This window comes from Pseudomonas sp. 4CAES_32.4 (assembly GCF_058136335.1).
Map to the genome: position 1 here is coordinate 4,222,824 of NZ_CM176882.1, position 92,177 is coordinate 4,315,000.

Annotated in this window: 75 protein-coding genes and 2 rRNA genes (2 of these 77 cut by a window edge); 26 read left to right on the forward strand and 51 right to left on the reverse strand. The window is 58.7% G+C overall.

Translation table 11 applies throughout. The features are described from left to right. The 6 genes from AC3Y64_RS18945 to galE all read right to left on the reverse strand — a co-directional run. Positions 1 to 1,546, reverse strand: partial view of a YjbH domain-containing protein gene (locus AC3Y64_RS18945; protein ID WP_489984860.1) — the 5' portion only. Its footprint begins 533 nt before the window's first position; 1,546 of the gene's 2,079 nt are visible here — the first part of the coding sequence; the start codon lies at positions 1,544 to 1,546; its stop codon lies beyond the left edge, outside the window. Continuing rightward, complete coding sequence (locus AC3Y64_RS18950; protein ID WP_489984861.1) at positions 1,543 to 2,301, reverse strand: capsule biosynthesis GfcC family protein; 759 nt, start codon at positions 2,299 to 2,301, stop codon at positions 1,543 to 1,545. The genes AC3Y64_RS18945 and AC3Y64_RS18950 overlap by 4 nt, the downstream gene beginning before the upstream one ends. Then, positions 2,301 to 2,966 carry a YjbF family lipoprotein gene (locus AC3Y64_RS18955; protein WP_489984862.1) on the reverse strand — a complete coding sequence of 222 codons (666 nt, stop codon included), beginning with the start codon at positions 2,964 to 2,966 and terminating at the stop codon, positions 2,301 to 2,303. Before AC3Y64_RS18955 ends, AC3Y64_RS18950 begins: the two co-directional genes overlap by 1 nt. Before the next feature lie 11 nt (positions 2,967 to 2,977). Then, a complete protein-coding gene (locus AC3Y64_RS18960) occupies positions 2,978 to 4,093 on the reverse strand; it encodes a polysaccharide biosynthesis/export family protein (RefSeq protein ID WP_489984863.1) in 1,116 nt (371 codons plus the stop codon). 90 nt (positions 4,094 to 4,183) lie between these two features. Further along, positions 4,184 to 4,420, reverse strand: coding sequence for a hypothetical protein (locus AC3Y64_RS18965; RefSeq protein WP_007910552.1), 237 nt, complete (start codon positions 4,418 to 4,420; stop codon positions 4,184 to 4,186). A 230-nt stretch (positions 4,421 to 4,650) separates the two neighbouring features. Next, a complete protein-coding gene (gene galE, locus AC3Y64_RS18970) occupies positions 4,651 to 5,667 on the reverse strand; it encodes a UDP-glucose 4-epimerase GalE (RefSeq protein WP_489984864.1) in 1,017 nt (338 codons plus the stop codon). A gap of 391 nt (positions 5,668 to 6,058) precedes the next feature. On the opposite strand from galE, the gene galU reads away from it, so the two are divergent. Continuing rightward, on the forward strand, positions 6,059 to 6,892 hold the full coding sequence (gene galU, locus AC3Y64_RS18975) for a UTP--glucose-1-phosphate uridylyltransferase GalU (RefSeq protein ID WP_158955768.1): 834 nt from the start codon (positions 6,059 to 6,061) through the stop codon (positions 6,890 to 6,892). A 29-nt stretch (positions 6,893 to 6,921) separates the two neighbouring features. Next, entirely contained in the window at positions 6,922 to 7,335 is a 414-nt protein-coding gene (locus AC3Y64_RS18980) for a mannose-1-phosphate guanylyltransferase (protein ID WP_489984865.1), read from the forward strand. 128 nt (positions 7,336 to 7,463) lie between these two features. On the opposite strand, the gene AC3Y64_RS18985 is transcribed toward AC3Y64_RS18980, so the two are convergent. The 8 genes from AC3Y64_RS18985 to AC3Y64_RS19020 form a co-directional block, all read right to left on the reverse strand. Next, positions 7,464 to 8,594, reverse strand: coding sequence for an SGNH/GDSL hydrolase family protein (locus tag AC3Y64_RS18985; protein ID WP_489984866.1), 1,131 nt, complete (start codon positions 8,592 to 8,594; stop codon positions 7,464 to 7,466). 206 nt (positions 8,595 to 8,800) lie between these two features. Next, positions 8,801 to 9,850, reverse strand: a complete 1,050-nt coding sequence (locus tag AC3Y64_RS18990) for an acyltransferase family protein (RefSeq protein ID WP_489984867.1) — start codon at positions 9,848 to 9,850, stop codon at positions 8,801 to 8,803. A 12-nt stretch (positions 9,851 to 9,862) separates the two neighbouring features. Beyond that, entirely contained in the window at positions 9,863 to 10,966 is a 1,104-nt protein-coding gene (locus AC3Y64_RS18995) for a hypothetical protein (protein ID WP_064392790.1), read from the reverse strand. Next, positions 10,957 to 12,189, reverse strand: coding sequence for an MATE family efflux transporter (locus AC3Y64_RS19000; protein ID WP_489984868.1), 1,233 nt, complete (start codon positions 12,187 to 12,189; stop codon positions 10,957 to 10,959). Before AC3Y64_RS19000 ends, AC3Y64_RS18995 begins: the two co-directional genes overlap by 10 nt. Beyond that, on the reverse strand, positions 12,186 to 13,298 hold the full coding sequence (locus tag AC3Y64_RS19005) for a polysaccharide pyruvyl transferase family protein (protein ID WP_489984869.1): 1,113 nt from the start codon (positions 13,296 to 13,298) through the stop codon (positions 12,186 to 12,188). The genes AC3Y64_RS19000 and AC3Y64_RS19005 overlap by 4 nt, the downstream gene beginning before the upstream one ends. 15 nt (positions 13,299 to 13,313) lie before the next feature. Next, positions 13,314 to 14,396: a glycosyltransferase gene (locus tag AC3Y64_RS19010; RefSeq protein WP_489984870.1), complete on the reverse strand. Its 1,083-nt coding sequence runs from the start codon at positions 14,394 to 14,396 to the stop codon at positions 13,314 to 13,316. Between the two features lie 40 nt (positions 14,397 to 14,436). Next, a complete protein-coding gene (locus tag AC3Y64_RS19015) occupies positions 14,437 to 16,665 on the reverse strand; it encodes a polysaccharide biosynthesis tyrosine autokinase (protein WP_489984871.1) in 2,229 nt (742 codons plus the stop codon). Positions 16,666 to 16,704: 39 nt separating this feature from the next. Next, complete coding sequence (locus tag AC3Y64_RS19020; RefSeq protein WP_489984872.1) at positions 16,705 to 17,145, reverse strand: low molecular weight protein-tyrosine-phosphatase; 441 nt, start codon at positions 17,143 to 17,145, stop codon at positions 16,705 to 16,707. A 294-nt stretch (positions 17,146 to 17,439) separates the two neighbouring features. Between AC3Y64_RS19020 and AC3Y64_RS19025 the strand changes: the two genes are divergently transcribed. After that, positions 17,440 to 18,396: a glycosyl hydrolase family 5 gene (locus tag AC3Y64_RS19025; RefSeq protein ID WP_489984873.1), complete on the forward strand. Its 957-nt coding sequence runs from the start codon at positions 17,440 to 17,442 to the stop codon at positions 18,394 to 18,396. A gap of 202 nt (positions 18,397 to 18,598) precedes the next feature. Then, complete coding sequence (gene tal, locus AC3Y64_RS19030; protein ID WP_158955748.1) at positions 18,599 to 19,525, forward strand: transaldolase; 927 nt, start codon at positions 18,599 to 18,601, stop codon at positions 19,523 to 19,525. Positions 19,526 to 19,729: 204 nt separating this feature from the next. On the opposite strand, the gene rssC is transcribed toward tal, so the two are convergent. Together rssC and rssB are read right to left on the reverse strand one after the other, a co-directional pair. Next, positions 19,730 to 20,212, reverse strand: a complete 483-nt coding sequence (gene rssC / locus AC3Y64_RS19035) for an anti-sigma factor antagonist RssC (RefSeq protein ID WP_042560140.1) — start codon at positions 20,210 to 20,212, stop codon at positions 19,730 to 19,732. Further along, complete coding sequence (gene rssB, locus AC3Y64_RS19040) at positions 20,212 to 21,393, reverse strand: two-component system response regulator RssB (protein ID WP_489984874.1); 1,182 nt, start codon at positions 21,391 to 21,393, stop codon at positions 20,212 to 20,214. Before rssB ends, rssC begins: the two co-directional genes overlap by 1 nt. A gap of 276 nt (positions 21,394 to 21,669) precedes the next feature. On the opposite strand from rssB, the gene AC3Y64_RS19045 reads away from it, so the two are divergent. Further along, positions 21,670 to 21,969, forward strand: coding sequence for a PilZ domain-containing protein (locus AC3Y64_RS19045; RefSeq protein WP_489984875.1), 300 nt, complete (start codon positions 21,670 to 21,672; stop codon positions 21,967 to 21,969). Between the two features lie 52 nt (positions 21,970 to 22,021). Here the strand turns inward: AC3Y64_RS19045 and AC3Y64_RS19050 are convergent, their stop codons facing one another. Continuing rightward, complete coding sequence (locus AC3Y64_RS19050) at positions 22,022 to 22,711, reverse strand: MlaA family lipoprotein (RefSeq protein WP_122595350.1); 690 nt, start codon at positions 22,709 to 22,711, stop codon at positions 22,022 to 22,024. Between the two features lie 198 nt (positions 22,712 to 22,909). On the opposite strand from AC3Y64_RS19050, the gene pcrP reads away from it, so the two are divergent. Both pcrP and AC3Y64_RS19060 read left to right on the forward strand, forming a co-directional pair. Continuing rightward, on the forward strand, positions 22,910 to 23,530 hold the full coding sequence (gene pcrP, locus AC3Y64_RS19055) for an HAD superfamily inactivated hydrolase PcrP (RefSeq protein ID WP_489984876.1): 621 nt from the start codon (positions 22,910 to 22,912) through the stop codon (positions 23,528 to 23,530). Between the two features lie 108 nt (positions 23,531 to 23,638). Next, complete coding sequence (locus AC3Y64_RS19060; protein WP_463395444.1) at positions 23,639 to 23,902, forward strand: DUF4404 family protein; 264 nt, start codon at positions 23,639 to 23,641, stop codon at positions 23,900 to 23,902. 144 nt (positions 23,903 to 24,046) lie between these two features. Here the strand turns inward: AC3Y64_RS19060 and queF are convergent, their stop codons facing one another. After that, positions 24,047 to 24,877, reverse strand: coding sequence for an NADPH-dependent 7-cyano-7-deazaguanine reductase QueF (gene queF / locus AC3Y64_RS19065; protein WP_489984877.1), 831 nt, complete (start codon positions 24,875 to 24,877; stop codon positions 24,047 to 24,049). Between the two features lie 61 nt (positions 24,878 to 24,938). Next, complete coding sequence (gene copI / locus AC3Y64_RS19070; RefSeq protein ID WP_489984878.1) at positions 24,939 to 25,466, reverse strand: copper-resistant cuproprotein CopI; 528 nt, start codon at positions 25,464 to 25,466, stop codon at positions 24,939 to 24,941. 165 nt (positions 25,467 to 25,631) lie between these two features. Between copI and AC3Y64_RS19075 the strand changes: the two genes are divergently transcribed. Both AC3Y64_RS19075 and AC3Y64_RS19080 read left to right on the forward strand, forming a co-directional pair. Continuing rightward, a complete protein-coding gene (locus AC3Y64_RS19075) occupies positions 25,632 to 26,312 on the forward strand; it encodes a heavy metal response regulator transcription factor (protein WP_489984879.1) in 681 nt (226 codons plus the stop codon). Then, complete coding sequence (locus AC3Y64_RS19080; protein WP_489984880.1) at positions 26,312 to 27,661, forward strand: heavy metal sensor histidine kinase; 1,350 nt, start codon at positions 26,312 to 26,314, stop codon at positions 27,659 to 27,661. The genes AC3Y64_RS19075 and AC3Y64_RS19080 overlap by 1 nt, the downstream gene beginning before the upstream one ends. 88 nt (positions 27,662 to 27,749) lie before the next feature. Here the strand turns inward: AC3Y64_RS19080 and AC3Y64_RS19085 are convergent, their stop codons facing one another. The 3 genes from AC3Y64_RS19085 to AC3Y64_RS19095 all read right to left on the reverse strand — a co-directional run bounded on the left by AC3Y64_RS19085 (position 27,750) and on the right by AC3Y64_RS19095 (position 30,999). Then, positions 27,750 to 28,994, reverse strand: coding sequence for a lipoprotein-releasing ABC transporter permease subunit (locus tag AC3Y64_RS19085; protein WP_102902248.1), 1,245 nt, complete (start codon positions 28,992 to 28,994; stop codon positions 27,750 to 27,752). 63 nt (positions 28,995 to 29,057) lie between these two features. Then, the gene (gene lolD / locus AC3Y64_RS19090; RefSeq protein ID WP_178113667.1) at positions 29,058 to 29,741 is read right to left on the reverse strand and encodes a lipoprotein-releasing ABC transporter ATP-binding protein LolD; all 684 of its coding nucleotides are present in this window, start codon (positions 29,739 to 29,741) and stop codon (positions 29,058 to 29,060) included. 7 nt (positions 29,742 to 29,748) lie between these two features. After that, complete coding sequence (locus tag AC3Y64_RS19095) at positions 29,749 to 30,999, reverse strand: lipoprotein-releasing ABC transporter permease subunit (protein WP_158955730.1); 1,251 nt, start codon at positions 30,997 to 30,999, stop codon at positions 29,749 to 29,751. 94 nt (positions 31,000 to 31,093) lie between these two features. On the opposite strand from AC3Y64_RS19095, the gene AC3Y64_RS19100 reads away from it, so the two are divergent. Then, entirely contained in the window at positions 31,094 to 31,675 is a 582-nt protein-coding gene (locus AC3Y64_RS19100; protein ID WP_489984881.1) for a PilZ domain-containing protein, read from the forward strand. A 14-nt stretch (positions 31,676 to 31,689) separates the two neighbouring features. Then, positions 31,690 to 32,412 (forward strand): glycerophosphodiester phosphodiesterase, encoded by a 723-nt coding sequence (locus AC3Y64_RS19105; RefSeq protein WP_025111067.1) that lies wholly within the window; start codon positions 31,690 to 31,692, stop codon positions 32,410 to 32,412. Positions 32,413 to 32,454: 42 nt separating this feature from the next. Here AC3Y64_RS19105 and sthA read toward each other — a convergent pair whose 3' ends face one another. Then, the gene (gene sthA / locus AC3Y64_RS19110) at positions 32,455 to 33,849 is read right to left on the reverse strand and encodes a Si-specific NAD(P)(+) transhydrogenase (RefSeq protein WP_158955726.1); all 1,395 of its coding nucleotides are present in this window, start codon (positions 33,847 to 33,849) and stop codon (positions 32,455 to 32,457) included. A gap of 197 nt (positions 33,850 to 34,046) precedes the next feature. Then, entirely contained in the window at positions 34,047 to 35,063 is a 1,017-nt protein-coding gene (locus AC3Y64_RS19115) for an FAD:protein FMN transferase (RefSeq protein ID WP_489984882.1), read from the reverse strand. 89 nt (positions 35,064 to 35,152) lie between these two features. Between AC3Y64_RS19115 and AC3Y64_RS19120 the strand changes: the two genes are divergently transcribed. Then, positions 35,153 to 36,454 (forward strand): MFS transporter, encoded by a 1,302-nt coding sequence (locus tag AC3Y64_RS19120; RefSeq protein ID WP_489984883.1) that lies wholly within the window; start codon positions 35,153 to 35,155, stop codon positions 36,452 to 36,454. A 181-nt stretch (positions 36,455 to 36,635) separates the two neighbouring features. Here the strand turns inward: AC3Y64_RS19120 and AC3Y64_RS19125 are convergent, their stop codons facing one another. Further along, on the reverse strand, positions 36,636 to 38,099 hold the full coding sequence (locus AC3Y64_RS19125) for a glyceraldehyde-3-phosphate dehydrogenase (protein WP_158955721.1): 1,464 nt from the start codon (positions 38,097 to 38,099) through the stop codon (positions 36,636 to 36,638). 354 nt (positions 38,100 to 38,453) lie between these two features. Here AC3Y64_RS19125 and mfd point away from each other — a divergent pair, with 354 nt between their 5' ends. The 3 genes from mfd to AC3Y64_RS19140 are packed head-to-tail and all read left to right on the forward strand — an operon-like array spanning position 38,454 to position 45,182. After that, positions 38,454 to 41,903, forward strand: coding sequence for a transcription-repair coupling factor (gene mfd, locus AC3Y64_RS19130; protein ID WP_489984884.1), 3,450 nt, complete (start codon positions 38,454 to 38,456; stop codon positions 41,901 to 41,903). A gap of 10 nt (positions 41,904 to 41,913) precedes the next feature. Beyond that, on the forward strand, positions 41,914 to 42,480 hold the full coding sequence (locus AC3Y64_RS19135; protein WP_489984885.1) for a CsiV family protein: 567 nt from the start codon (positions 41,914 to 41,916) through the stop codon (positions 42,478 to 42,480). Between the two features lie 11 nt (positions 42,481 to 42,491). Next, positions 42,492 to 45,182: a DEAD/DEAH box helicase gene (locus AC3Y64_RS19140; protein ID WP_489984886.1), complete on the forward strand. Its 2,691-nt coding sequence runs from the start codon at positions 42,492 to 42,494 to the stop codon at positions 45,180 to 45,182. Positions 45,183 to 45,329: 147 nt separating this feature from the next. Here AC3Y64_RS19140 and AC3Y64_RS19145 read toward each other — a convergent pair whose 3' ends face one another. From AC3Y64_RS19145 to AC3Y64_RS19160, 4 genes are all read right to left on the reverse strand, one after another. Continuing rightward, complete coding sequence (locus AC3Y64_RS19145; RefSeq protein WP_489984887.1) at positions 45,330 to 48,623, reverse strand: DEAD/DEAH box helicase; 3,294 nt, start codon at positions 48,621 to 48,623, stop codon at positions 45,330 to 45,332. An 8-nt stretch (positions 48,624 to 48,631) separates the two neighbouring features. Then, positions 48,632 to 49,369: an S-methyl-5'-thioinosine phosphorylase gene (locus tag AC3Y64_RS19150; protein WP_489984888.1), complete on the reverse strand. Its 738-nt coding sequence runs from the start codon at positions 49,367 to 49,369 to the stop codon at positions 48,632 to 48,634. A 12-nt stretch (positions 49,370 to 49,381) separates the two neighbouring features. Next, on the reverse strand, positions 49,382 to 50,392 hold the full coding sequence (gene nagZ / locus AC3Y64_RS19155) for a beta-N-acetylhexosaminidase (RefSeq protein ID WP_489984889.1): 1,011 nt from the start codon (positions 50,390 to 50,392) through the stop codon (positions 49,382 to 49,384). 158 nt (positions 50,393 to 50,550) lie between these two features. Beyond that, the gene (locus AC3Y64_RS19160; RefSeq protein ID WP_158955709.1) at positions 50,551 to 51,258 is read right to left on the reverse strand and encodes a TetR/AcrR family transcriptional regulator; all 708 of its coding nucleotides are present in this window, start codon (positions 51,256 to 51,258) and stop codon (positions 50,551 to 50,553) included. A gap of 229 nt (positions 51,259 to 51,487) precedes the next feature. Between AC3Y64_RS19160 and lexA the strand changes: the two genes are divergently transcribed. Next, complete coding sequence (lexA, locus tag AC3Y64_RS19165; protein ID WP_003226590.1) at positions 51,488 to 52,096, forward strand: transcriptional repressor LexA; 609 nt, start codon at positions 51,488 to 51,490, stop codon at positions 52,094 to 52,096. A gap of 10 nt (positions 52,097 to 52,106) precedes the next feature. Next, positions 52,107 to 52,580 carry an SOS-induced cell division inhibitor SulA gene (gene sulA, locus AC3Y64_RS19170; RefSeq protein WP_489984890.1) on the forward strand — a complete coding sequence of 158 codons (474 nt, stop codon included), beginning with the start codon at positions 52,107 to 52,109 and terminating at the stop codon, positions 52,578 to 52,580. 92 nt (positions 52,581 to 52,672) lie between these two features. On the opposite strand, the gene AC3Y64_RS19175 is transcribed toward sulA, so the two are convergent. From AC3Y64_RS19175 to AC3Y64_RS19205, 7 genes are all read right to left on the reverse strand, one after another. Then, positions 52,673 to 52,906, reverse strand: a complete 234-nt coding sequence (locus AC3Y64_RS19175; protein WP_007953047.1) for a hypothetical protein — start codon at positions 52,904 to 52,906, stop codon at positions 52,673 to 52,675. A 106-nt stretch (positions 52,907 to 53,012) separates the two neighbouring features. Then, entirely contained in the window at positions 53,013 to 53,537 is a 525-nt protein-coding gene (locus tag AC3Y64_RS19180; RefSeq protein ID WP_489984891.1) for a DUF6586 family protein, read from the reverse strand. Between the two features lie 143 nt (positions 53,538 to 53,680). Beyond that, entirely contained in the window at positions 53,681 to 56,311 is a 2,631-nt protein-coding gene (gene topA, locus AC3Y64_RS19185; protein ID WP_489984892.1) for a type I DNA topoisomerase, read from the reverse strand. A 114-nt stretch (positions 56,312 to 56,425) separates the two neighbouring features. Beyond that, complete coding sequence (locus AC3Y64_RS19190; RefSeq protein WP_064392833.1) at positions 56,426 to 56,662, reverse strand: DUF1653 domain-containing protein; 237 nt, start codon at positions 56,660 to 56,662, stop codon at positions 56,426 to 56,428. Between the two features lie 98 nt (positions 56,663 to 56,760). Beyond that, positions 56,761 to 57,936, reverse strand: coding sequence for an acetyl-CoA C-acyltransferase FadA (gene fadA / locus AC3Y64_RS19195; protein WP_007910465.1), 1,176 nt, complete (start codon positions 57,934 to 57,936; stop codon positions 56,761 to 56,763). Positions 57,937 to 57,968: 32 nt separating this feature from the next. Beyond that, complete coding sequence (gene fadB / locus AC3Y64_RS19200) at positions 57,969 to 60,116, reverse strand: fatty acid oxidation complex subunit alpha FadB (protein WP_489984893.1); 2,148 nt, start codon at positions 60,114 to 60,116, stop codon at positions 57,969 to 57,971. Between the two features lie 523 nt (positions 60,117 to 60,639). Beyond that, complete coding sequence (locus AC3Y64_RS19205; RefSeq protein ID WP_489984894.1) at positions 60,640 to 61,077, reverse strand: hypothetical protein; 438 nt, start codon at positions 61,075 to 61,077, stop codon at positions 60,640 to 60,642. Between the two features lie 103 nt (positions 61,078 to 61,180). Here AC3Y64_RS19205 and AC3Y64_RS19210 point away from each other — a divergent pair, with 103 nt between their 5' ends. Next, positions 61,181 to 61,618: a universal stress protein gene (locus AC3Y64_RS19210; RefSeq protein ID WP_053122097.1), complete on the forward strand. Its 438-nt coding sequence runs from the start codon at positions 61,181 to 61,183 to the stop codon at positions 61,616 to 61,618. A gap of 140 nt (positions 61,619 to 61,758) precedes the next feature. On the opposite strand, the gene AC3Y64_RS19215 is transcribed toward AC3Y64_RS19210, so the two are convergent. Then, positions 61,759 to 63,681: an ATP-binding cassette domain-containing protein gene (locus tag AC3Y64_RS19215; RefSeq protein ID WP_489984895.1), complete on the reverse strand. Its 1,923-nt coding sequence runs from the start codon at positions 63,679 to 63,681 to the stop codon at positions 61,759 to 61,761. Positions 63,682 to 63,895: 214 nt separating this feature from the next. Here AC3Y64_RS19215 and AC3Y64_RS19220 point away from each other — a divergent pair, with 214 nt between their 5' ends. Then, on the forward strand, positions 63,896 to 65,824 hold the full coding sequence (locus AC3Y64_RS19220) for a transglycosylase SLT domain-containing protein (protein ID WP_489984896.1): 1,929 nt from the start codon (positions 63,896 to 63,898) through the stop codon (positions 65,822 to 65,824). Between the two features lie 68 nt (positions 65,825 to 65,892). Here AC3Y64_RS19220 and AC3Y64_RS19225 read toward each other — a convergent pair whose 3' ends face one another. Then, positions 65,893 to 67,686 (reverse strand): ABC transporter transmembrane domain-containing protein, encoded by a 1,794-nt coding sequence (locus AC3Y64_RS19225; protein ID WP_489984897.1) that lies wholly within the window; start codon positions 67,684 to 67,686, stop codon positions 65,893 to 65,895. Positions 67,687 to 67,944: 258 nt separating this feature from the next. Between AC3Y64_RS19225 and AC3Y64_RS19230 the strand changes: the two genes are divergently transcribed. Next, positions 67,945 to 68,124 carry a PA1571 family protein gene (locus AC3Y64_RS19230; protein WP_489984898.1) on the forward strand — a complete coding sequence of 60 codons (180 nt, stop codon included), beginning with the start codon at positions 67,945 to 67,947 and terminating at the stop codon, positions 68,122 to 68,124. A 169-nt stretch (positions 68,125 to 68,293) separates the two neighbouring features. Here the strand turns inward: AC3Y64_RS19230 and pdxB are convergent, their stop codons facing one another. Then, entirely contained in the window at positions 68,294 to 69,439 is a 1,146-nt protein-coding gene (gene pdxB / locus AC3Y64_RS19235) for a 4-phosphoerythronate dehydrogenase PdxB (RefSeq protein WP_489984899.1), read from the reverse strand. A gap of 160 nt (positions 69,440 to 69,599) precedes the next feature. Here pdxB and AC3Y64_RS19240 point away from each other — a divergent pair, with 160 nt between their 5' ends. Further along, positions 69,600 to 71,009: an MATE family efflux transporter gene (locus AC3Y64_RS19240; protein WP_489984900.1), complete on the forward strand. Its 1,410-nt coding sequence runs from the start codon at positions 69,600 to 69,602 to the stop codon at positions 71,007 to 71,009. Between the two features lie 135 nt (positions 71,010 to 71,144). On the opposite strand, the gene tusA is transcribed toward AC3Y64_RS19240, so the two are convergent. Then, a complete protein-coding gene (gene tusA / locus AC3Y64_RS19245) occupies positions 71,145 to 71,396 on the reverse strand; it encodes a sulfurtransferase TusA (protein ID WP_489984901.1) in 252 nt (83 codons plus the stop codon). A 66-nt stretch (positions 71,397 to 71,462) separates the two neighbouring features. Further along, the gene (gene rlmM / locus AC3Y64_RS19250; RefSeq protein WP_158955686.1) at positions 71,463 to 72,536 is read right to left on the reverse strand and encodes a 23S rRNA (cytidine(2498)-2'-O)-methyltransferase RlmM; all 1,074 of its coding nucleotides are present in this window, start codon (positions 72,534 to 72,536) and stop codon (positions 71,463 to 71,465) included. Between the two features lie 221 nt (positions 72,537 to 72,757). Here rlmM and acnA point away from each other — a divergent pair, with 221 nt between their 5' ends. Beyond that, positions 72,758 to 75,499 carry an aconitate hydratase AcnA gene (gene acnA, locus AC3Y64_RS19255; RefSeq protein WP_489984902.1) on the forward strand — a complete coding sequence of 914 codons (2,742 nt, stop codon included), beginning with the start codon at positions 72,758 to 72,760 and terminating at the stop codon, positions 75,497 to 75,499. A gap of 364 nt (positions 75,500 to 75,863) precedes the next feature. Here the strand turns inward: acnA and AC3Y64_RS19260 are convergent, their stop codons facing one another. Continuing rightward, complete coding sequence (locus tag AC3Y64_RS19260) at positions 75,864 to 76,352, reverse strand: SRPBCC family protein (RefSeq protein ID WP_489984903.1); 489 nt, start codon at positions 76,350 to 76,352, stop codon at positions 75,864 to 75,866. Positions 76,353 to 76,536: 184 nt separating this feature from the next. On the opposite strand from AC3Y64_RS19260, the gene AC3Y64_RS19265 reads away from it, so the two are divergent. Together AC3Y64_RS19265 and AC3Y64_RS19270 are read left to right on the forward strand one after the other, a co-directional pair. Then, complete coding sequence (locus AC3Y64_RS19265) at positions 76,537 to 77,457, forward strand: ADP-ribosylglycohydrolase family protein (protein WP_489984904.1); 921 nt, start codon at positions 76,537 to 76,539, stop codon at positions 77,455 to 77,457. A gap of 57 nt (positions 77,458 to 77,514) precedes the next feature. Continuing rightward, on the forward strand, positions 77,515 to 77,919 hold the full coding sequence (locus AC3Y64_RS19270) for a lysozyme inhibitor LprI family protein (RefSeq protein ID WP_489984905.1): 405 nt from the start codon (positions 77,515 to 77,517) through the stop codon (positions 77,917 to 77,919). Positions 77,920 to 78,044: 125 nt separating this feature from the next. Here the strand turns inward: AC3Y64_RS19270 and AC3Y64_RS19275 are convergent, their stop codons facing one another. The 3 genes from AC3Y64_RS19275 to AC3Y64_RS19285 form a co-directional block, all read right to left on the reverse strand. Further along, positions 78,045 to 79,070, reverse strand: coding sequence for a histone deacetylase family protein (locus AC3Y64_RS19275; RefSeq protein ID WP_489984906.1), 1,026 nt, complete (start codon positions 79,068 to 79,070; stop codon positions 78,045 to 78,047). Between the two features lie 84 nt (positions 79,071 to 79,154). Beyond that, the gene (locus AC3Y64_RS19280) at positions 79,155 to 80,384 is read right to left on the reverse strand and encodes a Zn-dependent hydrolase (protein WP_489984907.1); all 1,230 of its coding nucleotides are present in this window, start codon (positions 80,382 to 80,384) and stop codon (positions 79,155 to 79,157) included. 22 nt (positions 80,385 to 80,406) lie between these two features. Further along, positions 80,407 to 81,717, reverse strand: a complete 1,311-nt coding sequence (locus tag AC3Y64_RS19285; protein WP_489984908.1) for an MFS transporter — start codon at positions 81,715 to 81,717, stop codon at positions 80,407 to 80,409. Positions 81,718 to 81,877: 160 nt separating this feature from the next. Here AC3Y64_RS19285 and AC3Y64_RS19290 point away from each other — a divergent pair, with 160 nt between their 5' ends. Further along, the gene (locus tag AC3Y64_RS19290; protein WP_489984909.1) at positions 81,878 to 82,813 is read left to right on the forward strand and encodes a LysR family transcriptional regulator; all 936 of its coding nucleotides are present in this window, start codon (positions 81,878 to 81,880) and stop codon (positions 82,811 to 82,813) included. On the opposite strand, the gene AC3Y64_RS19295 is transcribed toward AC3Y64_RS19290, so the two are convergent. From AC3Y64_RS19295 to AC3Y64_RS19305, 3 genes are read right to left on the reverse strand one after another with little or no spacing between them, the layout of a single operon-like run. Next, positions 82,807 to 83,736, reverse strand: a complete 930-nt coding sequence (locus AC3Y64_RS19295; protein WP_489984910.1) for a 2-hydroxyacid dehydrogenase — start codon at positions 83,734 to 83,736, stop codon at positions 82,807 to 82,809. The two genes, AC3Y64_RS19290 and AC3Y64_RS19295, sit on opposite strands and share 7 nt — an antisense overlap. Continuing rightward, positions 83,733 to 84,488 carry a class II aldolase/adducin family protein gene (locus AC3Y64_RS19300; protein WP_489984911.1) on the reverse strand — a complete coding sequence of 252 codons (756 nt, stop codon included), beginning with the start codon at positions 84,486 to 84,488 and terminating at the stop codon, positions 83,733 to 83,735. Before AC3Y64_RS19300 ends, AC3Y64_RS19295 begins: the two co-directional genes overlap by 4 nt. Then, positions 84,485 to 85,786, reverse strand: a complete 1,302-nt coding sequence (locus tag AC3Y64_RS19305; protein WP_489984912.1) for an MFS transporter — start codon at positions 85,784 to 85,786, stop codon at positions 84,485 to 84,487. The genes AC3Y64_RS19300 and AC3Y64_RS19305 overlap by 4 nt, the downstream gene beginning before the upstream one ends. Before the next feature lie 157 nt (positions 85,787 to 85,943). Between AC3Y64_RS19305 and AC3Y64_RS19310 the strand changes: the two genes are divergently transcribed. After that, positions 85,944 to 86,903, forward strand: a complete 960-nt coding sequence (locus tag AC3Y64_RS19310) for a LysR family transcriptional regulator (protein ID WP_489984913.1) — start codon at positions 85,944 to 85,946, stop codon at positions 86,901 to 86,903. Between the two features lie 14 nt (positions 86,904 to 86,917). Here the strand turns inward: AC3Y64_RS19310 and mrdA are convergent, their stop codons facing one another. From mrdA to AC3Y64_RS19325, 3 genes are all read right to left on the reverse strand, one after another. Next, entirely contained in the window at positions 86,918 to 88,810 is a 1,893-nt protein-coding gene (gene mrdA / locus AC3Y64_RS19315; protein WP_489984914.1) for a penicillin-binding protein 2, read from the reverse strand. Between the two features lie 221 nt (positions 88,811 to 89,031). After that, positions 89,032 to 89,147 (reverse strand): 5S ribosomal RNA (gene rrf / locus AC3Y64_RS19320). A gap of 157 nt (positions 89,148 to 89,304) precedes the next feature. Continuing rightward, positions 89,305 to 92,177 (reverse strand): 23S ribosomal RNA (locus AC3Y64_RS19325) (it continues 21 nt past the right edge of the window).

Sequence of the window (92,177 nt, forward strand, 5' to 3'; positions counted from 1 at the left end):
CATACACCATCCCATACAGGTCTTTATCCAATTGCTCGGCGTGGCTGACCTGGAACAGCGGCATGGTGGTATCGGAGGTGGTCAGGTACTGACGCAAATCCGTACGCACACGCGGCAAACCGCTCGGTGCGTCGTAAACGAATTTGTCGAAGTTGTTGACCAGGTTGGTGCTGAGCAAACCATTCCACCAGGTGTTGCGATTGAAGCGGTATTCGGCGTCGGCATCGGCGGTGAATTGATAGAGCAAGCCATCCGGGCCACCGACGTTCTGCTTGAAGCCCAGCCCCACGCCATAACTGAAGTGCTGCGGTGCTTCGGTGTAGAGGGTCTTCTCATTGTGCGGCATCGCCGGGTTGATCTCGGTGGTGCGGTGCAACGACTCCAACGGCTCTTCGTTGTTGATCACTTCACGGAAGGTCTCGCGCGGCACACTGGTTTCTTCCACCGGCAAGTCGTAGCGCTTGTTGACCATGGTGAACCAGTCGATGTCGTCGTTGACGCTGTTATCGAGCACCCGGCTCGCCCGCCCGACAGCCTTGGACGAATGGAAATAACGCTGCTGTTCGCCATAGACGATCAGCTCGGAATCACGCTGGGTAATGCGCTCGACTTTGTAGCCGGCGTTCTGCTGCAGGCGCTGCGAAACGTTGGCCCAGTTGACCTGATCCATCGCCGTGGTCGGCGCCTTTGCCGGCAGCGGTTCAGGGGTCGGATCGTACGTCTTGGCCGGTGCCTTGCGGGTAGCGAAATTGGTGTGAAAGGTGATGCCGAACATCGCCGTATTACCGCGCTCCCACGCGGCGCTGACGTCGACCGAATCCGCCACTTTGAACACCGCGCCGAGGTTGATCGGCGAGTCTTGCTTGATGATGTTGTCCTTCGGCTCGTTCTTGTAATCGTTGCCTTCGTATTCGAGTTTCAGGCTGAGGCGATCCCACGGTGTCTGATAGCTCACACCACCGAAGAGCGACGGCCGACCGCGAAAGTAAGAACCCGAGTTGACGTCACCGGTGCCTTCGAGCTCGGGCCGGGTATCGAAGCGATCACTGACGTAGCCCAACGGGTTGTCCAGATCGCCGCGATTACCCAGATAACCCCAGGCAATCCCCGCGCTGAAGTCGAAATTGTCAAAGCGTTTGTTGGCGACGAAAAATTCACTGGAGAACAAACCGGTACCACCGATATCTCGGAAGCCCAGCGCCACGTCGGGCAACCAGTGACTTTCCTGCCACAGCCGGACTTTGACGTCGACCGCCTTATCCTTATAGCTTTGGCTGCCGCTCAGGGCCTCCGATCCGTATGCCCGGTTGGTGATCGCGGTGTAACGAAACGAGCCTTCGAGCCAGTCCAGCGGCTGCAACGAAACGCTGTAGCGGCTGTACGGTTCGGTGCGGTTGGCGTTGACGCTCAATTCGCCGGCCGGGGCCATGCGCGCGGTCGGCGTCTGCAACAGACCGGTGCCACCGAAGTCATTCTGGGTGATGCGCGGCTCGGCATGGGCCAGACCGCAGGGCAATAACAACACAGCTGCAAAACGTAACTTCAACGAACCACCTCGGCCAGCTGCGTGGCAATAAATTCGGCCAACTGCTGATTCAGTTCAGGTAGAGGCGGATCCAGATCATCATTTTTCAGCGGCACCAGAATCTTGCTGCCGGCCACGGGGAAGTGCCCGCTCTCGCGATTCCAATGCGCGATGCCGACCCGCTGCGAAGCGCCGTTGGGCTGAATCAGCCAAAGGTAATCGGCCTCGGCATCGCTGAGAATCGAGCAGCCCTGCAAGTATTCACGGGCCTCTTGCAACGGCTGATACGGCAGATGACACGGCGCGGCGACGGCGCCAAGCACTTCAACTTCGTCGACGCGTTTCGGATAAATCAGCCGATCGCCATCGTCGAGGCGAATGTTGCGGGCGAAACCGACTTCCAGAGCCACCGGGTCGAGATCGGCGATCTGCCGCCCGGTCACTGGCATCTGCCGCACTTCTTCAGCCATGCGCTGCGCCAACGCCGCGCGACTCGGCCGGTCGAATAGCATCGCCATGCGCCGCAGCACGTCCAGATCAAACAGCACGCCGACCTTGAGCCGCGCCTGCTCCTCAATCAGCGACTGGCGCAGCAAGGCACCCGCCAGCCAATAACCTTCGGCATTCGGCACGGCTTCGCCGATCACGTCGAGCAAGCGTCCGCCCGGTGGCAACTCGACCGGCCCGGGGTTGGCGACATCGCCCGACACCGTGACCGCCGCCTGACTGACACTGGCGATCAACATCAGGCCCGCCGATAACATCCTCAGGTGCATCACGGCAGGTGCCTGCGATCAGGCGTCAGCTGCACGACTTTGACGCGCAACTGCGAGGTCAACTGCTGCTCGCTCTGCAAGATGAAACCGTCGCGCGGGTCGACCCAGTAATGATTGGTCGCGCGCAGGCCGATGGCCGGCGCATCAATCTGCTCATCGACACGCAGCACGCTGTATTCCTTGTCGAGAATCTGCAGGGTTTGCTCGGAGCGGCGGGAGAAGCGGCTGTTGACGATCACCCCGACTTCCTGACCCTTGTAGAGGTCGATCCAGCGCCGCGTGGTGAAACCGTCCGCCACTTGGTGCAGACCTTGTTTGAACGGTGAATCGTCGGACAGCCGCGTGCCGTCGAGATCGCCTTCCAGACCCAGGCCGACGCTGCGCACGGCGAGGCCATCGCGCAGCAACAGCACTTGTTTGCCGGACGCGACCCAGAACTGCAGATCCTCACGTTCGCGCATCAGCGCCAGTACACCGGAGCCGGACGGAGTGGTCAGTTTCAGTTGTGGATAGTTGACCCCGGCCACTTCGGCTGCCGTCACGTCCACTTCATCCGGGCCGACCACCGCAGCCTTGAGGTTGTTCAAGGACGCGCTCATCAACGGATTACAGCCACACAGCAACGAGGCCGCCATCAGGCACAGGCCAACTTTCAGAATGTTCAAAGTCGGCGACCTTATTTGCTGTTGTTACTGTATTCGCTCCAGTTCTTCGCAGCGGAAGCGCCAGTGCCGACAATCGATGCCGACGGCACCAATTGACTGATCAGACGGTTCCAGCGAGTCACGTTGGCAGGCCCGACATACACCACGTCCTGCGGGCGAACTTCGAAGTGCGAAGCCAGCGCCATGGCAGTCGGCGACTCGGCTTCGAGCTGATAGATCTTCGCCGGCTCAACGTCGAGATTTTCCACGCCGCGAATGACATACACCGCGTTGCCATTGGAGGTGGTCTGGGCCAAGCCACCGACCGAACCGAGCACGTCGGTGAGGTTCATGGTTGCGGTCTTGAAGCTCAGTGCGCGCGGTTGGTTGACCTCGCCCATCACGTAGATGCGCTTGTTGTCGTTGTACGGCAGATACAGCTGATCGCCGCCCTTGAGGTAGACGTTCTGCAACTCGGAATTCTGTTGATTGAGCGAGTCGAGATTCAGCGGATAGGTGCGGCCCTTGCGCGTCAGCAACAACCCGGACAAATCGGCATTGTTGGTGTCGATACCGGCCGAGCCGAGGGCTTCGACCACGCTCAGCGGGTTGGTGGAAATCGCTTGCGGCCCGGCCTTGGTTACCGCGCCGGTGACCACGACTTTCTGGCTGGCGAAACGCAACACCGCGACATCCACTTGCGGCTCGGCGATGAACGCCGAGAGTCGCTGTTCGATGTCCGAGCGCAGTTGCTGGATGGTCCGGCCGGCGGCCTGGACTTCCTTGATGAACGGGTAATAGAGCGTGCCGTCGGAGCGCACCAATCGGCCGTTGGCATCGATCTGTTGTTGTGCACCGGAAGGCGCCGTCAGCTCCGGGTGATCCCACACGGTGATGTACAAGACATCGTTGTTGCCGATGCGGTACTCGGCCGGGGTCGCCAGCAGCTCTGCCGGCAGCGACTCACGCTTTTGCGTGGCGCGATTCATGGCGATCAGCTTGGGCGTGATCGGAATCAGCTCGACCCGGCTGCTTTCACTCGCGCCCTGGCGGGTGATGTCACTGGTGCTGAGGTATTGACCGGGGGAAAATATGCAACCTTGCAAAGCGAGACTTGCCAACATTAAAAAATAAACACTACGAGTCATAATGGCACTACGCTATTCAAGGGCGAATCCAAAAAGAAAGTCACCCGACTTGCGTCGGGCGACCTTGTACTGCACTAACAAATGTTCCTGTTAGTTATGCGTGCCGGTTGTACCGGTGGTACCTGTGGTACCGGTAGTACCGCCGTTGGCACTGCCACCGCTGTTGGACGCCGCTACAGCACTGGCAACCATTGCAGTACTGGCTGCAGGCGCTTGAGAAGCCGCTACATTGCCACCTACATTGGTTACCGCCGTCAGCGGTGCTTCAGCTGCGGCAGCCCAGTTGCTCAACATCGTCAACAGGGCAACTGCCATCACTTTTTTCATAACAACTCCTTTCTAACATTCGACCTGTTAAAAACCGGTCTAAGTCAGAGTTGGTAGCGTTCAAGTCCGCAAAAAACGCGAACATGATCCGTCGTTCTTTCACAGTCTTACCCAACTGATAAAAGTCGAACGGCAGGTTTATATCTACGGACTTGCAAAAGGCATTGCCAGTGTAATTTCCCGACGTTATCTAACAACCTGACTGAAAATAACATTGGACTAAATGGCCATCATCGCAAGTAGCCTTTGGGATGATTCGATTGCCAGCGCCAGGTATCGGTGACCATGTCCTGCAAGTTGCGCGTGGCTTTCCAGCCCAACTCTTTCGCCGCCTTGGAAGCATCGGCCCAACTCTCGGCAATATCGCCAGAACGGCGCGGCATCATCCGGTACGGCACTGCTTGCCCGCAGGCTTGTTCGAAGGCGTGGAGCACTTGCAGGACGCTGTAGCCATCGCCGGTGCCGAGGTTCCAGGTATGAATGCCAGTACGCCCCGAAATCGACTGCAAGGCCTTTAAGTGCCCATCCGCCAGATCGACCACGTGGATGTAATCACGCACGCCGGTGCCGTCGATGGTCGGGTAATCGTTGCCGAAGATCGACAGTTCCGGCAGGCTGCCGACCGCGACCTGACTGATGTAAGGCACCAGATTGTTGGGGATGCCGTTGGGGTCTTCGCCCAGGTGGCCGCTGTGGTGCGCGCCGATCGGGTTGAAATAGCGCAGCAGCGCGATGCTCCAGCGCGGCTCGGCCTGAGCCAGATCGCGCAGCACATTTTCGACGATCAATTTCGACTGGCCGTAGGGATTGGTCGGCGTGCCGGTGGGAAAATCCTCGCGGATCGGCATCTGCTCCGGCTCGCCGTACACCGTGGCCGACGAGCTGAAGACCAGGCGAAATACCCCTGCCGCCGCCATCGCCTGGCACAGATTGATGCTGCCGCTGACGTTGGTTTCGTAGTACTCAAGCGGCTTGCGCACGCTTTCGCCGACGGCCTTCAGCCCGGCGAAATGCAGCACGGCGTCGATGTTGTGCTCGCGGAAAATCCGGTCGAGCAATGCCCGGTCACAGACATCACCGCGAATCATCCAGGCACTCTTGCCGCAGATGCCTTCAATGGCGTGCAGTGCCGCTTCGCTGCTGTTGCAGAGATTATCCAGCACGACAACTTCATAGCCTGCTTCAAGCAGCGCAAGTGTGGTGTGCGAGCCGATATAACCGGTGCCACCCGTTACCAGAATCTTCATAGCGCGGTCCGTCTGTGGATAAGTGCCCCGTGGTATGTCAAGCCTCTTTCATGGGATATGTGTCGTAATCCACACAAATAAGGCGACAACAACCTCAAACAAAATTAGTTCAACGACTGGCAATAAATATTTTTGCAGGTCAAACTGTATTGCCGGGTACTTATTAGCACTGCCTGTGCACTAACCACTATCAACGGATACCGACTAAAAATAACTAACTACGCACTTACCGACATCTCATAACATTGTCACGCTTTAAGCCCGCCGCGCATTGCCATGTATAACCTGACTCATGTATTAAATCACTCGTTCAATATTACTTGAAACTTGCGTGGCGCTCTAAGTGCCGCGCTGTCGTTGACTGTGTTCCATGACTGTCCAGGATACTTTTATGATTCGTAAATGTTTGTTCCCCGCTGCCGGCTATGGCACGCGTTTCCTGCCGGCGACTAAAGCCATGCCGAAAGAAATGCTGCCGATCGTCAACAAGCCGTTGATCGAATACGCCGTTGAAGAAGCGCGGGACGCCGGCCTGCAACACATGGCCATCGTCACCGGTCGCGGCAAGCGTGCGCTGGAAGACCATTTCGACATCAGCTACGAACTCGAACACCAGATTCGCGGCACCGAGAAAGAGAAATTCCTCGCCGGTACTCGCGAGCTGATCGACACCTGCACCTTCTCGTACACCCGTCAGGTGGAAATGAAGGGCCTGGGCCACGCGATTCTCAGCGGTCGCCCACTGATCGGCGACGAGCCGTTCGCCGTGGTGCTGGCCGATGACCTGTGTCTGAACCTGGAAGGTGACGGCGTACTCACGCAGATGATCCAGCTGTACAAGAAATTCCGCTGCTCGATCGTCGCCATTCAGGAAGTCCCGGCCGATCAGACGCACAAGTACGGGGTGATCGCCGGCGAGCTGATTTCCGACGGCATCTACCGCGTCAACAACATGGTGGAAAAACCGGCGCCGCAAGACGCGCCGTCGAACCTGGCGATCATTGGTCGCTACATCCTTACGCCGGACATTTTCGACCTGATCGCCGACACCGAACCGGGCAAGGGCGGCGAAATCCAGATCACCGACGCGCTGATGAAACAGGCGCAGAACGGTTGCGTGCTGGCCTACAAATTCAAAGGCCTGCGCTTCGACTGCGGCGACGCCGAGGGCTACTTGCAGGCGACCAATTTCTGCTACGAAAACGTCTATCTCAAGGGCCGCTGAGACGGCTCCCCCCACCCGACGAGGCGACCATGAACATTGCACAACATTCCGTAGAGATTGAACGCGAGGTGGGTAACCTCGGGGTGATGAGCTGGTTGTCGCGCCATCAGCCGTTGCCCAGCGCCAACGAAACCTGGCTGGGCACGATTCTGCTGGTGGAGCGGATTGGCGTGTTTCCCGCGTCCGGGGACATCCGTCGGCCGATGCGCGATCCCTATCCCCTGCTCGCGCATTTGAAAAAACTGTATGGCGAGCAGGCGCTGGAAATGGATGACCGTGACGGGCTGAAAGTGATCTTCAGCGATTGGCGCTTTCGCGTGCGGATTTGCTGCAACGATCCGGCGATCATCATCAACGTTGAGACTCGCTGCGATACGCGGTTGATGCCGCAGAAGATTGCAGAGTTGTTGAGCCAGGTCGACAGTTTCACACCGGAAGCCTGATCGTTCCCACGCTCCGCGTGGGCATGCCGCCCGGGACGCTCCGCGTCCCTTCGCTGAGTGACGCAGAGCGTCACAGGATGCATTCCCACGCGGAGCGTGGGAACGATCATCGCGCCGGGGTTTGCGCGTTATTTCGTGGAGGCGTCGCAGCGGTCCTTGGTGCCGGTGATCCAGCCATAGAAGTAATCAGCAATCACCTTCCCGCCCGTGGCCGGCACCGGATGAATCTTGTCCGGGCCGATCATCGCGGCGGCATAGCGCTTCACGTCCGGGCCAAACGCGCATTGCAGATTGGCGTAGCCCAGATGCTGCTCCCGCGCCCAAGGCTCCAGCACCTGCGCATACGCCGACATCGGGTAAGCGCTGGAGCGTGTGGTGTCCTGGCGCATGATCAGGTTGATACTCGCCGCCGGTTGAATCTCGCGCAGCATGCCGACCAGACCCTGAACATTCTGCAGGTACTGCGCAGGTTTCACCCCGAAGCCCTGATCGTTGCCACCGAGCATGATCAGGTAAACGTCAGCCGGGATCTTCGCCACCGCGGCTTTCCACTGCACCTGCCATTGCGGATCCTGGTGATAGAAGTCCGCCGACGCCGCGCCGGAGGCCGCCAGTTTCGACACGCGTATGCCGTTCTGATCGTTGCTCATCCACAGGCCGAACAAGGTGGGCGCGCCCTTCACCACTTCCAGTTTGAACGACCAGTCTTTCGCTGCAGACAGGCCAGTCAATGGCACTTCCTGAACCCCTGCACCTGCCAGCGTCATGGGCTGCCAGTCTTGTGAAGGTGACCAGCGGTAGCGGATCTCGCTGGATTCGCCATTGCCGAGGTAAAGCAGTTTCGCCTGAGTGACCGCGGTATCGATGCGCGGCTTGGGGTTGGCATCCACTTGCAGCCAAGCGCCGGGTTTGCCCGTGACGGTGCGACTGTCCGGGCTCGCCTGACCCAGCTCAGAAACTTTCCAGCCACCGCTGAAATACTTTTCACTGCTGCGGGTGTATTTGAAATGCGTGCCGCCCAGCGCCGCGCCATGGTTAAAACCGACATAACCGGGTCCGGCAAAACCGACCTCCCCGGCCACGCGCTGCACCAGTTTGTTCAGGTAGAAATCCTGCCCGGCGCTATAGCTGTCGCCGATCACCGAGACCGACAACACCGCACCGGCCTTGCCTTCCCGCCACTGCGCAAAACGCTCACGGGCATCGCCCACCTGAACCACGGATGCTGCGACGGGTTGCGCGTCATTTACTGCCAACATGCACAATTTCCTTCAGTCTGAAATGGCCCCTTCGCGAGCAAGTCGAATCGTCACTCCCAGAAGGATTGTGGTCATCCACTAAATTCATTCACACCTGATAAACCTGTGGGAGCTGGCTTGCCAGCGATGGGGTCCGGTCAGACACAGATGCATTGCCTGACAAAACGCCATCGCTGGCAAGCCAGCTCCCACAGGGATGGTGTGACTTACAGAGATGACTGGGTTTGCACCACCGGGATGACAGGCACCACCGGTTTCTTCTTCGCCGCCCGCTCCCCAAGGAACAACACAGAAGTGAAATTGAACCGACTGAAAACCATCGACAACACCACCGGCCCGAGCAAGCCACAACTCAAGCCGCCGAGCACCAGCAGACTCTCATCCTTCACCCCCAACCGCCCCAGCACAAACCGCGACGTCGCCGCGAACAGCACATGAAACAGGAAAATCGCATAGGAATACCCGCCCAGCCAGGTCAGCGCCTTCGACCGCACATCACTCGACAACAACGCGATGCAGGAAACGCAACCGACGGTCAAACCGATGAGGCTGCGGCGATCAACGATCAGCTCGCGATCAATCGCCGCCACATACAACAGCGTCAGCGAAATCAGCACAAATACTACGGGCCCGATCACCTTGAAGCGTTGTTTCAGCGCGTCGACGTTCTCCTGGCCAATCATCCCCGCGACGAAAAACGGCAACAGGTAAATCGCGCCGTTAATCCCGAACGCATCGAACTTGAACGGCGGCAGCAGAAACAAGACAGCGGCAAACGCAAACAGCCCATACAAGCGCGTCGGCGAACGCAGCATCCCGCGCCACTCCAGCAAACCAACGAACATGAAAATGATGAACACCGCCTGCAGGAACCAGAAATGGTTGACCGGCACCCAGAACGACAACAATGCGTCGAGCACGCCGACGTCCTTGTTCACCCCCGGCGCCACCGCTTGCAACACCGAGAACGGCACGCCGACGCAAAACAGCGGCACGATCAAGCGCCGCACCTTGCCGCTGAAGAACGCGGAAAAGTCATTGCCGCGAATTTTGTAAATGGAATAGATGTACCCGGAAATGAACGTGAACAACGGCATGCGCACGTACACCATCGAGTCGGCGATCACCCGGAACGGCGAGCCGATATCGATCTTCAACCCGCCGCCCAACGGCCCGATGACGTGGTAAAGCACCAGCAGCAGGCACGCCAGACCGCGCAGGGTTTCAATCTCCAGGGACTTTTTCTTGCTCGACATAAAGCACCTACCTCAATTCAGAATTCTTGATTCAACCTGCACCGGTTTGTTCGCCCGAAGCATCAAGCCCAGCCCCACGAACAGCACCGGCACCACCATCGAAAAGTGTCGGGCAAAGGAGCCGAAGTCCGGTTCGAACAAACCTTGCACCAGCAAAAACGCCAGCGGAATCGCGATCAATTCTTTGGGTTTGGTCTGGATCGGCGCGCCTTTGTAATCGGTCGAGGTGATGACTTTGAACAGCAGCAGCGCGGTCATGATCATCAACGCGACGAAGATCACCTGACCCGGGCCGGACAGCAGAATCAGCTCTACCGGGAACGACAGGCGGAAGAAGATAATCATCGAGTCCAGCGCCTGCGACACGAAATCGCTGCCGGTGAGCCACGAGACGATCAACGACTTCGAGCCCTCCTCGCCCGCCGTGCGCAGTTCGTTGTTACTGGCGCGAATCGACGACACCGGAAACCCCAGCGCGACCTGGATCGCCATGGCCACGGCCAGGTAAAACAGGAACAGCATCAGGAAGAACGTCGTGCGCGACACGTATTTCTTCATCACGCAGACGCCGATCCATGACAGCGAAAACAGAATCCAGTAAGGCCGGATCAGCACGCCGTAGATCACCGCCGAGAGGAAAAAGCCGCCGCGATATTTGCGCGTCAACGAACTGAGCAAAATGCTCAACACCGCCACCGAGACGATAATTTCCTTGGTCAGGTTCTCCAGGAAAAACGAGCGAACGATGCCCCACAGACACAGCGTGCCAAAGATCGCTAACGGCATGCGCCGGAACACCACCACAGGGATCGCCGTGAGGAAGAAATTGCAGAACATGCCGTAGGCCCAGGCATTGGTCAGGTTGATCCCGGTGGGCCGCAACAGGAACGCCGAACATTCGTAGGACGAGCGATCCGGCGAGAACGGGTTCCAGAAGTTGCAGTTGTCGGCACGGGCGTAGGACGACCACAAGGTCATCGCATCCGGGCCGGGATCACGGGGAATCAGCAGCGGCATGGCCACCGACAGAAACAGCCCGGTGAAGAGGATCAGGAACGACACATACGAATCGAGTCGCTTGCCGCGAAACTCGATGCACGGCAGCTTCAGGCCCATGACAGCGTGGCCTTTTTCGCTTGGGTCGCACGGGTCAGCACGGCAATCACCACCAGCTGCACGATGATCGCGAAGACATTGCCCCACGCCGCGCCGTAGATCGAGTAATGCTTGATCAGCACCCAGCTCACCGGCACTGAAACCAACAGGCAAATCGCTGCGCTCGCGAGCGATACGCGACTGTTCTTCGAGGCAATCAACCCGCCCCAGACAATGTCGCCAATCGCGCGCAAGGCAAAGGAAAAGATCAGCACGCCGAGGATGCCGTTGTCCGGACGCGGCACGCTGGTGGCGACGTAATCGAGCACGACGTTGAAGAACAGATAGATCGCCACCGCCACCGCCGCCGACACCACCAGCGAGCGCATGACCCACTTGTTGACGAACAGTTGCTTGACCGTAAACGCCTGCTGATCAGCTTGAAAACGCTTGGCCAGCACCGGAATGCCGACCACCGCGACCACCGCATACGACAACGCTTGCAAGGTGTTCGCCGCCGACCACGCGTACACGTATTTACCGAGGCTGGCGTAGGGTTCGAGGTCGATGATCAGGAAGCGCTCAGCGTACTGACTCAACGCGATCAACCCGGTGCCGAGATAGAACGGCAACCCGGCCTTCCACACCGTCGCCGTCGCCAGCGATCCGCTCTCGCGGCCCTTGTGCACGTTCACCACGATCAGGTAACCGGCGACGATCACCAGCACGTTGGCAGCGACCCACAGCCACAACACACTGGCGATTCCCGAGACCCAACCGAGCATCATCCCGCCCACCGCCAACACCGCCCACAGACCGGTCTTGATGAAAAACAGCAGTGCGCCGGCCGTGGCTTTCTGCGCGGAAAACACGAACGAGTTGATTTCGAACGACAGGTGCTCAGTGAGCAACACCAACGTCACGCAGAGGATTAGCATGGCCGTCGCTTCAACCTGCTGGAACAGTGAATAAATCAGCACTGTCACCACCGACAGCAACAACCCCACCGCCAGATACAGCAGCAGGACTTTGTCGACCACCCGACGCGAACTGCCGCCGACGCTGATCAGCCGATTGATCTCGGAACTGAAACCGACGCTGTAGAACTTCGAGGCGATCAACGAGGCCGCGACCACCACGCCATAAAAACCCAGCGCCTCGTAACCGAGGTAATGGGTGATCGCCAACACCAGCAAAAACTTCGCGCCTAACGCTCCGCCGCGAAGCAGCAGCCGAAATATCATCGAACGACACCCTTGATGATGTCGTCCATGGCCACGGTTTTTGCTTCGATTTCACGGCAGGTGTCGGTCAGGCGCTGGCCGAAATTCGTCAGTGCATTCGGCGCGTAAACCGTGTTGATGATGGTGTCGACATTGATGTCACCGCCATTGATTACCCAGTCCTCGACGCCCATGTCCTGATAGGCGCCAAAGCCTTTGCGCTCGTAGCTGATGTGGTACGCCGGCACGCCGGAAAGCAGCGATTCGATCGCACCGTGCAAGCGCACGGAAATCACCAGATCGGGCTGATATTTGGCAATCGTCGCCTTCAAGGACAACAGGTCTTCGGTAATGCCCAACTCGCGATAGAACGCGCCGTCATCGTTGCCGCGCACGGCGCTCTGTACCGCGCAAACCACTTTGCTTTTTTGCTTCAAGCGCTGCAGCAGCAACTTCAGGTTAGCGACGTAGGCGACTTTCTTGTCTTTGCTCCACTCCGGCGGCTTGCGCAGCACCACGCAGACCGTGGCCGGCGAAGCGGCGCAACGGGTGAACTTCGGTTGCTGGAGGATTTTGCTCGCCAGCGATTGCACCGCCAGATCGGGCGCGCGGTAGACGTTTTCGCAAGCATCGAAAATCGCCGAGGAGCGGTTGTCACGCACAAACACCGCATCGGCATTGGCGTAGTGCTCGACGATTTTGCTGCTCTCACCATGGAACGGGCCGATGCTCTGCGGCAGGTACACCGACGGCACCTTGCTGAGGATCGCGGTTTCCAGTTGCTTGGCGTGGCCGAGCTTCAACTTGACGTGTTCGAAGGCGCTTTTCGAACGCATGTAGCCGCCACCGACGCCGACGATCAGATCGGTTTTCTTCAACAGATCCGCCAGCCCGGCATAGGACTGGTTGAGAAACACCGCTTGCTTGACCCGACCCAAGCCCTTGGCGGCCATGACCGGCGCGTCAAAACGCGGGTGCGGCAAGTAGCTGAAAGAGTCCGGGTCGGAGGCCACCACACTGATCGCGGTGTCTTCGCCAAAGTTGCGCTGCACCAGGGCGATGGCCAGATCGACGAGCAGGCCGTCACCGGAGTTGGACGCACTGTAGCCATGCAAAATCGTTACGTTCATATGCTTGAGTTCTACTTAAAAAGTGGGAGCGCGATACAGGTCGTAGGTCTGGCGAATCATCAACGCGGCGCTGAAACGCTCGCGGACGATGCTTCGTCCTTCGTTGCCGAGGTCGAGCAGGCGCGGCTTCTGGATTTTCTTCAGCACGTCGGCCAGCGCCTGGTGATCACCGGACGGAAAGACGTAGCCGGACACTTCGTTGGTGACCAGTTCTGGCAGCGACGTGCAATTGCTGGCGATCACCGGCAAACCCATGGCCATGCCTTCCAGCGGCACCATGGCGAAACCTTCCCAGCGACTCGGCACGATCAGCGCATCGGATTGTTGATACAGCGCCTGCACCTCGCTCGGCGTGACCCACGGCAGGTACTCGACGCCGTCCATCGGCGGGCACTCGACCGCGTCCTCGTTGACGGCACTGCCGACCACGGTCAGCTTCATGTCGCTGCGCTGGACCTTGGCGTAGGCCTTGAGCAGCACGTCGAAGCCTTTTTGGTAGTCGAGGCGACCGACGAACAGCAAATGAATCGGCGCCGGGCTGTCAGTTTTCGGCGCGTCATCCCTGTGATGAATGCCGTTGTAGATGAGCTTCATGCGCTTGCGCTCGATGCCGAAACGCGCGGCTTTATCCAGCTCATACTGGCTGACGCAGATGATCACGTCGGTGACCTTCTGCAGCACCCGCTCGATCCACGCATAGACTTTCTGCTTGATCGGCGAGCTTTCCATCAAAAACGAAAAGGCGTGCGGGCAGTAGACGATTTTCGGTTTGCGCCACGGTCGCAACAGCACGCACACGCAACGGCCGATCACCCCGGAAAAGGTGCTGTGCAAATGCACCACGTCGGGTTTTTCCTTGAGCATCACCTGGGTCAGGCGCCAGGCGAAGCGCAGCAACGACGGCACATTGCGCCCGGTGCGAGGAAAGGTGCGGATCTGCTGCGCGCCGATGCCGTGCAATTCCCTGGCCTGATCCTCCGGCACCAGATACACCAGCTCGTAGTTCGCCGCATCGCCTTCGGGTGAGGCCGAAATCGTGCGGATAACGGTCGCGACGCCACCTTTGATCGTCTCTGCCACGTGCAGTATTTTCTTCACAAATCACCCACTTCAAACAGGAAAAAACAGTCGCTGACAGTCAGGATTTGTCGGACGCGTATTCGTAGTTGTAATAGCCGTAGCCGCCGTTGCCGTAGTAACTGGCGGCACGCTTCTCTACGCCGTTGAACACCGCGCCTTTCAACTCGATGCCGTTCTGCGCGAAGCGGCGGATGGTCAGTTCGATCTCTTTGGCCGGGTTCACCCCGAAGCGCGTGACGATCAGACTGATGCCCGCTTCACGGCCGACGATCGCCGCGTCCGTCACCGCCAGCAGCGGCGGTGTATCGATGATCACCAGGTCGTAGCGCTCGCTCAGTTCGGCGAGCAATTCGCGGAAGTTGGCGTGCATCAACAGCTCGGAAGGATTCGGCGGCACCTGACCACGGCTGATGAAGTGCAGGTTGTCGACTTCGACTTTGTTGATCGCCTGATCGATGCTGCAGCGCTTGACCAGCAGGTCGGACAAACCGTTGGTGATCGGCGTGTTGAGGGTTTTGTGCAGATGCCCTTTGCGCATGTCGGCATCGATCAGCACCACGCGCTGGCCGCTGAGCGCCATGACCGCCGCAAGGTTGGACGAGACGAAGGTCTTGCCGACTTGCGGGCTCGGCCCGGAAATCATGATGCGGTTGTTGGTCGAGTCGAGCCCGGCGAAGTGCAGGCAGGTGCGCAGGCTGCGGATCGATTCGATCGACAGATCGGTCGGGTTGCGCAGGGCCAGCAGATACGCCGGCTTGTCGACGCCGTCGCGAGCGCGACCTTTTTTGCTGTCTTCTTCCTGCTGCAAGGCGCTGTAGGGGATCGAGGCGTACACCGGCAAACCGAGTTGCTCGATGGCTTCCGGGCCTTCAAGACCACGGCTCAGGGATTTGCGCAGCAACACCAGCGCCACGCCGACGAAGGCACCGAAGAATGTAGCGATTAGCACAATCAGGGCTTTTTTCGGTTTGACCGGACTGGTCAGGTCGACGTCCGCCGTGTCCACCAAACGCACGTTACCCACCGCACCGGCGCGGACGATGTCCAGCTCCTGGGCTTTGTTCAGCAACTGCGTGTAGATCTGCGAAGCGACTTCGACATCGCGGGTCAGGTTGAGCAATTCCTGCTGCGTGGCGGGCAGGTCGCCGACCTTGCCTTCCAGCGACTTCTGCTGCTGGGTCAGCTCGCCAATCTGGCTCATCAATGCACGATAGGCCGGGTGCTGCTTGGTGAACTTGCGATCCATCTCCGCCTGCTGCATTTTCAGCTCGGAAATCCGCGTTTCCAGCGCCACGGACTGACCGAGCACCGATTGCGTTTCCAGCGAGATGTTCACGGTCTTGCCGTGGGTCTGGTAGACATTCAGCGCATCGCTGGCCTTGGCCAGATCACGTTTGACCTGCGGCAACTGGCTTTGCAGGAAGGCCAGACTCTGCGCGGCTTCCGCTGAGGTGCGGCGCACGTTCTGGTCGACGTACAGCGCGGCGATCTTGTTGAGAATCTTCACCGCCTCGGCGGCGTCACTGCTGGCCAGTGCCAGTTTGATAATCCCCGATTCCTTGCCTTGCTCGGAGATGTCCAGTGCGTCCTGATAACCCTGAATGGTCACGATCCGTGGGTTGCGCACCACTTCGAAACGCGTTCCGGGATTGGCCTGCAACTGGGTGATCTGCCCTTCTACGCCGTCCTGCGCGAACGCTTCGCCGGCGACGCCGTCGACCAGCAGGTTGTCGTTGTCATCGAGCAACTGGAAGTGCTTCTGTTCGCCCGCAATCAGTGTGAGTTTCTTGCCCAGCAGCTCTTTTGGCAGATTGAGCCGGGCAAACTCCAGGCGCTCACCGCCCCAGGCGTAACTGTTCAGGCCGAAACGCGGCGCCGCGACGCTGGTCTCGGTTTCGCCGCGATAACGCCGGGCGAGAAAACCGCCAATCATCGGGAAGGTGTTGGGGGTGACGTCGATGTCCAGACGCAGGTCGTCGACGGTTTTGCCGATCACTGCGCGGGATTTGATGATGCCGATTTCGGTCACCGACGGCGATTGCCCACCCAGCATGCTGTTGAGGTCGGAGAAACCGAGCATGTCGTTCTTTTTCGGTTCGACCTGCACCAGCGCGTTGGCCAGGTACACCGGCGTGGCCAGAACCGCATAGGCGACGCCGGTGACCATGAAGGCACCGGTCAGTGCACCGATCAACCACTTCTGGTCGATCAGGCTGCCAAAGATGCCGAGCAGATCAATACTGTCTTGATCATTGTCGCGGGTGCCGATTACGGACGGTAACTGCATAAGTCTGTTCTTACCATTCACTGTTCTGAAGAATATTCATCAATGCCCGAGACGCTTTGCCCATGAACTAACAGCATCTTCAATCAATGCGTGGGCATGAATAAAAGCGGCCTTGCCTTGACGATACGGGTCTTGTATTTCGCGCTCGCTCTGCCACTTGCCGAGCAGAAACACTTTGCCTCTGGCGTGAGAGGCAATCTTCAGCACTTGATTTACATGCTCTTTTTCCATCACCAGAATCAGGTCTGATTCATTGACGATGTCCGAGGTCAGTTGCCGCGCCTTGAATCCTTCGGCGTTGTGTCCGTGGTCTTCGAGCACCTGTCGGGCGGAGGCCTCTACGCCCTCGCCGACGCGGGCGGACAGGCCGGCGGAAGACACCGAAATCGATGAAGGCGCCAGTGCGTTACGCAACATGAGCTCTGCCGTCGGACTTCGGCATATGTTGCCCACGCAGACAACAAGGATCTTTCTGAACAAGGTTTTACTTTCCTGTGTAATGTCAAACGGCCAACATCCCGAGAGCAATTGAATGAACCCTCAAGATCTTCATGCACTCAGAAATAGATTCGCCCTGTTAGTACTGGAGCATTAAGTACCACAGCGTTTTAAAGTCCCCCAACCACAATTAGCGGACTAAAAATAACTGTGATTTTCAGATAATGGTTTTCCGACAAAAAATAACATTCGTGCACTAAGTGCCATCACCTCACTCGAAAATTGAGTAACGAGATCATTTATTCGAAGTTGTCATTTCTCTTCGGGAGAGCAGACATGAAATCAACACATCTCAAAAAACTCGGCGCCTTGGCGCTGACGATGCTGGGTACAACAGCTCAGGTTCACGCCAGCGAACTGTTTCCCAACCTTCCGGCCAAGAACATCGGGGTTCAGGTCAAGATCCAGAACTTCTCTGCCGCTGACGCCGCGCAGATCAAATCGGCAGGCTTCGGTTTTGTGCGCTTCGGCGTGTGGAGCGACAGCCTGACTGCCAAGGCTTACCAAAAACAGGTCAGCGATGCCTTCACGGCGGCAAAATCTGCCGGGCTACCTGTGTTGCTGACAGTGCGCGCGATCAAGGCGCTGCCCGCCACCTCTAACGCTGAGCTGACCACTGCCGGTGAAAACTACGCTAAAGCGGTGACAGGGTTGCAACAGTCGTACAGCTCGCAATTGGTCGCCATCGAACTGTGGAATGAACCGGACCTGGAAACCTACTGGCCGACGCGCAATTTCGGGACGACGTTTGTGCCGTTCATGAGCGGCGCGTGCAAGGTCCTGCAAGAGCAACCGCTGTCGACGCCGGTGGTCGGTTACGGCTTTGCCCGGGCGCCGACCGCAGGCTCGGCATCAACCGTGGCGCTGAACCGCATCGTCAGCGAATACCCCAAATGCCTGAGCGCGGTGTCCTATCACCCCTATGGCATGACCGCCGCGCAGATCAGCACTGCGCAAAACTTCATTCAGCAGAACTTCCACCTGCCAGGCATCATCAGTGAATGGGGCATTTCCGCGCTCGCCTCCAATGGCGGCGCCGAGGGCCAAGCGAGCAAGATCAACGCGTTCATCGGCGATGTTAAAAAACTCAACATCCCGTTGACCTCCATCTACGAATGGAAGAACAGTGATTCGGGCAGTAACGAGCGCGAGAAGAACTTCGGCCTGCTGACCTCGGACGGCCAGCCGAAACCGGCGCGAATGTCGGTCGAAGCCCTGTTGAATGCTGACTAGTCGGTGCGCAACCGATCTGTACGCAGGTCGGTTGCTTTGAACCTGTGAGCGCTTTTGGCATCGTATTCATCGATAGCACGCCCCGCCTTTCAAACAATCGTTTTCAGGTTGTTGCCGCAGGGGCTGTCGATACACGTACCCGCCCTTGAGTGGCTGTCAGCGCTCGGGTAATGTCATCAGACCCATAGGACAGAGCACGCCCATGACTTCCAAGCTGGAACAACTCAAACAGTTCACCACCGTTGTTGCCGATACCGGCGATTTCGAAGCGATTTCCCGTGTGAAACCGGTCGACGCAACGACCAACCCTTCCCTGCTGCTCAAGGCAGCCGCCATTCCTGGCTACGCAGAGCTGCTCAATGCCTGCGTCAGCGACTGCAAGGGCGATGTCGGCCTGGCCAGCGACCGCTTCGGCGTCGCGGTCGGTCAAGAAATTCTCAAAGTGATTCCGGGGCGTATTTCCACTGAAGTGGATGCGCGCCTGTCGTTCGACAAAGACGCCGTACTGAAGCGCGCCCACCGCCTGATCGAGCTGTACGACAAGGCCGGCATTGGCCGCGACCGCGTGCTGATCAAGATCGCCTCCACCTGGGAAGGTATCCGCGCTGCCGAAGTGCTGGAAAAAGAAGGCATCCAGACCAACCTGACCCTGCTGTTCTCCTTCGCCCAGGCTGCGGCTTGCGCCGATGCCGGCGTGTTCCTGATTTCGCCGTTCGTGGGCCGTATCTACGACTGGTACAAGAAAGCCAACGGCAACGACTACACCGGCGCTGATGATCCGGGCGTACAGTCGGTGACGCGCATCTACAACTACTACAAGGCCAATGACTACAAGACCGTGGTCATGGGCGCGAGCTTCCGCAACCTCAATCAGATCGAGCAACTGGCTGGCTGCGACCGCCTGACCATCAGCCCGGACCTGATCGACAAACTGGCAGCCGATACCGGCAAGCTGGAACGCAAACTGGCGCCAGGCAATGCCGGTGAAGCGCGTTTGAGCCTGAACGAAGCGCAATTCCGCTGGCTGTCCAACGAAGACGCAATGGCCACCGAGAAACTGGCCGAGGGCATCCGACAGTTTGCTCGCGACCAGGAGAAGCTTGAGGCGCTATTGCAGGCCAAGCTGTGATTTGAGTTAGCGAAATGCAAAAAGGGCGAACCTTCACAGGTTCGCCCTTTTTTGTTTGCGGAAGAATTGGATGTTTTTGCGGACGCTATCGCTAGCAGGGCTAGCTCCCACAGGGGATCTGTGGGTGTCTGCAATTGTGTGTCGAATGGGAAACCCTGTGGGAGCTAGCCCTGCTAGCGATGGGGCCGGCAGGCCCCACACCACTCAATGCCGCTCGAGGGCATTCACCAGGTCATGGAACGCTTCACGGTTGGAGTCGTTCAGGCCCATGAGAATCTTGTGCGCTTCCAGCACCTTGATCCGCACCACTTCTTCCGATTGATCCTGATCCGGCAGGTCGTCCAGGCACTCCGGGCACGGCACGGGGTGGTTGACGATGTTGAACACCTGCTCGAAGCCCATCGATTGCAGCAGACGGGTGATGTCATCGTGGGTGGTGACGACGGTCGGCAGCAGGCCGACCTTCTGCCGCGACAGGATCGACAGCTTGGCCAACAGGCCCAGCGTCGTGCTGTCGATGCTGCGGGTTTCGGTCAAATCGATCACGATCGCGTTGAAATTCAGCGCGGTGAAGATTTTCTCAATAGTCGCATCCAACGCCGAACACAGGGTCAGGCGAACTTCACCGACGAACTTGAGGACGAAGGTGCCGTCCTGCTCGGCGAACTGGATTCTACCGGTACTCATTAAAGATTCCTGCTCAACACCAACAGGGCGATATCATCCGGCATCTCCCCTAGCGTGGCCAATCCAAACACTTGCCGCAGACCATCCAGGCTGCCGCCCGCCGACTTCACCCGTTGAGGCAAAGCGGCTTCTTTTTCTTTGAGCGTCGGTTCTGGCAAAAGATCCAGAATGCCATCCGACATCAGCGTCAGGCTGAACGTCTGCGGCAGCTCAAGCACGTGATCTTCGTAGGTGGCTTCATTGAAAAGCCCCACCGGCAGACCACGTCCTTCCAGATAACGAACACTGTCAGGCGTGTACAACACAGGCAACGGCAGATGGCCGCCGATGCTATAGGTCAACAAACCGGTCTCCTCGTCGATGACTCCACCGACCATTGTGACGTGTTTACCCAGCTTACAACTGATCAGCCCCCGGTTGATATGACCCAGGACTTCCGAAGGCTTGAATTCCGGCAATGTGCCGTTGCGCTTGGATTCGAACAGCAAGCGCGTGGTCATGAACTTCAGCAGCACAGTGACGAAGGCTGAGGAAGCGCCATGACCGGATACATCGGCCAGGTAGAACGCGACCCGGCGCTCGTCGACGCGGAAATAGTCGACAAAATCACCCGACAGGTACAACGACGGAATGATCTGGTGAGCAAACTTGAACTCGTCAATGCTCCACGGACTTTCCGGCAGCATGTTCATCTGCACCTGGCGACCGGCATTCTGGTCTTCCTGGAGCAGGTTCAGGCTGGCCGCAAGCTCGCGGTTGGCCTTTTCCAGCTTCTCGCGGTAGCGCTGGTTTTCCACCAGCAACCGCGCACGATCCAGGGCCCGACGCACGGAATGCTCGAGCACCGCCAGATCTTCGAGGGGCTTGATCAGGTAGTCCGCCGCGCCGAGGCGCAGGGCCTCGACCGCATCGTTCATCACGCCGGCACCCGAAACCACGATCACCGGTGTTTGCGGTGACAGCTCGGTGACCTGACGGATGAGTTCGAGACCGCCCATCTGCGGCATGCGCAGATCGCAGATGACCAAGTCGGGCTTGTCTTGCTCGAATACCTGAAGACCCTGTTGACCATTGCTGGCCTGCAGGACGCTGAAACCACTGTCTTCCAAATAGGCCGCGAGGCTCGCGCGCACTACTTCGTCATCATCGATTATCAGCAGCGTGGCACTGGTTTTTGGCATGTGGGCAAACGGCGCCAGAATTAGGTTGGCGTAGTTGGCGGAGCTTGTTGGCCCTGCACTGACTACTGGATTCGCTTTCTAGCCTCTCTGCTGCACCGCTTTCGGGCATAGGCCTTGAACGCGGTTGCACCAGAGGTGCCCTTCTAAGGCGCAGACGGTACTCCCATCCGCAGAGCGTTTCAAGCATGCGCCGATGGTCGCTTGACGACTTTACTTGTCAAATCACCGAGAGTTATAAGAACAGCTCAAACCGTAACCCAATGGAAGGACGAACCTATGAGTCAAACCAGTCGGGACTACAGCGAAAAGCGCGATTTCATCCGCATGCGGGTCGATGCCGATGTCGTGTTGATTCATGAAGGTGATGAGATTTCCGGGGTGTGCATCGACCTCTCCAGCAGTGGCATGCAGGTCGAAGCGCCCCGCCAGTTCGCGGTCGGCGACCGTTTGACAGTGCGCATCGACTCCGAGCACGCCGCGCTCAGCGGCCTTGAGGCAGAGACTGAAGTGGTCTGGGTCAGGCCCCAGGATGGCGGCGGCCAGAAGCTCGGCCTGACCATTGTGAAGATGAAATAGCTACACACAAAAAAGGCGACCCTGAGGTCGCCTTTGTTTTTAGCCGTCGAGATTAAAAATCGTCTTCGACCTGGCCATCTTTCACCTTGAACTCGCGGTTCTGCAGGTAAGCGTTGCGGATGAAGGTGTACTTGTCGCCGCTGATCAGCTTCTCGCTCGACAGCAGGCTGGCGCGAGTGTCGACGATGTTCAGACCGAAGATCGAGTTACGCGCCGGCACGTCGTCGATGTAGCGGTACATCCCGGTGAAGCTGTCGACATATTTCGACGGCGCATCACGCAGGGTGCTTGGGCCCATCAACGGCAGCATCACGTATGGGCCACTGCCGACGCCCCAATAGCCCAGAGTCTGGCCGAAATCTTCGTCGCTGCGGTTCAGGCCCATCTTGGTGCCGACGTCAAAGAAGCCGAGCAGACCGAAGGTGGTGTTGAAGATCAAACGTGCGGTGTCGACGCCCGCGGCAGCCGGTTTGGCCTGCAGGATGTTGTTGGCAAGGTTGGTGACATCACCGACGTTGCGGAACATGTTGTGAATGCCGTCTTCCAGAAACTGCGGCGTAACGAACTCGTAACCCTGCGCCAGTGGCTTCAGCGCGTAGGTGTCAACGAAGTCGTTGAACTGGAAAATCGGGCGGTTGACGCTTTCCCAAGGGTCTTCTTCCGTTGCGGCCTGAGTGGCGAACGGCGCCAGCAGCAGGCCGGCACATACACTTAGCTGAGCGAGCGGATAGCTCCAGCGCATAGAAAAACTCCTTGGATTTGTACCATCGCGGACATCGGGGCCCGGGCATTAAGGCCGCTAGTATAAGCGCAAAAGCCCGTTTGGACAGTCCGGGCAATGAAGCAGTCTGTAGGACGCTTCCCCCGCCACGGTTCACACAGGTGTCATCCAACTGTCACCGACAAGCCCTAGCCTGAGCGTTATTTCAGGGACGTTGCCATGACACACGCCGAAACCTTGCCCCTCGCTGCGCCCAACCTGACGGCAGTGCTGTTTGGACTCAGCGGCTGCCTGGTGGATTTCGGTGCGCGCGCCGGACAGCAAACCATCGCCCTGCCCGAGTACGCCGAAGCCACGCCGGGCGCACTCGACAGCCTGCACAGTTTGCAGCGCCAGCGAATTCCCTGTGTCTGGCTGGACGAACTGCCTCCTGCGCTCGCCCGGCCCCTGTCGGCTTCGCTGCCGGCGTGGATCAAGTCTGCGCAACATTCTGCAACAATCAATCCGTGGCCCGCCCCGAACGCTTGCTGGCAGGCACTGATGGACTTGAACGTCAGTCGTCTGGACGGTTGCGTATTGGTCAGCGGTGAACCGCGCTTGCTCCAGTCGGGCCTTAACGCCGGGCTGTGGACGATTGGCCTCGCCTCCTGCGGCTCGCTGTGCGGCCTGGCACCAGGCGAATGGCAAGCGTTGAACCAGAAGGAGCGCGAGCAACTGCGCGGCAATGCAACCATGCAGTTATTCGGCCTCGGCGTGCATTCAGTCATCGATCATCTGGGCGAACTCGACACCTGCCTGGCAGACATCAGCCTGCGCCGGCTCAAAGGCGAAAAGCCCTGATCGGGATCATGCAGGTTTGACGGGAGTGGATTAATCTAAAGGTCAGCCATAGACCTTTGGCGCGCGGCTGCGGTCAATGCCAGTGCCTCTCGATAAAAGGAAAACATCATGCCCGCCCAAGAACTGCAAAAACAGCTCGATACCCTGCGCGAGCAGCTGGATCAGAATCCGCCACTGTCGGAAGCCGAGCGCGAAGACCTGCACGCGCTGATGGCGCAGATTGAATCGGAAATCCAACTGGAGAATGCCACTCAAGACGTGAGTATCGCCGACGGCGTCAACCTCGCGGTTGAACGTTTTGAAGTCGAACACCCGGCGATTGCCGGCACCCTGCGCAATATTGTCAATGCGCTGGGCAGCATGGGGATCTAGGATTTCCGGCCGCACAAAAAAAACCCTGCCATCACTGGCAGGGCTTTTTCATTTCTGACATTCAAAAGATCGCAGCCTTCGGCAGCTCCTACCTCTGGAATGCACTCTCCTGTAGGAGCTGCCGAAGGCTGCGATCTTTTGGTCTTACTGTCGCACGAGCCGATGATTCGGCAGTTGTACGCTTTCGGTGCTGCGATACGGGTTGATATCCAAACCACCGCGACGCACGTAACGGGCGAACACGGTCAGCTTCTCAGGTTTCAACAAGCGCTGCAGGTCGAGGAAAATCCGCTCCACACACTGTTCATGGAAGTCCGAGTGCTGGCGGAAGCTGACGATGTATTCCAGCAAACTGGCGTGATCCAGCGCCGAACCACGATATTCCACCACCACCGTGCCCCAGTCCGGTTGACTGGTCACCGGGCAGTTGGATTTGAGCAGATGGCTGTACACCGTCTCTTCGACAATGCGCGAATCATCGCAACGCAGCAATTCCGGACGCGGATGCTCGTAGTTGCTGACGCTGATATTCAGATCATCGATGCACACGCCCGGCAGCGCCACGACGCCTTCCGCTTCAACGTCCTTCAGGCTGCGAACGCGCACCCCCACCGGTTTGCCGGCGGCGGCCGACAAATCCTTGATCAGGGTCGCTTCCAAGGACGCCACGTCGGCAAACGCCGTCTGGTTCAGCGAGTTCAGATAGAGCTTGAACGACTTCGATTCGATGATGTTCGGCGAGTCCGCCGGGATGCTGAATTCGCCAATCGCCACCACCGGTTTGCCGGATGGCAGCAGCCACGACAGCTCGAAGCAGTTCCAGAAATCCACACCCTTGTACGGCAGGGTTTCGGCGGTCAGACCCAACTCGGCCCATTTCGCGGTGCGCGGAATCGGGAACAGCAGGGACGGCGTGTACGTGGCGATGTATTCGCTGGATTTGCCCAGCGGCGAATGTTCGGCTGCGGGATGCATGGCGGAAACCTGACTGAAGAATCAGCGGATTCTACCAGCCTTTGCCCGCGCCTTTGAGTGCTTACTGACTGACAGTCAGTTTACCGACCATGCCCGCCTGATAATGGCCGGGAATATTGCAGGCGAATTCAAGGCTCGTCGCTTTGCTGAAGGTCCAGGTCAGCTCCGCTGTCTTGCCCGGCTCGACCAGCACACTGTTTGGGTCGTCGTGCTTCATGCCATGGCCCATCGCTGCGTGATCCATGCCCGCCATGTCGTGGGACATTTCTTTCATTGCCGTCGGCGTAAGCATGCCGCTTTGCCGCATCTGCAACATTTCCTGCTGATGTTTGGCATGCATCGCTGCATCACCAAGGTTGAATTCGTGCAGCAACTGGCCCTTATTCACCAGCACAAAGCGAACGGTCTCACCGGCCTTGACCTCAATCGCCTTCGGGTCGAAGGACATATCGTTCAACACCACTTCAACGCTGCGCGTGGCTTTGGCGGCAGGCGCTGGCTGGCCGAAGTCATAGGTGTGCCCCGACGCAGCCCACGCCGATGAACTCAGCACCAACAAACACAAGGCCAGGGATTGGCGTAAAAACATGGTCGTTCTCCAACAAGATATGGTTCAGCCTGTGGGAAACTTTAGCCGCCCAGCGCTGGCATCAACCTGACAGGCAGATTACAACTTTGTCAGGTTGGCGCTTGTCGCGTGCTCTCACGGTATAAAGCCTCCAACCGAATCACCCCCGAACAACCCGAGTCGTCCATGAAACTGTTGATCGTCGAAGACCAAGCGAAAACCGGCCAATACCTGCGCCAGGGCCTGACCGAGGCCGGGTTCAACACCGAACTGGTGGCCGATGGCAACAGCGGCCAACAACTGGCGTTGAGCGGAGACTACGCGCTGCTGATCCTCGATGTGATGCTGCCCGGTCGCAATGGCTGGCAAATCCTCCATGCAGTGCGTGACGCAGGACTGGATACGCCGGTGCTTTTTCTTACGGCTAAAGACGCAGTGGAGGACAGGGTTCATGGACTTGAACTCGGCGCCGACGACTATCTGGTCAAACCTTTCGCGTTCTCCGAGCTGCTGGCGCGGGTGCGCAGCCTGCTACGCCGTGGCAGCGCCATACCCCAGGAAACCAGCCTGCAACTGGCCGATCTGCGGCTCGATCTGATCCGCCGCCGGGTTGAGCGCAGTGGCCAGCGCATTGACCTGACCGCCAAGGAATTCGCCCTGATGGAAATGCTGCTGCGTCGTCAGGGTGAGGTGCTGCCGAAATCGCTGATCGCCTCACAAGTCTGGGACATGAATTTCGATAGCGATACCAACGTCATCGAAGTGGCGATCCGTCGTTTGCGTCTGAAAATCGACGATGAGTTCCCCAACAAACTGATCCACACCGTGCGCGGCATGGGTTACGTGCTCGAAGAGCGCAGCGCCTGATGCGCCGCTTGTCCCTGAGTTCGCGTCTGGCCTTGTTGTTTGCCGCCTGCACCGCCGTGGTTTCACTGTTCGCCGGCGTGCTGTTCAACCGTGCCAGCGAGGCGCATTTCATCGAACTCGACCAGCAACAACTGGACGCCAAGCTGATCGGTCTGCGCCGTGCGTTGCAGGATGTTCAACCTGCCCAGCGCGAGGCGCGGCTGGCGGATGAGCTGAGCCGTCAGGCCGACGTGTCTTTGCGCATAACTGGCAGTGACAGTCAGCGCGAATACGACAGCTCGACGCAGATTCCCGTAGATTTACCGCAACAACCCGGCCTGTCGACGGTCAGCAGCGGCGGCACCGATTATCGCGTGCTGAACGCCCCGCTCTACCCAGACCAAGCCGACTCGGCGCAACTGACGCTGCTGCTCGACATCACCCATCACCAACACTTTCTGCAGCGCATGCAGCACCTGATCTGGCTGACCGTCGGCCTCTCGGCGCTGGCCACCGCGTTGCTCGGGGCTTGGGCGGCGCGCAGCGGATTGCGCCCACTACGGCGCATGAGTGCAGTCGCCCGTGGGATTTCCGCTCAATCGCTCAACGCCCGACTGCCAGAAGAACAAATGCCGCCAGAACTTGCGGAAATGGCCCACAGCTTCAACGCCATGCTCGCACGCCTTGACGACTCGTTTCAGCGGCTCTCGGCGTTTTCCGCCGACATTGCCCATGAATTGCGCACACCGCTGTCGAACCTGCTGACCCACACCCAGGTCACCCTCACCCGTCCTCGGCCCATCGAGGATTACCGCGAAGCACTGCACAGCAACCTCGAAGAACTGCAATGGATGGCGCAACTGGTCAACGACATGCTGTACCTGGCCAAGGCCGATCACGGCTTGCTGATGCCCAAGCGCGAACCGCTGGAACTGGCGGACGAGACCGATGTGTTGCTGGAGTTTTTTGCGCCGCTGGCGGAGGACGCCGGGGTCAAGCTGAGCCGCGCAGGCAATGCACAGATCGAAGGTGATCGCAGCATGTTGCGCCGGGCCTTGTCGAATCTGCTGGATAACGCCCTGCGCTTCACCCCGGCCGAAGGCTACGTCAGCTTGCGGATCACTGACCAAGTGAACGCTGTGCACATTTCAGTCGAGAACAGTGGTGAAGGGATTTCTGCGGAGTTGTTGCCAAGCTTGTTCGACCGGTTTTATCGGGCGGATCCGGCGCGACAGGAAGGCAGCAGTGAGCATGCGGGGTTGGGGTTGGCGATTACTCAATCGATCATCCGCGCCCATGGCGGGCAGATTCATTGCGAATCGGAAGCGGGATGGACGCGGTTTGTGATTGAGTTGCCCAAGGGAGATTGAGGCCAGCAGGGCTAGATCCCACAGGGGTCATGCGAACGACGCAGATCAATGTGGGAGCTAGCCCTGCTAGCGATTGCGGTCAATTGGATTACGAATATCTCAGGGCGTGAGCCGGCTCGATCTTCGCCGCCCGCCAAGCCGGATACACCGTCGCCAGGAAGCTCAGGATAAAGCCCGCCGAGCAGATCAACAGCACATCCCCACCCTGCAATTCCGACGGCAGATTGCTGACGAAGTACACATCGGAACTGAAGATGTGCTGCCCGCTGACTCGCTCGATCCAGCCGACGATCTGACTGACATTCAACGCAGCGATCACGCCCAACACGCCGCCAATAATGGTGCCGACAATCCCGATCACCGTGCCCTGCACCATGAAGATCGCCATTATTTGCCGGGGCGTGGCACCGATGGTGCGCAGGATCGCGATGTCCGCGCCCTTGTCGTTCACCACCATGATCAGGGTCGCGATGATGTTGAACGCCGCCACCGCGACGATCATCAGCAACAGCAGACCGATCATGGTTTTTTCCATTTTCATCGCGCTGAACAGGCTGCCCTGGGTGTGGGTCCAGTCGTCAGCCTTGAACTCGGCGCCCAAACCGGCGGCGATGTCCGAGGAGACTTTCGGCGCCGCGTACAGGTCTTTCACCGCCAGACGCACGCTCTGCACCTGATTCGGTTCCCAGTGCTGCATGGTCGCGGCATCGGCGACGTGGATCAGGCCCATCGAGCCGTCCAGTTCTGCGCCAACCTTGAACACGCCGACCACGTTCAGACGCTGCATGCGCGGCGTAATGCCGCCCGGTGCGGTACTGACTTCCGGGACGATCAGGGTGATCTTGTCGCCAACGTTAAGGCGGAAACGCCGCGCCGTGATCTCACCGATCACCACGCCGAACTCGCCCGGTTTCAACGCATCGAGACGGCCCTGCACAATGTGCTGGGCGACGATCGAGACCTTGCCTTCCTGCGCCGGATCGACGCCACTGATCTGGATCGGCTGCATCAAGCCCTTATAGGAGAGCATGCCCTCCATCTCAGTGAACGGCACGGCGGCGGTCACTTCAGGATTTTTCATCGCGGCGGCAGCAACCGGCTGCCAGTCATCAATCGGCTTGACGCCAACGATGGTCGCGTGCGGCACCATGCCGAGGATGCGCGAACTCATTTCGCGCTGGAACCCGTTCATTACCGACAACACCACGATCATTGCCAGCACGCCGAGGGCGAGGCCGATCATCGAGGTCATCGAAATGAACGAAACGAAGCGATTGCGGCGCTTGGCGCGGGTATAGCGCGTGCCGATAAAGATCGATAACGGTCTGAACATTCGCTGGGGCACCGTATAAAAATAAAAGACCCGACGCCGTTTCCGGCGCCGGGTTTCAGCCAATCAGATGGGGGTCAGGCAGCCATCCTGCAAATGCAGAACGCGGTCCATCTGGCGGGCGAGGTTCATGTCGTGGGTCACCACCAGGAACGCGGTGCGCATCGAGGTGCTGAGCTCCAGCATCAAATCCTGAATGCCCTGGCCGGTGTGGGAGTCGAGGTTGCCGGTCGGCTCGTCGAGCATCACCAGGCCTGGCTTGTTCACCAGCGCGCGGGCGATGGCCACACGTTGACGCTCACCACCGGACAGTTCCGACGGTTTGTGCTCGAGACGATGGCCGAGGCCGACGCGCTCCAGCAATGCCGTGGCACGCTGACGTGCTTCCGGGATCGGCGTCTTGCCGATCAGCAGCGGCATGCACACGTTTTCCAGCGCAGTGAATTCCGGCAGCAGGTGGTGGAACTGGTAGACGAAACCGAGCGACCGGTTACGCAGCAGCCCACGCTTCTTCTCGCTCAAGGCCGACAGCTCTTCACCGTCGAGCCAGACGCTGCCCTGGGTTGGCGTGTCCAGCCCACCGAGCAGGTTGAGCAAGGTACTTTTGCCCGAACCCGAGGTACCGACAATCGCCACACGCTCACCCGGTTGCAACTCCAGTTGCAGACCGGCGAGGACTTCTACCGATTCCGGGCCTTCCTCGTAGGATTTGCCCAGGTTGCGGCAGCTCAAGATTGCTTTTTCACTCATGCCCGACTCACTCATAACGTAGCGCCTCCGCCGGCTGGGTGCGCGCGGCACGCCAGGCGGGATACAGGGTGGCGAGGAAACTCAGAACCAACGCCGCCGCGCAGACCATGACCACGTCCTGGCTCTGCACCTGCGACGGAAGATAATCAATGAAATACACGTCAGCATTAAGGAATTTGTGGCCGATCAGGCCTTCCAGAGCTGAAATCGCCGCGCTGACATTGAGCGCCGCGAAAATCCCGACCACCGCGCCAATCGCCGTGCCGACCACGCCAATCACCGTGCCCTGGACCATGAACGTGCGCATGATCGTGCCCGGCGTCGCGCCCAACGTGCGCAGAATAGCGATGTCGCCCTTCTTGTCGTTGACCACCATTACCAGCGTGGAAATGATGTTGAACGCAGCGACGGCGACGATCAGCAGCAACAGCAGGCCGATCATGGCTTTTTCCATGCGGATCGCCTGATACAGATTGCCGTGGGTGCGGGTCCAGTCGCGGGCGTAGTAATGATCTTCGCCAAGTTGCTGGGCGATGTTCCATGCCTCACGCGGCGCCTGGAACAGGTCGTCGAACTTGAGACGCAAGCCCTGCACCTGATCCGGCTTCCAGCGGTGCATCTTCGCCAGATCCTGCAGGTTGGTGACACCGAGGTAGCCATCGAGCTCGCCGGCGCCGACATGGAAAATGCCGACCACGGTGAAACGCTTCATGCGCGGGAACATCCCGGCCGGGGTCACGCTGACCTCCGGCGCGACGAAGGTGACCTTGTCACCGATGCCGACGCCGAGCTTGGTCGCGGCCTTGTCGCCGATGACGATGCCGAAGCTGCCCGGCGTCAAATCGTCGAGTTTGCCCTGCTTCATGAAGTTGTCGATGATCGACACATTGCGCTCGAGCGCAGGGTCGATGGCGTTGAGCAACACCTTCGACACCTGACCATTATTGGTCAGCAGCCCCTGCATCTGGGTGAACGGCGCAACAGCCGTCACCTGCGGGTTCTGCTTGACCTTGGTGGCCAGGCTTTGCCAATCGTTGATCGGCTCAGTGGATTCGATGGTCGCGTGGGGCACCATGCCCAGCACGCGGGTGCGCATTTCATGATCGAAGCCATTCATCACCGACAGCACGACGATCATCACGACCACGCCAAGGGCGAGCCCGATCATCGAAGTCAGGGAAATGAATGACACAAAATGATTGCGACGCTTTGCACGGGTATAACGCGTGCCGATAAATACGAAGAGAGGTCTGAACATGTCGGGGCTTGTTCGGAGGGAAAAGGAACGTCCTTGTGGCGGGGGTCGATAACCAGCTTTACACTCAGACCACCGCCGCTACCATGGGTTCGCCATGTCGACATTAGATGAAGAAGATCGCCGCGAATACTACCGTATCGAGGACACGATCGCACTGGAAATTCGGCCCCTGTCCGCTCCCGAAGCCGCAGGCCAGGAAGTGTTGCAGGATGCTTCCCCGCTCTTCAACCTGCTCAGCGAACTGCACCTGAGCGAATTCGAGTCGCAGCATCTGTTGCGCCAGATCAGCGAGCGCGACCGCGCCATTGCTGCGTTCCTGAAATCCCAGAACAAACGCATCGACCTGCTCAGCCAGGTGGTCGCCCTGACCGTGCTCGGCCAGATCGGCGAGCCGCAACCGGTGATCATTTCCGAAGGCGGCATCGACTTTCAGCACCCGACGCCCATTGCCGCTGGCGCTCACCTCTCGGTGAAACTGGTGCTGATGCCGCAAGCGCTGGGCCTGCTGCTGCGCGCCCGCGTCACCCATTGCGACCGCAAGGGCGACGGTTACGACGTCGGCACAGAGTTTGAACACCTGACCGACGCCCAGCGCCAATTGCTCGCCCGCTACATCTTGCAGAAGCAGGCCCAGGAACGACGTCTGGCCCGCGAACAGAACGAATCAGGCATTTAATTTAAGGAAGAACCGTGACCCTCATCTACGGCCACCGCGGCGCCAAGGGCGAAGCACCGGAAAATACCCTGAGCAGCTTTCAGGAATGTCTCAAGCACGGCGTGCGCCGTTGCGAACTCGATCTGCACCTGTCCAAGGACGGCGAGTTGATGGTCATCCACGACCCGACTCTCAAGCGCACCACTGATCGTCGCGGCAAAGTCGTCGAGCACACTGCCGCCGAACTGGTGACCTACGACGCGCGCAAGGGTGGCCCGGGCTGGATCAAGCCGTGCCCGATTCCGACGCTGGAAGAATTGTTCGAGAAGTGTGATTTCGAGCACTGGCAACTGGAGGTCAAAAGCGCTTCGCGTACGCGCGCGGCAACCACCGTGCTGGCGATTCGCGAAATGGCCCAGCGCCATGGTTTGCTCGACAAGGTGACGATCACCTCGAGTTCGCGGGAAGTGCTGAAAGCGGCGCTGGATCTGGTGCCGGACGTGTCACGCGGACTGGTCGCCGAATATGCCTGGCTCGACCCGCTGAAGGTCGCGGCAAGTTATGGCTGTGAAATTCTCGCGCTGAACTGGACGCTGTGTACGCCGGAACGCCTGCAGAAGGCGCAGCGTCAGGGGTTGCATGTGTCGGTATGGACCGTCAACGAGCCTGCGCTGATGCGCAGACTCGCCGACTTCGGCGTTGACAGCCTGATTACAGACTTTCCCGGTTTGGCCACTGCCACGCTCGAGAATTGCTGAAATCGGTCTCCCCGGCCGGCTCAGGCCACCGGCCGGAGCCCGTCAAAAAAGCCGGTTGAGGCCGTCGTATGCCGCTACCCGATAGGCTTCGGCCATGGTCGGGTAGTTGAACGTCGTGTTGACAAAGTACTTCAGGGTATTCAGCTCGCCCGGCTGGTTCATGATCGCCTGACCAATGTGAACGATCTCCGACGCCTGATAACCGAAGCAGTGAACGCCCAGCACTTCCAGGGTTTCACGGTGGAAAAGGATCTTCAGCATGCCTTGCGGCTCGCCAGCGATCTGCGCACGCGCCATGCTCTTGAAGAACGCCTTGCCGACTTCGTAAGGCACCTTGGCCTGGGTCAGCTCCTGCTCGTTCTTGCCGATCGAACTAATCTCCGGAATCGTATAGATGCCGGTCGGCACGTCATTCACAAAGCGCCAGCTACCGTTATCAACAATGCTGCCAGCAGCCGAACGACCCTGGTCGTGGGCGGCACTGGCCAGGCTTGGCCAGCCGATCACGTCACCAGCACCGTAGATGTTCGGTACGCAAGTGCGGTACGCCTCGTCGACTTCGATCTGGCCACGGCTGTTGACCTTGACGCCGATGTTTTCCAGACCCAGCGTGTCGGTGTTGCCGGTACGGCCGTTGCACCAGAGCAAGGCGTCGGCCTTGATCTTCTTGCCCGACTTCAGGTGCAGGATCACGCCGTTATCGACGCCTTCAACGCGATCGTAATCCTCGTTGTGACGCACGGTGATGTTGTTGTTGCTGAAGTGGTAGCTCAACGCCTGGGAGATTTCCGAGTCGAGGAAGCTCAGCAACTGACCGCGGTTATCGACCAGCTCGACCAGCACACCCAGACCGCTGAAGATCGACGCGTATTCGCAACCGATCACGCCGGCGCCATAAACGATCAGTTTGCGCGGGGTGTGGCCGAGGCTGAGGATGGTGTCGCTATCGTAGATACGCGGGTGATGGAAATCGATGTCCGCCGGGCGATACGGGCGCGAACCGGTGGCGATGATGATGTGCTTGGCCACCAGTTTCTCGACCACACCGTTGGCGCAGACCACTTCGATGGTTTGCTCGTCGGCGAAGCTGCCGGTGCCGAAGAACACGTCGACGCGGTTGCGGGCGTAGTAACCGGTACGCGAAGCGACTTGTTTGGAAATGACTTTCTCGGCGCTTTTCAACACGTCCGGGAAGGAGAACCAGCGTGGCTCGCCGATCGCCCGGAACATTGGATTGGTGTTGAACTGCATGATCTGCCGCACCGAGTGACGCAGTGCCTTGGACGGGATGGTGCCGAGGTGGGTGCAGTTGCCGCCGACCTGGCGACGGCTGTCGACCATCGCGACCTTGCGCCCTGCTTTGGCGGCGTTCATTGCCGCGCCTTCTCCCGCCGGGCCGGAACCCAGCACCACCACGTCGTAGTTGTAGACAGCCATGCGTACTCCTCAGAACAGGCCGCGGTGCCAGCAGCACCTACGGCTAAATCACGCCGAACGGCGGCGCGAAGGAACAATTGGGGGTCAATCAAGAACCCGGACACAGTCTATAGAAGCGTCAACGCCGCGCACATTAACCCTTGGTCGCGTCGTAGGCTACTTTTGCCTGCACTACAACGCCAGCTTTCGTATTGTTCTCAGTCAGTTTTCTTGCCGCTGAGGCGCTCGAAAGCCTTGTTGGTGCGAACGACAAAACCTGTATCGGCACGAATGACAAAGAATGCACCAATGTCATGTTTTTCGGCATAGTCCCAAGCCCGTTCTGGGCCAAGAATAAGCAACAGCGTCGATAGTCCATCGGCCATCAGCGCTGAAGGATGAATCACCGTGACTGACGCCAAGTCGTGTAGGACGGGTGCCCCGCTGCGCGCATCGAAGGTGTGGGAATAACGCCGGCCATCCTGCAGGAAATAGTTGCGGTAGTCGCCGGACGTGGAAACGCCGTAGCCATCGACATTAATAATGCGCTCGGCAACCTGTTGATCATCGCGAGGCTCTTCCAAGGCAATACGCCAGGATGAGCCGTCGAGTTTTTTGCCTTTGGCCTTCAATTCACCGGTGGCTTCGGCGAGGTAGTTGTGGATGCCCATCGCGTCGAGTCGGGCCGTAATGGTGTCGACGGCATAACCGGCGGCAATGCTGTTGAAGTCGACTTCGACGGCCGCGTCTTTGCATAACTGATCGCCGTTGATGTGCAAATGCTGATGACCAACGCGGGACATCACCTCAGCCAGTGCAGCGGCGCCAGGGACTTTCTCTTCGCGTCCTTGCGGGCCGAAGCCCCAGAGATTCATCAGCGGCTCCACGGTAAGGTCGTAGGAACCTTCGCTTTGCGCTGACAGTTGCTCGCCAACGCGGATCAGTTCAAGCACCGAAGCAGGCAATTTCTGACAGCTGTTCGCGGGCAAAGCGTTGAAGCGCTCGATGTCCGAATCATTGCGATAAGTGGATAACTGCCGATCAACTTCGCCGAGGATGCTCTCCACTTCACGGCGAACCTGCGTCGCGTCAGGCATGCCGGCGTGGCGCACATACTTGATCGAGTACGTGCTGCCCATGGTCGGCCCACCGAAACCCTCCGTGGAATCGCCATTGCCGCAGCCAGCCAATATGCCAGCCAGAATCACGACCCCAAGCAACCGTCCAGTGAACAATTATTCATCTCCCCGTAAAACCACGGCGGCCATTATGAATTAACGGATCTGCAACATCTTTATACAAAATCCAATAGTGAGACCTGACCATGTCCTCCACCACGGGCAAAGGCAAAGCGATCTTTCGCGTTGTCAGCGGCAACTTCCTCGAAATGTTCGACTTCATGGTTTACGGCTTTTATGCCACGGCCATCGCCAAGACCTTCTTCCCCACCGACAGTGCCTTCGCTTCCTTGATGCTTTCGTTGGCGACCTTCGGCGCAGGCTTCCTGATGCGACCGCTGGGGGCGATTTTCCTCGGCGCCTACATTGACCGTCATGGCCGTCGCCAAGGCTTGATCATAACGTTGGCGTTGATGGCAGCAGGTACCGTGCTGATAGCTTGCGTACCCGGTTACGCCACACTGGGTGTCGCCGCGCCTTTGCTCGTACTGTTCGGCCGATTGCTACAAGGCTTCTCGGCGGGGGTAGAACTCGGCGGTGTGTCGGTGTATCTGGCAGAAATCGCCACCCCGGGTCGCAAGGGCTTTTTCGTCAGCTGGCAGTCCGCGAGCCAGCAAGCGGCGGTGGTATTCGCCGGACTGCTCGGCGTCGGCCTCAATCACTGGCTCAGTCCGGAACAAATGGGTGACTGGGGCTGGCGCGTGCCGTTCCTGATCGGCTGCATGATTGTGCCGGTGATTTTCTTCATCCGTCGCTCGCTGGAAGAAACCCCGGAATTCCAGGCGCGGAAACATCGCCCTACCCTGCGGGAAATTGTCCGCTCTATCGGTCAGAACTTTGGCCTCGTCATCGCTGGCATGGCGCTGGTGGTGATGACCACGGTGTCGTTCTACCTGATCACCGCTTACACCCCGACCTTCGGCAAGGCTGAGTTACACCTGTCGGATCTCGATGCGCTACTGGTGACGGTGTGCATCGGCCTGTCGAACTTCTTCTGGTTGCCGGTGATGGGCGCGGTGTCCGACAAGATCGGGCGAAAACCCCTACTGCTCGCGGCGACGATTCTGGCGATTCTTACCGCCTATCCCGCGCTGTCGTGGTTGGTGGCGAATCCGAGCTTCAGCCATTTGCTGATTGTCGAGTTGTGGCTTTCGTTCCTCTACGGCTCGTACAACGGCGCGATGGTGGTGGCACTGACCGAGATCATGCCGGTGGAAGTGCGCACGACCGGGTTCTCGCTCGCCTACAGCCTGGCGACCGCGACCTTTGGCGGGTTTACCCCGGCGGCGTGTACGTATCTGATTCATGTGCTGGATAACAAGGCTGCGCCGGGGATCTGGCTCAGTGGCGCGGCGGTGCTGGGGTTGTTGGCGACGCTGGTGTTGTTCCGTGGCAACAGGCATGAACTGCGTACTGCGCAAGCGGCTGTGCCCGGCGGCGCCCGATAGGACGCTATCGCTGGCAAGCCAGCTCCCACAGGGTTTCGGGGTGTGAGTGCAATCGTGCAACCGCCAAATAAACCTGTGGGAGCTGGCTTGCCAGCGATGAGGCCGCAACAGTCAATCGAGATTTACCAGACATAAAAAAAGCCCCGACCTAGGTCGGGGCTTTTTCATGTGCAGCTATCGCTTAGCGCGGGAATGCTGGCGGATTTACATCAGCCATGTCTTCCATCACGCGAACCACCTGGCAGCTGTAACCGAACTCGTTGTCGTACCAGACGTACAGAACAACGCGGTTATCCTGAACGATGGTCGCTTCAGCATCGACCACACCGGCGTGACGCGAGCCAACGAAGTCGGTCGAAACCACTTCCTGCGAGTTGACGAAGTCGATTTGCTTGTGCAGATCGGAGTGCAGCGCCATGTAGCGCAGGTACTCGTTCATCTCTTCACGGGTGGCGGCTTTCTCAAGGTTGAGGTTGAGAATGGCCATCGACACGTTCGGCGTCGGAACACGGATCGCGTTACCGGTCAGCTTGCCGGCCAGCTCAGGCAGGGCCTTGGCAGCAGCGGTGGCAGCACCGGTCTCGGTGATGACCATGTTCAGCGCGGCGCTACGGCCACGGCGATCGCCCTTGTGGAAGTTGTCGATCAGGTTCTGGTCGTTGGTGTACGAGTGAACGGTTTCGACGTGACCGTTGATGATGCCGAACTTGTCATTCACAGCTTTCAGCACCGGCACGATGGCGTTGGTGGTGCAGGAAGCGGCGGACACGATCTTGTCGTCAGCGGTGATTTCGTTGTGGTTGATACCGTGAACGATGTTCTTCAGCTTGCCTTTGCCAGGCGCGGTCAGAACAACGCGATCGATACCCGGGCAGGCCAGGTGCTGACCCAGGCCATCAGCGTCACGCCATACACCGGTGTTGTCCACCAGCAGCGCGTCTTTGATGCCGTACTGGGTGTAATCCACCTCGGTCGGGTTCTTCGCGTAGATCACCTGGATCAGGTTACCGTTGGCGGTGATGGTGTTGTTTTCTTCGTCGATGGTAATGGTGCCGTTGAACGAACCGTGCACCGAATCGCGGCGCAGCAGGCTGGCGCGTTTGGTCAGGTCGTTTTCGGCGCCTTTGCGCACGACGATGGCACGCAGACGCAGACCGTCGCCACCACCGGTTTTTTCGATCAGGATGCGCGCCAGCAGACGGCCGATACGACCGAAGCCGTACAGCACAACGTCGGTGCCTTTACGTGCGGAAGCATTTTGCTGACCAACCACGTCAGCCATCTCTTCACGAACGAACTGCTCGGCAGTACGGCCATTGCCTTCGTTGCGGAATTTGAACGCCAACTTGCCCAGATCTACCGAGGCCGCGCCGAGCTTGAGCTCGCTCATGGCCTTGAGCAGTGGGAATGTTTCGTGGACGGAGAGTTCGCTGTCGTCGGAAGAACGGTGGCGAGCAAAGCGGTGAGCTTTGAGAATCGCGATGACAGACTGGTTGATCAGGCTGCGGCCATAGATCGAGCTCACCACGTTGTTATTGCGGTAGAGCTGACCGATAAGCGGAATCATCGCTTCTGCGAGTGCTTCACGGTCGATCCATTCACCAAGACACTGGTCGGGCTTCTGAGTCACGGTAACCTTCCACATGTAGGGGCAGAAAAAAGGGGCTACATTATGCCGCCGACAACCTCATTCAGCAATGCGCGCTTGTCGCGCAATCGGTAACAAAATTCCTTTCAAAAAAAATATGCCCCTCTGCAGCCCAATAAAACCGGGGCTTCCAGCGCAGTCAATTTTCCGACGACTGTTAGACGATGTCTGTAACCCTCCGTAACACCACCCGCTTTCGGCACTACATAACCACAAAAAAACTACTCGTTTTTATGGTTACCACTACATTTCGCCAAAACCACGAAGATAGACGCAGTCTGCAACTGACAGGCAGCACCGGACGCCGCTACAATTACCGACTTTGTCGCAAAGCCTGGAGCTCAACTTTCCGTGCCCGTTCTGCGTCTACCGATACTCCCTGCCGAGGCAGGTAAACAGCATTGGGGCAATTTGCCCGGTGCTGCCCTCAGCCTGGCGATTGCCGAGGCTGCCAGCGCTGCCAAGCGCTTCACCCTGCTACTGACCGCCGACAGCCAGAGCGCTGAACGACTGGAACAGGAGCTGAGTTTCTTCGCCCCGGATTTGCCCGTACTGCATTTCCCCGACTGGGAAACCCTGCCCTACGACCTGTTTTCGCCGCATCAGGACATCATTTCCCAGCGCATCGCCAGCTTATATAGGCTGCCGGAACTGGAGCACGGTGTGCTGGTGGTGCCGATCACTACGGCTTTGCATCGGTTGGCGCCGACCAAGTTCCTGCTCGGCAGCAGTCTGGTGCTGGATGTCGGGCAGAAACTCGATGTCGAGCAGATGCGCTCGCGGCTCGAAGCCAGCGGCTATCGCTACGTCGACACGGTTTATGAGCACGGCGAGTTCACCGTACGGGGCGCGTTGATCGACCTGTTCCCGATGGGCAGCAAATTGCCGTATCGCATCGACCTGTTCGATGACGAAATCGAAACCCTGCGCACCTTCGATCCGGAAAACCAGCGTTCCATCGACAAGGTCGACTCGGTCAAGCTGCTGCCGGCCCGCGAATTCCCACTGCAGAAAGACGCGGTCACCCGCTTCAAGGCGCGGTTCCGCGAGCGCTTCGACGTCGACTTCCGTCGCTGCCCGATCTTCCAGGACTTGAGCAGCGGGATTACTCCAGCGGGCATCGAGTACTACCTGCCACTGTTCTTCGACGAAACCTCGACGCTATTCGATTACTTGCCGCAGGACACCCAAGTGTTCTCGTTGCCGGGCATCGAGCAAGCGGCGGAGAATTTCTGGAACGACGTGCGCAATCGTTATGAAGAGCGTCGCGTTGATCCATCGCGTCCTTTATTGCCGCCCGCCGAATTGTTCCTGCCAGTGGAAGACTGCTTTGCTCGCCTGAAGAGCTGGCCGCGCGTAGTCGCCAGTCAGCAGGACGTCGAAAGCGGCACCGGCCGCGAGCGCTTCCCGGCGCAGGCACTGCCGAATCTGGCGATCGAAGCCAAAGCCACGCAACCGCTGGCAGCGCTGGCCGGTTTCCTCGATGAATTCCCCGGTCGTGTGTTGTTCACCGCCGAATCCGCCGGTCGTCGCGAAGTCCTGCTGGAGTTGCTGGAACGCCTGAAGCTGCGACCAAAGACCGTCGACAGCTGGCCGGACTTTGTCGCGAGCAAGGATCGCCTGGCAATCACCATTGCCCCGCTCGACGAGGGCCTGATGCTCGACGAGCCGGCGCTGGCACTGGTCGCGGAAAGTCCGCTGTTCGGTCAGCGCGTGATGCAACGCCGTCGTCGCGAGAAACGCAGCGACGTCAGCAACGACGCAGTGATCAAGAACCTCACCGAGCTGCGCGAAGGCGCGCCGGTGGTGCACATCGATCACGGCGTGGGTCGCTACCTCGGTCTGACGATTCTGGAAATCGACAATCAGGCCGCCGAATTCCTCACCCTGGAATACGCCGAGGCCGCCAAGCTCTACGTGCCGGTGGCCAACCTGCACTTGATCGCCCGCTACACCGGTAGCGACGATTCGCTGGCCCCGCTGCACCGCCTCGGCTCCGAGACGTGGCAGAAAGCCAAGCGCAAAGCCGCCGAACAAGTGCGTGACGTCGCCGCTGAACTGCTCGACATCTATGCCCGTCGTGCGGCTCGCGAAGGTTACGCCTTCGCTGATCCGAAAGCCGATTACGCGACGTTCAGTGCAGGCTTCCCGTTCGAAGAAACCCCGGATCAGCAATCGACCATCGAAGCGGTGCGCGAAGACATGCTCGCGCCGAAACCAATGGATCGACTGGTCTGCGGCGACGTCGGTTTCGGCAAGACCGAAGTGGCCATGCGTGCGGCGTTCATCGCTGTGCACGGTGGCCGCCAAGTGGCGATTCTGGTACCGACCACCCTGCTCGCCCAACAGCATTACAACAGCTTCCGCGACCGCTTCGCCGACTGGCCGGTGACCGTGGAAGTGATGAGCCGCTTCAAATCGGCCAAGGAAGTCAACGCGGCGATCGCCGATCTGGCGGAAGGCAAGATCGACATCGTCATCGGCACGCACAAGTTGCTGTCCGATGATGTGAAGATCAAAAACCTCGGGCTGGTGATCATCGACGAAGAGCACCGCTTCGGTGTCCGTCAGAAGGAACAGCTCAAGGCCCTGCGCAGCGAAGTCGACATTCTCACCCTGACCGCCACGCCGATTCCGCGCACGCTGAACATGGCAGTGTCGGGCATGCGTGACCTGTCGATCATCGCCACGCCGCCGGCGCGACGCCTGTCGGTGCGCACCTTCGTCATGGAGCAGAACAAGAGCACGGTCAAAGAGGCCCTGCTGCGTGAACTGCTGCGTGGTGGTCAGGTTTACTACTTGCACAACGATGTGAAAACCATCGAGAAATGCGCCGCCGACCTCGCCGAACTGGTGCCGGAAGCCCGTATCGGCATCGGTCACGGACAGATGCGCGAACGCGAACTCGAACAGGTGATGAGCGACTTCTATCACAAGCGCTTCAACGTGCTGATCGCCTCGACCATCATCGAGACTGGCATCGACGTACCGAGCGCCAACACCATCATCATCGAGCGCGCCGACAAGTTCGGCCTGGCGCAACTGCACCAGTTACGTGGTCGCGTTGGCCGTAGTCACCACCAGGCTTACGCCTACCTGCTGACGCCGCCGCGCCAGCAAATCACTTCGGATGCGGAAAAGCGTCTGGAGGCGATTGCCAACACTCAGGATCTCGGCGCTGGCTTCGTGCTGGCGACCAACGACCTGGAAATCCGTGGCGCTGGCGAATTGCTTGGCGATGGCCAGAGCGGGCAGATTCAGGCGGTGGGCTTCACGCTGTACATGGAGATGCTCGAGCGCGCGGTGAAGTCGATCCGCAAGGGCGAGCAACCGAACCTCGATCAACCGCTCGGCGGTGGCCCGGAGGTCAATCTGCGGGTACCGGCGTTGATTCCGGAAGATTATCTGCCGGATGTTCACGCGCGCCTGATTCTGTACAAACGCATCGCGTCGGCCACCGATGAGGAAGGCCTGAAGGATCTGCAGGTCGAGATGATCGACCGTTTCGGCCTGTTGCCGGAACCGACGAAAAATCTGGTGCGCATCACCGCGCTGAAATTGCAGGCTGAGCAACTGGGCATCAAGAAGGTCGACGGCGGGCCACAGGGTGGGCGCATCGAGTTCGAAGCGCAGACTCCCGTTGACCCGATGACGCTGATCAAGCTGATTCAGAGCCAGCCAAAACGCTACAAATTCGAAGGCGCCACGATGTTCAAGTTCCAGGTGCCGATGGAACGCCCGGAAGAGCGCTTTAATACTGTAGAGGCGCTGTTTGAGCGCCTCCTCCCGAAATCTGTTTGAAGGACGCCGCATGCGCCTGTTTCGCTCACTGACTTTGCTACTCACCCTCGTAGCGCCTTCGGTTTTTGCCGATGACCTGTATCAGGTCGAAATGATTCTGGTGCGCCAGAACGCCGTGCCGGCCATCTTCAGCCGCGCCGCGCCAGAAGACTGGGCTGCGGGTGCCCAGCGCCTGGGCAATGACAGCAAGCGCACGCCAGCGCTGAATGACGTCGTTACCAAGCTCACCGCCAGCGGCGACTACAGCGTGCTGCTGCACAAGGCCTGGCAGCAAACCCTCGGCGAAACGCCAGCCAAAGTCGCCGTCAGCGACGGTCAAGAGCAATTCGGCCAGTTCCCGATCGAGGGCACGCTGGAGATGAAACTCGGACGCTTCACCGACGTGAACGCCGACTTCTGGGTCAATCAGATCGACGCCAATGGCATGGTCACCGCCAGCGAGCGGCTGAAACAGGACAGCCACACCAAGAACGGCCAACTCAACTATCTCGACAACGGCCATCTGGCCCTGCTGATCAAGATCACGTCCCTGACCGCGCCTGCACCACGGGAAGCGCCTGAAGCCATTCCGGACTGATCGAAGTCCTTATGAACCCGCCGCTGAGCAAACCGTTGGCGCCCTCTTGGGTCAGCCGATTCAAGGAACAGAGCCTGGAACGTGGCCGCCGCTACGCCCTGGAAAACCGGGTACGCATCGCGCAAGTCGGCGATGCAACGATCACCGCCAGTTGCGAAGGCTCTGGCGGCAACGTCTACCGTCAGACCATCCATCTGCGCGAGTCAGCCAAAGGCACTTTGCTCTTGGTGGATGCCGGCTGCACCTGCCCGGTGCGTACCAACTGCAAACACTGCGCCGCAGTCCTGCTGAAAGTGCAGGAAACCCTCGACTACCCCGCTGCCGCCAAAGACGCCGAGTTACTCGAAAAGCTCCAAGCCGTGCTGGAAAACCGTGGTCCGAAGGCCCCGCCGCAAGTGCTGGTCGACAATGTACAACCCGTGCCGCGCCTGTGGCTGGCCAGCGTCGAGTTCAGCGCCTTCGAACCGCGCAACGGCAAGATGCAGCGCTACATTCAGCACCGCGCGGCGCTGTCGTTCAGCTATCTGGACGAATACGTCAGCGGGCAGAAAAACAGCGACATCCTGATCCGTCAGGAAACCCAGACGCTACGGATAAAACGCCATCCAGAAGTCGAACAGTCCTACCGTGAACAGTTAAGAATCCTCGGCTTTCGCATCGCCACGCGGCAGAGCAAAGCGCTGCCGGAAAGCGCCGGCGAACTGTATGAGATGGTCAATGACAGCGCTTGGCTGACGTTCACCCTCAACGATCTGCCGAAGCTGCGCACTCAAGGCTGGGAATTGCAGATCGATGAGGAATTCGGTTTCGATCTGACCGCCGTGGATGACTGGTACGCCACGGTCGAACAGGCGCCAGAACGCGACTGGTTTGATCTGGAACTGGGGATCATCGTCAATGGCGAGCGCCTGAGTCTGCTGCCGATCCTGCTCAACCTGATGCGCTCGCACGCGGAAATCCTCAACCCGGAACGCTTGGCGCGGCGCCGCGATGACGAGTTGATTCTGGTCAATATTCCTCAGCGCAACAGCGAGCACGGACCGCTGCAAGTGGCGTTGCCGCTGGGCCGGTTGAAACCGGTGTTGATGACGCTTGGCGAGTTCTATTTGCAGGAGCCAGGGGAAACCACGCTGCGCTTGAGCAAAGCGGATGCCACTCGACTCAACTCGCTGGAAGGCCTGCCGCTGCTGTGGGAGGGTGGCGAGCAGATCCGCACCTTTGCTCAGCGTCTGCGTGATATTCGTGATTTCAGCGCTGAAGCACCGCAAGGCCTGAACGCGACGCTGCGTCCGTATCAGCTCGAAGGCTTGAGCTGGATGCAATCGCTGCGGCAACTGGAAGTCGGCGGGATTCTTGCGGATGACATGGGCTTGGGCAAAACCCTACAGACCCTGGCGCATATTCTCAGCGAGAAAATCGCCGGACGCCTCGATCGCCCGTGCATGGTGGTGATGCCGACCAGTCTGATTCCAAACTGGCTGGATGAGGCGGCACACTTCACGCCACAGCTGAAAGTGGTCGCACTGTACGGCGCCACCCGCAAAAAGCATTTCGATAATCTGGCCGATTTCGATCTGATCCTCACCACTTACGCCCTGCTGCCCAAGGATGTCGAGCGTCTGGCCAAACAACCGCTGCACGTGCTGGTGCTGGATGAAGCGCAGTACATCAAGAACCCGAACAGCAAAGCCGCACAAGCGGCGCGCGAGCTTAATGCGCGCCAGCGTCTGTGCCTGAGCGGTACGCCGCTGGAAAACCATCTGGGCGAGCTGTGGTCGCTGTTTCACTTCCTGCTGCCGGGCTGGCTCGGCGATGTAAAAAGCTTTAATGCCGATTACCGTGTGCCGATTGAAAAGCGCGGCAGCGAAGTCAGACTTCAGCACCTCAACGGTCGGATAAAACCATTTCTGCTACGTAGGACAAAGGAACAGGTGGCCACCGAACTGCCGCCGAAAACCGAGATCATCCACTGGGTCGATCTCAACGAAGCGCAGCGTGATGTATACGAAACCATGCGCCTGGCGATGGACAAGAAAGTCCGCGACGAAATCACCCGCAAAGGCGTGGCGCGCAGTCAGATCATCATTCTTGAAGCGCTGCTCAAGCTGCGTCAGGTCTGCTGCGATCTGCGCCTGGTCAACGACGCCACCCTGCCCGCGCGCGGCAGCACTTCGGGCAAGCTCGACAGCTTGATGGAAATGCTTGAGGAGCTGTTCGAGGAAGGCCGGCGAATTCTGTTGTTTTCACAGTTCACGTCGATGCTGTCATTGATCGAAGAAGAACTGAAAAAACGTAACGTTTCCTACGCGCTGTTGACCGGTCAGACCCGCGATCGACGTACGCCGGTGAAGGAATTCCAGAGCGGCAAGCGTCAGATTTTTCTCATCAGCCTGAAGGCTGGCGGCGTTGGCTTGAACCTGACCGAAGCGGACACGGTGATTCACTACGATCCTTGGTGGAACCCGGCGACCGAGAATCAGGCGACGGATCGGGCGTATCGGATTGGTCAGGAGAAACCGGTGTTCGTCTACAAGATGATTGCCCGAGGCACGGTGGAAGAGAAGATTCAGCACCTGCAAAAGGAAAAATCCGACCTGGCGGCGGGCGTGCTGGATGGGCGCAAGGCCGGGGACTGGAAGTTGCAGAGTGATGATATTGAAGCGTTGTTTGCGCCGTTGCCGGACAAGCTCGACAAGCGCTGAGACTTGCGTTGCTAGTTAAATGGCTATCGCTGGCAAGCCAGCTCCCACAGGGTTATGAGTCGTGCACAAGACTCTGATTCAACTCGATACCTGTGGGAGCTGGCTTGCCAGCGATGAGGCCATCAGATATTGCTCTAATACTTAAGCTCAGTCTTTGGAAACAGGCAACGGCGCAAACAGCGCGTCGATATCACTCTGCTCCAGCTTCCAGCCACCCGTCGTCCCACCCTCAAGCACCGCCCCGGCCAACGCTGCCTTCTCCTGCTGCAACGCCTGGATTTTCTCCTCTACCGTGCCGCGAGCGATCAGCTTGTAAACGAACACCGGGTTGTTTTGCCCGATTCGATACGCACGGTCGGTGGCCTGATTTTCTACCGCCGGATTCCACCACGGGTCGAAGTGAATCACCGTATCTGCCGCTGTGAGGTTCAGACCGGTACCCCCGGCCTTGAGACTGATCAGAAACAACGGCACCTTGCCGCCCTGGAAATCCTTCACCGGCGTGCGCCGATCCGTGGTATCACCGGTCAGCAACGAGTAGGCAATTTGCCGTTGCTGCAGTTCTTCCTCGATCAAGGCCAGCATCGAAGTGAACTGGGAAAACAGCAGAATCCGCCGCCCCTCCCCCAGCAACTCTTCGAGCATCTCCATCAAACTGACCAGCTTGCCACTGCCGGAACGCAGTGCCTTCGCTGTCATTGGCATCTTGATCAGACGCAAGTCGCAGCAGACTTGCCGCAGCTTGAGCAAGGCATCAAGAATGATGATCTGACTGCGCGCCACCCCACTGCGGGCGATTTCGTCGCGCACCTTCTTGTCCATAGCTACACGAACTGTTTCATACACATCGCGCTGGCCGTCGCTGAGATCAACCCAATGGACAATTTCGGTTTTCGGCGGCAATTCGGTGGCCACCTGATCCTTTTTGCGGCGTAACAAAAACGGCTTGATGCGCGCTGTCAGGTGCTGCATGCGCTGAACATTGCCGTGTTTCTCGATTGGCGTGCGGTAATCGCGATTGAAAGACTTGCTGTCGCCGAGCCACCCGGGCATGAGGAAATGAAACTGCGACCACAGCTCGCCCAAGTGGTTTTCCAATGGCGTGCCGCTCAGGCACAAGCGCTGGCGGGCCTGCAAGTCGCGTGCGGCCTGCGCGGCTTTGCTGAGCGGGTTCTTGATGTTCTGCGCTTCGTCGAGAATCAGCACGCTCCACGTCTGCGGTTGCAAGGTCTCCAGATCCCTCGGCAGCAACGCGTAAGTGGTCAGCACCAGATCGTACTCAGCCAGATTAGCGAAATCCTTTTGCCGCCCAGAGCCGTGCAGCGCCAATACTTTCAACTGGGGGGTGAAACGCTCGGCCTCGTCGAGCCAGTTGGGAATCAGGCTGGTCGGCATCACCGCCAGAGCCGGGCAATCGAGGCGCCCAGCGTGTTTTTCCGTGAGCAGATGCGCCAGGGTCTGCAGGGTTTTGCCTAGCCCCATGTCATCACCGAGAATGCCGCCGACCTCAAGCTCGCGCAGGGTCTGCATCCAGTTCAGGCCTTCGAGTTGATACGGGCGCAGTTGCGCGTTGAGCCCGGACGGCGCGGCGACACGGGTGTGACTGGAATTCTGCAGGCGCTTGGCAAAGGTGCGCAGCCGCTCGCCGCCCTGCCAATCCAGCGGTACGCCATCGAGCATACTCAAGCGCGCGGCATCCGGGACACTCAAACGCAGTGCATCGCCCTGATGACCGCCCAGGTACAACTCGCCCAGCGTGACCATCAGCGGTTTGACCCGACTCAGCGGCAGCGCGACCTTGCAACTTATTTTAGAGCTGAAGCGACCAGCACCCAACTCGACCAATAGCAGCTCGTCATCACGGCGCTGAGCGAGTTCGGCTGGGTCCAGAAGCATTGGCTGGGTGCGTAACAGGTGCAGAAAAATCGGCAACAGGCTGTAACGCTCACCATTGACAACAATGCCTAACTGCAGATCAAACCACTGCCGCCCCGCCTCTTCTTCCACTTCGGCAAACCAGTGATCGACTGGCTCCACGTCGAAATGAAAGCCAGGCCTGATATCAACCTGCCAACCTGCCTCGCGCAATACAGGAATGCCATTCTGCGCAAACGCGAGCCAGGCTGAATCATCGGGCAAATTAAACCGCTGACCAGGATGATCAACAAAACCTCTACGCGCTGACTTCTTTAAACCGTGTTTCTGCAGTTGCTGACGCAATGCTTTTTCGGCGGCAGGCTGACGCTGGATTCGCAGAGTTTCAACACCCGCAAGGATCAACACTTCCGGGTTGCGATCTTCAGCAGGATGTCCATCATAGGTGAACAGTAATACCGCAGCGTGCTCTGGCCCGTACCGCCAGGGCATGGAGCTTTCGATACTGACAAGTGTCAGATGAGCCTTGGGCAAAACATCGTCGACGATGCGTTCCGTTAGTGTGTGTGGCGGGGCCACCTGCGTTGCCGCACTCATGCGATGGCTGAACTGCATGGCCTGACGCGCCGGAATGTCCGGCGCCAGAGTCAAATGGCTGGCCAGTTTTTCTTCCAGTTCATTGAACAAAGGGCCGATCTGCCGCTGTTCACGATCCAGGTAATAAAGCGGCTCCAGCGCCAGAACAGTTTCCTGCGCCGCCTCGGCACTGCTCCACTGCGCGCGGAACCCGCCGTCGGCCTGCTCGGCCCACGCGAACTGGCCGATGCGTGTCGCACCCGACGCCAACGGTTGCAGAGCCTCGAAATCGAGGAACAGCCGCGAGGTGCGCAAGAGCATTTCGAGAAGTTCGGCACCGCTGCTGCCTTCTAACGGATAGCCGCTGTAATAGGCGTGGTGAGAGTGCATGGCAACCAGCAGCCTGGCGACGCGCAGGTCCAGCTCGGACAGGTAGCCGGGCTGACGCATGAGCGTTTCCGCGAGCGAATACATCGGTTTGACTTCGCGTAACTCGCCGCTCTTGAGCTGGGAAACCTTGAAAATATCGAGCAGCCACTTGCCGCTCACTGACGTTGGCTTGAGCTTGTAAAACAGGCGCGTGCCTGCGGTTTGCGCGCCTTCTTCTGCGGGCTTGGCCGGCACGGGGATGGCTGAAAGCCAATGCTCCAGCGCCCGGCCCAACGGGATCTGTGCGTCACTTTCAGACGCCTCATGTTCACTGCCCTGCAGGTGATAGAGCACCGCAGCGCAGTGCTTGCAGTCGATTGCGACAGGACAGTTGCACAGGCAGCGCAAGTCGACGGAACCCCGCCAATCTTCGGACAGGTAAATGCTTTGTTCATACGCCTGATCTTCCGAACCGACGCAGAACGCCTCGATCTTTCTGTCATCGATCTCGATGATCTCTACCCGATCATCGGCGGCATAAGCCCGAGCCTTGGCCAGCGCGTTGCTAGTGAATGCCCGGGTCCAGGCCAACGACTTAAGCTGTTCGATGAGAATGCTCATGGTAGTCCTTAGCCAGCCAACACCCGCGCCAACGCCGATTTCACCTTGCCCATGCCGTCATGCAACGCTTGCTCGATCTCGGCCATGGTGATCACTTGCGTGGTCTTGCCCGCCGCGGGATTCACCACCAGCGCCAGACAGGCGTAATCTAGATCCAGCTCACGGGCCAGTGCGGCTTCAGGCATGCCGGTCATGCCGACGATGTCACAGCCGTCACGCTCCAGGCGCACGATCTCGGCGACCGTCTCCAGACGCGGGCCCTGGGTGCAGGCATAAACACCTTGATCACTGCACTCATAGCCTTCGGCAGCCACCGCAGCAATCAATTGCTGGCGCAGCGGCTCGCTGTAGGGAAAACTGAAGTCGATGTGGGTGACGCGCTCCAGATCATCGGCGAAGAAGGTGTGCTCGCGACCGCTGGTGTAGTCGACGATCTGGTGTGGCACGCAGAAATGCCCGATGCTCATGGCCGAATGAATGCCGCCCACGGCATTCACGGCGATGATCGCTTCGGCGCCGGCCTGCTTCAGCGCCCACAGGTTGGCGCGGTAGTTGACCTTGTGCGGCGCAAAACGATGCGGGTGGCCGTGACGTGCGAGAAACAACACTTCCTTGCCAGCGTACTCGCCAAGCTGAACTTCGGCCGACGGTGCGCCGTAGGGCGTGTCCACCGCCAGCGATTGACGAAGGGTCAAGCCTTCCAACTGGGTCAATCCGGTGCCGCCGATGATTGCGTAAACCGTCATAACGAAAAATCCTTAATCGATCAGTTGAGCGTCTTTGAGCGCGCCGATAGCGCTGAGCCAGCGCGGATCCTGACGGTAATCGGTGCTGGCGAATGCCTGACCGCGCATGCGGGCGATGCGCGCGGACGGCTTGACCTTCATGCGTTGCGCGGCGCTCAAGGCGAGCTCAGCGGCAGCCCGGTCGTTGCACACCAGGCCCATGTCGCATCCGGCGGTCAACGCCGCTTCAATACGGCTGGCAGCGTCGCCGACCACGTGGGCACCGGCCATCGACAAGTCGTCGCTGAAGATCACGCCGTCGAATTGCAATTCGCCGCGCAGGATGTCCTGCAGCCAGCGCCGGGAGAAACCGGCAGGCTGCGAATCCACTTGTGGATAAATGACGTGGGCCGGCATCACCGCAGCGAGTTGCTTGCTGAGTCTGGCGAACGGTACGAGATCGTTGGCGCGGATCTCCTCAAGGCTGCGCTCGTCATTCGGGATCGCTACATGGGAATCCGCTTCCGCCCAGCCGTGACCGGGGAAGTGTTTGCCGGTGGCAGCCATGCCCGCGCTGTTCATGCCGCGAATGAAAGCACCGGCGAGCGACGCGGCGCGCTCGGGATCACCTTCGAACGAACGGGTGCCGACCACAGCGCTGCGCTGGTAATCCAGATCGAGCACCGGGGCGAAGCTCAGGTCGAGGCCGACCGCCAGCACTTCGGTGGCCATGATCCAGCCGCACTGCTCGGCGAGGTATTCGGCATTCGGGTTATCGGCGATGGCGCGCATGGCCGGCAGGCGTACGAAGCCTTGGCGCAGACGCTGCACGCGCCCACCCTCTTGATCCACCGCCAGCAGCAGATCCGGACGAATCGCCCGAATGGCTGCGCTGAGCTCACGCACTTGGCGCGGGTGCTCGATATTGCGCGCAAAAATGATCAGGCCGCCCACTTCGGGCTGACGCAGCAATTGGCGATCTTCAGCCGTCAGCCAGGTACCGGCGACGTCCACCATCAACGAGCCTTGCAGGCCAGCAGTCATAGAGATTCCTTGAAAACGAAAAACCCGATCCGCAGGAAATCGCTGCCGTGAGCCAAGCTCGGCAGGTCAGCAATTTCTATTGAGATCGGGTTCAGAACGAGAGTCGGCATGGGCGGCTAGCTTAGCGGATACAAGCAGCCGCGCCCACCCGTGCACGGTTAAACCTTGGCGGCGACCGGCGTTGATTTGCTGCGCGGACGCAGTTGCGCGGAGGCCATCGCCGCATCAGTGACGCCAGTCTCAGCGCGCATGCCCGCAGCGAGAAACGGCACCATCAGGCGCATGACTTGTTCGATGGAGGTATTGACGCCGAAATCGGTCTCGGCAATCGCGCGCAGGGCCTTGATGCCGGACATGCTGAACGCGGCAGCGCCAAGCATGAAGTGTACGCGCCAGAACAGCTCGATTGGTGGAATACGTGGTGCGGCTTCGTTGACCAGCAACATGTAGCGGCGGAAGACCTTGCCGTACATGTCTTCCAGATAGCGACGCAAGTGGCCCTGACTCTGGCTGAACGCGAGGCCGAGCAGGCGCATGAAGATCGACAGATCGTTGCCGCTGCGTGGCTGAACCACGAGGGCTTGCTCGACGAGGATTTCCAGCAACTCCTCAAGCGTCGGCTTGTTTTCAGGCTTGGCCTGACGCCGCTCCAGCTCTTTATCGAGGCTGATGCAGAACGGCCCGAGGAAGCGCGAGAACACTGCCTGAATCAGCGCCTTCTTCGAACCGAAGTGATAGTTCACTGCTGCCAGGTTGACGCCAGCCTTGCTGGTAATCAAACGCAATGAGGTTTCAGCGAAACCTTTCTCCGCGAACAACTGCTCGGCAGCATCAAGAATGCGTTCAACGGTTTCCGACTGGGCCATGGCTACTCCGCCTGACAAACACTTGTTTGAAACATACGTTTCAGCCTGTGCCTTGTCAAGCCTGCCGGTTCGTTTTGGGAATGGTCGGTCAGCTATTTAACCACACAAGACCGACGCTTTAATAAACGCTTCTCCCGACCGTCCGGCGGCGGGCAAAAAAACGGGCATTGCCAAGAGCGTTTCACTGTATATAATCCCAGTCACTGTATAAAAAGACAGAGCGATCAATATGCTAAAGCTGACGCCACGCCAAGCCGAGATTCTGGCCTTTATCAAACGTTGCCTCGAAGACAACGGCTACCCGCCAACACGCGCGGAAATCGCTCAGGAATTGGGCTTCAAATCGCCCAACGCTGCCGAAGAACACCTCAAGGCTCTGGCCCGCAAGGGTGCGATCGAGATGACTCCCGGCGCTTCACGGGGCATCCGCATTCCGGGCTTCGAAGCCAAGGCTGACGACTCCACTCTGCCGATCATTGGCCGGGTCGCCGCCGGCGCTCCTATCCTCGCCCAGCAACACATCGAAGAATCCTGCAACATCAATCCAGCCTTCTTCCATCCTCGCGCTGACTATCTGTTGCGCGTGCACGGCATGAGCATGAAGGACATCGGTATTTTTGATGGCGACCTGCTGGCCGTTCACACCACACGTGAAGCGCGCAATGGCCAGGTCGTCGTTGCCCGCATCGGCGATGAAGTGACCGTCAAACGCTTCAAGCGTGAAGGCAGCAAGGTCTGGCTGATTGCCGAGAATCCAGAGTTCGCCCCTATCGAAGTTGACCTGAAAGATCAGGAACTGGTGATCGAAGGCTTGAGTGTCGGCGTCATTCGCCGCTAAAGGAGGCTTTATGCAGTTCCCACACATACCTCAGCAAACACAACTGCCTTTATTCGAAGCGTTTCTGGCGCAACCGATGGCGCCGATCCTGAAAGAAGTGGTCGATCGTCCGTGGAATGCCGAGCCTGAAGTATTCAGTGAGCTGTCACTGCGCGGTGCGGCCGGGAACTGCCTGAACCTGCTTGCCCCGATCCTTCGCGAACTCAGTGAAGATCAGGACGCTCGCTGGCTGACTTTGATCGCGCCACCCGCCAGCCTGACGCAAACCTGGCTGCGAGACGCTGGCCTGAACCGCGAACGTATTCTACTGCTGCAACCTCGGGGCGCTCAAAGTGCTCAGCAACTGGCATGCGAAGCATTGCGCCTGGGCCGTAGCCATACGGTGGTCACCTGGCTCAACCCGCTGAACACCCATTCACGGCAACAGCTGATCAGCGCCGCACGTACGGGCGATGCTCAGAGCCTGAACATTCGATTGGGTTAGTACTTGGCAACTCGCGCTGTGTGAAGCGCAGGGCTTCTCAAAGGACAGAGAAGCCGATCTGAAGCGATAACGTCAAAAAAAACCGATGGCGATCAATGAAGAACGCGCGGCCCCTCGTCCTTATCAAACTCGCCTTCAACCATGCGGCCTGCCATCTGAACGCCGACGCTCAACATGGCCTTGGCGATTTCGACATGCTGACCTTGCAGGAACGCCTTGGCATCCTCGGAGAAATCCAGCGTCACCAGAGAACCTTCGTCCTCAGCCCTGCGCAGTTCGATTCGGCCGTCTGGTAACTCGACAATTTCTAGAAAGGACGTTGGCATATAGGTCTGTTCTCCACGAAAGGCAGCGATTATATAGACATCATTCAGGCTTCGCTTGGGATCTTGACCAGCAGCATGTTTCAGATTGCCACCGTGTCAATCACCCTCAGCACTCGTTCAAGCCTTCGCGAAAGCGCAGAGCCAAACCTTTAAGGTTCTGCCGCCAGCTCTCCAGCTCCTCTCGGCTCAACTCTTCAGGTGCCTCTTCTTCGTCAAGGTTAACGGCCTGAATCAACGGCTGTGTCACATCGCCTTTTGGCTTACGGGGTACACGAGGCGGTTGAAACATTGCCGAATGCGCCGCCAGCAGCTTTGCCAGCCACGTTTCCGAGTTCCCTGCCAGCTCGATCATTTCCGCCAGCTCCGGGATCGCAATCGATTCCAGTACTTCGCGTGTCAGCAACATCTCTGCACGTGGCGCATTGGCTTGTGGCAAACGATAGAAACCTGCGATTTCATGGCAAAGGCCCAACAAGGCGCCGTAGAGGTGAAACAACGCCGATTCGCGCCCAGCCTGAATGAGCGCCAAAGAATTCATCGCCCGCCCCTCTTCTGCGCGAGCCAAGGCTTCCAGCGACAGGCCGGCGAAATAGATCTTCTGGTTAGTACGGGTATAGAGCTCGTGGGCCATGAAGGCAGTCTCCACTACGAAATAATTGCTTCACACAGGCCGCACAGTGTCGTGGATCAGCCGATCCCACCGCAAGCAGAAAACAAAAAGGCCGCATGAAAACCCGAGGGTGCTCATGCGGCCTTTCAGTATCGGGCTAATGCTTACTCAGCTTTGGCCTTCGTACGCTTGTCTTCTACCGTCCATTTACCGCCATCGTAGTAAGCCTTCCAACCGGTAGGCTTGCCGTCGACTTCGGTCTGCACGTATTGCTCCTTGGTCTTGCGGCTGTAGCGGATGACTGCCGGCAGACCATCAGGATCCTTCTGCGGTGCTTCACAGAGGAAGTGATACTTCGGATCAATCTCGTCTTTGTGCGGCAGAATCTCGATCACCAGCGGAGCACGGGTCTCGCGGTTTTTCGGGAACTGACTGGCTGCCAGGAACAGACCGGAAGCACCATCGCGCAGGATGTAGGTGTCGTTGACCTTTTCGCACTTCAGCTCAGGCATCTTCACCGGATCCATCTTCGGCGGCGCAGCGTCACCGCTCTTCAGCAGCTTACGGGTGTTCTTGCACTCAGGGTTGGTGCAACCGAAGAACTTGCCGAAACGACCGGTTTTGAGCTGCATCTCGCTGCCGCACTTGTCGCATTCCAGGCTCGGACCTTCGTAGCCCTTGATGCGATAGCTACCTTCTTCGATTTCGTAGCCGGCGCAATCCGGGTTGTTACCGCAGATGTGCAGCTTGCGCTTCTCATCGAGCAGGTAAGCGTCCATCGCCGTGCTGCAGATCGGGCAGCGATGCTTGCCACGCAGTACCAGCGACTCGGATTCACCTTCGTCGTCCGCAGCGATTTCATCGCCCGGCACCAAATTGACGGTGGCCTTGCAACGCTCTTTCGGCGGCAGGCTGTAGCCCGAGCAACCGAGGAACACACCAGTCGAAGCAGTACGGATCTGCATCGGCCGACCGCAAGTGGTGCACGGAATATCTGTCATCACCGGTTGGTTGGCACGCATGCCGCTTTCCGGGTTTTCGGCCACTTCGAGTTTCTTTTTGAAGTCGCCGTAGAACTCGTCGAGCACGCTTTTCCAGTCGCGCTCGCCCTGCGCCACGTCATCGAGATTCTCTTCCATGCCGGCGGTGAAGCCGTAGTCCATCAGGTTCGAGAAGCTTTCGGACAGACGCTCGGTAACGATATCGCCCATCTTTTCCGAATAGAAACGACGGTTGTGCAGGGTCACATAGCCGCGATCCTGAATGGTCGAAATGATCGCGGCGTAAGTCGACGGACGACCGATGCCACGTTTTTCCATTTCTTTAACCAGGCTTGCTTCCGAGTAACGTGCAGGCGGCTTGGTGAAGTGCTGGGACGGATCAAGCTTGATCAGCTTCATCACGTCGCCCTGCGCCATATCAGGCAGAACGTCGTCGTCGCCAGGCTTGGCAATTTGTGGCATGACACGGGTGTAACCGTCGAACTTGAGGATACGGCCCTTGGCGCGCAGCTCGAAATCGCCAGCGCCAACGCTGACAGTGGTCGACAGGTATTGCGCCGGCAGCATCTGGCAAGCGAGGAACTGGCGCCAGATCAACTCATAGAGACGCTCAGCGTCGCGCTCCATGCCTGCCAGCTTGCTCGGAATGGTGTTAGCGTCAGAAGGACGAATCGCTTCGTGAGCCTCTTGTGCGCCTTCCTTGCTGCTGTAGACGTTCGGCGTTTCCGGCAGATACTTCTTGCCGAACTCGTCTTCAATATAAGCACGCGCCATCGTCACGGCATCAGCCGAGAGGTTGGTCGAGTCGGTACGCATATAAGTGATGTAGCCGGCTTCGTACAAACGCTGGGCCATCATCATGGTTTTCTTCACGCCGAAGCCCAGGCGGTTACTCGCTGCCTGTTGCAGGGTGGACGTGATAAATGGAGCCGAAGGTTTGCTGCTGGTCGGCTTGTCTTCGCGCTTGACGATGCTGTAGCTGGAGGACTTGAGCTTCTCCAGCGCGGCCATGGCCTGAGCTTCGTTGAGCGGCTTGAACGCTTCGCCTTTCTCGCGAGCCACTTCAAAACGCACGGTCGAGCCTTTGGTGGTGCCGAGATCGGCATGCACTTCCCAGTACTCTTCCGGGTTGAAGGCACGAATTTCGCGCTCACGCTCGACTACCAGCTTCACGGCAACCGATTGCACACGACCGGCGGACAGACCACGGGCAATCTTCGCCCACAGCAAGGGCGAGACCATGTAGCCCACAACGCGATCAAGGAAACGACGCGCCTGCTGAGCGTTGACGCGATCGATGTCGAGCTCGCCAGGTTCCGAGAACGCTTCCTGAATCGCCTTCTTGGTGATTTCGTTGAACACCACGCGCTTGTAGCGGCTGTCGTCACCACCGATGGCTTCGCGCAGGTGCCAGGCAATGGCTTCCCCCTCGCGATCCAAGTCGGTTGCGAGATAGATGGTGTCAGCATCTTTGGCGAGCCGGCGCAGCTCTTCGATGACCTTTTCCTTGCCCGGAAGGATCTCGTACTTGGCTTTCCAGCCCTGATCGGGATCGACACCCATCCGCGAGACCAGCTGCTTGCGCGCTTTCTCTTTCGGCGAGAGCACCGGACCTTCGCCCGCAGCAGCCTTGCCGCGCTTGGCGGCTGGCTCTTTGCTGGCGCTAGCCGAACCGCTGGTGGGCAGGTCTCGGATATGGCCGATACTCGACTTCACCACGTATTGGTTACCCAGATACTTGTTGATGGTCTTGGCCTTAGCCGGGGATTCCACAATGACCAGCGATTTGCCCATGGATCAGAAAATTCCTGAATTCTAAAAGTGAAAGGCGGTTGGCGCCTGACGCGGCACCGCTATATATAGTTGATACAAGGTGAGGTCAAGCACAGGGTTTCCTGCGCACTGGCCTCATGCCTTGGAAAAAAGGCTCGGTTCGGCTTGCACCAAAGCAAAGCGCGGCACCTGCTCGCCGTCAACCTCGACCGACTCGAGAAACATGCTCAGCGGACGCACCCAAAAGCCGTATTCCCCATACAGGGCTTGGTAAAACACCACTTCTTCTTCGGTTTCGGAATGCCGCGCAACACTGAATACACGGTACTGCGGACCTTTGTAATGTTGGTAGAGCCCTGGTTGTATCGGCATGCTTTGGCCCTCACTCAAATTTTTTCAAAATAAAAACAAAATAAATCCGCAAAAACAAAAACCGGGGCACTTGGCCCCGGCGTCCATCGACGAGACGCTTAAACGCGTTCGAAGACGGTGGAGATGCCTTGGCCGAGACCAATGCACATAGTAGCCACCCCGAAGGTGCCGCTATTCTGCTTCATCACGTTCAGCAAGGTGCCGGAAATACGGGCACCGGAGCAACCGAACGGGTGACCCAGGGCGATCGCGCCGCCGTGCAGGTTAACCTTCTCGTTCATCTTGTCGAGTACTTTCAGATCTTTCAGCACTGGCAGAGCCTGTGCAGCGAAAGCTTCGTTGAGCTCGAAGAAGTCGATATCGTTGATGCCAAGACCCGCGCGCTTCAGGGCTTTCTGTGTCGCCGGAACTGGACCATAGCCCATGATTGCCGGATCCACACCTGCCACTGCCATCGAACGGATAACCGCCATTGGCTGGATACCCAGGTCCTGTGCACGCTGCGCCGACATCACGATCATGCACGAAGCACCATCAGTGATCTGCGACGAAGTACCGGCAGTCACGGTGCCGCCCTTTGGATTGAAGGCTGGCTTGAGAGCCGCCAGACTTTCCAGGGTGGTTTCCGGACGAATGGTTTCATCGTAGTCGAACAGTTTCAGGAAACCGTTCTCGTCGTAACCCTGCATCGGGATGATTTCGTCTTTGAACTTGCCTTCCACGGTTGCCTTGTGGGCCAACTGGTGGGAACGCACGCCGAAAGCATCTTGCTGTTCGCGAGTGATGCCGTGCATTTTGCCGAGCATTTCAGCGGTCAGGCCCATCATGCCCGAGGCTTTTGCCGCGTACAGCGACATGTGCGGGTTAGGATCGACGCCGTGCATCATGCTCACGTGGCCCATATGCTCGACGCCGCCAACCACGAACACGTCACCGTTACCGGTCATGATCGCTTGCGCAGCGGTGTGCAGCGCGCTCATCGACGAGCCACACAGACGGCTGACGGTCTGGCCGGCCGAAGTGTGCGGGATCTGGGTCATCAGCGACGCCATGCGCGCGATGTTCCAGCCCTGCTCCAGAGTCTGGTTGACGCAGCCCCAGATCACGTCCTCGACTTCAGCAGGATCGACCTTGGCGTTGCGTTCCAGCAATTTGCTGATCAGGTGCGCCGACATGTCTTCAGCGCGGGTGTTGCGGTGCATGCCGCCCTTGGAGCGGCCCATCGGAGTACGACCGAAGTCGACAATCACGACGTCTCTTGGATTCAAGCTCATAAAATTTCACTCTCGCTCAAAAGTTGGGACGCTTAACCGAAGAACCGTTGGCCGGTTTTGGCCATTTCACGCAGCTTCGCGGTCGGGTGGTACAGCGCGCCCAAATCAGCGTACTGGTCAGCCAGGGCAACGAACTCGGCAACACCGATCGAATCGATGTAGCGCAGCGCACCGCCACGGAATGGAGGGAAACCGATACCGTAGACCAGACCCATGTCGGCTTCGGCGGCAGTTTCAACGATGCCGTCTTCCAGGCAACGCACGGTTTCCAGGCACAGCGGGATCATCATCCAGTTGATGATGTCTTCGTCAGTGACTTCGCGCTGCTCGTAAACGATCGGCTTGAGCACTTCCAGCACCGATGGATCGGCAACTTTCTTCTGTTTGCCTTTCTTGTCGGCCTCGTAGGCATAGAAGCCCTTGCCATTCTTCTGACCCAGGCGTTTGGCTTCGTACAGCACGTCGATGGCCGAACGACGGTCATCCTTCATGCGATCCGGGAAACCTTCCGCCATTACGTCACGACCGTGGTGACCGGTGTCGATACCGACCACGTCCATCAGGTACGCCGGGCCCATTGGCCAGCCGAACTTTTCCATGACCTTGTCGATACGGACGAAGTCCACACCGGCGCTGACCAGTTTGGCGAAACCGCCGAAGTACGGGAACAGAACGCGGTTGACCAAGAAGCCCGGGCAGTCGTTGACGACGATCGGGTTCTTGCCCATTTTTTTGGCGTAGGCAACGGTGGTGGCAACAGCCAGCTCACTCGACTTCTCGCCACGGATCACTTCGACCAGCGGCATCATGTGCACCGGGTTGAAGAAGTGCATGCCGACGAAGTTTTCCGGACGCTTGAGGGCTTTCGCCAGCAGGCTGATGGAAATGGTCGAAGTGTTGGACGCGAGGATGGTGTCCTCTTTGACCTGACCTTCAACTTCGGCCAATACAGCTTGCTTGACCTTCGGGTTCTCGACGACCGCTTCGACAACCAGATCGACGTGACCGAAGTCGCCGTAGGACAGGGTCGGACGAATGCCGTTGAGCACTTCAGCCATTTTTGCAGCAGTCATGCGGCCTTTATCAACGCGGCCAACCAGCAGTTTGGCGGCTTCGGCCAGACCCTGCTCGATACCGTGCTCGTTGATGTCCTTCATCAGGATCGGCGTGCCTTTGGAGGCCGACTGATAAGCGATACCGCCGCCCATGATGCCGGCGCCGAGTACGGCAGCCTGCTTCACGTCTTTGGCGATTTCGTCGTAGGCCTTGGCCTTTTTCTTCAGTTCCTGATCGTTCAGGAACAGACCGATCAAGCTCTGCGCAGCAGAGGTCTTGGCCAGTTTGACGAAACCGGCAGCTTCGACTTCCAGCGCCTTGTCACGACCGAAGTTCGCGGCTTTCTGGATGGTCTTGATCGCCTCAACCGGTGCCGGGTAGTTCGGGCCAGCCTGACCGGCCACGAAACCTTTGGCGGTTTCGAAGGCCATCATTTGCTCAATGGCGTTCAGCTTGAGTTTTTCAAGTTTCGGCTGACGCTTGGCCTTGTAATCGAACTCGCCGGAGATGGCGCGCTTGATCAGTTCAAGGGCAGCTTCCTGCAGCTTCTCTGGAGCAACCACGGCGTCGACGGCGCTGACTTTCAGAGCGTCTTCAGGGCGGTTTTCCTTGCCGGCGGCAATCCACTCGATAGCGTTGTCGACACCGATCAGACGCGGCAGACGCACGGTGCCGCCGAAGCCTGGGTAGATGCCCAGTTTGACTTCCGGCAGACCGATCTTGGCCTTGGTGGACATGACGCGATAGTCAGCTGCCAGGCACATTTCCAGACCGCCGCCCAGGGCGATGCCATTGATGGCTGCTACGGTCGGAACGTTGAGGTCTTCGAAATCGCTGAAGATCTTGTTGGCTTCGAGATTGCCAGCAACCAGCTCGGCATCCGGCAGCTTGAAGTTGTCGACAAATTCGGTGATGTCGGCGCCGACGATGAACACGTCCTTGCCACTGCTGACGATCACGCCCTTGATCGAAGCATCTGCCTTGATGGTGTCTACGGCCTGACGCAGTTCGTTCAGGGTTAGACGGTTGAACTTGTTGACGGACTCACCCTTGAGGTCGAATTTCAATTCGACGATGCCACTTTCAAGAGCTTTAACCGTGATGGCTTTACCTTCGTAAATCATCAACTGATCTCCACGATATGGAAGCTGAACAGTACACGTCGGACGCAGGCGAATGGCTTGGCAGGACGCTTTTTCGTCGATGCTAACGCCAATCCACCCGGCACACCCGCCAACGCGATAGTCGGGATTCTGTAGGAGCAGTCTGTAAGACAAACGCTCAATTCATACGCCCGTTTGATTTGGGTACGTCACCTTCACGGAATTTCCGACAATTGTCAATCGCCCAAAATACGGGTTGAAATGCGACTTTGCGGTCATTTCCGTACCACGAAGAGCTGCAACACGCGTCTGCATGTGCAGCCATTCATAGAATCAATAGTTAGAAAATTCGCCCTAATTCGCTGCGCACCTTGTTTAACAGGCTACGCTGGCTGGACGACGGGGAATGCGCTGAATGTTCGAAGCCTGATCCGTCAAAAAGTTTACCGGCCTGCCTGGCCAACCCGCCCGATGAATCATGTCGGGCTTTTTATTGCGCGTCTGCCGGACGTTCCCCACCGTTGCAGTGGGAAAAATCCGCGCGTCATGCCAGCGCTTTCAGCGTGGCGTCGATGTCCTGCAGAACCGTGGCCTCGCCCTTCTCCCCCCAATACAGGGCGATCATCTGCTTGTCCGCTTCAACCTTGAAGACATTGCCCGGCAATTTTTCGAAATGATTGAGCAGCGTCCGATCCTCACAGATTTCCTGCCACTGATTGACCCACACACCCGGCGATTTCTGCCAGTAGGTCCAGCAAACAGGTTTGCTGCTACGGCGCGGGCGATGGTACTGCGCGCACGGACTCGGCGGCTCTTGCGCCAGCCAATGCGGCCACTCCTGAGGCGCCAATTGCATGGCCAGACCGATGCGGCGCGCCTCCATGCGCAGGGCAATTCGGCCGCTTTGCGCACGCGATGGACGCAACCATGCCAGCGGACTCAAAACCACCAGCAGGATTGACACCACCAACCAGACCGTCATATCTGTACTCCCGTTTATTGATGAGCCCATTGTGTCACTTTGGAACCAATGCGCCTGAAACCAGCCATACTTACCAATATTGAACCGTCACGAGGAGCACCTCATGCCCTACACCCATATCCTGGTCGCCGTAGATCTGACTGAAGAGTGCGACCCTGTGATCCACCGCGCCCGAGAGCTGTCGGTGAGCAACGGCGCCAAGCTATCGCTTGTGCATATTGTCGAGCCGATGGCCATGGCGTTCGGCGGCGACGTGCCGATGGATCTGTCACAACTGCAACAACAGCAATTCGATCAGGCCAAGGAGCGTCTCGAGCGCCTGAAGCTCAAGTACTCGGAGCTTGAAGGCGCCAACTGCCACCTGACCTATGGCCAGCCACGTCAGGAAATTCATCATTTCGCCAAAGAGCAGCAATGCGATCTGATCGTGGTCGGCAGCCATGGTCGTCACGGTCTGGCGCTGTTGCTCGGCTCGACCGCCAATGACGTGCTGCACGGCGCGCCATGCGACGTATTAGCGGTACACCTGGTCAAACGCTAACCCGCATAGGGGCTGCCGAAGGCTGCGGTCTTTTGATCTTGTTCTTTTAAAACAAAGTCAAAAGATCGCAGCCTTCGGCAGCTCCTACAAAAAGCCCGGCCTCACGCAAATGAGGCCGGGCTTTTTTGTTACCGGATCAATCAGGCATCCAGCTCGGCCCAACGTTCCAGCAACGCATCCAGCTCTGCCTGCAACTGCTCCAGCGAAGCAATCACCTTGGCCGTTTCAGCAGCAGGTCGCTGATAGAAACCAGTCTCAGCCATTTCAGCTTCCACCGCAGCGATCTGCTGCTCCTTGGCATCGATGTCACCCGGCAACGCTTCCAGCTCCCGCTGCAGCTTGTAGCTCAGCTTCTTCTTGGCAGCCGGGGCAGCGGCGGCCGGTGCTGCGACCACGGCAGGCTCCGCGGTGACCACAGCGGAATTCAAATCAGCCTTGCCCGACTTGCTCTCGGTCACGCCCAGCAGACGTGGTGAACCACCCTGACGGATCCAGTCCTGATAGCCGCCGACGTATTCGCGTACTTTGCCTTCGCCTTCGAAGACCAGGGTGCTGGTCACCACGTTGTCGAGGAATGCCCGGTCGTGGCTGACCATCAATACGGTGCCGTTGAAGGTCAGCAGCACTTCTTCGAGCAACTCAAGGGTTTCCACATCGAGGTCGTTGGTCGGTTCGTCGAGGACCAGCAGGTTCGCCGGTTTGCTGAACAACTTGGCCAGCAACAGACGCGCACGCTCACCACCCGACAATGCCTTGACCGGCGTGCGGGCACGCTGCGGGCTGAACAGGAAGTCGCCGAGGTAGCTCAGCACGTGACGGTTCTGGCCGTCGATCTCGATAAAGTCGCGACCTTCAGCAACGTTGTCGATCACGGTTTTTTCCAGATCCAGCTGATGGCGCAACTGGTCGAAGTAGGCCACGTCGATGCGCGTGCCCTCTTCCACTTTGCCGCTGGTCGGTTGCAGGCCGCTGAGCATCAGCTTCAACAACGTGGTCTTGCCGGTACCGTTGGCGCCGAGCAGACCGATACGGTCGCCGCGCGTCAGCACCATCGAGAAATCCTTGATCAGGAACGGGCCACCCGGGTGAGCGAAACTCACGTTCTCGAGGACCATCACCTGCTTGCCGGACTTGTCGGCAGTGTCCAACTGAATGTTGGCTTTACCAGTGCGCTCACGACGCTCGCTACGCTCCACGCGCAGGGCTTTCAGGGCGCGGACGCGGCCTTCGTTACGGGTGCGGCGAGCCTTGATGCCCTGGCGGATCCAGACTTCTTCCTGGGCCAGCTTTTTGTCGAACAGAGCGTTGGCGGTTTCTTCAGCGGCCAGTGCAGCTTCTTTGTGCACGAGGAAACTGGCGTAGTCGCCATTCCAGTCGATCAGACCGCCGCGGTCCAGTTCAAGAATGCGCGTGGCAAGGTTTTGCAGGAAGGAACGGTCGTGCGTGATGAACAGCACGGCGCCCTGGAAATCCTTCAGCGCTTCTTCAAGCCAGGCAATCGCACCGATGTCCAGGTGGTTGGTCGGTTCGTCGAGCAGCAGCAGATCAGGCTCGGACACCAGCGCCTGCGCCAGCAGCACGCGACGACGCCAGCCGCCCGACAACTGGGCGAGGGTCTTGTCGGCCGGCAGTTGCAGACGGCTCAAGGTGCTTTCGACCAGCGTCTGCAAACGCCAGCCATCACGGGCTTCGAGGTCTTGCTGAACGTGCATCAGCTTGTTCAGGTCTTCCTCAGTGACGCAGTTCTGCGCAAGGTGATGGTATTGGGCGAGCAACGCGCCCACGCCATCAAGGCCTTCAGCGACTACGTCGAATACAGTCCGATCGTCGGCCACTGGCAATTCTTGCGGCAATTCGCCGATTTTCAGACCGGGGGCACGCCACACCGAGCCGTCATCGGGCTTCTGGTCGCCCTTGACCAGTTTCATCATGCTGGACTTGCCAGTGCCGTTGCGGCCGATGATGCACACCCGCTCACCACGGGCGATCTGCCAGGACACCTTGTCCAACAACGGCATAGCGCCGAACGCAAGGGACACATCGCTGAATTTGAGCAGGGTCATGAGCTTCTCCAAAAACCGGGCGCGCATTCTACCTGAGTTAGGGCTTTAGCAGGCCGGCAATTTGTCTGTCGAAGCACTCTGCACAACAATTGTTGCGAACTTGTGCTGTGAGGCCCGCAAAGCTTTCGCCGCTTGCTGGCAAAAGGCTAAGCTACAGACAATTCAGTGCTGATTCGTGTCGGCACTTGTCATGATTTCTCTGCCCGGATGTCTCATGCGCAGTCGCCTTTTCAGTGTTTTGTCCTGTTTGCTACTTACCGCCGCTGCCGTTCAATCCGTCCAGGCGGTGGACCTGTCCACCCAACGCCAGTATTACGATGAAGCCAAGCGAGCCTTGGCCAAAGGCGATACCGGCCCATATTTCCGCTACAGCCAGGCGCTGGCCGATTATCCGCTGGAACCGTATCTGGCCTACGACGAACTGACCGCGCGGCTGAAAACCGCAAGCAACGCGGAGATCGAAAAATTCCTCGCCGAGCACGGTGATCTGCCTCAGGCCAACTGGATGAAGTTGCGCTGGTTGCGCTGGCTCGCCGACCGTGGCGACTGGGCGACCTTCGTCAAATACTACGATCCGAAACTCAACTTCACCGAACTGGACTGCCTCAACGCGCAGTACCAGATCACCCACGACAAGAAAGCCGAAGGTTATGCCAATGCCGAAAAGCTCTGGCTGACGGGTAAATCGCAACCCGCCGCATGTGACGCGCTGTTCGGCATCTGGGCCGCTGACGGCCAACTGACCGAACAGAAACGCTGGGAGCGCACCAAGCTCGCCGCTCAGGCGCGTAACTATCCGCTGGCCAACAGTCTGGTCAACGGCCTGACTACCCTCGCCCCGCGCGGTCGCCTGCTGGTCGATGTGGCGCAGAAGCCTGAGCTGCTGAACCAGCCTTCGCGCTTCACTCCGGCCGATGAGCCGATGTCTGACGTGGTCAGCCTCGGCCTGCGCCGTCTCGCCCGTCAGGATCCGGACAAGGCCATGGCTTTGCTGGACGGTTACGCCAGCAGCATGCATTTCTCCCGCGACGAGAAAGTCGCGATAGCCCGTGAAATCGGCCTGACCCTCGCCCGCCGCTTTGACAGTCGCGCGCTGGACGTGATGACCAAGTACGACCCGGAACTGCGCGACAACACCGTGTCGGAATGGCGCCTGCGCCTGTTGCTGCGCCTGGCCCGTTGGGACGACGCCTATCAACTGACTCGCCGCTTGCCGCAGGATCTGGCCACCACTAATCGCTGGCGCTACTGGCAGGCGCGTAGTCTGGAACTGGCCCAGCCGCAAAATCCGGAAGCGCAGACGCTGTACAAGAACCTCGCACGAGAACGTGATTTCTACGGGTTCCTTGCCGCCGACCGCTCGCAATCGCCCTATTCGCTGAACAACAAGCCATTGGTGCTCAGCCAGGCGCTGATCAACAAGGTGCGGAATACGCCGGGTGTGCGCCGCGCCCTGGAATTCCATGCCCGCGGGCAGATCGTCGACGGTCGCCGCGAGTGGTATCACGTCAGCCGGCATTTCAACCGCGACGAAATGGTTGCCCAGGCAAAACTCGCTTACGACCTGAAATGGTACTTCCCGGCGATCCGCACGATCAGTCAGGCGCAATACTGGGACGATCTGGACATCCGCTTCCCGATGGCCCACCGCGACACCCTCGTGCGTGAGGCCAAGGTGCGCGGCCTGCATTCGAGCTGGGTGTTCGCTATCACCCGTCAGGAAAGTGCGTTCATGGACGATGCACGCTCCGGCGTCGGCGCCAGCGGCTTGATGCAATTGATGCCCGGCACCGCCAAGGAAACCGCGCGCAAGTTCAGCATCCCGCTGGCCTCACCGCAGCAAGTGCTCGACCCGGACAAAAACATCCAGCTCGGCGCTGCCTATCTGAGCCAGGTGCACAGCCAGTTCAACGGCAACCGTGTCCTTGCCTCCGCCGCCTACAACGCCGGCCCGGGCCGCGTGCGCCAATGGTTGCGCGGCGCCGACCATCTGAGCTTTGACGTCTGGGTGGAAAGCATCCCGTTCGACGAAACCCGTCAGTACGTGCAGAACGTGCTCTCGTACTCGGTGATCTATGGCCAGAAGCTCAACTCACCGCAGCCGCTGGTGGATTGGCACGAGCGCTATTTCGACGATCAATGACTGCGCCTGACGCCCAGTAACAAAAATGCCCGTATCGGTGAGATACGGGCATTTTTTATCAGTGCCGCTTAGTGAATGACGGGGTCGGCGGCAACGCCGCGGCCATCATTGAACTGCAACGCCGCCAGCCGCGCATACAGCGGATTACTCGCAATCAATTCCTGATGGGTGCCAATGGCTACAAGCTTGCCCTGATCCATCACCGCAATCCTGTCAGCGTTTTTCACCGTGGCCAACCGATGGGCGATGACCAGCGTCGTGCGGTTTTGCATCAGGCTCGGCAAGGCTTCCTGAATGAGGTGCTCGCTTTGCGCGTCAAGGGCGCTGGTGGCTTCGTCGAGGAGCAGGATTGGCGCATCCACCAGCAGCGCACGGGCGATGGCCAGACGTTGACGTTGGCCGCCGGAAAGACCTTGGCCACCGTCCCCCAGATGGGTCTGGTAACCGTCAGGCATTTGTTCGATGAAATCGTGGGCGTGGGCGATTCGCGCGGCTTCCTTGACCTGCTCGAACGTCGCGGTCGGGCAACCGTAACGAATGTTTTCTTCGACACTGCCGAAGAATAGCGCAGGCGTCTGCGAGACCAGGGCAAAACAGCGACGAAGATCCAGTGGATCGAGACTGGTGAGGGGCACGCCGTCGAGGAGAACCTGTCCTTCGCCTGGATCGTAAAATCGCAGCAACAAGTCATACACCGTGGATTTACCAGCGCCGGAAGGCCCCACCAACGCCAGGGTTTCACCCGCCCTGACCGTCAGATTCAAGCCATCGACGGCGTAGCTTTCTGGACGCGAGGGGTAGGAAAAGCGCACATCCCGTAGCTCCAGTTCACCGCGTACGCGCTCCGGCAAGGTCACCAGTCCGGAGGTAGGCGCTTGAATGATGTTTTCCGAACGTAGCAATTCCGCTATCCGTTCGGCAGCACCAGCGGCGCGTTGCAGTTCGCCGATGACCTCGCTCAACGTACCGAAAGCGCTGCCAACGATCAGACTGTAAAAAACAAACGCTGCCAGTTCACCTGCGGAAATTCGCCCGGCGATCACATCCATACCGCCGACCCACAACATCACCCCCACCGCCCCAAGCACCAGCACAATCACCAGAGTGATCAGCCAGGCACGCTGGAAGATGCGTTTGCGCGCCGTTTCGAAAGCCTGCTCGACCGTCGTGGCAAAGCGCTGTTCGTCCTGTACCTGGTGGTTGTACGCCTGCACGGTTTTGATCTGGCCGAGCGTTTCGGAAACGTAACTGCCGATGTCAGCGATACGATCCTGGCTCTGCCGTGACAGATTGCGCACACGCCGGCCGAAAATCAGGATCGGCGCAATGACTAACGGCAGCGCGATCACTACGATACTGGTGAGTTTCGGGTTGGTGATGAACAGCAACACGATGCCGCCAATAACCATCAACAGGTTGCGCAGAAACAGCGACAGCGACGAACCGATGACCGACTGCAGCAAGGTCGTGTCGGCAGTGAGGCGCGACTGGATCTCGGAACTTCGGTTAGCTTCATAAAAGCCTGGATTCAGGTACACCAAATGGTTGAACACCTGTCGACGAATGTCCGCGACCACGCGCTCGCCAATCCATGAAACCAGATAAAACCGGGCGAACGTACCGACTGCAAGCCCCCCGACCAACAACATGAACAGACCAATCGACCGGTTGAGCAAATGGGCAGATTGAGTCATGAAACCCTGGTCAACCAACAGCTTGATGCCCTGCCCCATCGACAAGGTGATGCCGGCCGTGACGATCAGCGCCAACAGCGCGCCAAAGGCCTGCAGGCGATATGGCACTAGAAAATGACTGGTCAGGCGCAGGGCACGCCGGTGTCGGGAGGAAAGGATCGAGATCATTCGGGTTCACATCTGCGCTGATGGATAGGACAAGCCTACACACTCAAGTGGGGTGGAACTCTGTAAATCACAATGAGTCAGGTTAAATATGCCCGTGACGACTAGGGCCTAGAGACTATTGGTCTAAAGTCCCGGTTGAGACGAGCGGTCATTTCTGTTTGAGTGGAGTTGTCGCCACCGATGGACCGCAGGGATTTGTCACAGCCTGGTCACGTGGCGGTTTTAACTTAGGCGTACAACCTGATGAGGAGACAGGCCATGTCCTTGCAACACAGCAGCGATGACAAGATTGAAGTGATCCGCACCAAGCCCGGCCAACCTCTGGGTTGCTCGATTATCGATAAGGAGGGGCGTGAAGTACCGATCACTGAAGACATGATCCAGGACGCGTGCCGCGAATTGGAAAAGCGATTGGTCAAGCCTGCCGAACAAGAGTGATATAGCCACCGTCTTCCTGACCCGGCCCCTTTTGGCCGGGTTTTTTCTGTCCGGGATTTGTCGAGTAACCGTGTAGGAGCTGCCGAAGGCTTCGATCTTTTGATGTTGGTTATTACACGCAAGATCAAAAGATCGCAGCCTTCGGCAGCTCCTACACGGGGTTGTGGGATTACGGGATTGCGATTGCACCCAGCGCCGCCACGATCTGCCGCAACACTGGCGACTCCCCTTCAATCCGCACCTTCAGCCCCTCAATCTCACGCCGCACCGGATACTGCTTGCGCAGCACATCAAACGCCGCACGCTGCTCACCGACATTGCCTACAAGGCTGCGGCGAAAATCCGCATCATCGCGGCGCGGGTCGTACACGCCACGGCACAACATCGCCAGGGCCCAGGCCGGATCGCTGTCAGCATGCAGGGTCACTTCCGACAACCACGGCGCTGGCAGCAAGTCACTGAGCTGGATACTCGCCGGCTCGCCGATGAATTGGCAGTACGCCTGATAAATCTGCGCCGTGCCGCGCTGTTTGCCATCAAGGCTGTAACCGGCAATGTGCGGCGTCGCCAGAACACAAAGTTCGGCCAAGGCTGCATCGACTTCGGGTTCGGCCTCCCAGACATCCAGCACGGCTTGCAAGTCTTCGCGCTCCAGCAGCACTTCGCGCAGGGCCACGTTATCCACCACCGGACCACGGGCCGCGTTGATCAGCCAGGCGCCCGGTTTGAGTTGCTGTAAACGTTGCTGATCAAACAGATGCCAGGTCGCGCCGTCACCGCTACGGGTCAGCGGCGTGTGCAGACTGATCACGTCGCACTGCTCAATGATCTGCTCGAGGCTGACGTAATCACCGCCCTCGGCAGCCTGACGCGGCGGATCGCAGACTTTCACGTTCCAGCCCAGGCCCTTCAACACCTGGATCAGTCGACCGCCCACCTCTCCGGCCCCAACAACACCATAGGTGCGTCGAGTCAGATCGACGCCTTCGATTTCAGCCAGCGTCATCAAACTGCCCAGCACGTAATCGACCACGCCACGGGCGTTGCAACCGGGTGCGCTCGACCAGACGATGCCCGCTTCGTTGAAGTAATCCAGGTCCAGGTGATCGGTGCCAATGGTACAGGTGCCGACAAAACGCACCTTGCTGCCCTCAAGCAGCGCACGATTGACGTTGGTCACCGAACGCACCAGCAACACATCGGCCTGTTCGACCGTGGCACGGTCAATCGAGCGCCCAGGCACGCGGCGGATCTCACCGAAACCGGCAAAAAACGCGTCGAGCAAGGGGATATTTTCGTCGGCAACAATCAGCATGGCGGGCTCCTCGGGCGGATCGGCAGTTTAGGTGCAGATCGGGTGATGAGCCAACTGCCTTTGCACTTACAAATCCGCAACAGAGGATTTTTCCTGACCAACGCGTCAGCGGCGTAGAATGCGGCGCCTTGCGCATCAACACCTTTTGGACGCTTCGCCTGTGAATTCCGTAACTGATCAACCTGTCGCCATGTCCCTGACCCGCCCCGCGCGCATTCGCCTGGAGTTGAAGAACCTGCTCGCCCTGGCATTGCCCATCATAATCGCGCAACTGGCGACCACCGCCATGGGCTTCGTCGATGCGGTGATGGCCGGTCGTGTCGGGCCAAAAGATCTGGCGGCAGTGGCATTGGGCAACTCGATCTGGGTGCCCGTGTTTCTGTTGATGACCGGCACCTTGCTGGCCACCACGCCGAAAGTCGCCCAGCGTTTCGGCGCCGGTACGCATAGCGAAATCGGCCCGATCGTGCGCCAGGCGCTGTGGCTGGCGCTGGTGGTCGGACTGATCGCGACGGCGATGCTGGTTGCCGCCGAGCCGGTGCTGCACCTGATGAAAGTCGACCCGGAGTTGATCGGCCCGTGCATGCAATATCTGCACGGCATCGCCAGCGGTTTGCCGGCGGTGGCGTTCTATCACGTGCTGCGCTGCACCAGTGACGGCATTGGCCGCACGCGCCCGGCGATGGTGCTGGGCCTGTGCGGTCTGGCGCTGAACATTCCGCTGAACTACATCTTCATTTATGGCCATTTTGGTGTGCCAGCCATGGGCGGCGTCGGCTGTGGCTGGGCCACGGCGATCGTGATGTGGGTGATGGCGCTGGGTCTGGCCGGTTATGAGCGCTGGGCGCCGGCCTATCGCTCCAGCGAAATTTTCAGCCGTTTCGACTGGCCGCAATGGGCGGTGATCAAGCGTCTGCTGGCGATCGGCCTGCCGATTGGCATCGCGGTGTTTGCCGAGTCGAGCATCTTCGCGGTGATCGCCCTGCTGATCGGCAGCCTCGGCGCCACCGTGGTTGCTGGCCACCAGATTGCACTGAACGTCAGTTCGCTGGTGTTCATGATTCCATATTCGCTGGGCATGGCGGTCACCGTGCGGGTCGGTCAGGCGCTCGGTCGCGAAGAACCACGGGAGGCGCGTTTCGCCGCTGGCGTCGGCATGGGCACCGCGCTGGCTTACGCCTGTCTGTCGGCAAGCATGATGTTGCTGTTGCGTGAACCGATTGCGGCGATCTATACCGCTGACCCGACGGTGATTCACATCGCGGCGATGCTGATTGTGTATTCGGCGCTGTTCCAGTTTTCCGATGCGATCCAGGTGACCGCTGCCGGTGCGCTGCGGGGTTATCAGGACACGCGCGTGACGATGATCCTGACGCTGTTCGCCTATTGGGGTATTGGTTTGCCGGTGGGTTACGCCCTCGGCCTGACCGACTGGCTCGGCGAGCCACGCGGCCCGAGCGGTTTGTGGCAGGGTTTGATTGTCGGCCTGAGTTGCGCGGCGCTGATGCTGTCGATTCGTTTGACGCGTAGTGCGCGCAAGCGGATTCGGATCAGTCGTTCGGCGGGTTAAATACCTTACGCAAGACAAAAAATGTGGGAGCGAGCCTGCTCGCGAATGCGGTGTATCAGTCGCCATTAATAGTGACTGAGATACGCTTTCGCGAGCAGGCTCGCTCCCACATTTGGTTTCACGTTTGCCCGGGATTCAGGCGTGTTTCTTGCGAATCCAGTACAGGTAAGTCCCGGCCTCTTCGTGCTGGCTCACCAGTTCATGGTCGAGAAACACGCAGAACTTGGGGATGTCGCGTTTAGTCGAGGGATCGGTGGCGATCACCTTGAGCAAGCCGCCGGGCACCAGGTCACGGATGTGCTGGTGCAACATCATCACCGGTTCCGGGCAATTGAGGCCGGTGGCGTCGAGGGTGCCGTCGACGGGGCTATCGATCATTTCACTCATGATTCACTCCTGAAACTGGCCGGCATTGTCGCGCAATGCCGGGTATTCGGTCATCTGTCCTGTAGCTCAGCGGGACTTGGCTTTCTTGGTGTCATGCCGGCGCAAGTGGCAGGTCACTTCCTCACGGTCGTGATAGAGCTGTTTGCAGCCGATATCGACCTTGATCCCGCGCGCCTTGAAACCATCGGCAATGCGTTCGAGCAAGCGCTTCACTTCAGCGTAGCGCTGCTTCATCGGCAACTTCAGGTTGACCACCGCCTCGCGGCAATGCCCCTCGCCGATCCACTCTTCGAGCATCGCGGCGTTGCGCGCTGGTTTCTCGACGATGTCGCAGACCATCCAGTCCACCGGTTGCTTGGGCTTGAAGGTAAAACCGTCGGCCATCAGATGCTGGACCAGACCGGTGTCCATCAGGCTTTCAGCCATCGGACCGTTGTCGATAGCGGTCACCAGCATGCCGCGATTGACCAGTTGCCAGGTCCAGCCACCCGGCGCGGCGCCGAGGTCGACGCCGGTCATGTCGCTGTGCAGACGATCTTCCCATTGATCACGCGGGATGAAGTGATGCCAGGCCTCTTCAAGTTTCAGCGTCGAACGACTTGGCGCCTCACGCGGGAACTTCAGGCGTGGAATGCCCATTGGCCACATCGCCGAGTTACCGGCATCGGCCATACCCAGAAACACTTCGCGACCGCTTTTGAATGTCAGCAACAGACGCGGCTTGTTGGCGTCTTCCACCAGTTTGCCGGCAGCGGTCAGGGCCTTGCGCAGCGGGCCTTCGAATTTCTTGCAGAAGTTCGACAGTTCCTTGCCGTCGTTGGTGTCGACGACTTCCAGCCACAGGCTGCCGCACACCGGGAAATCGGCCATGTGCGCGAGGATCACGCTGATGCGGTCGTTTTCCGGCAGATCGATGAAAACCCCGCGCGCCCATTGGCGCGGGAAGATCAGCTCGGCAAAACGCTGACCGCGCATCAGGCGCTCGGCGCCGTCTTCCTCGGTGCAGACAAACTCGGCGCAGGCGGTGGCCGCTTTGGCCTTGGCGTAGCCGGCCACGTTGAGTTGGGCGGCGAGGTCGGAAATCTCCGAACAGACTTCGCCTTCGAAGCCGGGCCGGCAATGCATGAATAGGGTGTTCATTTTTACTCCTGGGCAGAGGGCGGTGATTCGGCCCCTGCGCGATGCTCAAGCCTTGCGTTGCAGCAAAGCCTGTCACGAAAACCGGCGCATGATAGCCGATGTCGGAACCTTGGTTCCGCTCATAGAGTCCAGTTATTAGCCAGCTACCTAAAACAGGGCTAGGTTTAAAGCTCTATTCGTCCCCCGATCCGTAGCCGTGCGGATTCAAAGGAGTGATCGTAATGCCGTCCCTCGATAGTCTGAAGACTCTTAAAACACTGCAGATCGACCAAAAGACCTACCACTATTTCAGCTTGCCGGATGCCGCTAAAAGCCTGGGCGACCTCGACAAGCTGCCGATGTCACTGAAAGTCCTGCTGGAAAACCTGCTGCGCTGGGAAGATGAAAAAACCGTCACCGGCGCCGACCTCAAAGCGATTGCCGCGTGGCTCAAGGAGCGCCGCTCCGACCGCGAAATCCAGTACCGCCCTGCCCGCGTGCTGATGCAGGATTTTACCGGCGTTCCCGCCGTGGTCGACCTCGCTGCCATGCGTGCGGCGATGGCCAAGGCCGGCGGCGACCCGCAGCGAATCAATCCATTGTCGCCAGTGGACCTGGTGATCGACCACTCGGTGATGGTCGACAAGTTCGCCACCGCCAGTGCGTTCGAACAGAACGTCGACATCGAAATGCAGCGCAACGGCGAGCGTTATGCGTTTCTGCGCTGGGGCCAGAGCGCCTTCGACAACTTCAGTGTCGTGCCGCCCGGCACCGGCATCTGCCACCAGGTCAACCTCGAATACCTTGGCCGCACGGTGTGGACCAAAGATGAAGACGGCCGCACCTATGCCTTCCCCGACACACTGGTCGGCACCGACTCTCACACCACCATGATCAACGGCCTCGGCGTGCTCGGCTGGGGCGTCGGCGGGATCGAGGCGGAAGCGGCGATGCTCGGGCAACCAGTGTCGATGCTGATTCCCGAGGTGATCGGCTTCAAACTGACCGGCAAACTCAAGGAAGGCATCACCGCCACCGACCTGGTGCTGACGGTGACGCAGATGCTGCGCAAGAAAGGCGTGGTCGGCAAATTCGTCGAATTCTACGGTGACGGCCTCGCCGACTTGCCGCTGGCCGACCGCGCGACTATCGCCAACATGGCCCCGGAATACGGCGCGACGTGCGGCTTCTTCCCGGTCGACGACGTGACGCTGGAGTATCTGCGCCTGTCTGGCCGGCCACCGGAGGTGGTAAAACTCGTTGAGGCGTATACCAAGGCCCAAGGCCTGTGGCGTCTGCCCGGTCAGGAACCGGTGTTCACCGACAGTCTGGGGCTGGACATGGGCAGCGTCGAAGCAAGTCTGGCCGGGCCGAAACGTCCACAGGATCGCGTTTCGCTACCGAATGTCGCCCAGGCGTTCAGTGACTTCATGGATTTGCAATCCAAACCCACCAGCAAGGAAGAGGGACGCCTGGAAAGTGAGGGCGGGGGCGGTGTCGCCGTGGGCAATGCCGACCTGGTCGGGGAAACCGAGTACGAGTACGAAGGCCACACTTATCGCCTGAAAAACGGTGCGGTGGTCATCGCGGCGATTACCTCCTGCACTAATACTTCCAACCCAAGCGTGATGATGGCCGCCGGACTCCTGGCGAAAAAAGCCGTGGAAAAAGGCCTCACGCGCAAACCGTGGGTGAAGAGCTCGCTGGCACCCGGATCGAAAGTAGTCACCGACTATTACAAGGCTGCGGGGCTGACGCAGTATCTCGACCAACTCGGTTTTTCGCTGGTCGGTTATGGCTGCACCACTTGCATCGGCAACTCCGGGCCGCTGCCTGAGCCGATCGAAAAAGCCATTCAGAAAGCCGACCTGACCGTGGCCTCGGTGCTGTCCGGCAACCGCAATTTTGAAGGCCGCGTGCATCCGCTGGTGAAAACCAACTGGCTGGCCTCGCCGCCGCTGGTGGTCGCCTATGCCTTGGCCGGCAGCGTGCGCAGCGATATCAGCAGCGAACCGCTGGGTGAGGATCAGCAGGGCAATCCGGTGTATCTGCGCGATATCTGGCCATCGAGCAAAGAGATCGCCGACGCGGTCAATCAGGTCAACACGGCGATGTTTCACAAGGAATACGCCGAAGTGTTTGCCGGGGATGAACAGTGGCAGGCCATCGAAGTCCCGCAAGCGGCGACGTACGTGTGGCAGGACGACTCCACCTACATTCAGCATCCACCGTTCTTCGATGATATCTCCGGCCCGTTGCCGGAAATCAAGGATGTCAAAGGTGCGCGGGTGTTGGCCCTGCTGGGTGACTCGGTGACCACCGACCACATCTCCCCCGCCGGCAACATCAAGGCAGACAGTCCGGCCGGACGTTATCTGCGCGAAAAAGGCGTCGAGGCGCGGGACTTCAACTCTTACGGCTCACGGCGCGGCAACCACGAAGTGATGATGCGCGGCACGTTCGCCAACATTCGTATCCGTAACGAAATGCTCGGCGGCGAAGAAGGCGGCAACACGATCTACATTCCCACCGGCGAGAAGCTGGCGATCTACGACGCCGCCATGAAGTATCAGACCTCGGGCACACCTTTGGTGGTGGTTGCCGGGCAAGAATATGGCACCGGCTCAAGCCGTGACTGGGCAGCCAAAGGCACCAATCTGCTCGGCGTGAAATCGGTGATCGCCGAGAGTTTTGAACGGATCCACCGTTCCAACCTGGTCGGCATGGGCGTGTTGCCGCTGCAGTTCAAGCTGGATCAGAACCGCAAGAGCCTCAACCTGACCGGCAAGGAGACCTTCGAGATCCTGGGCCTGACCGGGGTCGAGCTGAAACCGCGAATGAACCTGCCGTTGGTGATCACCCGGGAGGATGGCAAGCAGGAAAAAATCGAAGTGCTGTGCCGGATCGATACCTTGAATGAGGTGGAGTACTTCAAGTCGGGCGGGATTTTGCATTACGTCCTGCGCCAGCTGATTGCTTCATAAACCTGCAGATGTGAAAACACCGCCATTCGGCGGTGTTTTTGTTTGAATGCGGTACTTTTCTGCGGGCGAAAAAAAACCCGCCGAAGCGGGTTTTTCCCAAGACCATTATCGACTCCCTGTCGGCAGCGATCCTTGCAAATGGTCGATCATCCGTGATCCTGAAACACTCCCTGTGTCTCAGTTGATGTGTGTAGATTACGCAGTGGATCCAATCAGCAATAGTCGTAAAAGCTACCAAAGCGTGTAGGACATTCGCCATAGCGCACCTTCCGAAAACCCTTAGACGCGTCAGGCATCGAGCATGGACGCCGTGATCTGCGCGACCTTCAGCGGCGAAACCCGCGTTTGCCAGGTTTTGACGTTTTCAGCCACCCTCCCCCTCGCGCGCCTTGGCACTGTCGGTCAGAAAATGCTCCAAGCGGCTCAACTGCTCTTCCCAGCCACGGCTGTCCATGTAGTAAGCCTCCTTTTGCCGCACATCGGGGATGTGAGCGAATCCGGATTCGGACACCTTGAGCAGCGTCCCCTCTTCATAATCCTGCAGTTCGAACCGGACCAGCGTGGTCGGCTCCTGGGAGTAGTCGATCTGTGGATTGACGGCATACGGGTGCCAGCGAAACGAAAACAGTTGCTGCGGCTCGACCCGCTCGACCAGCACGTTCCACAACACGTGTTCAAAACCCGGATACGTGACTTGCCCCTGCGTCCATTCACCGGCAATAAACCGCCGGCCCTCCAGCGCCACACCAAACCACTGGCCGAACGCCTCGGCATCGACCAATGCACGCCAGACATGAGAACGCGGCGCCTTGAGCGTGATTTTGCGTTCGAAACTATTGGGTACTGGTTTCATACGTCACCTCCTGTTCTGAACACTAGGCTTGTATGACCACATGTCCAATGTGAAGTTGTATCAAAGCGGTGCAGTCACTCATCAGCGAAGAAACATCAAGCCGCATTTTTTGCCCGGCGCGGTGATGGATCCAGGGAGCAAAGCTGTTACCTTTTCGGCGAATCTGAATGAACAAGGACGAATCATGCTGCCATCCCTCGCCGAACGTTATCGCGGTGCCCTGCTCGGTCTGGCATGCGGCGACGCAGTCGGTACTACGGTTGAGTTCAAACCACGGGGATCATTCCAACCGTTGACCGACATGGTCGGTGGCGGCCCGTTCCACCTCAAGCCAGGCCAGTGGACCGATGACACCTCGATGGCTCTGTGCCTGGCAGAAAGCCTGCTGAACAAGAACGGCTTCAATGCGGCCGATCAGATGGGGCGCTACCTCAACTGGTGGCAATGGGGTTATCTCAGCTCGACCGGTGAGTGTTTCGATATCGGCATGACCGTCAGTCAGGCGCTGGCGCAGTATCAGCAAACCGCTGAGCCCTTCGCCGGATCGACCGATCCCTATACCGCTGGCAACGGTTCACTGATGCGTCTGGCACCGGTGGTGCTGTTTTATTTTCCAGATGCCCGGCAGATCCAGAGCTTTGCCGCCGACAGCTCACGAACCACGCATGCAGCCCCTGAAGCCATCGAGTGCTGCCAATTGTTGGCCGGCCTGATTGCCAAGGCACTTGAAGGCGCGACCAAAGCAGAACTGCGCCAACTACCCGCCGCCACCTTCTCGCAACCCAAAGTCGCGGCAATTGCGCGGGGTGATTACCTCGGCCGCTCCGAAACCGACATCAAAGGCAGTGGCTACAGCGTCCAATCGCTGGAAGCGGCGCTGTGGTGCTTCCACCGCACGGACAGCTTCGAAGCGGCCATACTGCGAGCGGCCAATCTGGGTGATGACGCCGACACCACCGCCGCGATCACCGGCCAATTGGCCGGCGCCTATTACGGCGTTCGCGGCATTCCTGCGCAGTGGCTGGAAAGGCTGCACGACGGTGAAGAGATTGCGGCCACCGCCGACCGTTTGCTCGACGCCTCCCGACTGCGCCAACCTGAATAAGCGTGAGGCAGTCGCTACACTGCTCGGCACTTACCTACGATACAGCGAGATTTGACCATGTCCCCACGCCTGCTCCTGGCCCTGGTGCCTTTCCTGTTCACCCCTCTTGCCCACGCCGCCGTCGACTGCGCGAACGCCAGCGATCAAGCGACAATGAATCAGTGCGCCGGGCAAGACTTCAAAGCGGCGGACAAAGAGTTGAACGCGGTGTATCAGCAGATCAGCGGTCGTTTGAAGGACAATCCTGACGGCAAGAAGCTATTGGTCAGTGCGCAGCGGGCGTGGATCGGTTTTCGTGATGCCGAGTGCAAGTTTTCGGCGTCCGGAGTGGCTGGCGGGAGTGTTTATCCGCTGATCTACAGCAATTGCCTGACCAGCGTGACCAAGGTGCGGGTCGAGGCGCTGAAGGAGTATTTGAAGTGTGAGGAAGGTGACATGAGTTGCCCGGTGCCCGGGGCCTGATATCGATAGTGCTATTTAAGGCCTCATCGCTGGCAAGCCAGCTCCCACAGGTATTTCAGTTGAACACCCCGAAACCCTTGGGAGCTGGCTTGCCAGCGATGGCGGTCTGTCAGCTCACATAAAATTCAAAGCTGCCAAACCTCGGGATTCACAAAAAACGCCCGTGCATTGTCCTCAAGACTTTCCAGGTGATACCCGCCCTCCTGGACAATCAGACACGGTAACCCGAGGCTGCGGATCCGCTCACCGAGGGTGGCGAAACCTTCCCGGGTCACCGCCACCTTGCTCTGCGGATCCAGCTCATAAATATCAAAGCCCAACGATAGCACCAGCACCTCGGCGCCAAACTCACGTACCGCCGCCAACGCTACGTCGAGTTGCCCGAGAAAATCCGCCTCACTCGCGCCGTGAGCCATCGGCAGGTTGAGATTGAAGCCCTCCCCCGCACCGGCACCGCACTCATCAGCAAACCCGGCCACCCCCGGATAGAAGTTGGTCGGATCGCCATGCACCGAGACGTACAGCACGTCATCGCGGTCGTAGAAAATCTCCTGAATGCCTTGGCCATGGTGCATGTCGGTATCGAGTACAGCGACTTTCGCGAACTTGTCGCGCAATACCTGCGCCGCCACCGCCGCGTTGTTCACATAGCAGAATCCACCGGCCGCTTCGGCGCGGGCATGATGCCCTGGTGGACGGCACAGCGCGTACGCCGCCGGCTCGCCGTCGATCAACGCTTGAGCACCCGCCACAGCGCTTTGTGCCGACCAGTACGCCGAGCGCCAGGTCTGTTCGCCGACCGGGCAACTGCCGTCGGCCAGATACCGCGCGGCTTGCGCGAGAATCCCGCGCAGGGCATTCGGTTCACGCACGAAGATGTTCGACATCACTTCATCGCCCCAATCTTCGGGGATTTCCTTCCAACGTGCGTGGGCCTCTTGGAGGAACGTCAGGTACGGTGCGCCGTGTACCGCGAGCAGCGGCGCCAGTCCGGCATCGCTCGGTTGTTCAACGCTCAAGCCCAGATTGTGCGCGGCCTGCACCAGGTGCTGTGCGCGCTCGGGGACTTCCTGCGGCGTGCGCATCTGGCCACGGGAGTAGTAGCTGCGCGGATGATGGAGCAATTGTTCCGGGTGGAAAAAACTGCGCATGGGATGGATTCCTGTCAGTTAATACAAATCTTCAAACCGCTTGCATTTCCCTGTGGGTGCTAGCACCCACAGGAGATTGGAGGTTTATTCAGATATTTCAGCGCGGGCGAGCACGGCGTTGAGCAGCACGTCGGTGCCCTGACGGACGTCTTCGGGCAGCACATCTTCGGCTTCGTTATGGCTCAAGCCACCGACACATGGAATGAACACCATCGCCGTCGGGCAATAGCGCGCGAGCAGAATCGCGTCATGCCCGGCGCCGCTGACAATCGACTGCTGAGCGTAGCCCAGCGCATCCACTGCCGACTGCACCGCCGCCACGCACTCGGCATCGAACGGTGTCGCGGGACTGATCCAGTGCGGGGTGATCGTCACGTTCAACCCCCTGCCTTCAGCAATCGCCTGCAACCGTGCGCGCACCTGTTCTTCCATCGCGGCGATGGCATCGTCACGGTGATGACGCAGATCGACGGTGAAATTCACCAGCCCCGGAATGGTGTTGCGCGACGATTTGTTGATGTTCAATTCGCCCACGGTGGTCAGGCCTTCGGGAGCGAAATCCGCCGCCAGCACCTCAATCGCCTGAATCATCCGCGCCACACCATACAAAGCATCTTTGCGCAGCGGCATAGGCGTGGTGCCGGCGTGTGCGGCCATGCCTTCGACCCGTACGTCGAGCCAGCGGATTGCCTGGCCACCGGTCACCACGCCAATGCTTTTCGCGTTGTCTTCGAGGATCGGGCCTTGCTCGATGTGCGCTTCGAAATACGCGTCGACTGCACCGCCCAATGGACGATCAGCGTTGTAACCGAGTCGCTGCAATTCTTCGCTAACGCTGATGCCGTTTGCATCGCGCACCGCCAGCGCAGCGTTCAGATCCATGATCCCGGTGAACACCGCCGAGCCGAACATCGCCGGGGTGAACCGCGCGCCCTCCTCGTTGGTCCACACCGCTACTTCCAACGGCTTGCGGGTTTTGATGTTCTGATCGTTGAGGCAACGCACCACTTCCAGACCCGCGAGAACACCGTAGACGCCGTCGAAACGGCCACCTTCAGGCTGAGTGTCGAGATGGCTGCCCATCATTACCGGCGCCGCATCGGGATCGGTGCCGGGGCGACGGGCGAACAGGTTGCCGATGGCGTCCACACTCAGCGTCATGCCGGCTTCGCGGCACCAGTGCGCGAACAGTTCGCGACCGGCCTTGTCTTCGTCACTCAGCGCCAGTCGGCAACTGCCGCCGCGCGCGGTCGCGCCGATTTCGGCCATGGCCATCAGGCTCGCCCACAGGCGTTCACCCTTGATCTTCAACATGAGCTGCTCCTCGAGTTCGAGATTAAATAGAGGCCATTTCTGCGCGATGAGCGCTGGCATGGCGGCGTGCGAGGGACAGCACGCAGATCAGCGAGACGCCGGCGATCAGGCTGTAGAACACCGCCAGCGGCCACCACTGACCGGTGAATTTATGCGCGAGCATCGTGCCGATCAGCGGCGTCAGACCACCGGCCACCGCGCCGCAAATCTGATAGGCCAGCGAGATCGCGGTGTAGCGCACGCGGGTCTCGAACATGCCGCTGACGTAACCGGCGATGACTGCGTAGAACGACGCCATGCACACCACCGCCAGGGCGATGCCAAGGATGATCAGCGGCGCCTGCGCCGAGCTGACCAGGGCAAACATCGGGTACGGCGAAGCCATCGCCAGCAACGACACCAGACACAGGAAGCGTGTGGCGCCGATCTTCTCCGCCGTCCACGCTGCCAGCGGCTGAATGCAGAACTGAATGATCGCGACGACGAACAGGCATTCAAGAATCAACGAGCGCGGCAACGCCAGTTGTTGCGTGGTGTAGGCGATCATGAAGGTGTTGGTGAAATACACCCCGGCGATGCCCAGCGTATTGGCGCCGATGCACAGCAACAGTGGCCGCCACGCGGTGCGCAGAACCTCCATGACCGGAGCCTGCTCCTTGCGGGTTTCCTTGCTCGCCTGCTCGCGGCTGGCGAGAAACTCCGGAGACTCATTCACGCCCAGACGAATCGCCAGACCGACCAGCAACAACAATGCGCTGGCGAGGAACGGCAGACGCCAGCCCCAGCTCATCAGGTCTTCTTCGGGCAACCGCGTCACCGCGCTGAACGCCAGCAACGAGAGGATCAATCCCGCCGGGCTACCGAGTTGCGCGAACGAAGCGAAGAAATTGCGTCGACCCTTCGGCGCATGCTCACCTGCCATCAACACTGCCCCGCCCCACTCGCCACCGACGGCGATGCCCTGAACGATGCGCAGCACAATCAGCAACACCGGCGCGGTGACACCGATCTGCGCGTAGGTCGGCAACAGGCCGATGCACACGGTCACCACGCCCATCATCAGCAACGTGATGATCAGCGATTTCTTGCGGCCGATGCGGTCGCCAATGTGACCGAAAATGATCCCGCCCAAGGGCCGCGCAAAGAAGCCCACGGCGAAGGTGCCGAACGCGGCCATGGTGCTGAACAAAGGATCATCGGAAGGGAAAAACAGTGCGCCGAACACCAGCGCGGCGGCGGTCGCGTAGATGTAAAAGTCGTACCACTCGATCATGGTGCCGATGAAAGCTGCGGCTGCCGCACGGCGCGGCTGGTTGGAAGCTTGGGGCTTCATGGTCGGGCTCCTTTGATTGTTTTTTTGGCAGGAGGAAAACGCTATGGCTAGGCACTCTGGCGGTGCCTGTCTGGAGATGATTTATCGTCGCGGGGCTATGATTAGTCAATTTTCTATTTATTATTCCGATTATTACGCCAACTAATAATCGAGAACCGCCATGGCTGAACGCGACGTGCAACGCCTGCTCAACGATCGTCTGGACTGGAACCTGCTGCGCACCTTCAGGGTGATTGGTCAGGAGCTAAGCATCAGTCGCGCCGCCGCGCGCCTGCACCTGACACAACCGGCAGTGAGCCAAGCGCTCAAGCGTCTGGAAGAACAACTCGGGCGACAGCTGATTGCCCGGCGCGGCCCACGCTTTGCGCTGACCGAAGTCGGCGAGCAGATCTTCGAACTGGCTGGCGAGATCTACGGACAGGTGTCACAGGTCGGCGGATTGCTCGAACAACCGGCTGACGAAGTGATCGGCAAAGTGCGCTTGCTGATCATCAGCCGAATTTTTTCCGAACGCTTCGATGACTTCCTCGCCGAATTTCATCGCCAGTATCCGCGCGTGGATCTGGAGGTCGATGTGATGCGCAGCTCCGACATCGTCAGCGCCTTGCTGGAGAAAACCGCGACCCTCGGCCTGAGCCTCAATCGCCGCCCGCAACCGCGTCTGGAACAGCGTTTGTTCCTGCGGCAGCGCTATGCGTTTTTCTGTGGCAAGCACCATGAGCTGTTCGGTCGAGAGGACGTTGGCGAAGGCGATTTGCAGCGTGAGAATTTCGTCAGTTTTACCAGTGACCAGATCGGCGGAATGCTCTCGCCGTTGACGATTTTCCGCGATCAGCAGGGCTTCAGCGGACGCATCGTCGCCTCATCGCCGAGCCTGGAAGAGGTCCGGCGACTGGTGATCGCCGGGTTTGGGATTGGTTGTCTGCCGGAGCATGTGGTGGCGGCGGATGTCGAGGCAGGTTTGCTCTGGCGCCTGCCGCCGCATGAGGGCATTGCCGATGTCGATATTCACTTGCTGTGGAACCGCGACCAGCGCATGAGCCGCGCCGAAACGCTGTTCATCGAGCGGCTGCAGGCGTGTCTGGGGGATCAGTAGCCGAGGTTGCGGTCGGCGCAATTGAGTAACGATTCACCGGCATTCAATCGACGAAAATTCTCGGCCATCTGCTCGGCGATGCAGTCGTGGGACGCTGCCGAAGCCATGTGCGGCGTAATGGTCACGCCGGGGGTGGTCCATAGCGGATGGTCGCTGGGCAGCGGTTCCTGATCAAACACATCGAGCACTGCGCCGCGCAGTTTCCCCGTTTCCAGCGCCTGTTGCAGGTCGGCGATGTTCAGGTGCCCGCCGCGTCCGACGTTGATCAGTGCGGCGCCGTTGGCCAAGTGTTCGAAGGTGGTTTGATTGAGAATGCCGTGGGTCTCATGGGTTAGCGGCAGAAGGTTGATCAAAAGCTCGACATCGTTGAGGAACGGGATCATTTTTTCCGCCCCCGCATACGTCTGCACACCCGGCAACTCCTTGGCACTGCGCGCCCAACCACGTACTTCGTAGCCCGCACTGGCCAGATCCTGCGCGATGGCGCTGCCCAGTGAACCGAGGCCCATCACGCCAATGCGAAACTGCCGGGCAGGGCGTTGCAGCGGTCTCTGCCAATGTTGCTTTTTCTGCTGCTGCAAGACCTGATCAAAGCCCCGGTGGAAATGGATCACCGCCCAGCGCACGTACTCGGTCATACCCTGACGATGACCGGGATCAACCACCCGACACACTGGCAGATCCGGGCATGACGGATCGTGCTGAAGATGATCGATTCCGGCGGCAATCGAGTGAATCACCTGCAGATTCGGCAACGCAGCGAGGCTGCCCGGTAAGGGAAACCAGCAAGCGGCAATCTGCGCCTCAACCGCTCGCGGATCGTCGGCCAGTACCGCCGTGAGCTGCGGTGCGCTGCGTTCGAAGGCTGCCTGCAATTGCTCGAGCAAGTGCTTGTCTCGTGACAACAATGCAACGGTATTCATGACAGATAAGACTCACGCTGGGATTCGATCAGGGTCAGTGCAGCCTCCCAGGCCAGGTCGATGATGTTGTCCTGTTCATCGCGATCAAACTGCTCGGCAGTGTGCGCGCACACTTCGTGGGACGGGTAATGCAGTTCCGATCCGCCGGCCAAGGCCTGCACCTGCGCCTGACAGGCACGCTCCAGAAAATGGATTTCCTGAAAGGCCTGAGCAACCCCTGAGCCACCGACCAGCAAACCGTGGTTGCGCAGAATCATCGCCCGGTGCGGGCCAAGATCGGCGATCAACCGCTCGCGCTCATCCAGCGACAACGCGATGCCTTCGTAGGTGTGATAGGCCAATTTGCCGTAGAACTTCAGCGCGTGCTGGCTGATCGGCAACAAGCCTTGTTTCTGCGCAGCAACTGCCATCCCGGCAGCTGTGTGCGTGTGAATCACGCAGTTCAGATCCGGACGCGCCATGTGGATCGCCGAATGAATCACGAAGCCGGCAGCGTTGACCCGATGCCCGGCGTATTCGGAATCGACGATGTTGCCGTCCTGATCGATGCGCACCAGATCCGAAGCACGCATGCGGTCGAAAATCACCCCATAGCGGTTGATCAGAAAATGATGCTCCGGAACCGGAATACGCAAGGTGATGTGGGTGTCGATCAGGTCGGTCATGCGAAAGTGCGCGATCAAGCGATACAGCGCGGCGAGCTCGCACCGGGCTTGCCATTCAATCGGGTCGATGTGGGCAGGTTTACTCACGAATACACCTCTTTGTTGGAATGCAGGACGACGGGGTTGGCGCGCAGGCGAGCGAGGCCGCAAACACCGATCAGCGACAGTGCGGAAAGCAATGTGAAGAACACCGCCAAGGGCAGCCATTGCCCGGAAAATTTGCTGGCCAGTAACGTGCCGATCAACGGCGTGGTGCCACCGGCCAGTGCGCAGCTCAATTGGTAGGCGATGGAAATGCCCGAGTAGCGCAGATGCACCGGGAAGGCCTGGGTCATGTAACCCGCGATCACCGCATAGAGCGCGGAGAGAATCACCACGGCGACGGCGATGCCGAGGGTCATCAGCAGAATGTTCTGGGTGCCGACCAGCAGGAACATCGGATACGGCGTGACCATGCACAACAGCGCGACCAACGTCAGGAATCGACCTTCGCCAATACGTTCAGCGAGCAGTGCCGAGAGCGGTTGCGAAAGCAGTTGAATCACCGTGACCAGAAACAAGCAATCGAGAATCGTCGCCCGTGGGATGCCCTGATACTGGGTGACGTAAGTGATCATGAACGTGTTGTTGAAAAAGAACCCCGCCGAGCCGATGGTCACGGCGGCAGCAGCGAACAGGATCTGCCGCCAGCACTGACGGATCACGTCTTTCACCGGGTATTTAGAGGTTTCGTTGTTGTCTTTGGCTTTGGCGAATTCCGGTGATTCATGCACGCCGGAACGGATCATCAAACCGACCATCATCAATATGCCACTGGCGAGAAACGGCAAACGCCAACCCCAGGCGAGAAATTCTTCCGGCTCCAGCGAAGTGACCAGGCGAAAGGCGATCAAAGCCAACAGCAGACCCGCTGGGCTACCGAGTTGAGCGAACGACGCATAGAAGGTTTTGCGCTTGGCGGGCGCATGCTCGCTGGCCATCAACACCGCCCCGCCCCACTCGCCTCCCACGGAAATGCCCTGGATCAGGCGCAACACGATCAAACCGATCGGCGCCCAGATGCCGACACTCGCATAGCTCGGCAGCAGGCCGATGCCGGCGGTGGCCAGGCCCATCAACGCCATCGTCACCAGCAGCATTTTCTTGCGCCCAAGGCGATCGCCCAGATGGCCGAAAACCATCCCGGCCATTGGCCTTGCAACGAAGCCGACGGCGAAACTGCCAAACGCCGCCAGGGTGCTGGTCACTGGATCGCTACTGGGAAAGAACACTTGCCCGAGCACCAGCGCGGCGGCGGTGGCGTAGATGTAGAAATCGTAGAACTCGATGGTCGTGCCAATGAAGGCAGCGGCCGCGGCGCGAGGCGGCTGAGCGGTGGTGTGCATGCAAGAACCCTGTGTATTTATAGTTTTGGGCAGGTGTTGAGGCGGCTGACGGTCGCGCTCTGTGGCGCTTGTGGGCTTTATCGCTTCCGTGACAGGATTAGTCAATTTTCAAAAACTTAACGCTAGTATTAGCCAAAGTACTACTAGGGAGTTTGCTGTGACCTCATCCTCTAACCCGTGGGTCGGCCGGCGCTTTCTCAATGATCGGCTGGACTGGAACCTGTTGCGCACCTATCTGGTGATCGGCCAGGAAGGCAGCATGAGCCGCGCCGCTGCGCGTTTGCATATCACCCAGTCAGCCGTGAGCCAAGCGCTTAAACGTCTCGAAGAACAATTGGAGTGCGTGTTGATTGCGCGCAGTGGTCGGCGCTTTGACCTGACTGAAACCGGCGAGGAAGTCCTGCGCATTGCGGCGGATATCTACGGCGATATTTCCCGCTTGGGCACGGTGGTCGAACATCGCCACGATGACGTGGTTGGCAAGATCCGCATCCTCACGGTCAGCGGTGTGCAGGCGCGGCATTACGATGAGTTTCTTGCCGACTTCCATGAGACTCATCCGAAGATCGAGCTGGAAGTCGAGGTGATGGGCAGCTCGAACATCATTAGTTCGTTGCTGCAAAAGACCGCCACGGTGGGCGTGGGTTTATGCCGTTTACCGCAGCCGCGACTGGAGCAGCGGGTATTGTTCCGCGAGACCTATGCGTACTTCTGCGGCCAGCGACATCGTCTGTTCGGGCAACAAAATCTGACCCTTGCGGAGTTGGCGGCGGAGAACTTCGTCAGTTTCACCAGCGACCAGCTCGGCGGCAATCTTTCACCCTTGACGCTGTTTCGCGATCAACAGGGTTTCACCGGCAAAATCGTCGCGTCCTCTACCAGTTTTGAAGAAATTTACCGCTTGATCTGCGCCGGTTTCGGCATTGGCTGTTTGCCGACGCATCTGGTGCGGCGCGACGTTGAGCAAGGGTTGCTCTGGCGTTTGCCGCCTGAGGATGGCGTGGTGGATTTCGATATTCAGCTGCTGTGGAATCGCGAGCAGAAGATGACGCAAGCCGAAACGGTTTTCCTCGACAGCTTCCAGCACATGCTCAGCCTGCGTGAGCCTGTGCTGTGAAGCTTGTTGAGGGTTTAAACGTGCGGATCTCCCGGCGCTTTGGTAGGCGCCGCGTATTGCGGCTTGAGATGGCCATCCTGATCGAGTAGCCAGGCGTCCATGATCTGCCGCACCACCGGCCCGGCAACACGGCCACCGGCCTCGCCGTTTTCGATCATCACCGAGATGGCGATCTTCGGATGTTCGGCCGGGGCGAAACCGACGAACAAGGCGTTGTCGCGGTGGCGCTCAAGGGTTTTCTCGCGGTTGTAGCGCTCGCCCTGTTTGATTGCCACAACCTGCGCTGTACCACTCTTGCCAGCGATACGGTATTGCGCCCCCGCCGCTGCCGCGCGCGCAATGCCTCGCGCATCGTGCATCACCATTTGCATACCATGGTTGACCTGCTCCCAGTCGCGCGGATCCTTGAGCAGGATGTTCGGCATCGGATGTTCGTCGACCGGCGCGACACCATCAACGGTCTTGGCCAAATGAGGACGGTTCCAAACGCCTTTGTTGGCGATCAGCGCGGTGGCCTGGGCGAGTTGCAGGGGTGTGACCTGCATATAGCCTTGGCCGATGCCGAGGATAACGGTTTCGCCCGGGAACCATGCTTGGCGGCGGGTGGCGCGTTTCCATGCCTGCGACGGCATCAGACCGGGTGACTCTTCGAACATGTCCAGCGAGACTTTCTCGCCGAGACCAAACATGGCCATGTAATCGTGCAGGCGATCGATGCCGAGCTTGTGGGCCAGGTCATAGAAGTAGGTGTCGTTGGAACGCATGATGGCTGCGTCCATGTCTACCCAACCGTCGCCGCTGTGGTTCCAGTTACGGTATTTGTGGTCGAAATCCGGGAGCTGGTAGTAGCCCGGGTCGAAGACGCGAGTCTGCGGAGTCACCACACCGGCATCGAGGCCAGCAATCGCGACTTCCGGTTTGATCGTAGAGCCAGGCGCATAGAGCCCGCGCAGCACGCGGTTGAACAGCGGCCGATCAATCGAGTCGCGCAGCGCTGAGTATTCCTTGGAGCTAATGCCGGTGACGAACAGGTTAGGGTCAAAACTTGGGTTGCTGACCATGGCCAGTACTTCGCCAGTGGACGGGTCGAGTGCAACCACGGAACCGCGACGATCGCCCAGCGCGGCTTCGGCTGCTTCCTGCAACTTGATATCCAGGCTCAGGACGATGTTTTTTCCTGGTACCGGGTCGGTGTGTTTAAGCACTCTCAGGACACGACCTTGGGCGTTGGTTTCCACTTCTTCGTAACCAACATGACCGTGTAGCTGCGCTTCATAGAAACGCTCGATACCGGTTTTACCAATGGATTGAGTCCCCCTGTACTCCACCGAGTCGAGTGACTTGGATTCTTTTTCATTGATGCGGCCGACGTAACCGATTGAATGGGCGAAATGCTCACCAAGCGGGTAATGACGAACGAACTGCGGCTCGACATCGAGACCAGGCAGGCGGAATTCGTTAACGGCTAAAACGGCGATCTGCTCTTCGGTCAGCTCGTAGAACAACGTCACTGGCGTGAAGGGATGACGGGATTGCTTCATCGCTTTGTCGAATACTGTGCGGTCTTCGGCGGGCAAATGCAGGAGATTGATTACTTCGTCCAGCTCCTGATTGACGTCAGTGGCTCGTTCGCGGGTGATGGTCAGGTTGTAGCTGGGGCGGTTATCGGCGAGCAGCTCGCCGTTACGGTCGTAAATAAGTCCGCGCGTTGGCGGAATCGGCAAGACGTGGACGCGGTTGTTTTCAGAGATTGTCGAGTGGTAGTCGAATTCCACCACTTGCAGGATGTACAGGCGCACGACCAGCGCGCAGCTGACGGCGAAGACGAACAACGCGCAGGCGATCAACCGTTTGTTGACCAGGCGCGTCTCTTTTTCGTGATCCTTGATTGGAATTGGTTCAGGCATTTCTACAGCAACTCTTTGACATAAATGAGTGCCGATCCGTGGGCATGACATCAGTCCGTTAAAAAACGAGCTGCACCATACCAAAAACTGCCCGGTCACTTCAGAACGATTTTCCTCAATGGCCGTTTCTTGCGACGGTTGGGACAGCGCTGTCGCGAAAAACTTTCCTGCGGGCAAAACAAAACCCCAACTGCTTTCGCAATTGGGGTTTCGGAATTTAATCTTGACGATGACCTACTCTCACATGGGGAAACCCCACACTACCATCGGCGATGCATCGTTTCACTGCTGAGTTCGGGATGGGATCAGGTGGTTCCAACGCTCTATGGTCGTCAAGAAATTCGGGTACTGAGTCGTGACCTGATGGTCTCGCTTCAGCAAATTGGGTATGTGACAGCTTGGTGTTTTGTGAGCATTTCGAACTTTCGGTTCGTTTCGTCTTCACACACCGCAATCTGATGCTCTCTCGAGTAGTCAAATTGCTTGGGTGTTATATGGTCAAGCCTCACGGGCAATTAGTATTGGTTAGCTCAACGCCTCACAGCGCTTACACACCCAACCTATCAACGTCGTAGTCTTCGACGGCCCTTCAGGGAACTCAAGGTTCCAGTGAGATCTCATCTTGAGGCAAGTTTCCCGCTTAGATGCTTTCAGCGGTTATCTTTCCCGAACATAGCTACCCGGCAATGCCACTGGCGTGACAACCGGAACACCAGAGGTTCGTCCACTCCGGTCCTCTCGTACTAGGAGCAGCCCCTCTCAAATCTCAAACGTCCACGGCAGATAGGGACCGAACTGTCTCACGACGTTCTAAACCCAGCTCGCGTACCACTTTAAATGGCGAACAGCCATACCCTTGGGACCGGCTTCAGCCCCAGGATGTGATGAGCCGACATCGAGGTGCCAAACACCGCCGTCGATATGAACTCTTGGGCGGTATCAGCCTGTTATCCCCGGAGTACCTTTTATCCGTTGAGCGATGGCCCTTCCATACAGAACCACCGGATCACTAAGACCTACTTTCGTACCTGCTCGACGTGTCTGTCTCGCAGTCAAGCGCGCTTTTGCCTTTATACTCTACGACCGATTTCCGACCGGTCTGAGCGCACCTTCGTACTCCTCCGTTACTCTTTAGGAGGAGACCGCCCCAGTCAAACTACCCACCATACACTGTCCTCGATCCGGATAACGGACCTGAGTTAGAACCTCAAAGTTGCCAGGGTGGTATTTCAAGGATGGCTCCACGCGAACTGGCGTCCACGCTTCAAAGCCTCCCACCTATCCTACACAAGCAAATTCAAAGTCCAGTGCAAAGCTATAGTAAAGGTTCACGGGGTCTTTCCGTCTAGCCGCGGATACACTGCATCTTCACAGCGATTTCAATTTCACTGAGTCTCGGGTGGAGACAGCGCCGCCATCGTTACGCCATTCGTGCAGGTCGGAACTTACCCGACAAGGAATTTCGCTACCTTAGGACCGTTATAGTTACGGCCGCCGTTTACCGGGGCTTCGATCAAGAGCTTCGCGTTAGCTAACCCCATCAATTAACCTTCCGGCACCGGGCAGGCGTCACACCCTATACGTCCACTTTCGTGTTTGCAGAGTGCTGTGTTTTTAATAAACAGTCGCAGCGGCCTGGTATCTTCGACCGGCATGAGCTTACGGAGCAAGTCCTTCACCCTCACCGGCGCACCTTCTCCCGAAGTTACGGTGCCATTTTGCCTAGTTCCTTCACCCGAGTTCTCTCAAGCGCCTTGGTATTCTCTACCCAACCACCTGTGTCGGTTTGGGGTACGGTTCCTGGTTACCTGAAGCTTAGAAGCTTTTCTTGGAAGCATGGCATCAACCACTTCGTCACCCAAAGGGTAACTCGTCATCAGCTCTCGGCCTTAAGATCCCGGATTTACCTAAGATCTCAGCCTACCACCTTAAACTTGGACAACCAACGCCAAGCTGGCCTAGCCTTCTCCGTCCCTCCATCGCAATAACCAGAAGTACAGGAATATTAACCTGTTTTCCATCGACTACGCTTTTCAGCCTCGCCTTAGGGACCGACTAACCCTGCGTCGATTAACGTTGCGCAGGAAACCTTGGTCTTTCGGCGTGGGTGTTTTTCACACCCATTGTCGTTACTCATGTCAGCATTCGCACTTCTGATACCTCCAGCAAGCTTCTCAACTCACCTTCACAGGCTTACAGAACGCTCCTCTACCGCATCACCCGAAGGTGATACCCGTAGCTTCGGTGTATGGTTTGAGCCCCGTTACATCTTCCGCGCAGGCCGACTCGACTAGTGAGCTATTACGCTTTCTTTAAAGGGTGGCTGCTTCTAAGCCAACCTCCTAGCTGTCTAAGCCTTCCCACATCGTTTCCCACTTAACCATAACTTTGGGACCTTAGCTGACGGTCTGGGTTGTTTCCCTTTTCACGACGGACGTTAGCACCCGCCGTGTGTCTCCCATGCTCGGCACTTGTAGGTATTCGGAGTTTGCATCGGTTTGGTAAGTCGGGATGACCCCCTAGCCGAAACAGTGCTCTACCCCCTACAGTGATACATGAGGCGCTACCTAAATAGCTTTCGAGGAGAACCAGCTATCTCCGAGCTTGATTAGCCTTTCACTCCGATCCACAGGTCATCCGCTAACTTTTCAACGGTAGTCGGTTCGGTCCTCCAGTTAGTGTTACCCAACCTTCAACCTGCCCATGGATAGATCGCCCGGTTTCGGGTCTATTCCCAGCGACTAGACGCCCTATTAAGACTCGCTTTCGCTACGCCTCCCCTATTCGGTTAAGCTCGCCACTGAAAATAAGTCGCTGACCCATTATACAAAAGGTACGCAGTCACAGAACAAAGTCTGCTCCCACTGCTTGTACGCATACGGTTTCAGGATCTATTTCACTCCCCTCTCCGGGGTTCTTTTCGCCTTTCCCTCACGGTACTAGTTCACTATCGGTCAGTCAGTAGTATTTAGCCTTGGAGGATGGTCCCCCCATATTCAGACAAAGTTTCTCGTGCTCCGTCCTACTCGATTTCATGACTAAGAGATTTTCGCGTACAGGGCTATCACCCACTATGGCCGCACTTTCCAGAGCGTTCCGCTAATCTCAAAGCCACTTAAGGGCTAGTCCCCGTTCGCTCGCCACTACTAAGGGAATCTCGGTTGATTTCTTTTCCTCAGGGTACTTAGATGTTTCAGTTCCCCTGGTTCGCCTCTTGCACCTATGTATTCAGTACAAGATAACCATCTTATGATGGCTGGGTTCCCCCATTCAGACATCTCCGGATCAAAGTCTGTTTGCCGACTCCCCGAAGCTTTTCGCAGGCTACCACGTCTTTCATCGCCTCTGACTGCCAAGGCATCCACCG

Excerpts from the sequence above, each read along its gene's own strand:
- AC3Y64_RS18950 (WP_489984861.1), bottom strand. The coding sequence starts at position 2,301 with ATGCACCTGAGGATGTTATCGGCGGGCCTGATGTTGATCGCCAGTGTC.
- AC3Y64_RS18960 (WP_489984863.1), bottom strand. The coding sequence starts at position 4,093 with ATGACTCGTAGTGTTTATTTTTTAATGTTGGCAAGTCTCGCTTTGCAA.
- AC3Y64_RS18965 (WP_007910552.1), bottom strand. The coding sequence starts at position 4,420 with ATGAAAAAAGTGATGGCAGTTGCCCTGTTGACGATGTTGAGCAACTGG.
- galE (WP_489984864.1), bottom strand. The coding sequence starts at position 5,667 with ATGAAGATTCTGGTAACGGGTGGCACCGGTTATATCGGCTCGCACACC.
- galU (WP_158955768.1), top strand. The coding sequence starts at position 6,059 with ATGATTCGTAAATGTTTGTTCCCCGCTGCCGGCTATGGCACGCGTTTC.
- AC3Y64_RS18980 (WP_489984865.1), top strand. The coding sequence starts at position 6,922 with ATGAACATTGCACAACATTCCGTAGAGATTGAACGCGAGGTGGGTAAC.
- AC3Y64_RS18985 (WP_489984866.1), bottom strand. The coding sequence starts at position 8,594 with ATGTTGGCAGTAAATGACGCGCAACCCGTCGCAGCATCCGTGGTTCAG.
- AC3Y64_RS18990 (WP_489984867.1), bottom strand. The coding sequence starts at position 9,850 with ATGTCGAGCAAGAAAAAGTCCCTGGAGATTGAAACCCTGCGCGGTCTG.
- AC3Y64_RS18995 (WP_064392790.1), bottom strand. The coding sequence starts at position 10,966 with ATGGGCCTGAAGCTGCCGTGCATCGAGTTTCGCGGCAAGCGACTCGAT.
- AC3Y64_RS19000 (WP_489984868.1), bottom strand. The coding sequence starts at position 12,189 with ATGATATTTCGGCTGCTGCTTCGCGGCGGAGCGTTAGGCGCGAAGTTT.
- AC3Y64_RS19005 (WP_489984869.1), bottom strand. The coding sequence starts at position 13,298 with ATGAACGTAACGATTTTGCATGGCTACAGTGCGTCCAACTCCGGTGAC.
- AC3Y64_RS19015 (WP_489984871.1), bottom strand. The coding sequence starts at position 16,665 with ATGCAGTTACCGTCCGTAATCGGCACCCGCGACAATGATCAAGACAGT.
- AC3Y64_RS19025 (WP_489984873.1), top strand. The coding sequence starts at position 17,440 with ATGAAATCAACACATCTCAAAAAACTCGGCGCCTTGGCGCTGACGATG.
- tal (WP_158955748.1), top strand. The coding sequence starts at position 18,599 with ATGACTTCCAAGCTGGAACAACTCAAACAGTTCACCACCGTTGTTGCC.
- rssC (WP_042560140.1), bottom strand. The coding sequence starts at position 20,212 with ATGAGTACCGGTAGAATCCAGTTCGCCGAGCAGGACGGCACCTTCGTC.
- rssB (WP_489984874.1), bottom strand. The coding sequence starts at position 21,393 with ATGCCAAAAACCAGTGCCACGCTGCTGATAATCGATGATGACGAAGTA.
- AC3Y64_RS19045 (WP_489984875.1), top strand. The coding sequence starts at position 21,670 with ATGAGTCAAACCAGTCGGGACTACAGCGAAAAGCGCGATTTCATCCGC.
- AC3Y64_RS19050 (WP_122595350.1), bottom strand. The coding sequence starts at position 22,711 with ATGCGCTGGAGCTATCCGCTCGCTCAGCTAAGTGTATGTGCCGGCCTG.
- pcrP (WP_489984876.1), top strand. The coding sequence starts at position 22,910 with ATGACACACGCCGAAACCTTGCCCCTCGCTGCGCCCAACCTGACGGCA.
- AC3Y64_RS19060 (WP_463395444.1), top strand. The coding sequence starts at position 23,639 with ATGCCCGCCCAAGAACTGCAAAAACAGCTCGATACCCTGCGCGAGCAG.
- queF (WP_489984877.1), bottom strand. The coding sequence starts at position 24,877 with ATGCATCCCGCAGCCGAACATTCGCCGCTGGGCAAATCCAGCGAATAC.
- copI (WP_489984878.1), bottom strand. The coding sequence starts at position 25,466 with ATGTTTTTACGCCAATCCCTGGCCTTGTGTTTGTTGGTGCTGAGTTCA.
- AC3Y64_RS19075 (WP_489984879.1), top strand. The coding sequence starts at position 25,632 with ATGAAACTGTTGATCGTCGAAGACCAAGCGAAAACCGGCCAATACCTG.
- AC3Y64_RS19080 (WP_489984880.1), top strand. The coding sequence starts at position 26,312 with ATGCGCCGCTTGTCCCTGAGTTCGCGTCTGGCCTTGTTGTTTGCCGCC.
- AC3Y64_RS19085 (WP_102902248.1), bottom strand. The coding sequence starts at position 28,994 with ATGTTCAGACCGTTATCGATCTTTATCGGCACGCGCTATACCCGCGCC.
- lolD (WP_178113667.1), bottom strand. The coding sequence starts at position 29,741 with ATGAGTGAAAAAGCAATCTTGAGCTGCCGCAACCTGGGCAAATCCTAC.
- AC3Y64_RS19095 (WP_158955730.1), bottom strand. The coding sequence starts at position 30,999 with ATGTTCAGACCTCTCTTCGTATTTATCGGCACGCGTTATACCCGTGCA.
- AC3Y64_RS19100 (WP_489984881.1), top strand. The coding sequence starts at position 31,094 with ATGTCGACATTAGATGAAGAAGATCGCCGCGAATACTACCGTATCGAG.
- sthA (WP_158955726.1), bottom strand. The coding sequence starts at position 33,849 with ATGGCTGTCTACAACTACGACGTGGTGGTGCTGGGTTCCGGCCCGGCG.
- AC3Y64_RS19120 (WP_489984883.1), top strand. The coding sequence starts at position 35,153 with ATGTCCTCCACCACGGGCAAAGGCAAAGCGATCTTTCGCGTTGTCAGC.
- AC3Y64_RS19125 (WP_158955721.1), bottom strand. The coding sequence starts at position 38,099 with ATGTGGAAGGTTACCGTGACTCAGAAGCCCGACCAGTGTCTTGGTGAA.
- AC3Y64_RS19135 (WP_489984885.1), top strand. The coding sequence starts at position 41,914 with ATGCGCCTGTTTCGCTCACTGACTTTGCTACTCACCCTCGTAGCGCCT.
- AC3Y64_RS19140 (WP_489984886.1), top strand. The coding sequence starts at position 42,492 with ATGAACCCGCCGCTGAGCAAACCGTTGGCGCCCTCTTGGGTCAGCCGA.
- AC3Y64_RS19145 (WP_489984887.1), bottom strand. The coding sequence starts at position 48,623 with ATGAGCATTCTCATCGAACAGCTTAAGTCGTTGGCCTGGACCCGGGCA.
- AC3Y64_RS19150 (WP_489984888.1), bottom strand. The coding sequence starts at position 49,369 with ATGACGGTTTACGCAATCATCGGCGGCACCGGATTGACCCAGTTGGAA.
- nagZ (WP_489984889.1), bottom strand. The coding sequence starts at position 50,392 with ATGACTGCTGGCCTGCAAGGCTCGTTGATGGTGGACGTCGCCGGTACC.
- AC3Y64_RS19160 (WP_158955709.1), bottom strand. The coding sequence starts at position 51,258 with ATGGCCCAGTCGGAAACCGTTGAACGCATTCTTGATGCTGCCGAGCAG.
- lexA (WP_003226590.1), top strand. The coding sequence starts at position 51,488 with ATGCTAAAGCTGACGCCACGCCAAGCCGAGATTCTGGCCTTTATCAAA.
- sulA (WP_489984890.1), top strand. The coding sequence starts at position 52,107 with ATGCAGTTCCCACACATACCTCAGCAAACACAACTGCCTTTATTCGAA.
- AC3Y64_RS19175 (WP_007953047.1), bottom strand. The coding sequence starts at position 52,906 with ATGCCAACGTCCTTTCTAGAAATTGTCGAGTTACCAGACGGCCGAATC.
- AC3Y64_RS19180 (WP_489984891.1), bottom strand. The coding sequence starts at position 53,537 with ATGGCCCACGAGCTCTATACCCGTACTAACCAGAAGATCTATTTCGCC.
- topA (WP_489984892.1), bottom strand. The coding sequence starts at position 56,311 with ATGGGCAAATCGCTGGTCATTGTGGAATCCCCGGCTAAGGCCAAGACC.
- AC3Y64_RS19190 (WP_064392833.1), bottom strand. The coding sequence starts at position 56,662 with ATGCCGATACAACCAGGGCTCTACCAACATTACAAAGGTCCGCAGTAC.
- fadA (WP_007910465.1), bottom strand. The coding sequence starts at position 57,936 with ATGAGCTTGAATCCAAGAGACGTCGTGATTGTCGACTTCGGTCGTACT.
- fadB (WP_489984893.1), bottom strand. The coding sequence starts at position 60,116 with ATGATTTACGAAGGTAAAGCCATCACGGTTAAAGCTCTTGAAAGTGGC.
- AC3Y64_RS19205 (WP_489984894.1), bottom strand. The coding sequence starts at position 61,077 with ATGACGGTCTGGTTGGTGGTGTCAATCCTGCTGGTGGTTTTGAGTCCG.
- AC3Y64_RS19210 (WP_053122097.1), top strand. The coding sequence starts at position 61,181 with ATGCCCTACACCCATATCCTGGTCGCCGTAGATCTGACTGAAGAGTGC.
- AC3Y64_RS19215 (WP_489984895.1), bottom strand. The coding sequence starts at position 63,681 with ATGACCCTGCTCAAATTCAGCGATGTGTCCCTTGCGTTCGGCGCTATG.
- AC3Y64_RS19220 (WP_489984896.1), top strand. The coding sequence starts at position 63,896 with ATGCGCAGTCGCCTTTTCAGTGTTTTGTCCTGTTTGCTACTTACCGCC.
- AC3Y64_RS19225 (WP_489984897.1), bottom strand. The coding sequence starts at position 67,686 with ATGATCTCGATCCTTTCCTCCCGACACCGGCGTGCCCTGCGCCTGACC.
- AC3Y64_RS19230 (WP_489984898.1), top strand. The coding sequence starts at position 67,945 with ATGTCCTTGCAACACAGCAGCGATGACAAGATTGAAGTGATCCGCACC.
- pdxB (WP_489984899.1), bottom strand. The coding sequence starts at position 69,439 with ATGCTGATTGTTGCCGACGAAAATATCCCCTTGCTCGACGCGTTTTTT.
- tusA (WP_489984901.1), bottom strand. The coding sequence starts at position 71,396 with ATGAGTGAAATGATCGATAGCCCCGTCGACGGCACCCTCGACGCCACC.
- rlmM (WP_158955686.1), bottom strand. The coding sequence starts at position 72,536 with ATGAACACCCTATTCATGCATTGCCGGCCCGGCTTCGAAGGCGAAGTC.
- acnA (WP_489984902.1), top strand. The coding sequence starts at position 72,758 with ATGCCGTCCCTCGATAGTCTGAAGACTCTTAAAACACTGCAGATCGAC.
- AC3Y64_RS19260 (WP_489984903.1), bottom strand. The coding sequence starts at position 76,352 with ATGAAACCAGTACCCAATAGTTTCGAACGCAAAATCACGCTCAAGGCG.
- AC3Y64_RS19265 (WP_489984904.1), top strand. The coding sequence starts at position 76,537 with ATGCTGCCATCCCTCGCCGAACGTTATCGCGGTGCCCTGCTCGGTCTG.
- AC3Y64_RS19270 (WP_489984905.1), top strand. The coding sequence starts at position 77,515 with ATGTCCCCACGCCTGCTCCTGGCCCTGGTGCCTTTCCTGTTCACCCCT.
- AC3Y64_RS19275 (WP_489984906.1), bottom strand. The coding sequence starts at position 79,070 with ATGCGCAGTTTTTTCCACCCGGAACAATTGCTCCATCATCCGCGCAGC.
- AC3Y64_RS19280 (WP_489984907.1), bottom strand. The coding sequence starts at position 80,384 with ATGTTGAAGATCAAGGGTGAACGCCTGTGGGCGAGCCTGATGGCCATG.
- AC3Y64_RS19285 (WP_489984908.1), bottom strand. The coding sequence starts at position 81,717 with ATGAAGCCCCAAGCTTCCAACCAGCCGCGCCGTGCGGCAGCCGCAGCT.
- AC3Y64_RS19290 (WP_489984909.1), top strand. The coding sequence starts at position 81,878 with ATGGCTGAACGCGACGTGCAACGCCTGCTCAACGATCGTCTGGACTGG.
- AC3Y64_RS19295 (WP_489984910.1), bottom strand. The coding sequence starts at position 83,736 with ATGAATACCGTTGCATTGTTGTCACGAGACAAGCACTTGCTCGAGCAA.
- AC3Y64_RS19305 (WP_489984912.1), bottom strand. The coding sequence starts at position 85,786 with ATGCACACCACCGCTCAGCCGCCTCGCGCCGCGGCCGCTGCCTTCATT.
- mrdA (WP_489984914.1), bottom strand. The coding sequence starts at position 88,810 with ATGCCTGAACCAATTCCAATCAAGGATCACGAAAAAGAGACGCGCCTG.